At 63.1% G+C, this 112,350-nt stretch carries 112 protein-coding genes (1 of these 112 running past the window's edge); 59 read left to right on the top strand and 53 right to left on the bottom strand.

Translation table 11 applies throughout. The annotated features are described in order from the left end of the window. The first annotated feature begins 12 nt into the window (after positions 1-12). From AC5RU3_RS10785 to AC5RU3_RS10745, 9 genes are all read left to right on the top strand, one after another. On the top strand, positions 13-702 hold the full coding sequence (locus AC5RU3_RS10785; RefSeq protein WP_309123820.1) for a cupin domain-containing protein: 690 nt from the start codon (positions 13-15) through the stop codon (positions 700-702). A 166-nt stretch (positions 703-868) separates the two neighbouring features. Then, the gene (locus AC5RU3_RS10780) at positions 869-1,786 is read left to right on the top strand and encodes a DMT family transporter (RefSeq protein ID WP_493965505.1); all 918 of its coding nucleotides are present in this window, start codon (positions 869-871) and stop codon (positions 1,784-1,786) included. A gap of 61 nt (positions 1,787-1,847) precedes the next feature. Then, on the top strand, positions 1,848-2,261 hold the full coding sequence (locus tag AC5RU3_RS10775; protein WP_493965504.1) for a YkvA family protein: 414 nt from the start codon (positions 1,848-1,850) through the stop codon (positions 2,259-2,261). A 213-nt stretch (positions 2,262-2,474) separates the two neighbouring features. Further along, on the top strand, positions 2,475-3,974 hold the full coding sequence (locus AC5RU3_RS10770; RefSeq protein ID WP_493965503.1) for an SDR family NAD(P)-dependent oxidoreductase: 1,500 nt from the start codon (positions 2,475-2,477) through the stop codon (positions 3,972-3,974). Positions 3,975-4,018: 44 nt separating this feature from the next. Then, positions 4,019-5,521, top strand: a complete 1,503-nt coding sequence (locus tag AC5RU3_RS10765; RefSeq protein WP_493965502.1) for a class I SAM-dependent methyltransferase — start codon at positions 4,019-4,021, stop codon at positions 5,519-5,521. Continuing rightward, positions 5,518-5,730, top strand: a complete 213-nt coding sequence (locus AC5RU3_RS10760; protein WP_309070236.1) for a DUF6752 domain-containing protein — start codon at positions 5,518-5,520, stop codon at positions 5,728-5,730. The genes AC5RU3_RS10765 and AC5RU3_RS10760 overlap by 4 nt, the downstream gene beginning before the upstream one ends. Further along, positions 5,711-7,048 (top strand): family 1 glycosylhydrolase, encoded by a 1,338-nt coding sequence (locus AC5RU3_RS10755; protein ID WP_493965501.1) that lies wholly within the window; start codon positions 5,711-5,713, stop codon positions 7,046-7,048. The genes AC5RU3_RS10760 and AC5RU3_RS10755 overlap by 20 nt, the downstream gene beginning before the upstream one ends. Continuing rightward, entirely contained in the window at positions 7,038-8,174 is a 1,137-nt protein-coding gene (locus AC5RU3_RS10750) for a glycosyltransferase (protein WP_493965500.1), read from the top strand. Before AC5RU3_RS10755 ends, AC5RU3_RS10750 begins: the two co-directional genes overlap by 11 nt. Before the next feature lie 5 nt (positions 8,175-8,179). Beyond that, complete coding sequence (locus tag AC5RU3_RS10745) at positions 8,180-9,085, top strand: phosphodiesterase (RefSeq protein WP_493965499.1); 906 nt, start codon at positions 8,180-8,182, stop codon at positions 9,083-9,085. Between the two features lie 14 nt (positions 9,086-9,099). Here the strand turns inward: AC5RU3_RS10745 and AC5RU3_RS10740 are convergent, their stop codons facing one another. Next, the gene (locus AC5RU3_RS10740) at positions 9,100-9,930 is read right to left on the bottom strand and encodes a DUF1206 domain-containing protein (RefSeq protein ID WP_493965498.1); all 831 of its coding nucleotides are present in this window, start codon (positions 9,928-9,930) and stop codon (positions 9,100-9,102) included. Between the two features lie 169 nt (positions 9,931-10,099). On the opposite strand from AC5RU3_RS10740, the gene AC5RU3_RS10735 reads away from it, so the two are divergent. Continuing rightward, a complete protein-coding gene (locus AC5RU3_RS10735) occupies positions 10,100-10,852 on the top strand; it encodes a VldE C-terminal domain-containing protein (RefSeq protein WP_493965497.1) in 753 nt (250 codons plus the stop codon). Here AC5RU3_RS10735 and AC5RU3_RS10730 read toward each other — a convergent pair whose 3' ends face one another. The 3 genes from AC5RU3_RS10730 to AC5RU3_RS10720 all read right to left on the bottom strand — a co-directional run bounded on the left by AC5RU3_RS10730 (position 10,853) and on the right by AC5RU3_RS10720 (position 13,478). Continuing rightward, on the bottom strand, positions 10,853-11,497 hold the full coding sequence (locus AC5RU3_RS10730) for a dihydrofolate reductase family protein (protein WP_493965496.1): 645 nt from the start codon (positions 11,495-11,497) through the stop codon (positions 10,853-10,855). It lies immediately after the preceding gene. 74 nt (positions 11,498-11,571) lie between these two features. Continuing rightward, positions 11,572-12,651, bottom strand: a complete 1,080-nt coding sequence (locus AC5RU3_RS10725) for a PLP-dependent cysteine synthase family protein (protein WP_493965495.1) — start codon at positions 12,649-12,651, stop codon at positions 11,572-11,574. Positions 12,652-12,722: 71 nt separating this feature from the next. Next, positions 12,723-13,478 carry a MerR family transcriptional regulator gene (locus AC5RU3_RS10720; RefSeq protein WP_458115866.1) on the bottom strand — a complete coding sequence of 252 codons (756 nt, stop codon included), beginning with the start codon at positions 13,476-13,478 and terminating at the stop codon, positions 12,723-12,725. A 76-nt stretch (positions 13,479-13,554) separates the two neighbouring features. On the opposite strand from AC5RU3_RS10720, the gene AC5RU3_RS10715 reads away from it, so the two are divergent. From AC5RU3_RS10715 to AC5RU3_RS10680, 8 genes are all read left to right on the top strand, one after another. After that, positions 13,555-14,034: a nucleoside deaminase gene (locus AC5RU3_RS10715; RefSeq protein ID WP_493965494.1), complete on the top strand. Its 480-nt coding sequence runs from the start codon at positions 13,555-13,557 to the stop codon at positions 14,032-14,034. Between the two features lie 98 nt (positions 14,035-14,132). Then, positions 14,133-15,248, top strand: coding sequence for an AI-2E family transporter (locus tag AC5RU3_RS10710; protein WP_309070246.1), 1,116 nt, complete (start codon positions 14,133-14,135; stop codon positions 15,246-15,248). A 49-nt stretch (positions 15,249-15,297) separates the two neighbouring features. Beyond that, positions 15,298-16,632 (top strand): APC family permease, encoded by a 1,335-nt coding sequence (locus AC5RU3_RS10705; protein ID WP_493965493.1) that lies wholly within the window; start codon positions 15,298-15,300, stop codon positions 16,630-16,632. 14 nt (positions 16,633-16,646) lie between these two features. Further along, a complete protein-coding gene (locus tag AC5RU3_RS10700) occupies positions 16,647-17,384 on the top strand; it encodes a hypothetical protein (protein ID WP_458115869.1) in 738 nt (245 codons plus the stop codon). After that, the gene (locus tag AC5RU3_RS10695) at positions 17,381-19,012 is read left to right on the top strand and encodes a RecQ family ATP-dependent DNA helicase (protein WP_493965492.1); all 1,632 of its coding nucleotides are present in this window, start codon (positions 17,381-17,383) and stop codon (positions 19,010-19,012) included. The genes AC5RU3_RS10700 and AC5RU3_RS10695 overlap by 4 nt, the downstream gene beginning before the upstream one ends. Beyond that, a complete protein-coding gene (locus AC5RU3_RS10690) occupies positions 19,009-19,713 on the top strand; it encodes a catalase family protein (protein ID WP_493965491.1) in 705 nt (234 codons plus the stop codon). Before AC5RU3_RS10695 ends, AC5RU3_RS10690 begins: the two co-directional genes overlap by 4 nt. Before the next feature lie 3 nt (positions 19,714-19,716). Further along, positions 19,717-19,920 carry a hypothetical protein gene (locus AC5RU3_RS10685; protein WP_309070251.1) on the top strand — a complete coding sequence of 68 codons (204 nt, stop codon included), beginning with the start codon at positions 19,717-19,719 and terminating at the stop codon, positions 19,918-19,920. 73 nt (positions 19,921-19,993) lie between these two features. After that, positions 19,994-20,332, top strand: coding sequence for a DUF6504 family protein (locus AC5RU3_RS10680; RefSeq protein WP_309070252.1), 339 nt, complete (start codon positions 19,994-19,996; stop codon positions 20,330-20,332). 5 nt (positions 20,333-20,337) lie between these two features. On the opposite strand, the gene AC5RU3_RS10675 is transcribed toward AC5RU3_RS10680, so the two are convergent. Continuing rightward, complete coding sequence (locus AC5RU3_RS10675; protein ID WP_493965490.1) at positions 20,338-21,420, bottom strand: LLM class flavin-dependent oxidoreductase; 1,083 nt, start codon at positions 21,418-21,420, stop codon at positions 20,338-20,340. Continuing rightward, the gene (locus tag AC5RU3_RS10670) at positions 21,417-22,049 is read right to left on the bottom strand and encodes an isochorismatase family protein (RefSeq protein WP_309123828.1); all 633 of its coding nucleotides are present in this window, start codon (positions 22,047-22,049) and stop codon (positions 21,417-21,419) included. Before AC5RU3_RS10670 ends, AC5RU3_RS10675 begins: the two co-directional genes overlap by 4 nt. 129 nt (positions 22,050-22,178) lie before the next feature. Here AC5RU3_RS10670 and AC5RU3_RS10665 point away from each other — a divergent pair, with 129 nt between their 5' ends. Further along, positions 22,179-23,141: a GlxA family transcriptional regulator gene (locus AC5RU3_RS10665; RefSeq protein ID WP_493965489.1), complete on the top strand. Its 963-nt coding sequence runs from the start codon at positions 22,179-22,181 to the stop codon at positions 23,139-23,141. A gap of 45 nt (positions 23,142-23,186) precedes the next feature. Here AC5RU3_RS10665 and AC5RU3_RS10660 read toward each other — a convergent pair whose 3' ends face one another. Further along, positions 23,187-24,263, bottom strand: coding sequence for a winged helix DNA-binding domain-containing protein (locus tag AC5RU3_RS10660; RefSeq protein ID WP_309070256.1), 1,077 nt, complete (start codon positions 24,261-24,263; stop codon positions 23,187-23,189). 49 nt (positions 24,264-24,312) lie between these two features. On the opposite strand from AC5RU3_RS10660, the gene AC5RU3_RS10655 reads away from it, so the two are divergent. The 3 genes from AC5RU3_RS10655 to AC5RU3_RS10645 all read left to right on the top strand — a co-directional run bounded on the left by AC5RU3_RS10655 (position 24,313) and on the right by AC5RU3_RS10645 (position 26,106). Next, a complete protein-coding gene (locus tag AC5RU3_RS10655) occupies positions 24,313-24,975 on the top strand; it encodes an alpha/beta hydrolase family protein (protein ID WP_493965488.1) in 663 nt (220 codons plus the stop codon). Between the two features lie 29 nt (positions 24,976-25,004). Continuing rightward, positions 25,005-25,766, top strand: a complete 762-nt coding sequence (locus AC5RU3_RS10650; protein WP_493965487.1) for an alpha/beta hydrolase — start codon at positions 25,005-25,007, stop codon at positions 25,764-25,766. A 103-nt stretch (positions 25,767-25,869) separates the two neighbouring features. Beyond that, positions 25,870-26,106: a YegP family protein gene (locus AC5RU3_RS10645; RefSeq protein ID WP_493965486.1), complete on the top strand. Its 237-nt coding sequence runs from the start codon at positions 25,870-25,872 to the stop codon at positions 26,104-26,106. Here AC5RU3_RS10645 and AC5RU3_RS10640 read toward each other — a convergent pair. Next, positions 26,093-26,494, bottom strand: a complete 402-nt coding sequence (locus tag AC5RU3_RS10640) for an ArsR/SmtB family transcription factor (RefSeq protein ID WP_493965485.1) — start codon at positions 26,492-26,494, stop codon at positions 26,093-26,095. The genes AC5RU3_RS10645 and AC5RU3_RS10640 overlap by 14 nt on opposite strands. Before the next feature lie 190 nt (positions 26,495-26,684). Here AC5RU3_RS10640 and AC5RU3_RS10635 point away from each other — a divergent pair, with 190 nt between their 5' ends. Beyond that, positions 26,685-27,248 (top strand): dihydrofolate reductase family protein, encoded by a 564-nt coding sequence (locus AC5RU3_RS10635; protein WP_493965484.1) that lies wholly within the window; start codon positions 26,685-26,687, stop codon positions 27,246-27,248. 46 nt (positions 27,249-27,294) lie between these two features. Here AC5RU3_RS10635 and AC5RU3_RS10630 read toward each other — a convergent pair whose 3' ends face one another. Then, complete coding sequence (locus tag AC5RU3_RS10630) at positions 27,295-27,510, bottom strand: Rv3202a family protein (RefSeq protein WP_493965483.1); 216 nt, start codon at positions 27,508-27,510, stop codon at positions 27,295-27,297. Between the two features lie 54 nt (positions 27,511-27,564). Next, complete coding sequence (locus AC5RU3_RS10625; RefSeq protein ID WP_309070267.1) at positions 27,565-27,978, bottom strand: CBS domain-containing protein; 414 nt, start codon at positions 27,976-27,978, stop codon at positions 27,565-27,567. A gap of 174 nt (positions 27,979-28,152) precedes the next feature. Here AC5RU3_RS10625 and AC5RU3_RS10620 point away from each other — a divergent pair, with 174 nt between their 5' ends. Continuing rightward, entirely contained in the window at positions 28,153-28,698 is a 546-nt protein-coding gene (locus AC5RU3_RS10620) for a GNAT family N-acetyltransferase (RefSeq protein WP_493965482.1), read from the top strand. Positions 28,699-28,710: 12 nt separating this feature from the next. Here the strand turns inward: AC5RU3_RS10620 and AC5RU3_RS10615 are convergent, their stop codons facing one another. From AC5RU3_RS10615 to AC5RU3_RS10575, 9 genes are all read right to left on the bottom strand, one after another. Next, positions 28,711-29,826, bottom strand: coding sequence for a Gfo/Idh/MocA family protein (locus AC5RU3_RS10615; protein WP_493965481.1), 1,116 nt, complete (start codon positions 29,824-29,826; stop codon positions 28,711-28,713). 16 nt (positions 29,827-29,842) lie between these two features. Further along, the gene (locus AC5RU3_RS10610) at positions 29,843-30,862 is read right to left on the bottom strand and encodes a LacI family DNA-binding transcriptional regulator (protein WP_458115880.1); all 1,020 of its coding nucleotides are present in this window, start codon (positions 30,860-30,862) and stop codon (positions 29,843-29,845) included. Positions 30,863-30,913: 51 nt separating this feature from the next. Continuing rightward, on the bottom strand, positions 30,914-32,401 hold the full coding sequence (locus AC5RU3_RS10605) for a GH1 family beta-glucosidase (RefSeq protein WP_309123832.1): 1,488 nt from the start codon (positions 32,399-32,401) through the stop codon (positions 30,914-30,916). Continuing rightward, a complete protein-coding gene (locus tag AC5RU3_RS10600) occupies positions 32,401-33,303 on the bottom strand; it encodes a carbohydrate ABC transporter permease (protein WP_309072390.1) in 903 nt (300 codons plus the stop codon). Before AC5RU3_RS10600 ends, AC5RU3_RS10605 begins: the two co-directional genes overlap by 1 nt. Continuing rightward, the gene (locus tag AC5RU3_RS10595) at positions 33,300-34,430 is read right to left on the bottom strand and encodes a carbohydrate ABC transporter permease (protein WP_493965480.1); all 1,131 of its coding nucleotides are present in this window, start codon (positions 34,428-34,430) and stop codon (positions 33,300-33,302) included. The genes AC5RU3_RS10600 and AC5RU3_RS10595 overlap by 4 nt, the downstream gene beginning before the upstream one ends. 60 nt (positions 34,431-34,490) lie before the next feature. Beyond that, positions 34,491-35,786, bottom strand: a complete 1,296-nt coding sequence (locus AC5RU3_RS10590; RefSeq protein WP_309072393.1) for an ABC transporter substrate-binding protein — start codon at positions 35,784-35,786, stop codon at positions 34,491-34,493. A 287-nt stretch (positions 35,787-36,073) separates the two neighbouring features. Further along, positions 36,074-38,371, bottom strand: a complete 2,298-nt coding sequence (locus tag AC5RU3_RS10585; protein WP_493965479.1) for a beta-galactosidase — start codon at positions 38,369-38,371, stop codon at positions 36,074-36,076. Positions 38,372-38,467: 96 nt separating this feature from the next. Continuing rightward, positions 38,468-38,971, bottom strand: a complete 504-nt coding sequence (locus AC5RU3_RS10580) for a MarR family winged helix-turn-helix transcriptional regulator (protein WP_493965478.1) — start codon at positions 38,969-38,971, stop codon at positions 38,468-38,470. A 106-nt stretch (positions 38,972-39,077) separates the two neighbouring features. Further along, positions 39,078-39,251 (bottom strand): hypothetical protein, encoded by a 174-nt coding sequence (locus tag AC5RU3_RS10575; protein WP_493965477.1) that lies wholly within the window; start codon positions 39,249-39,251, stop codon positions 39,078-39,080. Positions 39,252-39,501: 250 nt separating this feature from the next. Here AC5RU3_RS10575 and AC5RU3_RS10570 point away from each other — a divergent pair, with 250 nt between their 5' ends. Then, the gene (locus AC5RU3_RS10570; protein ID WP_493965476.1) at positions 39,502-40,542 is read left to right on the top strand and encodes a zinc-dependent alcohol dehydrogenase family protein; all 1,041 of its coding nucleotides are present in this window, start codon (positions 39,502-39,504) and stop codon (positions 40,540-40,542) included. 134 nt (positions 40,543-40,676) lie between these two features. Here AC5RU3_RS10570 and AC5RU3_RS10565 read toward each other — a convergent pair whose 3' ends face one another. The 6 genes from AC5RU3_RS10565 to AC5RU3_RS10540 form a co-directional block, all read right to left on the bottom strand. Beyond that, entirely contained in the window at positions 40,677-42,281 is a 1,605-nt protein-coding gene (locus AC5RU3_RS10565; protein ID WP_493965475.1) for a sulfatase-like hydrolase/transferase, read from the bottom strand. Then, positions 42,278-43,132, bottom strand: coding sequence for an ABC transporter ATP-binding protein (locus tag AC5RU3_RS10560; RefSeq protein WP_375164435.1), 855 nt, complete (start codon positions 43,130-43,132; stop codon positions 42,278-42,280). The genes AC5RU3_RS10565 and AC5RU3_RS10560 overlap by 4 nt, the downstream gene beginning before the upstream one ends. After that, positions 43,129-43,905 (bottom strand): ABC transporter permease, encoded by a 777-nt coding sequence (locus AC5RU3_RS10555; RefSeq protein ID WP_493965474.1) that lies wholly within the window; start codon positions 43,903-43,905, stop codon positions 43,129-43,131. The genes AC5RU3_RS10560 and AC5RU3_RS10555 overlap by 4 nt, the downstream gene beginning before the upstream one ends. After that, positions 43,902-44,678, bottom strand: a complete 777-nt coding sequence (locus AC5RU3_RS10550; protein WP_309072543.1) for an ABC transporter permease — start codon at positions 44,676-44,678, stop codon at positions 43,902-43,904. The genes AC5RU3_RS10555 and AC5RU3_RS10550 overlap by 4 nt, the downstream gene beginning before the upstream one ends. 30 nt (positions 44,679-44,708) lie before the next feature. Further along, entirely contained in the window at positions 44,709-45,698 is a 990-nt protein-coding gene (locus tag AC5RU3_RS10545) for an ABC transporter substrate-binding protein (protein WP_493965473.1), read from the bottom strand. A gap of 70 nt (positions 45,699-45,768) precedes the next feature. Then, entirely contained in the window at positions 45,769-47,502 is a 1,734-nt protein-coding gene (locus tag AC5RU3_RS10540; RefSeq protein ID WP_493965472.1) for an amidohydrolase, read from the bottom strand. 171 nt (positions 47,503-47,673) lie between these two features. Here AC5RU3_RS10540 and AC5RU3_RS10535 point away from each other — a divergent pair, with 171 nt between their 5' ends. Continuing rightward, positions 47,674-48,297, top strand: a complete 624-nt coding sequence (locus tag AC5RU3_RS10535; protein WP_309072193.1) for a TetR/AcrR family transcriptional regulator — start codon at positions 47,674-47,676, stop codon at positions 48,295-48,297. Between the two features lie 28 nt (positions 48,298-48,325). Here AC5RU3_RS10535 and AC5RU3_RS10530 read toward each other — a convergent pair whose 3' ends face one another. The 3 genes from AC5RU3_RS10530 to AC5RU3_RS10520 all read right to left on the bottom strand — a co-directional run bounded on the left by AC5RU3_RS10530 (position 48,326) and on the right by AC5RU3_RS10520 (position 51,672). Beyond that, entirely contained in the window at positions 48,326-49,324 is a 999-nt protein-coding gene (locus AC5RU3_RS10530; protein ID WP_493965620.1) for a formylglycine-generating enzyme family protein, read from the bottom strand. Continuing rightward, the gene (locus AC5RU3_RS10525; protein WP_309072192.1) at positions 49,311-49,643 is read right to left on the bottom strand and encodes a hypothetical protein; all 333 of its coding nucleotides are present in this window, start codon (positions 49,641-49,643) and stop codon (positions 49,311-49,313) included. The genes AC5RU3_RS10530 and AC5RU3_RS10525 overlap by 14 nt, the downstream gene beginning before the upstream one ends. 112 nt (positions 49,644-49,755) lie before the next feature. Further along, positions 49,756-51,672, bottom strand: a complete 1,917-nt coding sequence (locus tag AC5RU3_RS10520; protein WP_493965471.1) for a primary-amine oxidase — start codon at positions 51,670-51,672, stop codon at positions 49,756-49,758. A gap of 94 nt (positions 51,673-51,766) precedes the next feature. Between AC5RU3_RS10520 and AC5RU3_RS10515 the strand changes: the two genes are divergently transcribed. Next, the gene (locus tag AC5RU3_RS10515) at positions 51,767-52,354 is read left to right on the top strand and encodes a TetR/AcrR family transcriptional regulator (protein WP_493965470.1); all 588 of its coding nucleotides are present in this window, start codon (positions 51,767-51,769) and stop codon (positions 52,352-52,354) included. A gap of 110 nt (positions 52,355-52,464) precedes the next feature. On the opposite strand, the gene AC5RU3_RS10510 is transcribed toward AC5RU3_RS10515, so the two are convergent. The 3 genes from AC5RU3_RS10510 to AC5RU3_RS10500 form a co-directional block, all read right to left on the bottom strand. Continuing rightward, complete coding sequence (locus AC5RU3_RS10510) at positions 52,465-53,928, bottom strand: APC family permease (protein ID WP_493965469.1); 1,464 nt, start codon at positions 53,926-53,928, stop codon at positions 52,465-52,467. Between the two features lie 111 nt (positions 53,929-54,039). Then, on the bottom strand, positions 54,040-54,858 hold the full coding sequence (locus AC5RU3_RS10505; protein WP_493965468.1) for an SDR family NAD(P)-dependent oxidoreductase: 819 nt from the start codon (positions 54,856-54,858) through the stop codon (positions 54,040-54,042). Further along, on the bottom strand, positions 54,855-55,505 hold the full coding sequence (locus tag AC5RU3_RS10500) for a TetR/AcrR family transcriptional regulator (protein WP_309124219.1): 651 nt from the start codon (positions 55,503-55,505) through the stop codon (positions 54,855-54,857). The genes AC5RU3_RS10505 and AC5RU3_RS10500 overlap by 4 nt, the downstream gene beginning before the upstream one ends. 80 nt (positions 55,506-55,585) lie before the next feature. Here AC5RU3_RS10500 and AC5RU3_RS10495 point away from each other — a divergent pair, with 80 nt between their 5' ends. From AC5RU3_RS10495 to AC5RU3_RS10485, 3 genes are all read left to right on the top strand, one after another. Continuing rightward, on the top strand, positions 55,586-56,629 hold the full coding sequence (locus AC5RU3_RS10495; protein WP_309072186.1) for a phosphotransferase enzyme family protein: 1,044 nt from the start codon (positions 55,586-55,588) through the stop codon (positions 56,627-56,629). Next, entirely contained in the window at positions 56,626-57,915 is a 1,290-nt protein-coding gene (locus tag AC5RU3_RS10490; RefSeq protein ID WP_309124218.1) for an aspartate aminotransferase family protein, read from the top strand. The genes AC5RU3_RS10495 and AC5RU3_RS10490 overlap by 4 nt, the downstream gene beginning before the upstream one ends. 94 nt (positions 57,916-58,009) lie before the next feature. Next, a complete protein-coding gene (locus AC5RU3_RS10485) occupies positions 58,010-58,963 on the top strand; it encodes an AraC-like ligand-binding domain-containing protein (RefSeq protein ID WP_309124217.1) in 954 nt (317 codons plus the stop codon). A gap of 57 nt (positions 58,964-59,020) precedes the next feature. Here AC5RU3_RS10485 and AC5RU3_RS10480 read toward each other — a convergent pair whose 3' ends face one another. The 4 genes from AC5RU3_RS10480 to AC5RU3_RS10465 form a co-directional block, all read right to left on the bottom strand. Further along, positions 59,021-60,067, bottom strand: coding sequence for an ABC transporter permease (locus tag AC5RU3_RS10480; RefSeq protein ID WP_493965467.1), 1,047 nt, complete (start codon positions 60,065-60,067; stop codon positions 59,021-59,023). After that, complete coding sequence (locus tag AC5RU3_RS10475; protein WP_493965466.1) at positions 60,064-61,596, bottom strand: sugar ABC transporter ATP-binding protein; 1,533 nt, start codon at positions 61,594-61,596, stop codon at positions 60,064-60,066. The genes AC5RU3_RS10480 and AC5RU3_RS10475 overlap by 4 nt, the downstream gene beginning before the upstream one ends. Positions 61,597-61,664: 68 nt before the next feature. Further along, positions 61,665-62,657 carry a sugar ABC transporter substrate-binding protein gene (locus tag AC5RU3_RS10470; protein WP_493965465.1) on the bottom strand — a complete coding sequence of 331 codons (993 nt, stop codon included), beginning with the start codon at positions 62,655-62,657 and terminating at the stop codon, positions 61,665-61,667. Positions 62,658-62,709: 52 nt separating this feature from the next. Continuing rightward, the gene (locus AC5RU3_RS10465) at positions 62,710-64,362 is read right to left on the bottom strand and encodes an amidohydrolase (protein WP_493965464.1); all 1,653 of its coding nucleotides are present in this window, start codon (positions 64,360-64,362) and stop codon (positions 62,710-62,712) included. A gap of 363 nt (positions 64,363-64,725) precedes the next feature. Here AC5RU3_RS10465 and AC5RU3_RS10460 point away from each other — a divergent pair, with 363 nt between their 5' ends. Beyond that, positions 64,726-66,135: an aldehyde dehydrogenase family protein gene (locus tag AC5RU3_RS10460; protein WP_309124212.1), complete on the top strand. Its 1,410-nt coding sequence runs from the start codon at positions 64,726-64,728 to the stop codon at positions 66,133-66,135. 103 nt (positions 66,136-66,238) lie between these two features. On the opposite strand, the gene AC5RU3_RS10455 is transcribed toward AC5RU3_RS10460, so the two are convergent. Further along, the gene (locus tag AC5RU3_RS10455; RefSeq protein ID WP_493965463.1) at positions 66,239-66,721 is read right to left on the bottom strand and encodes a DUF3237 domain-containing protein; all 483 of its coding nucleotides are present in this window, start codon (positions 66,719-66,721) and stop codon (positions 66,239-66,241) included. Beyond that, positions 66,721-68,631 carry an FAD-binding monooxygenase gene (locus tag AC5RU3_RS10450; RefSeq protein WP_493965462.1) on the bottom strand — a complete coding sequence of 637 codons (1,911 nt, stop codon included), beginning with the start codon at positions 68,629-68,631 and terminating at the stop codon, positions 66,721-66,723. The genes AC5RU3_RS10455 and AC5RU3_RS10450 overlap by 1 nt, the downstream gene beginning before the upstream one ends. Before the next feature lie 243 nt (positions 68,632-68,874). Between AC5RU3_RS10450 and AC5RU3_RS10445 the strand changes: the two genes are divergently transcribed. Genes AC5RU3_RS10445 through AC5RU3_RS10415 form a run of 7 tightly spaced genes read left to right on the top strand, consistent with a single transcriptional unit; the run spans position 68,875 to position 76,868 of the window. Further along, positions 68,875-70,374, top strand: coding sequence for a fumarylacetoacetate hydrolase family protein (locus tag AC5RU3_RS10445; protein ID WP_493965461.1), 1,500 nt, complete (start codon positions 68,875-68,877; stop codon positions 70,372-70,374). Then, positions 70,367-71,074, top strand: coding sequence for a GntR family transcriptional regulator (locus AC5RU3_RS10440; RefSeq protein ID WP_375164434.1), 708 nt, complete (start codon positions 70,367-70,369; stop codon positions 71,072-71,074). Before AC5RU3_RS10445 ends, AC5RU3_RS10440 begins: the two co-directional genes overlap by 8 nt. 24 nt (positions 71,075-71,098) lie before the next feature. Continuing rightward, positions 71,099-72,637, top strand: a complete 1,539-nt coding sequence (hpaE, locus tag AC5RU3_RS10435) for a 5-carboxymethyl-2-hydroxymuconate semialdehyde dehydrogenase (RefSeq protein WP_309072559.1) — start codon at positions 71,099-71,101, stop codon at positions 72,635-72,637. Positions 72,638-72,679: 42 nt separating this feature from the next. Then, positions 72,680-73,768, top strand: coding sequence for a 3,4-dihydroxyphenylacetate 2,3-dioxygenase (gene hpaD / locus AC5RU3_RS10430; RefSeq protein WP_309072560.1), 1,089 nt, complete (start codon positions 72,680-72,682; stop codon positions 73,766-73,768). Positions 73,769-73,770: 2 nt separating this feature from the next. Further along, positions 73,771-74,556, top strand: coding sequence for a 2-oxo-hept-4-ene-1,7-dioate hydratase (gene hpaH / locus AC5RU3_RS10425; RefSeq protein ID WP_309124273.1), 786 nt, complete (start codon positions 73,771-73,773; stop codon positions 74,554-74,556). Then, entirely contained in the window at positions 74,541-75,344 is an 804-nt protein-coding gene (locus tag AC5RU3_RS10420) for an HpcH/HpaI aldolase family protein (protein WP_309124272.1), read from the top strand. Before hpaH ends, AC5RU3_RS10420 begins: the two co-directional genes overlap by 16 nt. A gap of 18 nt (positions 75,345-75,362) precedes the next feature. Continuing rightward, positions 75,363-76,868 (top strand): NAD-dependent succinate-semialdehyde dehydrogenase, encoded by a 1,506-nt coding sequence (locus AC5RU3_RS10415; RefSeq protein WP_309124271.1) that lies wholly within the window; start codon positions 75,363-75,365, stop codon positions 76,866-76,868. An 11-nt stretch (positions 76,869-76,879) separates the two neighbouring features. Here the strand turns inward: AC5RU3_RS10415 and AC5RU3_RS10410 are convergent, their stop codons facing one another. Further along, positions 76,880-77,875 (bottom strand): acyl-CoA thioesterase, encoded by a 996-nt coding sequence (locus AC5RU3_RS10410; RefSeq protein WP_309070894.1) that lies wholly within the window; start codon positions 77,873-77,875, stop codon positions 76,880-76,882. A gap of 277 nt (positions 77,876-78,152) precedes the next feature. Between AC5RU3_RS10410 and AC5RU3_RS10405 the strand changes: the two genes are divergently transcribed. The 3 genes from AC5RU3_RS10405 to AC5RU3_RS10395 are packed head-to-tail and all read left to right on the top strand — an operon-like array spanning position 78,153 to position 81,062. Next, a complete protein-coding gene (locus AC5RU3_RS10405) occupies positions 78,153-79,253 on the top strand; it encodes a LolA family protein (RefSeq protein WP_493965460.1) in 1,101 nt (366 codons plus the stop codon). Further along, the gene (locus tag AC5RU3_RS10400; RefSeq protein ID WP_493965459.1) at positions 79,250-80,206 is read left to right on the top strand and encodes an ABC transporter ATP-binding protein; all 957 of its coding nucleotides are present in this window, start codon (positions 79,250-79,252) and stop codon (positions 80,204-80,206) included. Before AC5RU3_RS10405 ends, AC5RU3_RS10400 begins: the two co-directional genes overlap by 4 nt. Beyond that, on the top strand, positions 80,196-81,062 hold the full coding sequence (locus AC5RU3_RS10395) for an ABC transporter permease (RefSeq protein WP_309070897.1): 867 nt from the start codon (positions 80,196-80,198) through the stop codon (positions 81,060-81,062). Before AC5RU3_RS10400 ends, AC5RU3_RS10395 begins: the two co-directional genes overlap by 11 nt. Before the next feature lie 18 nt (positions 81,063-81,080). Here the strand turns inward: AC5RU3_RS10395 and AC5RU3_RS10390 are convergent, their stop codons facing one another. Then, the gene (locus AC5RU3_RS10390) at positions 81,081-82,073 is read right to left on the bottom strand and encodes an adenosine deaminase (protein ID WP_309070898.1); all 993 of its coding nucleotides are present in this window, start codon (positions 82,071-82,073) and stop codon (positions 81,081-81,083) included. A 90-nt stretch (positions 82,074-82,163) separates the two neighbouring features. Here AC5RU3_RS10390 and AC5RU3_RS10385 point away from each other — a divergent pair, with 90 nt between their 5' ends. Beyond that, positions 82,164-82,421 carry a hypothetical protein gene (locus tag AC5RU3_RS10385; protein WP_309070899.1) on the top strand — a complete coding sequence of 86 codons (258 nt, stop codon included), beginning with the start codon at positions 82,164-82,166 and terminating at the stop codon, positions 82,419-82,421. A gap of 9 nt (positions 82,422-82,430) precedes the next feature. Here AC5RU3_RS10385 and AC5RU3_RS10380 read toward each other — a convergent pair whose 3' ends face one another. Further along, on the bottom strand, positions 82,431-83,018 hold the full coding sequence (locus AC5RU3_RS10380; protein WP_493965458.1) for a pullulanase X25 domain-containing protein: 588 nt from the start codon (positions 83,016-83,018) through the stop codon (positions 82,431-82,433). Between the two features lie 354 nt (positions 83,019-83,372). Between AC5RU3_RS10380 and AC5RU3_RS10375 the strand changes: the two genes are divergently transcribed. From AC5RU3_RS10375 to AC5RU3_RS10345, 7 genes are all read left to right on the top strand, one after another. Then, the gene (locus tag AC5RU3_RS10375) at positions 83,373-83,867 is read left to right on the top strand and encodes a nucleoside deaminase (protein ID WP_309070900.1); all 495 of its coding nucleotides are present in this window, start codon (positions 83,373-83,375) and stop codon (positions 83,865-83,867) included. 9 nt (positions 83,868-83,876) lie between these two features. After that, positions 83,877-85,382 carry an NCS2 family permease gene (locus AC5RU3_RS10370; protein WP_309070901.1) on the top strand — a complete coding sequence of 502 codons (1,506 nt, stop codon included), beginning with the start codon at positions 83,877-83,879 and terminating at the stop codon, positions 85,380-85,382. A gap of 37 nt (positions 85,383-85,419) precedes the next feature. Continuing rightward, positions 85,420-85,707: a DUF1905 domain-containing protein gene (locus tag AC5RU3_RS10365; RefSeq protein ID WP_309070902.1), complete on the top strand. Its 288-nt coding sequence runs from the start codon at positions 85,420-85,422 to the stop codon at positions 85,705-85,707. Between the two features lie 134 nt (positions 85,708-85,841). Continuing rightward, the gene (locus AC5RU3_RS10360; RefSeq protein WP_309070903.1) at positions 85,842-86,312 is read left to right on the top strand and encodes an Lrp/AsnC family transcriptional regulator; all 471 of its coding nucleotides are present in this window, start codon (positions 85,842-85,844) and stop codon (positions 86,310-86,312) included. A gap of 184 nt (positions 86,313-86,496) precedes the next feature. Continuing rightward, entirely contained in the window at positions 86,497-87,693 is a 1,197-nt protein-coding gene (locus AC5RU3_RS10355; RefSeq protein WP_493965457.1) for a thiamine pyrophosphate-dependent dehydrogenase E1 component subunit alpha, read from the top strand. After that, entirely contained in the window at positions 87,690-88,796 is a 1,107-nt protein-coding gene (locus AC5RU3_RS10350) for an alpha-ketoacid dehydrogenase subunit beta (protein WP_493965456.1), read from the top strand. The genes AC5RU3_RS10355 and AC5RU3_RS10350 overlap by 4 nt, the downstream gene beginning before the upstream one ends. Before the next feature lie 2 nt (positions 88,797-88,798). After that, a complete protein-coding gene (locus AC5RU3_RS10345) occupies positions 88,799-90,217 on the top strand; it encodes a dihydrolipoamide acetyltransferase family protein (protein WP_493965455.1) in 1,419 nt (472 codons plus the stop codon). Positions 90,218-90,237: 20 nt separating this feature from the next. On the opposite strand, the gene AC5RU3_RS10340 is transcribed toward AC5RU3_RS10345, so the two are convergent. From AC5RU3_RS10340 to AC5RU3_RS10325, 4 genes are read right to left on the bottom strand one after another with little or no spacing between them, the layout of a single operon-like run. Further along, positions 90,238-90,519, bottom strand: a complete 282-nt coding sequence (locus AC5RU3_RS10340) for a hypothetical protein (RefSeq protein ID WP_493965454.1) — start codon at positions 90,517-90,519, stop codon at positions 90,238-90,240. Positions 90,520-90,548: 29 nt separating this feature from the next. Then, a complete protein-coding gene (locus tag AC5RU3_RS10335) occupies positions 90,549-90,863 on the bottom strand; it encodes a class I SAM-dependent methyltransferase (RefSeq protein WP_493965453.1) in 315 nt (104 codons plus the stop codon). Positions 90,864-90,888: 25 nt separating this feature from the next. After that, on the bottom strand, positions 90,889-91,368 hold the full coding sequence (locus tag AC5RU3_RS10330) for a mycothiol transferase (RefSeq protein ID WP_493965452.1): 480 nt from the start codon (positions 91,366-91,368) through the stop codon (positions 90,889-90,891). After that, a complete protein-coding gene (locus tag AC5RU3_RS10325) occupies positions 91,365-91,766 on the bottom strand; it encodes a VOC family protein (RefSeq protein ID WP_493965451.1) in 402 nt (133 codons plus the stop codon). The genes AC5RU3_RS10330 and AC5RU3_RS10325 overlap by 4 nt, the downstream gene beginning before the upstream one ends. 605 nt (positions 91,767-92,371) lie before the next feature. Between AC5RU3_RS10325 and AC5RU3_RS10320 the strand changes: the two genes are divergently transcribed. Further along, positions 92,372-92,653 (top strand): hypothetical protein, encoded by a 282-nt coding sequence (locus AC5RU3_RS10320; protein WP_493965450.1) that lies wholly within the window; start codon positions 92,372-92,374, stop codon positions 92,651-92,653. Between the two features lie 182 nt (positions 92,654-92,835). Here AC5RU3_RS10320 and AC5RU3_RS10315 read toward each other — a convergent pair whose 3' ends face one another. Both AC5RU3_RS10315 and AC5RU3_RS10310 read right to left on the bottom strand, forming a co-directional pair. Next, entirely contained in the window at positions 92,836-93,378 is a 543-nt protein-coding gene (locus AC5RU3_RS10315) for a hypothetical protein (protein WP_493965449.1), read from the bottom strand. A gap of 568 nt (positions 93,379-93,946) precedes the next feature. Continuing rightward, a complete protein-coding gene (locus AC5RU3_RS10310; protein WP_493965448.1) occupies positions 93,947-94,267 on the bottom strand; it encodes a hypothetical protein in 321 nt (106 codons plus the stop codon). Between the two features lie 296 nt (positions 94,268-94,563). On the opposite strand from AC5RU3_RS10310, the gene AC5RU3_RS10305 reads away from it, so the two are divergent. Together AC5RU3_RS10305 and AC5RU3_RS10300 are read left to right on the top strand one after the other, a co-directional pair. Then, positions 94,564-95,265 carry a class I SAM-dependent methyltransferase gene (locus AC5RU3_RS10305; protein WP_493965447.1) on the top strand — a complete coding sequence of 234 codons (702 nt, stop codon included), beginning with the start codon at positions 94,564-94,566 and terminating at the stop codon, positions 95,263-95,265. Positions 95,266-95,487: 222 nt separating this feature from the next. Then, a complete protein-coding gene (locus tag AC5RU3_RS10300; RefSeq protein WP_493965446.1) occupies positions 95,488-95,895 on the top strand; it encodes a PDDEXK nuclease domain-containing protein in 408 nt (135 codons plus the stop codon). A gap of 511 nt (positions 95,896-96,406) precedes the next feature. Here the strand turns inward: AC5RU3_RS10300 and AC5RU3_RS10295 are convergent. Then, the gene (locus tag AC5RU3_RS10295; RefSeq protein WP_493965445.1) at positions 96,407-96,721 is read right to left on the bottom strand and encodes a hypothetical protein; all 315 of its coding nucleotides are present in this window, start codon (positions 96,719-96,721) and stop codon (positions 96,407-96,409) included. Positions 96,722-97,748: 1,027 nt separating this feature from the next. Beyond that, positions 97,749-98,267, bottom strand: a complete 519-nt coding sequence (locus AC5RU3_RS10290; RefSeq protein ID WP_493965444.1) for a hypothetical protein — start codon at positions 98,265-98,267, stop codon at positions 97,749-97,751. A gap of 222 nt (positions 98,268-98,489) precedes the next feature. Between AC5RU3_RS10290 and AC5RU3_RS10285 the strand changes: the two genes are divergently transcribed. Continuing rightward, entirely contained in the window at positions 98,490-99,374 is an 885-nt protein-coding gene (locus AC5RU3_RS10285) for a hypothetical protein (protein WP_309072291.1), read from the top strand. A 125-nt stretch (positions 99,375-99,499) separates the two neighbouring features. Continuing rightward, a complete protein-coding gene (locus AC5RU3_RS10280) occupies positions 99,500-99,658 on the top strand; it encodes a hypothetical protein (RefSeq protein WP_309072292.1) in 159 nt (52 codons plus the stop codon). A 50-nt stretch (positions 99,659-99,708) separates the two neighbouring features. On the opposite strand, the gene AC5RU3_RS10275 is transcribed toward AC5RU3_RS10280, so the two are convergent. After that, positions 99,709-101,268, bottom strand: coding sequence for an alkaline phosphatase D family protein (locus AC5RU3_RS10275; RefSeq protein WP_309123978.1), 1,560 nt, complete (start codon positions 101,266-101,268; stop codon positions 99,709-99,711). 181 nt (positions 101,269-101,449) lie between these two features. Here AC5RU3_RS10275 and AC5RU3_RS10270 point away from each other — a divergent pair, with 181 nt between their 5' ends. After that, positions 101,450-102,682: a saccharopine dehydrogenase family protein gene (locus AC5RU3_RS10270; RefSeq protein ID WP_493965443.1), complete on the top strand. Its 1,233-nt coding sequence runs from the start codon at positions 101,450-101,452 to the stop codon at positions 102,680-102,682. A 132-nt stretch (positions 102,683-102,814) separates the two neighbouring features. Here the strand turns inward: AC5RU3_RS10270 and AC5RU3_RS10265 are convergent, their stop codons facing one another. Beyond that, positions 102,815-105,058, bottom strand: coding sequence for a rhamnogalacturonan lyase (locus tag AC5RU3_RS10265; protein ID WP_458115989.1), 2,244 nt, complete (start codon positions 105,056-105,058; stop codon positions 102,815-102,817). Positions 105,059-105,302: 244 nt separating this feature from the next. Here AC5RU3_RS10265 and AC5RU3_RS10260 point away from each other — a divergent pair, with 244 nt between their 5' ends. After that, on the top strand, positions 105,303-105,533 hold the full coding sequence (locus tag AC5RU3_RS10260) for a hypothetical protein (RefSeq protein ID WP_309072296.1): 231 nt from the start codon (positions 105,303-105,305) through the stop codon (positions 105,531-105,533). A gap of 96 nt (positions 105,534-105,629) precedes the next feature. Here the strand turns inward: AC5RU3_RS10260 and xdhC are convergent, their stop codons facing one another. Genes xdhC through AC5RU3_RS10245 form a run of 3 tightly spaced genes read right to left on the bottom strand, consistent with a single transcriptional unit; the run spans position 105,630 to position 110,330 of the window. After that, complete coding sequence (gene xdhC, locus AC5RU3_RS10255) at positions 105,630-106,436, bottom strand: xanthine dehydrogenase accessory protein XdhC (RefSeq protein ID WP_309072297.1); 807 nt, start codon at positions 106,434-106,436, stop codon at positions 105,630-105,632. Position 106,437: 1 nt separating this feature from the next. Then, entirely contained in the window at positions 106,438-108,837 is a 2,400-nt protein-coding gene (gene xdhB, locus AC5RU3_RS10250; RefSeq protein ID WP_493965442.1) for a xanthine dehydrogenase molybdopterin binding subunit, read from the bottom strand. Beyond that, a complete protein-coding gene (locus tag AC5RU3_RS10245) occupies positions 108,834-110,330 on the bottom strand; it encodes a xanthine dehydrogenase small subunit (RefSeq protein ID WP_493965619.1) in 1,497 nt (498 codons plus the stop codon). The genes xdhB and AC5RU3_RS10245 overlap by 4 nt, the downstream gene beginning before the upstream one ends. A 203-nt stretch (positions 110,331-110,533) precedes the next feature. Between AC5RU3_RS10245 and AC5RU3_RS10240 the strand changes: the two genes are divergently transcribed. The 3 genes from AC5RU3_RS10240 to AC5RU3_RS10230 all read left to right on the top strand — a co-directional run. After that, positions 110,534-111,115 carry a GNAT family N-acetyltransferase gene (locus tag AC5RU3_RS10240; RefSeq protein ID WP_493965441.1) on the top strand — a complete coding sequence of 194 codons (582 nt, stop codon included), beginning with the start codon at positions 110,534-110,536 and terminating at the stop codon, positions 111,113-111,115. Positions 111,116-111,170: 55 nt separating this feature from the next. Further along, positions 111,171-111,740 carry a DapH/DapD/GlmU-related protein gene (locus AC5RU3_RS10235; RefSeq protein WP_493965440.1) on the top strand — a complete coding sequence of 190 codons (570 nt, stop codon included), beginning with the start codon at positions 111,171-111,173 and terminating at the stop codon, positions 111,738-111,740. A 102-nt stretch (positions 111,741-111,842) separates the two neighbouring features. Beyond that, positions 111,843-112,350 carry the beginning of an alkene reductase gene (locus tag AC5RU3_RS10230; RefSeq protein ID WP_493965439.1) on the top strand. Its footprint extends 566 nt past the window's final position, so only the first 508 of its 1,074 coding nucleotides appear in the window; its start codon is at positions 111,843-111,845; its stop codon lies beyond the right edge, outside the window.

The following is a 112,350-nucleotide window of genomic DNA, read 5'->3' as shown; positions in this document are numbered from 1 at the left end:
GGCAGCGTAGGCATGAGTGATCTGCGTGTCTACGAATGGGAGACCGAAGACGGTCATCACGGCGGGACCCCGCACCTGCACACCGTGTCGAACGAGGGCTATGTGGTGGTCGGCGGCTCCGGGGAAGTACACACGCTCTCGTCGGAGGGCTACGCCCGAGATTCCCTGACAGCCGGTTCTGTGCTGTGGTTCAGTCCGGGCACCGTGCACCGGCTCATCAACACCGGCGACCTGCGCATCCTGACGGTCATGCAGAACTCGGGCCTGCCCGAGGCAGGCGATGCGGTGCTCACCTTCCCACTCGAGATCGTGCAGGATGCTGACCGCTATCGCTTGGCGGCCACCTTGCCCGAGGGGGACGAAAGCGAGCGGGCGGACGCAGCACGACGGCGGCGCGATCTCGCGATCGAAGGCTACGGTTCCCTGCTGGCTGCCCTAGAGGACGGCGACCGGGGGCCGCTCGAGGAGTTTTACGCGGCCGCCACGGCGTTGGTGCAGCCCCGTGTGGAGGAATGGGCCAGGCTCTGGTCGGACACCGTCCTCGCCGACGTTGAGACGACTCGCGCTCAACTGGCCTCCCTCGCTGAAGGCGACGCTTCGCACCTGCGGGATGCCGTCGTCGTGCGCGCCGTGCCCCGGCCGGAGCCACGGGCCTTCGGGATGTGCGGGCGGCTTCAGGTGTGGGACGCTCACAGGCCTTAACCCGCGCCCCTGACCAATGCGGCGCCGCAAGAACGCCGATAAGTGGCAGGATCGCGGGGTAGTCTCCACGTTTTTGCGCAAGCCCGGCACTTTTGCGGATCAGGTTGCTCTCGCAGCGGCGCGCTCGTACGGACCGGGCGCCCTTCCACCTCGATAAGCTCTACGGGTGACCCACCATCCGGGTGCCGGCCTCGGCGCGCTCTTCGTCCTCATCGCCGCGGTGCTGTGGGGCACCACCGGGACGGTTGCCAGCTTCGCTCCCGACGTCGGACCCCTCGCCATCGGCGCGGCCGCCATGGGGGTCGGCGGACTCCTGCAGGCAGCCCTCGCCAGCCCCGGTCTGGCTCAGGCACGTCAGGAATTACGACGGCGGTGGCTCACCATCGCCGTCGGCGGCCTCTCTGTCGCTATCTACCCTCTCGCCTTCTACAGCTCGATGCGCCTGGCCGGCGTGGCAGTCGGCACGGTCATCTCCATCGGCTCGGCACCCATCGCGTCTGCGGTCATCGAGCGGGTGATTGACGGGCACAAGCTGACGCGGCGTTGGGTGAGCGGTGCCGGCGTCGGGCTTGCGGGAGTGGTGCTCCTGACCTTCGTGGAGCCCGCGCACGCGGCTGAAGCCGGCAACGCCGCGCTCGGAGTGCTGCTTGGGTTGCTGGCAGGGGCCACCTACGCGCTGTACTCGTGGGCGGCGCACCGCACCATGCAGGGTGGCGTGCCGTCGCGGGTTGCCATGGGCACGATCTTCGGAGTGGGCGGAGTCCTTCTGATGCCGGTGCTCCTCGCCACCGGAGCACCGCTGCTTGAATCCTGGAACAACTTCGCGGTCGGTGCCTACATGGCGTTGGTCCCGATGTTCCTCGGTTATGTGTTCTTCGGGCTCGGCCTCGCCCGGGTCAGGGCGAGCACCGCGACCACTCTGTCCCTGGCGGAACCAGTGGTGGCTGCGATCCTCGCCGTCGTCATCGTGGGTGAGAGGCTGCCCGCGGCCGGATGGATCGGCGTCGCGCTTGTGATCGCGAGCCTTGCCGTGCTTACGGTGCCGGTGCGGCGCAGGATCCCCACGGCTGCCGGAGTGCCCTGACCCGTAGCGACGTCCGTTTGGTCACAGCCGCCGTGGAAATGTGGCCGCCTAGAGTGGGAGCATGTGGTGGGAACCGGTGCTCGCGATCCTGGCGGGGCTCCTCCTGCTGTACGCGGTGGCGCTCGTGTTTCTCTACCTCTACGCGCGCCGTCACCCGGAAACGGTGAGCATGCGCAGCGCGATGAGACTGCTGCCGGACCTGCTCAGGCTTTTCCGCTCACTGGTAACTACCCCCGAGGTGCCGAGGGCCGTCCGAGTGCTCATCGTAGGCTTGCTGGTGTACCTCGTCCTCCCGATCGACCTCGTTCCCGATTTCATCCCGGTCCTCGGCTACGCCGACGACGTGATTGTGGTCGCCGTCGTCCTCCGCGCGGTGATCCGGCGGACCGGCCCTGATCTGGTGGCCAGCCTCTGGAAGGGCGGCGACGACGGCCTCCGGATTGTCCTCCGCCTCGCCGGAGTGCCCAGGGCCTGACTGCGTAAACGACGTAACTTTCCGGCAGATTCAGTGGTTTACGCTCCTTTATCCCCCTGGACCTGAGCAAGTTCTCTGGAGTTCAGGGACCAGCGAAATGGCATGCACCGGCCCCGCATTCCGCTAGTTCGCAATGAATTCGACGCCAATCCCGGGTGAACTCAACCCCAACGGGTAGTGAACACGTCGTGGTGCAACATCATGGTCGTCAGTATGCTTACTAAACTGCTGCTCGACCGGGAACAGGGTGGGACCATGGTGGATAGAAATGAAGCGCTCGGCGGGAACATGCACGCCCGGACGTCGGCTCGCTCCAGAACTGTCGGAGTGATTCTTGCCGGTGGAATCGGAACCCGGATGGGCCTTGATATTCCAAAGCAACTGGTGCCCATCGCGGGGAAAACGAGTCTCGAGCACACCACAGAGATTTTCCAGAACTGCGGGCTCATCGACGAAGTCCTGGTGATGATGGACCCGCACTGGATCGACCGGGCGCGAGAGTTACTGCCGACGGCGCACTACTCCAAAATTACGGCAATCCTCGCCGGCGGCCGGGACCGAAATGAAACATCGTTCCTTGCCTTACAGGAGATCGCCGATCCCCACGCGAAGGTGATCTTCCACGACGCCGTCCGCCCCCTTCTCGACGCCGGAATCATCACGTCCTGCGTCGACGCTTTGGAAACCTATTCCGCCGTGGACACCGCCATTCCCTCTGCCGACACCATTATCGAGGTGGACGAGCACGACTTGATCCGGGCCGTACCCCCTCGCGCATCGCTCAGGCGTGGCCAGACACCGCAGGCTTTCCGATGGGAGGTGCTGATGCGGGCCTACTCACTGGCCCGGCAGGATCCGGATTTCGCCGCAACGGATGACTGCAGCGTGGTCCTCAAGTACCAGCCGGAGGTGCCGATCTTCGTTGTCCCCGGACATGAAGCGAACATCAAGCTCACCCATCCCATCGACATCCACCTTGCCGACAAGCTGTTTCAGCTCAAGCACCAGCACCCCGGGGCGATCCCACTACCCACGTCAACGCTTCGGGGCGCGTCCGTCGTGGTGCTCGGAGGAAGCTCGGGCATCGGTGCTGAGCTTGCCCGGCAGCTGAAGGAGGCGGGGGCCGACGTCGTGTGCCACAGCCGGACCGGCAGCGGAACCTTCGTGGAAGACCGGGCGTCCGTCCGGAGCGCACTCGCTTCCGCAGCGACGAGCTTCGGGAAGATAGATCACATCGTGCTCACCGCCGGCGTCCTGACCGTGGGTGAACTGGTCACCCTGACAGACGAGCAGCTGCAGCATGATGTCGGAGTCAACCTGATGGCGGCGTTCGTTGTGGCGCAGGAGGCACACTCCTACCTCCGGGAGTCGCAGGGCTCGCTCCTGCTCTTCTCCTCCAGCTCCTACACCCGTGGCCGCGCCAAGTACACCGTCTACTCCGCTACCAAGGCTGCACTGGTAAACCTCACCCAGGCATTGGCTGATGAATGGAGTGGCGATCACATCCGCGTCAACTGCATCAGTCCCAGCCGCACGGCCACACCGATGCGGGAGAAGGCTTTCGGGATGGAGGACCAGAACACGCTGGTGCAGGCGGCCACCGTCGCTTCCTCAAGTCTTCAGGTGCTGGCTTCCGACTCCACCGGCCAGATCTTCGATGTCCGCCTACCGCAGACAGACCCCCTGCTCACGGAATTGGAATCGGTCCTTTGAACGGGTCCTTGACGGCGGACACGCTGCGGCTGACCGTCTCTAAGGTGACCGTCCCTGCCGGCGAACCCCTTTCCCTCCTGCTGGGTGGCCGGCGAATCTGGACCTTCAAGGCGCCGAGCGAAGCTGCGGCGGCACCCAGCTGGTCTGTGGAGTGGCCACCTGCACTGGCTGAACGGCTGGCGGGACGCGCAGCCCTCGCCGTCGAGCGAAATGGTATTCGAGTGGTGGAAGAGCAGCTCGTCTCATTTGACGGCACAACCGACGAACTGCACCTGACAGAACCAGGCACGGGCTTCCCCCAGGTGGTCAACAAGTGGGGGCGCGTTGCCCGCTCCTTCGAAGGAAGGGATGCTGCCTTGGTCGAGGAGGTCCTCGACGAGGTCGAGCACCTGATCAGCGTCCTCCGCCGCGAACTGGGGATCGACCTCTTCGTCACCGGCGGCACCTTGCTGGGACCTGTCCGCAACGGCAGAATCATGGCAAACGACGACGACGCCGACCTCGCCTACCTGAGCACGCACGGCAATCCGTCCGACGTTGCCCTGGAAAGCTTCACGATAGAACGAACACTGCTAACCCACGGGTATGAAGTGGTGCGCCATTCGAGCGGACACCTCCAGTTGATGTTTCCGGGCGGAAGCATCACTGACCGCTTCTACATCGACATTTTCAGTTACTTCGTGTGTTCCGGATGGTTCTACGGCACCTTCCACGCACGGGAGCGTGCCGAGCGCGTAACCATTCTCCCCCTGGAGCCGCTTCCGGTTAACGGGCGCCTGCTCCCCGGTCCAGCGGAGCCCGGACAACTCCTCGAAGCAATCTATGGGCCCACCTGGGAGACGCCTGATCCGACCTTCACCTTCGTCACCCCGCCTCCTGCGTTCCGCCGGTTCTACTGGTGGCTGAACCACTTCGATGTCGACCGGGAGAATTGGGAGGATCGCCACAGGGTGGACATCGCCGCGGGCCCAGCCGACACCGAGTCAGACGTTGCCCGGAAGGCTCTCCAGGTTTTCGGGGAGGGCTCCACCGTCCTGGAACTCGGGTGCGGATTAGGCGCTGATGCTCGCTTCCTTACAGCCTCTGGGTTCGGAGTTCTGGCAATTGATTACAGCCGCCCAGCCATCCAGTACGCGCGGGCTCAACAAGACCCGGCTACAGGGTCCTCTCACTTCGAAACGGTCAACCTGAACTCAGCTCGCTCCGCCCTCCACGTGCGGAAGCTGTGCACTGCATTCACGAACCCGGTCCATGTCTACGGGAATCACATTTTCGACGCGCTGAGTCCGCTCGGCTGGGACACCACCCTGATGTTGGTCAAACATCTCCTCAACAACAGCGGCAGCCGCGCACTGTTCGAAATCAGGACCGGCAGCACCGGCGAACCAGTCCGGTGGAGCGGCTGCCAGCCTGTCGACTGGGATCGCTTCCAGGAGCAGCTCCATCGTTACGAGCTGAGCATCGAGGACGAGGAAGAAGCTGCACAGAACGAGGCAGATGCAGGCTCGACACACAGACGCGTCGTCGTACGGAAGGAGAACAGGTGAAGAGGATCCGGGTAGGAAAGCGGACATCGCACCGTGACGTCATGGACCAGCTGGCGGACCTCCAGCTGGAAGTGCAGGCGCTGAAAGCTGAAGTAGCACGCCTCGACGCCGACCTCGACGAGTCACGCAGGCTGAACCTGCGCGCAGCCGAACTGCTCGACGTCGTCTATCAGGAGTTGGGAGACCGCCATGACCGGGCCACGTTATAACCGACCCATCGAAGTGATCGGCGGGTTCGAAAGCACGTTCCTGCCGGCTCATGACCGGGACATCTTCGAAACCACCCAACATGACCTCCGGTGGCGGGAGGACCTGCGGTTACTGAGCAACTCCGGCATTGTGCGGTTGCGATACCCGGTCAGGTGGCATCGCGTCGAGGAGACCGAGGGCAGCTATGACTGGTCGACGACCGATGAGGTTCTCGGCTTCCTGCGGGACGAGGGCTTCCGCCCCATCGTTGACCTCGTCCATCACACGAGCTACCCCCGCTGGCTTTCCGACGGGTTCGCCGATGCACGGTTCGGCGACGCCTACCTTCGCTACGCGGAGGCTTTTGCTCGACGCTACCCGTGGATCGAGGAATACACCCTCTTCAATGAACCCTTCTCCACCCTGTTCCTCAGCGGCCACGAGGCTATTTGGCCTCCGTATCACTCCGGCCTGCAGGGCTTCGTCGATCTGATCGTGAACGTGCTGCCCGCGGTAGCCGAGGCCAGCCGCCTTTACCGCACGCTGCTGCCTCACGCTCGCCACGTTTGGGTAGACACCTGCGAGTTCCACACGGGGTCGGACGCAGCGGGCCAGTCCTACGCTGACATGGCGAACGAGCGCCGCTTCCTGGTGCTCGATGCCTTCCTCGGCAGAGACTACGACGACGGCGGCCAGCTCGCACGCGATCTTGAGCCGGTGGGCGGCGAGCGCCTGAAAGGCCTGGTCCCCGGCTTCGTGGATGTCCTCGGGTTGGACTACTACGCTCACTGCCAGTGGAACTTCTCCATAGCGGGAGGATCAACCCCCACGCCGACGCCTCTTCCCCTGGCGGATCAGATCGCTCAGTACTGGGAACGCTACGGGCTTCCCTGCATGATCACCGAGACGAACGTCCGAGGCCATACCTCTGACCGCGCGACCTGGTTCAAGTACGTCCTTGAACAGTGCGAGATCGCGCAGGAACGGGGGGTTCCCCTTGAAGGCCTGTGTTGGTTCCCCGTCATCGACTCCACCGACTGGGATTCCCTGCTGTTCCGCTGTGACGGCCATATTGACCCCGTGGGGGTCTACTGGCTGGACGAGAACCTCGAGCGGCGGAGCTCCGTCATGGCCACCTCGTACGCGCTGGCCGCCGGCGGTGCACGAGCGCTTGATCTTCCCGCCTACCGGTTCCAGCAACCCGTGGATGCCTGGCTCAAGGGCTATCTTCCGCAGATGTCGCACTGGAATTGGCAGGAGCCACCCTCTACCGATATTGGATCCAGCCTCCCCCGAACAACCACACGTATGGAATTGAGGATCGTCGATGCAAAGTGAACTCATTGTCCTGTCACACCTCCGCTGGGATTGGGTCTGGCAGCGGCCGCAGCAACTCGTGTCGAGGCTCGGCAAAGCGCCGGCGCGCAAGACCTGGTTCGTGGAGGAGCCGCTCACTCCTGCGGGTGGGACCACCGAGAATCGGCTCAACAGCAACGAGGTCGACGGTCTCACACGCGTCTGGCTCGAGATCCCCGAGCAGGGCAGGCACGTCGGCTTCTTCGATGAAGTGATGCCCGACTACGTGGAACAACTTCCGAAGCTGATCGGCGAGCCCGAGGGTGAGCGGGTCGTCTGGATCTATACGCCGCTTGCACTCGAGGCCGCCCTCGCTCTCAAACCCACCACTTTGGTGTACGACATCATGGATGACCTTGCGGCCTTCAAGGATGCCGCTCCTGAGCTCCTGGTGCGCCAGCGGCAGGCCCTGAGGAAAGCCGACGTCGTTTTCGCTGGAGGGAGATCGCTCCACCGGTCCGTCGTCAAACAGGGCAGAGAGGACGCACATCTCGTGCCAAGCGGGGTAGCTGCGGAGCACTACGCCGCGGCCGGCCGCGCGGCCGGCACGGACCGCGGTACACGAACTGCCGGGTACGTCGGAGTCCTCGACGAACGACTTGATCTCGCCCTGGTGGCAGAGCTCGCCGAACGGCTTCCGGACTGGGAGATCCGTATGATCGGTCCCATTTGCAAGATCGACGCCGCGGATCTCCCGCAAGCGCCGAACATCAGCTATCTGGGTCAGCAGGCCTACGAGGATCTTCCCCGCCTGATGGCTGACCTGGATGTGGCGCTGATGCCATTTGCCTTGAACGAATCGACCAGATCGATCAGCCCGACGAAGACGCTTGAGTACCTCGCGGCCGGTCTTCCGGTTGTATCAACCCGGGTACCCGACGTAGTGGCCGATTTCGAGGGCGTGGTGGAGCTCAGGAATGATGCGCGTGGTTTTGCGGCGGCCTGTGTCGACCTTCAGGGACAGGCCGGCAGGAAGGCACGGGCTACCGAGTTGAAGCGGCTTATGAAGCACCACCACTGGGACCGTATTGCGGGGCTCATGGAGAAACTGGTGTTCACGGCTGCGAACGCCAATTCAGAAGCCGATGCCGCCGAGGCGACTGCTTAGCTGCCATGGCTGCCGGCAACAGAGCAGCGGATATTTATCTCTCCTCCGAGTACCCGCCGCCCGGACACCTGCTCCTTCACCTCAGCGACACCCACATCCTGGGCAGGGGCGAGCCACTGTACGGAGCCGTGGACAGCGAGGCCCGGCTCCGGCAATTGCTTGGGAGCATCCGGGCTTCGCATCTCCGGCCGGACGCCCTCATCGTCACGGGGGACCTGGCCGACAGGGGTGAGCCGGCGGCGTACCGGAAGCTGCGCAGCGTCGTCGAACCGGTGGCCCGAGAGACCGGCGCACAGCTCATCTGGCTGATGGGCAATCATGATCGCCGTGAAAATCTCCGCGCCTGTCTTCTGGGGGAAGCACCTGCGGCCGCCCCGTTGTACCGGAGCTACCTGCTGGGTGGACTGCGGATCATCACCCTGGACACCTCGGTGCCCGGGTACCACTATGGGTCGCTCGATTCCGAACAACTCGCTTGGCTAGCGGCAGAACTGGCGACACCCGCACCGGAGGGCACCATTCTTGCGATGCATCATCCTCCCATCCCGATGATCCAGAACCTTGCGGTGCTGACGGAGCTGCGGAACCAGGACCGTTTGCGCCGGGTCATTGAAGGGTCGGACGTACGGCTCATCCTTGCCGGACACCTTCATGTCTCGACCTCGTCGATGTTCGCCGGCATCCCGGTCTCCGTGGCGTCGGCGACCTGCTACACCCAGGATCTGCACGTGCCCGACGGCGGCGCCCGCGGGTGGGATGGCGGCCAGGGCCACAACCTCGTGCATGTCTACCCCGGGACCATCGTCAATTCGGTTGCGCCCCTAGGATCTTTCAGCACGGTTGGAACACACCTGTCAGCGGAAGAAGTCGAAGAGCGGGTTCGCGGCGCCGGAGTTCCCAGCGGAAACTAGCAGTAGCGCCCCCGTCACATCCGCCCGAACTTCGAGCGCACCAGCGCGAAAGCACCGTAACAAATCAGGCCGACGGCGATCGAGATGAGCAGCGGCATGCCGAACGGGTGATCAGTCAACGCCTTCAGGCTGCCGTCCAGCCCGGTGGACCGTTCCGGATCATGGGTGACCACCGCGGCCACGAACAAAACTCCCACGAGGATGAGAGCGAGGCCCTTTGCAACGTGGCCGATCACGCCGAGTATCTCGACGAGAGCACCCCGCCGCGTGTCCTCGAAGTGACGGAGCTCAGGCCGGAACTTGCGCAGGATCCCCTTGAAAACGAAGTACACCCCAATGCCGAACACGGTCCCGCCCACCGCGAGGATCACGAAGACCCCGAAGGGCGAACCCATCATCGCCGCAGTGAAGTCACGCGTGGATTCACTCGAGTCAGCCTTGCCGCCGAACGCGAATCTCGCGAAGGTGAAAGCCATACTGCCGTAGATGATGCTCAGCGACCCTGAGGAGATTGTCTTCGAGATCTGTTCCCCGGTCGGAAGGTGACGGGCCCGCAGGGTAGCCTCACTGAACTGCCAGACAGCCAGCCCGAAACAGCCGACGGCGCACGCCCACATGGTCCACGGGCCGAGGGTCCCCCCAGCCAGGCGTTCCAGCGCCCCCGTAGGCTCCGCCTCGCCGTTTCCCCCGAACGCGATCTGCAAAGCGATGATTCCGATGAGCACATGCACTAAAGCGAGAACAGCGAACCCGAAGCGGGCGACGACGTCGAGCGCCTTATGGTCCGACACCTCTTCCGCGACGTCCGCGGCCTCCCGTGCCCGAGAATTCTCGTCCGTTGACATCACCGCTCCTGTAGTGCCCTGAGTATTTCAGGGTACAGCGGCAGGAACTTTCTTGGTGCGAACCCTAAGTGCAGGGGTGGCACAGGCGCACCGGGGAACTCACCGCACCAGCTGTCGTTTTAACTTTTACCACTCCCCTCCGCTCTTACTGCTGGAAGCACCACTCCTGATGATCAACGACAACCTGAATGGCGGCCGACGACGCCGCGTCGGGTTGTTCCTGATGCTCCTGCTGCTTGCGGTACTCGCGTCTGCCGCAGTGCTCGTGGTGTCCGGTTTGCGCAGCGGGGGCAGCTTGTCACTGGGGCTTCCGGAATGCACCGTCCACACCGCGGAAGGGGAGGTTGGACTCGACCGTGACGAGGCCAAGCGGGCTACGACCGCCGCCGCACTCCTGGCTCGCGGGTTGGAAGCGCCGGACACCTCCGATATCGACGACGCCGTGATACAGCGGCTGGCCGACGGGCCCGCCGAAGACGCCGGACCCAGCCTGGCATGCCGCGGTTCAGCGTCCGGCGGCCTGGAGGAACAGCAGCTGGGTGCCAGCGGTCTCACACCACGCGCCGAGCAGGTGCTCGAGGCGATGACTGGGGTGTTCGGCGAACAGAGTCTCGGCGGGTACGCCCCGGGTGGCGTCAGTCAGGGGCACGGAGCGGCGTCGACGCACTATGACGGACGAGCCATCGACATCTTCTTCCGTCCCGTGTCGGAGGACAATCGGCGCGACGGCTGGATGCTGGCCCACTGGCTCGTCGCTCACGCCGAGGACCTCGACATTCAGTACGTCATCTTCGACGACCGGTTTTGGAGCGCGCACCTCTCCAGAGCGCAGTGGCACGATTACGACGCCCCTGATCCCAGCAACGAAATCCTGCGCCATCTCGATCACGTGCATGTGGACGTGCTGGGCGGAGGCGACTGACTAGCGCCGCCAGAACAGGTGATGCGTCACGCCGCTGGAGCTGGGCACGACGTCGAGGTGGAAACGGTCGAGAAGCTCCTCAGGTGATTCCCAGAGGCGCGATCCCGATTCGAGCTTCATCGGTGACACTGCGACATGCAGCGTGTCCACGAGGTCCGCATCGAGAAACTCCCGAATCGTCGTTGCTCCTCCACCCAATCGGACGTCCTTGACGTTTGCGGCCTCTTTCGCCTTCCCCAGTGCAGCGACAGGATCGACGTTGATGAAGTGGAACGTGGTGTCCGAGAGGGTGAAGGATGGCCGCTCGTAGTGGGTCATCACGAACACCGGAGTGTGGAAGGGCGGCTCGTCACCCCACCATCCCCGCCAGTCCTCGTTCTCCCAGGGGCCGCGGTGGGGACTGAACTTGTTGCGGCCCATGATTTCGGCCCCGATGTTGTTCTTGAAGTCACGCGTGAAGTAGTCGTCGAGGCCGCGCGTTCCGCCGGGGTCGGTCCGGTTCGGCCAGCTCGCCGTAGCGCCTGCCCACGCGAACATTTCTCCGGGGTCCGCGTGGCCGAACGGTCGCTCCAGGCTTTGGTTTTCGCCCGCGCCGAAGCCGTCACTGGAAACGTTGAAGTTCTGGACCCTGAGTAGCTGGCTCATCTTGGACTCCTCATTGCCTTCAGAGGCATCGCGGCTACCCAGAAACTATCGGCAACCGGCGCCATCCACAACGGTCAGTCTGAGCGCCACTCCCCCGTCTCGAAGAATCGGCGCAGCACGGCGAGCGCAGGGGCGGGGTCCAGCCCGCGCTCGGCCAACCAACCATCGTCGTTGTAGGAGCAGGCGTACCGATCGCCGGAGTCGCAGAGGAGCGACACGATGCTCCCACGCCGGCCGGCAGCCTTCAGCTGCGCAACAAGCTGCCACACTCCCCACAGGTTGGTGCCGGTGGAGGGACCGGCGGAGATTCCAGCGAATGCCAGCAGGTGGCGTGATGCGGCAACCGATGCGGCATCGGGCACCTGGATCATCGCGTCGATGACGGAGGGGACGAAGCTCGGCTCGGGCCTCGGTCGGCCGATTCCCTCGATGCGCGAGGGCTTCCCGACGGCTGCGGCCCCACCCGCCCAGGTGGGATAAAACGCCGAGTTCTCGGGATCTACGACAGCGAGCCGCGTGGGGTACCGGTTATACCGGAGGTACCTGCCGATGGTGGCACTGGTCCCACCGGTCCCTGCCCCTACCACCACCCAGTCCGGGACGGGGAACCGCTCGTGCTCCATCTGCCGGAAGATCGATTCGGCGATGTTGTTGTTGCCGCGCCAGTCCGTGGCCCGTTCGGCGTAGGTGAACTGGTCCATGTAGTGTCCGCCCGTTTCGGCGGCGATGTGCTCTGCAGCGTCGTAAACTTCCGAGGCATTCTCGACGAAGTGGCAGGTCCCGCCGTACTGCTCGATCAGGGTGATCTTCTCGGGACTTGTGGAGCGGGTCATCACTGCGATGAACGGCAGCCCCAGCAGCTGTGCAAAATAGGCCTCGGACACGGCGGTGGAACCGCTCGACGCCTCGACGATCGTGGCTCCTTCCCGGATCCAGCCGTTCACCAGCCCGAAGAGGAACAGCGAGCGCGCAAGCCGGTGCTTCAGGCTTCCGGTCCGATGGGTCGACTCGTCCTTCAGGTAGACGTCTATACCCCAGCTCTCGGGCACGGGCAGCGCCAACAGGTGCGTGTCGGCTGACCGGTTGCCTTCAGCTTCAATGCGTCGGATCGCTTCATCGGACCAGGAGCGGTCAGCCCCAGCGGAAATCGTCATACCTGAACACTATCCACGGCAGGTACGACGGCGGTGCCCGGGTGAGCACCGTCGTCGTCCGTCGGCAGCCGCTACAGCCGGTGGTCAGCGAAGACCTTCAGTGCGTCACGCACGAACTCCGCGCCCTTCCGGCCGCCGTAGTTCGCTGCGAAGCGATCGTCAGCGACGTACATGTCGCCGAGGCCCACGAAGTACTCCTTCGACGGCCGACCGTCAGACGAGGGCAGGCCCGGGACACCGGACAGCCACTCGAAGTGCCGGCGTGCCAGTTCCTGCGCAGCGTCACTGTCAGGCGCAATCCCTTGTTCCGCGGCGGCAGTCCAGTCAGCGCCGAGCTGCGCCGTACGCGCCTTGTACTGCGTGCGTTCAGCCTCGCTCATGCCTCGCCACCAGCGATCTCCGGTCGCATACGCCTCGGCGCCCCACCGTTCCTCAACTTCGTCCTTGTACCGGGTGTGGTCGAAACCGTCGAACATGTTTTCTGCCATGAGTTGTTCACCTCCTTCCAGTTGGTCGATGGTCAGTGAAACCGACGCGATCTGCCGCGCCAGCCGCTCCTGTTCCTGTCTCAGCAGCTCCAGGTGCTTCCGGAGGGCGCGAGCAGGCTCAGCTTCCCGGTTCAGCACTTTCGTGATAGCAGGTAGCCCCAACCCCAGGCCGCGCAGCAGGAGGATCCGTTGCAGACGCACCAGGGCGTCGTCGTCGTAATAGCGGTAGCCGTTGCTGCCCACCCGCGACGGGCGCAACAGCCCCAGCCGGTCATAGTGCCGCAGCGTGCGGCTCGTGGTTCCCACCAGCCTCGCTACGTCCTGTATCGAGCGGTCCATGTGCCCTCCTGCCTTGTTTGTTCACCGTATAGGTTGACGTAGCGTCAAGGTCAACAGCCAGGTGTAGGGTTCCAGCATGAGCACTGTGGAGGAGCAGTTCCTCGCCCGCGCCATAGCCCTCGCAACCCAGAATGTGTACGACGGGGGTGGCCCCTTCGGTGCCCTCATCGTCACCCCGGACGGGCGTGCTTTCGAGGGCGCCAACCGGGTGACGGCAAACAATGATCCAACCGCCCACGCCGAAGTGATGGCGATCAGGAACGCGTGTTCATCCCTCGGTACGTTCGACCTGACGGGCTGCACTCTCTACACCAGTTGCGAGCCGTGCCCTCTATGCCTGGCGGCCGCACTCTGGGCGCGCGTCGACAGCATTTCCTTCGCGGCCGATCGGCAGGATGCAGCCAAGGCAGGATTCGACGACGCCGTGTTCTACGAATTCTTCGAAGCACCCGTTGCAGAACGCTCCATGCAGGTGCGGCAAATGGAGCTTCCTGACTCAGCGAGCGCCGAACCGTTTCGCGCCTGGGCTGACCTCCCCGACCGCATCGATTACTGACGCTCGGACCAACCTGTCTCCAGCCGCCCGGAAAATACACAGTATGCTTAGCAATTAGTTTGACGGCATACAGGTTTATTCCTCGGGAAGGGCAACACATGGCAGGTTCCCACCTACACAGCACCCGCTCCAGCCCGTGGGCTGACGGCCTGGGACGCACTGGTTCCCGGGCCGCTCAGATCCTGCTGATTCTCACTCTGGCGGTGGTCGCAATCTACGGGCTGCTGCAAATCCGCCTGCTGGTGATTCCCGTCATCATCGCGCTGATTCTCGCGGCAGCCATAGGCCCGTTCGTGAATCTCCTGCGCCGCCGAGGGGTGCCCGGCGCACTCGCCACAGCCATAGCGTTCCTGGCCCTGCTGGTCGTTCTCTCAGGGATCATTACGATCATCGTGCTTTCGGTCCGCAGCCAGGCTGATGAACTGATCGCCGCCGCCACCGAAGGCCTGGATGAGCTTCAGGCCTTCCTCACGAGCGGGCCGTTCCCGATCTCCCCGGAGCAACTCGGCGAGGCACGTACCGCGATCATCGACTACGCGACGAGCGCGCAGTTCCGGTCGGGTGCGATCTCGGGTGTCTCCGTTGTGGCGGAATTCCTTACCGGTGCCACCCTGACCGCCGTGATCCTCTTCTTCTTCCTGAAAGACGGCAAGAAGATCTGGGAATTCTTCCTCCGCCCCTTCAAGGGCGAGCGCGAACAGAAACTGCGTCGTTCGGGAGCCCGTACCCTCGAGGTACTCGGTAGCTATGTCCGAGGAACAGCGATCGTCGCCCTGGTGGACACCGTTGCTATCGGCATCGCGCTGCTGATCCTCGGTGTACCTCTGGCCATTCCGCTCGCGATGATCGTCTTCATCGGTGCCTTCATCCCACTGGTGGGCGCCACCATCGCCGGCGTTCTGGCAGCGCTCGTCGCGCTGGTGGCCAACGGCCCGATTGTCGCCCTCATAGTGGTCGGCGTCGTCATCGCCGTCAACCAGTTGGAAGGTGACCTACTGCAGCCGATCGTCATGGGCAAGTCGCTGCGGCTTCATGCACTGGTGATCCTGCTGGCCCTGACCGCCGGAACCATCCTCGCCGGCATCATCGGCGCCGTCCTGTCCGTGCCGATAGCCGCCGTGACCTGGGCGGTCCTGCAGGTGTGGACGGCGGAAGACCCGAGGATGGAGCCGTTGAATCCGGACATGCCGCCGGCCGGATCAGAACCCACCTGAGCCGAGCACACTAGAAACTGCAGGATCACTACCGAGTAGGACGCACACGATGACCACCGAAACCGCCGCCCCTTCAAAGCTCCGGCAAGGAATCTCCGGCAAGCTGCTCTACCTGTTCATCCTTGGTGACGTACTCGGCGCCGGCGTCTACGCGCTGGTCGGTGTCATCGCAGCTGAGGTTGGTGGGGCCATCTGGGTGCCACTGGTTGTTGCACTGGCACTGGCGCTCCTCACCGCGGGTTCCTACGCGGAGCTCGTGACCAAATACCCGAAGGCAGGCGGTGCTGCGGTCTTCGCCCAGCGGGCATACAAGACCCCGTTCATCTCATTCCTGGTGGGGTTCTGCATGCTCGCGGCCGGGGTCACCAGTGCTGCCGGCCTGGCCCTCGCCTTCACGGGTGATTACCTCTCCGCCTTCATTGCCGTGCCGCCGGCCTGGGCCGCCGTCGTTTTCCTTGTCCTGCTGGCGTTGCTGAATGCCCGCGGCATCAAGGAGTCAGTCCGCTCCAACGTGGTGATGACTGTCATCGAGGTTTCCGGACTGGTGCTGGTCATCGTCCTAGTGGCTGTCTTCCTCGGCCAGGGCAATGGCAATCCCGAGCAAATCTCACAGTTCCCGGCCAACGCCAATCCGGCAGTTGCCGTCCTGGGAGCGTCCCTCATCGCCTACTACTCCTTCGTGGGCTTCGAAGTGTCGGCGAATGTCGCGGAGGAAGTACGCAATCCGGCCCGCGTGTACCCGAAAGCCCTGTTCGGAGCCCTCGCCACCGCAGGCGCCGTGTACCTGCTGATCGGCCTGGTATCCGCGGCCGCGCTGCCCGCCGAGGACCTCGCAGGGTCCACCGCGCCCCTCCTCGACGTTGTCAACGCCACAGGCTTCGGCATCCCGCCGTGGTTGTTCAGTTTGATCGCCCTCGTCGCTGTCGCCAACGGCGCACTGCTGACCATGATCATGGCGAGCCGGCTGACCTTCGGCATGGCCGAGGAAGGGCTCCTGCCCTCGGTACTCGGTAAGGTGCTACCCAACCGCCGCACTCCGTGGGTGGCCATCATTGCGACGACGGCGATCGCCATGGCACTGACCCTCACCGGTGACCTTGCTTCGCTGGCCGAGACAGTCGTCCTGCTCCTGCTCTTCGTGTTCATCAGCACGAACGTCGCGGTCCTAGTGCTCCGCCGGGACCGGGTGGAGCACCAGCATTTCCGCATCCCGACGGTGATCCCCTACCTGGGTGTCGCTTCCTGCCTGGTGCTCCTCACCCAGCAGTCGGCGGAGATCTGGCTGCGCGCGGCGATTCTGATCGGTGTAGGTGTTGTCCTCTACGTCATCAGCACCGTCGTCTCAAAGCGGACCAACGCCGGCCAGCAGGCTGAGACGCGGTAGCTGTGGGCCTTGCTTTGACGGGATCCCTGGTCATCGCTCTGGTGCTGGCCGGATTGCACCTGGCCGCTCCACGGATCCGCAAGCTGCCCCTCGTACCCGAGGGTGTAACTGGTTCGTTTGCGGGAGGACTCGCGGTTGCCTACGTCTTCCTACACCTGCTGCCGGAAATCGCCGAGGGCAACGAGGCGGTCGGCGACCTGCTCGAAGACACCATTGAGGTCACCCCGCTTTTCGACCTGGGGATCTTCGTCGTGGCTCTCACCGGCTTTACTGTCTTCTACGGTCTGGACCGCCTCGCGACCACCCGACGGAGACGCGGACGCCGCGATTCCGCAGGAGCCTACTGGGTTCACCTCGGTGCTTTTGCCTTCTACAACACGCTCATCACCTACACGATGGCTCTGCGCGTCGAGACTGGTTATCTGTTCGCGATCCTTTTTGCCATCGCGATGGGTCTCCACTTCGTGCTCACGGACCGCCATCTTGAGGAGCACTACCCGCACCGGTTCGCGTCGAGCGGCCGGCTCGTTCTTGCGGGCGCGCTGCTTCTTGGTTGGCTGTTGTCGGCGGTCTTTGCGCCGACAAGCACAGTGGTGGTTGCCATCCTCACAGCGTTGCTCGGCGGATCGGTACTCCTGAACGTTTTTCGGGAGGAGTTGCCGTCGAACCGCGGATCAAGCTTCCCCTGGTTCCTTGGTGGCCTCATCATCTACTCAATCCTTCTTGCTCTCATTACGGCGGTTGCAGAATGAATCCGAAACTCGATCAGACCGCGCGGGAACTCTTCGGCTGGGACTCCCTTCTTCCGGGACAACGCAAGGCACTGAACGCGGCCGACGACGGCAGGAATCTCCTCTGCGTCCTCCCCACCGGCTATGGCAAATCGGCCATCTATCAGGTGGCGGCCATGTCAGTTCCGGGAGTCGCCGTCGTCGTTTCGCCGTTGATCTCGCTGCAGCGGGACCAGGTGGAAGCCATCAACGAGGCGCTCGGCGAAGTTCGCGCGTACGTGCTGAACTCGACAGCGTCCGACGCCGAGGTCGACGAAGCATGGGCAGCCGCCGAGGACTCCGACGAAGAGCGTCGCGCCAAGTTCCTGTTCCTCGCGCCGGAGCAACTGGCACGGGAAGAGGTAAGCGAGCGGCTCAAGGCCCTGGACGTGTCATTCCTCGTCATCGACGAAGCCCACTGCGTCTCCGCCTGGGGTCACGACTTCCGGCCGGATTACCTTCAGCTGGGTTCCCTCGTGCGGCGACTCAAGCGGCCGGTTATCGCACTGACCGCAACAGCCTCACCCCCTGTTCGGCAGGAAATCCTCGAAAGGCTGAAGCTCGACGACGCACTCGTCATCGCGGAAGGTTTCGATCGACCGAACCTGCACCTCAGCGTTCACCAGCACGAGTCGGAGCGGGACAAGAAGCACGCAGTCCTTGAGCAGGTGACCTCGCGTGAAGGCCAGGGACTGCTGTACACCGCCACGCGCCGGCAGACGGACGAATACGCACAGGAGCTGAGGGATGCGGGCCTGCGTGCTGATGCGTACCACTCAGGACGGAAGAAATCTGAGCGAACGGCATTGCATGACGCATTCCACGCCGGTGAACTGGACGTCGTGGTGGCTACCACCGCGTTCGGCATGGGCATCGACAAGCCCGACGTACGGTTCGTCATCCATTCCGACATTCCAGATTCTCTCGACAGCTACTACCAGGAAGTGGGTCGGGCGGGGCGAGACGGGGATCCTGCCGACGTCGTGCTGCATTATCGCCAGGAGGATCTCGGGATCCGGCGGTTCTTCGCAGCCAAGAGCGTGCAGGAGGATGGCCTCCGCGAACTGCTCGCTGCGCTCCGGTCGGCCGATGGCTCTCTTGATGCCGCGGGCATCCGGGAAGCAACCGGACTGACTCAGCGGAAGCTGTCGGGACTGCTGAATCAACTGCTTGAGGTGGGGGCTGTCCGAGAGCGCAGCGGGAAGTATCGGGCTGCAGCAGATGACGCGGACCAGGTGATTGCCGACGTCGTCGAGCATCGCAAACGGCGGCAGGAGGTGGACCGCTCACGGGTGGAGATGGCGCGGCAGTACGCCGAGTACCGGGGGTGCCGTCGCCGGTTCCTGCTCGGCTACTTCGGCGAGGAGCGCGAAGGCCTGTGCGATGCCTGCGACAACTGCGACACCGGCCGCTCCGCCGATCACCACGAAGAGGTCGAAAACCAGCCCTTCGCGCTGCAGAGCACCGTGCGCCACGGGGAGTGGGGCGAGGGCGTGGTCATGGGCTACGAAAACGACGTCGTCACCGTACTGTTCGAGGAGCACGGCTACAAGTCATTATCCGTACCGCTCGTTGAAGAGAAGAAGCTGCTGAAAGAGGTGCACTCGTGAAAGCCCTGCCCGTGCTATCAAGGGCGGGAGGACACGGGTTAAAAGCGGTCTTCGCCGGGATGAAGGTGTTCAGGCCGCACCGGCCGATTCACTCCCACGGCGTGTTGCTCGAGGGCACCCTTACCCATTCGCGGGTCTTCAGCGGCGAGGAATGGCTGGACAATTCCGATGAGGAGCAGGTTCTTGCGCGCGTCTCCCGCTCAGTGGGACTGCCGGATGCCCTGCCCGACGTCGTCGGCCTGGCTTTGCGTATCGGTGAGGCCGATGTGTTGCTGTCCACGACCGGAGGCGGGGTGCCCGGGCGCTTCATGATCCTTCCGCGTCGCTCGGTAGTGGACGGACCGTTCACCTCACTGATGCCATTCCGCGGAAGCGGCGGGCCAGTCTTGCTGGCCGTGCGCCGGGAGGGTCCTGGCCCGGACCTCAGGACCCTTTCCGAGCTTCGCTCCTACGACGGCGAACTCCAGTGGGGCCTGCATTACAGCTGGCTGCGCGGTCCCTGGACCCGCTCCGGCACTCTACGGCTGAGGGTGTGTGACGATCAACACCGGGACCCCCGGTTCGACCCGATAGGACACCCTCCAGCAGGCCTCAGCTCCTACACATGGGCTCGAGAATTGCGGGTTCCGTCATACGCTCTCGCGCAAGAAACACAGCATGGCTACACTTCGGAGAAGAACACCGCTCAGCCCCGAAAGTGATCCATGGAAACCAACCACAAGATTTCCCCGGAAGACCCCTTCCCCGAAGACCTAACGGTCCTGGACGACGTCGAGGTGGAAGTGCTCAACAGCCGGATCCACCGGGAGCTTGAGGCCGAATACGCGGAGGGCTTCCCAGAGCCCGAAACCGAAGCACGGCTTGAGGAAGTCAACCTCGAGCTGAACCGCCGTGAGCAGGAGGGCTGAGCGGGCTCACCCGGATGACTTAATCGAAAATCTGTTCTAGTTTTAAACCCGGCACTGAAGAAGGTGAAGGGTTATGACGGCGCAGCACATCGAAGAGGTCCAGCCGGGTTCGCGGTCCCTCAATGAGGAGGCTGACGTACGTTTCACCTCCAGGGGCGCACCCCTGGCGCTTCGCTGGCGGGCGAGCATCTGGCAGGTGCTCGGGGAGCCCATGCACTGGACCAGTTCCCGGAGTTGGTGGGAACCGGGCCAGGCCGGAAAAATGGGGCAAGGCAGCGTCATGACGCTGCAGTACTGGCGCTTCCGGGCGCAGACGGGACCGGCGTCCCCCATCCTTGTTTTCGATATCTGCAGCGACCCGCGATGGGAGGGCTGGCGTCTGGTGCGCATCACGAACCTCGGTGCGGGGTGATGCGGTTACAGGCTGGTCGCCCCGGTGGTACTCATGCTGTAGTGGTCGGCCACCAGTTCCAGAGTGCGTGATTGGGCACGGCGGGAGTGCCCCTGAACGACAAGCATGATTTCGTCGACGCGAGTGTGAGCGTGGAGCTCCTCGAGGCTTTTTGCCACCTGCTCCGGTGTCCCGTGCAGCGTCTGATCGGTGTACTCATCGAGGATCGCTTGTTCCTGCGTGCTGGCGCGGAAAAGTTCGACTTCCTCAGGGGGAAGCACGGAAAAGGTCTTGCGCTGGAACATCCTGAGCATCGCCATGGCCAACGTCGCAGATTGGCGGCGCGCCTCGACTGGGTCTTCGTCAGCAATCACTCCGACGCTGACCAAGCTATAGGGTTCAGCGAGGCACCTCGACGGGCGGAAGTTCTCCCGGTAGATGCGCAGGGCGTTGAGTACATCGGCGCGCCCGAATTGAAGTGCGAAGGCATAGGGTCGACCGAGTTCGGCAGCCAACCGTGCTGAATAGACTGAGGATCCAAGGAGCCAGAGGTCAGCGGTAGTCGTCTCGCCGGGGAGCCGGTTCTGCTCGGCCTGCCATGGTCCAGGCACCGCCGGAACATTCCGGTAGGGGTGGTCCTGCGGGAAGTCGTTGTTCAGAAATCCAAGGAGCTCGGCAATCTGTTCAGGGAACGCATCGTTGCCCGCGTGGTGGCGGCGCAGCGCGGCGGCTGTTCCCGCGTCCGTACCGGGCGCTCGCCCCAAGCCGAGGTCGATCCGCCCGGGTGCAAGCGCGCTCAGCATGCCAACCTGCTCTGCGATGACCAGCGGTACATGGTTGGGAAGCATGATCCCGCCCGCTCCCAGTCTTATTCGCTGCGTTTCTCCGATGAGGCGCGCCACCATGAGCTGTGGTGACGAAATGGAAGCTCCGGGCATGGCGTGGTGCTCAGACATCCAGAACCGTCGGTAACCCCGCTCGTCCGCCAGCTTCGCCAACGCAACTACATCGGCGAGTGTCTCCCCCGCGGAGTAGCCCACACCGGTGAGGGCATTGTCGAGGACGGACAGCGCGAAAGGTGCGGTGCCCGAGAAGTGTGCATGGTTCACGAAGCGCGCTCAGCCCCAGCCATGGCAGAACTACCCAGGTCGCTTCCCTGCAGCGCTTCCTGCGCGTTGACGGCACTGATCCAGGCATCGGTGGTGCCCACCTGAGCCCAGTTCGAATTCAACAGGGTGAGCAGGGTGGTGTGCACCGTCTTCGCATCGACGAAGCCGGCGTCATTGGCGAGGTTGATCGCCCCGGTGGCGTCAGAAAGCACTTCGGTGGTGAACCCAATCGCTTCAGCCTCAACGGCCGAGCCCAGGATGCAGTTATTCGTCATGTATCCGACAAGGGTGACGGTGTCGACGTCGTTCTGGCGGAGCCAGTCGGTCAGGTCGGTACCGGCGTACACAGAGCCGTACTGCTTCACGACGCTCTTCCACTCACCCGTCCGCCGGCTCTCGACTTCGGGGTGCAGTTCGAATTCAGGAGAACCGGGCGCGAAGACGGGAGCACCCTCACCGGCGGTGTGCTGAATGACCGCGATTGGCATGCCCGCCGCGGTGGCGGTGTCGATTGCCGCTGCGACTCGCGGCAGAGATTCTTCATGCGCAGGGTACTGGATCTCAAAGATGCCGCCGAAATACTGCTGCTGAACATCAACGAGGACGAGGGCACGGCGCGGAGTAGCCATAGTTCACAATCTCCCGGGTAGAGGTAACCGGCCTGATGGCCATGAATCAATCGTCCCGGCAAGCGCCGAGGGCCGACAGTGGCACAACGGCACATGTACGATGGATTTAGGCCAAGAATGGAGCCCTACATGCGTATCGCTGTTTACGCCTTCCATGGTGTGACGATGTTCCATCTCGCCGTCCCGCAGATGGTGTTCGATGAGGTCACCCGGCAGGGGCTCGCCGACTGGACCACAGTGCTTTTCTCGGATCACCCCGGCTCGGTCCGCACTGCCGAGGGTTACGAATTGGGAGGCGTGCAGGGACCCGAGGTCGCCGAGGACGCTGACGTAGTGGTGGTGCCCTCCTGGTTCGACGACGGCCGCCCGCTCAGCGGTGGTCTGCGCTCAGCGCTGCAGATCGCTCATGAGCGCAACACCGCAGTCCTCGGACTGTGCCTCGGAGCGATCGCCGTCGCCGACGCGGGCCTTCTCGCCGGACGCCGTGCCGTTACCCATTGGCAGGCATTCACGACCCTGGCTGACCGGCACCCGGATATCTCCCTCGACCAATCCGTGCTGTACATCGACCACGGCGACGTCCTCACGTCAGCGGGAACGGCATCGGGGCTCGACGCATGCCTGCATATCGTGCGGAACCGATTGGGAGCGGACGCTGCCAATCAGGTGGCGCGCAGTCTGGTCGTCGCTCCACACCGCGAGGGTGGACAGGCGCAGTACATCGAGCACCCTGTCCCGGAGCGGGCCGGTGACGATCCCATCGCACGCGTACTTGAATGGTCGCTGGCCAATCTTCGTGAACCGCTTACAGTAGAGCGCTTGGCTGACCAGGCACACATGAGCCGCCGAACCTTCGTCCGCGCGTTCCGCGCGAAGACCGGGGCAACGCCGGCAGGCTGGATTCGCAGCCATCGGCTCGATGCCGCCAGGAGACTCCTGGAGACCTCGGACTTGTCCATAGACCAGATCGCGGCCGACTGCGGCTTCGGCAATGCCGTGACCTTCCGGCAGAACTTCGGAGCGGCCTTCTCCACCACTCCTACCGAATACAGACGCCGGTTCACCACGCGTCCTGGTCCGACGACGCGTTGATAGAAGTCGGCCATGGGCTTACCGCTTTCGCACGGTGGCACCGTATCAGGAGGTGAGGAAGCGCTCGTAGGCCGCAATGGCGACGTCAAACACATGGGTGTCACTGATGTCGCTCTCCAGGAAGGGCGAGATATCAGCGGTCGAGTTGCCGGGGCTTCGACGCCACGTGCCAACAGCCTCCCCCTCCAGAACAAGGGTGGGCTTGAAGACCCCGTTCTTGGCCAGCATGACGCGCGCTGCGTATTCGCGGGGAAGCGTCAAAGCCCTGTCCTGATAACCGAGAATGTATTCGTCATAGCCAGGCAGCAGGAGCCCCCGCTGGGGGCTTGATTCCGGCACCAGTTCGGCGGCGGCCCAGTAGGTCGCGCCGTCGTAGACGTACTCCGTCAACTCGCTGCGGGCGAGCGCCAGCCCCTGCTTGGCGTCAGCGACGGTGAGCTTGGACCACCAGACGAAGTCGTGCAGCGTTGCAGGACCATGGCCTGTGAAGTAGCCGAGGACAAACCGTCGAAGCGCCTCGTCCCGATCCGGTTTCAGGCCCTCGGACGGCGCCCATTCGTCGAGGAGCACCAGGGCTTGCTGGCTTCCGGCGGGAGGTCCCCAACAGACGACCTGGGTATGCGCGAGGTACCAAATGATGTGATATCCGCGTTGACCGGCCGGGGAGATACCGGCCCGGTCCAGGGTTTCAAGGAACTCATCGCGCGGAAGTTCGAGGCCCCCTGCGAGCGCCTCACGCGCTACGTCTCCGGCGCCCTCAAGGGTCCGCTGGTCCAACTCCAGCTCACCCAGGCGCCTCGTCGCCGACCTCAGCATCCGCTCACCGGTCAGGCTCAACATCCAGCGAAGGTCGGCTGGACGCACGAAGTGCAGGGTTCCTCGGATCGGATAAGAACGCACTACCTCGGCGCTGTCAAGAACGGCAAGGATGTCCTCCCGACTGGATCCGGGCACGCGCAAACCGACTGCCCACAGCGCCTGCCCGAACTCCTGTGCCTGCACAGCGAGCAGTCTGCTGACCACATCCACAGCGCCCGGTGCGGAACCGTCGTCGTTTGTGGCGGAAAAGTGACTGGCCAGCCGGAGCTGCACCAGGTGGTCCCGGGTTATCGGCGCTGCCATGGCTCAAGTATGCGTCGAACAGAAGCCGAACCTACGGCATGATGGGCAGATGGCTTCCTCAGAGCGCTTCACGCTACAGGTTGACGGCGCTGATTTCACCTGCGCGTACTTCCGGCCGGACGGGGCCACCGCGACCGTCGCGATCGCACACGGGGCCGGCGCCGGCATGGATCACCCCTTCCTGATCGGCTTCAGTGATGCCCTGAACGCTGCGGGACTGGCCACGATGCGCTTCAACTTCCCCTACATGGATCAGGGCAGGCGGTTCCCGGACCGGCCTCCGAAAGCGATCGCCGCCTGGCGCGAAGTGATGGCCAGCGCCGCAGAGCGCTCCGACGGCGAACCGGTGTGGGCCTGCGGGAAGTCCTTCGGCGGGCGCATGGCATCCATGGCCGTGTCCGAGGGTATGGAGGCAGCAGGCCTCGCGTTCCTCGGATATCCCCTTCACCCGCCGGGGAAACCGGAGAAAATTCGCGATGAGCATCTGTACAGCGTCGGAGCTCCCATGTTGTTCCTTCAGGGCAGCAATGACTCCTTCGCCCGGAAGGACCTTTTGGACGCCGTGATCTCGAAACTCGAGGGAAGGGCAACCCTGCAATCAGTGCCCGACGCCGACCACTCCTTTGCAGTCAAAGGCACCAGGCGGAGCCCTCAGGAGATCGGCGCGTCACTCGCGCCGGCACTGGTGTCGTTCATCGCGCGTAATGCCTGACCGTCAGCTTGAATGGGTACGGTGAAACTATGCCAATTTCAGTCCCTTCGAACCTGACGTTCATTCCCGCCCGAGACGGCGAGGACACTCCCCGACCGGCCATCCTTGTTCTGCCGGGCGGCGGATACGGGCAAACCTCAGCCCACGAAGGAGAACCCGTCGCTGAATGGCTCGCCGGCCTTGGCGTGCACGCTTTCGTGCTCCGGTACCGGGTTGCACCTCATCAGCACCCGGCACCGTTGTCCGACGCGAAGGAGGCGATGCTGTGGATCCGCGGCGGGGAGCACGGGATAGCCGTCGACGCTGACCGTGTCGGAGTCCTGGGGTTCTCTGCAGGTGGGCATCTCGCGGCAACCCTCTCTACAGACACCCCATGCGGGGATCCACATCTGGACGTCACCGGAGCAATTCCTGACCTTTCGGTCCTCTGCTACCCGGTGGTGTCGTTCATCGATGCAGTCCATCAGGGAAGCATCGACAATCTGCTGGGCGGGTCGCCGTCGTCGGACCTCCTCCAACGAATGTCGGCGGAACTGAACGTCACCAGCACAACGCCGCCGGCATTTCTCTGGCACACCGCCGACGACGAGCCCGTTCCCGTGGAGAACACCTTCGCCTATGCCCGCGCGCTCGTGCGGAACAATGTGCCGGTGGAGGTGCATGTCTTCCCGCACGGGGCCCATGGGCTCGGCCTGGGAGAGGGCGAAGCCGGCCCGGATGAGTGGACCGCCTTGTGCGGCAAGTGGTTGAACCGGCACGGCTGGGCTCACCCAGGGCTCCCCATTTCCTAGGTTTTCCTTGTAAAGCGCGTCACACGCCTTCCCTTCGTTCCGGTTTGATGAAAACATAAAGTCCTCAGGCGCAACGTGGCGCCGGCACCTCGGGGGAGGAAATTTGGCAGGGAACTTTGAAATCTTCAGGGACGATGACGCGCTATACCGCTTTCGACTCATCGACGAGGATGGGTGCGTGCTGGTAACGTCCTCGGGCTACGACCGGAAGCGGGAGGCTGTGACGGCCATCACCGCGGTACGCGAGAATGCTGCGATGGGGCACATCCGCGATCATTCGGAGCCCGCTACCCGACGGCCGCTCGTGCGCCATGTGAAGCGCCGCGCTACTGCCTCGTAATCGTTGACGGCTTGGGAGTATCGACCGCAGGCTCCTGGGGGGCAGTCCATTCGCTGGCGAGCAACTGCTGCTGGGTCGACTCCAGAACCTCTCCCAGCAGCATCTTCGCAGTGGCGAGAAGTTCGGCGACCCTTGGGTAGGCGAGACTGTAGAACACCTGGCTGCCACGGCGCTCCGACACAACGAGGTGATGTGTTTTCAAGACGGAAAGGTGCTGTGAAAGACGCGAGGCCTCAACGTTCATATCCAGGATGAGGTCAGTCACCGATACGTCGGGTGCAGCCGAAAGAATCTCGAGAACGCGCACGCGCACCGGATGCGCCATACCTTTGAACAGGTTGGCTTTCACTTCATACAGCGGTCTGTGCGCTCCCGGAAAAGTTTCCAAGGATCAGAGTCCTTCGCGTGCAAGGAACCGGCTGGACAGATGTCGAGAACAATCCCTACGAAGCCCGTCGGCGGTTGCCGGGGCGTTTGAGCACTTCATCATATCGTCAACAGTTACCCGCCGGTAGGTTCGCACGCTTTATTTCTGCCGAGCCTTTCCTTTCGCCCGCGGGTGGTGTCGAATATCCCGTATGGCACGGCTAATCTACTCCATGATCGGTTCCCTCGACGGTTACGTCGCGGACAGTTCCGGCAACTTCGACTGGGCCGAGCCTGACGAAGAGGTCCTGGAATACCTGAACGAGCAGGAACGATCGGTCGGCACCTACCTCTACGGGCGGCGAATCTACGAGTTGATGACGGTGTGGGAATCTGATCCTGGGGCCGTGGCCGACACGCCGCAGTCCGTCGAATTCGCGAACATCTGGCAGGCTGCGGACAAGATTGTCTACTCCACCAGCCTCGAGTCAGCTTCGACGTCCAGGACCCGGATTGAACGGACGTTCGATCCCGCCGCAGTGGAGGACCTGAAACAATCCTCCTCGTCCGACATCGGTATTGCCGGACCGACGCTCGCCGCGTCTGCCTTCCGTGCGGGCCTCGTTGACGAGTTCTATCTGCTGTTGAATCCCGTGATCATCGGCGGAGGGCTCAGCATCTTTCCGCCGGACCTCACCCTGGAGCTCCGGCTGAAGTCCAGCCGCCGCTTTGGGAACGGCACAGTAGCACTGCAGTACGACGTCGGCCGCAGGTGATCCTGCGTCCGCCCGCCCAGGGCGGGCGGACGGAAGAATGGGACTCTCAGGCGGGCTCTTCGTCAATCGGTCCGCGCGGGTAATCGTCGTCGCCCGTCACTGAACGAGCCTGTTCAACGACGTCGGCTTCGTTTGCCTCCCGGGGCGTTGTTCCCAGAAGTCCGTCGCCGTCATCGTCGGGTGTTTCGTCAGTGACCTCCTGCTGCTGTTCAAGCCGGTCGGCGTCATTGGCGGTGAATATGTCCTTGGCATCGGTGGGCATTGCACATCCTCCTCGACCCTCAGGTGCTCCTCCACTTCCCCCTGGAGGAATGGTTCAGTAGGAGATCAACTCGACGAGTTCACCTACCCGGTCCTCGGGGTAGTTCCGGGCAATATCGGCCTGGCTCAGCATGCCGACGAGGTCGTGTCCGTCGATCACGGGTAGCCGTCGGACCTGGTGGTCGGCCATGGTCTTGATGGCTTCCTCGATGCTGTCATCCGCACCGATCGTCACGGGCTTTCCCTCGGCGAGCTCGCCGGCTTTGACCTCGCGCGGGTCGGACCCGCCGGCAAGGCACTTGACCACGATGTCCCGGTCCGTAAGGACACCCTTGAGCCGGTTGTCCTCCCCACAGATGGGCAGTGACCCGACATCCAGGTCTTTCATCTTCCGGGCCGCTTCTTCCAGGGTTTCGTTCTCGCCGATGCACTCTGCACCACCGGTCATGATGTCGCGTGCGGTTGTCATCATCAGTCCCTTCTCCTGCGTAATGGTTTGTGGACAGCACAGGTCCGGCAAGATGAGTGGGACCTGTGCCTACGATCATAAGCAAGCTTGCTATCGTTGTGAAGAGGTGCCGGCCGGGCCGCCCCACTCGCTGGGATCGGGCTCCAGAATCACCGATGTGAGGAGTGCTTGATCGTGCAGAACACCGAGGACGCAGTCCTCCGACGATGGACCGTCGACGATGCCGAGTCCCTTCGCCGCGCCGAAGCTGCAAGCGACGATCTCCGCATTCAACTGGGACAACGGAACCTCTCAAACCTCGAAGTGTGCCGGCAACACATCGAGAACCAGCTCGGAGTGGAGAGCGCATCCGCTCGCCATTTCGCCGTCGCCGTAGGGGGTGCTGCGGTGGGCGACATTGGAATCACCTCGATGGAGTTCGAGCACGGGACCGCCTGGGTTTCCTATTGGCTGAGCGCCGAGTTCCGCGGCCGCGGCCTCATTACCCGGGGCCTCGCCGCCGCATCGGAATGGGCATTTTCAGAGGGCCTGTTCCGGTTGGAACTGGGCCACCGCGTCAACAATCCCGCGTCCTGCAGAGTTGCAGCACGGGCCGGGTTTCGGGCTGAAGGCATCGAGCGGGCCAAACTCCGCTACGGCGTCGAGCGCTATGACGTCGAAACGCACGCCAGGCTCGCTACGGATCCGCGCCCGGAAGGGATCATCCCGCTGCCCTGCTGAACAGAGCGCGCGTTACCTCGTTGGTGCCAACCCCACAGATCGCCGTCCCGTTGAGATAAGCGGTTGGTCATTGGGGTACTGGATGCCCACCTGGGTCCGGACAGAATCGAGCAGGTCCATGGTGGAAATCGAGTCCGCCCACGGCATGGTGGGACTCTCAACCATTCCCTCCTGAATGCATCGTGTAACCTCACGAAGCTGGTACACGTAATTGCTTCCGATCTGAGCGAAGGCTTCGACCCGTGAAACGCCGTCGTTCGTTGTAATGGTGAGCTCGGACGGGTTGCACTGAGGCGTCGAGGCGGTCAGCCATCCCGCGTTTCCGCTTACTGTCGCGGTTCCGGGACAGGACGCGACAATCGAGGTGATCAGCTGCGCGGTCGCACCGGTTTCATAGGAAAGCGTCAGTGCATTTCCCTTGTCCACGCCGTCGTCTGTGAGAGTCGCCTGGGCCAGCACCTCGGCGGGGAAACCCAGGGCGCCGAAAGCCCAGGTGAGAGGATAGACCGCCAGGTCCAGCAGGGCTCCCCCGCCCGCGGACGGATCCCAGAGACGGGACCGGCGGTCATAGGCGGCAACGAAACCCAAGTCCGCCTGAACCCACTGAATCTCTCCGAGTTCCCCCGAGGCAATGATGTCCCACGCCCGGTTGATGCTCGGGAGAAATCGCGTCCAAACTGCTTCCATCAGGAAGACGCCGTTGGTGCGGGCAACCTCTGCCAGTACGCGGGCCTCTGCAGCGTTCAAAGTCAACGGCTTCTCGCACAAAACGTGCTTGCCGGCAGTCAGCGCCGCTTCTGCCACCTCCCGGTGCTGGGCATGAGGGGCCGCGATGTAAACGACGTCGACGTCCGGGTCGGCGAACAGCCGCTCGTACCCGGTGAGACCTTGGGCGTCATGGTAGCTGGACTCGAAGCCGAAATCGTTCGCGAATCCCGCTGCGTTGGCTTCGCTGCGCGAACTCACTGATTGCAACACGGAATCCTCAAGCAGTGCGAGGTCGGCTGTGACGCGGCGGGCTATCTGACCCGGAGCAACGACGCCCCAGCGGAGCCTGTCCCCGGTAGCAGCCAGGGGGTTGACGCCGGGTTCGGCGCACGGCGGAACGGGCAACAGATGTTGGCGCATAGTCTTCCTTCAGAACTCAGGCGGAACCGCGGACCACCAGGGAGGTGGGCAGCAGGGTTGCTCGCTCGGCCGGACCGCCCTCGATCAACGAGAGAAGGTTCTCAGCCATTCGGTGTCCCATCTCAACGATGGGGTGGTGAATAGTAGTCAGTGCAGGGGTCAGGGATGTAGCGAACGAGTCGTCATCAAAGCCGACAACCGCTATATCCGCCGGGATGCTGATGTTACGTTCAGCCAGCACTGCGTAGGCGCCCGCAGCCATCTGGTCGTTGGCAGCGAAAAGCCCGTCGATTTTTTGGCCGCGGTCAAGCAGCCTGCGCATTGCCTCCTGCCCGGAAGCCTCCGTGAAATCTCCGACCTCAACGAGTGAGGTGTCGAGCCGGGCGGAGCGCAGCGCCGCTTCCCAGCCCCGCAACCGGTCGATGCCCGCATACATGTCCTGTGGTCCGGTGATTGTCGCGATGGACGTTCGGCCCGCATCGATGAGATGTTGTGCGGCGCGGGATGCCGCAGCGAAGTTGTCGACCTCAACGAAGTAGCTCTCGCGTTCGGCCTTGAAGGGGCGTCCGGCGAAGACCACTGGGAGGGATTCGCTGATTCTGGTCCAGGAGTGATCCCCACTGTGGTGCGAGACCACCAGCGCACCGTCAACGTTCCCTCCCAGCAGGTAGCTTCTGGTCTTTTCAGGACGAGCTTCAGACGAAACGATCATTGTGAGCGTGTACTTGGTCTCCACCAACGTCTGTGCGATGCCTTCGACGATGGTGGCGAAAAACGGATCGGCGAATACCTTCGACGTCGACTCGGGAACAACTACGGCAACTGAATTGGTGCGCCTGCTCGCGAGAGACCGCGCAGCACGGTTGGGAATGTAGTTGAGGGTGGAAATCGCGTTCTGCACGGATTTCACGATGTCCGGGTCCACGTTCGGTGCATCGTTGACGACCCTGGACACAGTCGACCGCGAGACGCCGGCCAGCGCTGCAACCATCTCAAGCGTTGGCACTGGCCGGGTACGGCTTGCGTCTGTCTTCACAATTTCTCTCCGTGCGTGGTGCTGAAACTTATCGGTCCACTCTAGGTCGGCTCAGGTCCCGGACGCCGCCAGGACCTGTCCTTTCAGTGGTTTCACCTCCTCGTTCGCCCTCGCAGTGTCGATCAGCTTCCGGTAAGCATGGCCGCTGTCTTTAATTGTCCGCTCGAAGGAGTTGTAGTCCACTCGCACGATCCCGAACCGTTTGCCGTAGCCCCAGGACCACTCGAAGTTATCGAGCAGGGACCACACGAAATATCCGCGCACGTCCGCTCCGGCGTCGATGGCTTCGCCAACGGCGGCGACGTGATCGAGGACAAAGCTGGTGCGCTCGGCGTCGTGCACATCACCGTCAGCACTGACGACGTCGTCGTAAGCTGCACCGTTCTCCGTGACGTACAGCGGCGGCAGGGTGGGGTACTCCTCCCCCAGACGGACCAGCAGCTTCCGCAGACCGTCCGGATTCACCTCCCAGTTCATGGCTGTGCGCGGCAGTCCGCGGGTGGGGAACGCGATATCCTCCGATCCGATCCAGCACGACGACGTCTGGCGGGAAGCTCCACCCGAGTGGCCGTCCCCACCTTCGTGATCCGGGTGACCGCTGATCAGATCGTCGTGATAGTGGTTGACTCCGAGGAAATCAAGGGGCGTTCCGATGATCTCGAGGTCACCGAACTGGATGACCTCCTGGATGCCGAACTGGTCGAGGTCCGTGAGCGTGTCTTGCGGGTAAGCGCCGCGCAGGATGGGGTCCAGGAAGATGCGGTTCTGGAGTGAGTCGAATCTGCGGGCCGCATCCAGGTCCACCGGATCTGCGGGATCGCGGGGGATCGAGTTGCTGAGGTTCAGCGTGATGCCCAGGTGCTGTGCCCCGCGCGAGCGGAGTGCGTTGACCGCCAACCCGTGTGCAAGATGCTGATGGTGGATTGCGGCGACTGCAGCGCGGGGCTCCTGCCTGCCCGGGGCATGAACGCCGGCAGCATAACCGAGCAAGGAGGAGCAGAACGGTTCGTTGAACGTGGTCCAGTGCTGCACGCGGTCACCTAGCGCCGAGTAGACGTCGTTGGCATAGTCCACGAACCGGTAGGCGGTGTCCCGGTTGGCCCATCCACCCTTTTCCTCCAGCGCCTGCGGCAGGTCCCAGTGGTACAGGGTCAGCCAGGGGAGTATCCCTGCTTCGAGGAGTTCATCCACCAGCCGGGAGTAGAAGTCGAGTCCTTCGGCGTTCGGTCCACGGTCACCCGGACGTACCCGTGCCCAGCTCGTGGAGAAGCGGTAGGAGCCAAGGCCCAGTTCCTTCATGATCCGGACGTCTTCCGGCATGCGGTCATAGTGCTGAACCGCATGCTTGAGGGTGTCACCGTTGGCGATGGCCCCGGGTACGCGCGCAAAGGCGTCCCAGATGCTGTCCTCCTTGCCGCCCTCGTGGCTGGCTCCTTCGACCTGCGCGGCCGCCGTGGCTGAACCCCAGAGGAATCCTTTCGGCCACGTCCTTGTCAGGTTCCCCGCCGATGTTTCATGGTGTGTTTCGTCAAGCGGCATTAGCCCTTCACTGCTCCTTGCATAATTCCTGAGATGAGTTGTTTTCCGGCGAGCACAAACAGCACCAGCAGGGGGAGCGTTGCCATAACGGCTCCCGCGAGGACTACCGAATAGTCCACGTACCTGCCTGCTTGGAGCTGGCTGAGCGCGGTCTGGAGTGTTGGGTTGCCGGCGTCGAGCACCAGCAGTGGCCAGAGGAAGTCGGTCCACGCTGTCATGAAGGTGAACAAGCCCAGAATCGCCATTGCCGGCCGCGCGGCGGGAACCGCCACATGCCAGAAGGTGGAAATCATGGACGCGCCGTCCATGCGGGCCGATTCGATGAGTTCGTCCGGGATGACATCCACAAGGTACTGGCGCATGAAGAACACGCCGAACGCGGTGACGAGGGTCGGGATCACGACGGCGCCGATCTCACCCGTCCAGCCGAGGGTACGCATCATCATGAACAACGGAATGATGCCCAGCTGTGTGGGGATCGCCATGGTGGCGATTACCGCGACCATCAGGCCGTCCCGTCCCCTGAAGCGAAGCTTCGCGAAGGCGTAGCCTGCCAGTGTTGAGAAGACCACGACCGAGACCGTGATGATGCCGGAAATCAGGACGCTGTTCCCGAGTGCCAGCCAGAAAGGGATGGTGTCGAAGACTTCGCCGACGTTGGTCCAGAAGTTCCCTCCGGGAAAGAGCGGCGGCCAGGTCTGCCCCAGCGCTTCGTTGGAACGGCTGCCGATGATGACGGACCACCAGAGCGGATAGGCGGAGGCGAGGAAGAAGGCAAACAACAATCCATAGGTCAGAAAACCTGGACGGTGTCCATTGCCGAACAACTTCCTCCGAAGAACCGGCGGGCGCGCGCTCCGGTCGCCGGCGGCGGTCCGTGCTCTGTTGTCGATGGCCGTCATTGCCCTCTCCTCGTGGTCGGGTTTCCTGCGGTATCCGTCTGCCGGTCGGATGGTTCCTGCTCCCTCGAAGGGGCGGGCGGCTGGGACCCGATCGCGGGGAGTACGACGGCGGGAGCCGCAGAGCTTTTCCCACGCCAGCCCCCCGGCCGGTGACGGCGCGAACGTCCGTCACCGGTGGTCGCGATGCGCCGCGAGATCAGCCAGTTCACCAAGCCGAAGAGGACAATGATGAGAAACAGGAGCCACGCTATGGTTGCGGCCTTTCCGAAGTTCTGACGTTGGAACGCCATCTCCCACAGGTAGAGCACGGTGGTCTGGAACTGTCGTGCGGTTCCACCCGCTGTCCTGGGGTCGTAGAGCTTCGGTTCGGTGAAGATCTGGAGGCCACCGATGGTGGCGGTGATCACCACGAAAATCATGGTGGGCCGGATGCTCGGAAGTGTGATGTTGAAGAAGCGGCGGAACGGCCCGGCGCCGTCGATCGCGGCGGATTCATAGATGTCCCGCGGCACGGCCTGCATTGCCGCCAGCAGGATCAGGGCGTTGTACCCGGTCCACCGCCAGTTCACCATGGTGGCAATCGCGATGTGACTGGGCAGGGTTTCGTTCAACCACATGATCCGGTCGACGCCGAAGCTTGCGAGGATGTTGTTGATGAGGCCGTACTGTTCGCCGAACATGTTCGTGAAGATCAGCGCCACGGCGACAGGGGTGACGATGTACGGGAGCAGAATGCTCATGCGCCAGAAGGTCTTGGCACGCAGGTTCTGATCCAGAACCGCAGCAATGGCGGTTGCGACGACCAGCTGCGGAATGGTGGAGAGCAGGAAGATGCTCACGGTATTGAAGAGGGAATTCCAGAAGAACCTGTCCTGGAGTACCTCGCCGAAGTTTCGCAGGCCCACGAACTCGCCCTGCCCCTTCAACAGGTGCCAGTCGAAAAGAGAAACGACGAACGTGTAGCCAAGGGGGAAGAGCCCCACGAGGCCGAACAGGACGAAGAACGGGGCTATGTAGAGATAGGGTGACGCTTTCACGTCGAGGATGTTCAGTCGCTGACGGAAGGTCGGTGCAGTTTTTCTGGCAGCTGGGTTGCCCGCTGCGGGGCGATTCAGTGTCGTGGTCATGGCGATTCCAGATCCATCAGGGGGCCTCCGGTTGTGCCGGAGGCCCCACAGCCGATGCTGCTAGTTGTTGACCACGAGGTCGTTGAGGAGCTTGACCGCTTCATCCCAGGCTTCATCGGCGGTTCCTGTGCCGGTGTCGAGCATGTTCAGCGCCGGCGCGAAAACGCTCTCCTGGATCACGGAATCGTGCGGGCCCTTGAACTGGGCGACGACGCCTTCGGCACGCGAGGCGAAGATTGCACCGTACGGAGCGTCGTTGAAGAGCTCGTTCGGCACCGCATCCTCAACGATTTTCTGCTGGGCTTCGAGGGTGCTCGGGAAGTTATTCGCGGCAGCAGACTGCTTGACCTGCTGCTCAGGGGCCGTCAGCCAAGCGGCGAGCTTGGCTGCTTCAGCAGGGTGCTCGGAGCTTTCGGGAACGGAAAGGAACGCTCCGCCCCAATTCGAGGCACCGCCCGGGAAGACATCGGCTACGTCCCAGCCACTCTCGGGTCCACCGCCAGCGGATTCAAGTTGTTCCTTGATGGTGCCGAGCATCCACGCGGGGCAGACATGAACCGCGAACGAGCCATCGACGAAGGCCTTGCCCTTCCCCCAGTCGAACTGCTTCTGGTTGGCCGACAGGCCATCCGCCGTACCGGCAGCGAGGAGATCGAACTTGGCGCGCATCGCCTCGTTGCCTTCGACGTTCAGCTCGCCATCGGTGGTGTAGTAGCCCTCTTCCATCTGGTTCACCATGGAGTTCCAGACGAACGACGACTGGTCGTACCAGGCTTTGCCTGTCGCCTCGTGATACTGGCGGCCCAGGTCGAAGTAGGTCTCCCAGGTGGCGTCGTCGCCGCCGAAGAGTTCGGCGACTTCCTCGCGGTCAGTAGGGAAGCCTGCTTCCTCGAAGAGGTCCTGGTTGAAGCACAGTGCCTGCGGCCCGATGTCGGTGCCGTAGCCGATCACGCGGCCATCGGGGTCGGTGCCCTGCTCGAATTTCCAGTCAACCCAGTTGGCTTTGATGTCCTGTGCACCGTGCTCGTTGAGGTCTACGAACTGGTCCGACACCTCCATGATGGAGCCGAGCCAGCCCTCTTCAACTGCCACGACGTCACTGAGACCGGATCCGGCCGCGAGTTTGGTGAACGCGTCTGTGCGGGCATTGGCACTGCCGTCGATGTTCGTCGCCTCAATGGTCACGCCAGGGTTTGCTTCTTCGTACTCGGCGTACAGATCGTCGTAGCCGAAGTTGCCGAAGGTGGTAACGGTGAGCTCGACGGGGTTCTCGGCGCTGGCCGGTTCGTCGCTGTTGCTGCCGCAGCCGGTGGCTACGAGTGCCAGGGTTACGGTGCCGGTGAGGGCGGTGATCATTCTGGTGCGTCGTGAAAGAATCACGGTCACTCCTTTGTGTGCGTGCTTGAGCGGAAGGGGACATGGGAGTTCGCACCGACTGACCTTCGCTCGGGGCGTTGTCAGACCAACGGGGGACGGCTTGGTGCGGGAGTTGATAGAGCGCTCCATCAGCAGTTCGATCAATCTACAGATGATCTGCGTCACATGTCAATAGAGCGCTCCATCATATTTCCAGGGCGCGGTTCGATAGTGCCGGACTCGCTGCATCTCAGGCGGCAGAGGCAGTAGCGCGGCTGTCTACAGGGTCAGAATCGTTCGGCGAGCTGGACGGTCCCGACGGTGACAACAGCGGCACGGGTGATGTCCGCCGTCGGCCGTACCAGTGAGGATTTTATGCGGGCAGCGGCCTCGGGAAGCCAAATGGGTGTGTCGGCGCTCAGCGGGTGGATCTGAACCTCCACCTCGCGGTGGTTGGCGGCCTCGCCCGGGGTGATGTCAATGTCCCAGGCTGATCCGTTCCAGAAAACGTCCTCTTTCCGGCCCTCAAAGAACGACGACGCCACGTCGCCGACGATCTCCAGCCTCAGCAACGAGCGGACACCCGCCGCCGCTTCCCCCTTGACCGTGATCCGGAACCGCGCGGCGTGGCGACTGAACTGCTCGGGACTCGGCGCCGAAGCGCGGCCCGGTACGCCGATGGTTGCAGGCGGCGGCGGAGAGACGGGAGCAATTTCCTCAACCACGACCTGGAACTTCTGCTCCGGCAGGCGAACTGAGTGACGGGAGAAAAACTCGCTGTCGTTGGGGCCGCCCAACGGAGGGAAGACAGACACCTCAGCTGGCTCCGGTGCAATCACGGCCAGACTGCCGTCCTGCTCAACGATGCCGCTGCGGGAGAGCACCAGCCTTCGGGCACCCCCGATAACGGGCGTCCACGCTTCCAACGCCTGTGCAGCCGAAAGAATCAACAGGCGCAGCCTGGCGCCGGAGGTGCTGGTGAGGAGAATGAGGCCCGGCTGAAGGTCCTCAAGCACCAGTTCTCCGTCCCTCTCCACGCCGGGATGACCGTCGACCCGGTAACCGGCCGGTACGGCGAGGTGTGCATCGACACCCTCATGGGTCGCGAATACCAGGACGGGAGGCTCATCGTCCTGTTCTAGAACAGTCAGGACGCTCAGCGTCGCCCAACGTACGACGACGCCGCCCACCTCCAGTTGGATCAGCCAGGACATGAACTCCCCCGGCGGAATCGTGACGGGGCGATGTGGGAAGCTGACTTGTCCGTCAGCGAGGGTGATCTCGAACTGGGTGCCTGCGTGGGCAGGCAACGGTTCGAAGGGCCGATGGTTGTTGATGAAGACGAACCCGCTTCTGCCGTCGCTGCGCAGAGCCCAGCGCAGGCCGCCGTCGTCGTCGTTGTCTGGAATGGTGGCGTTCATCGCCGCGAGGCGGGATCCGAAAGCGTCCAGGAACGAGTGCTGATTCCGCAGCCGGTGGAAGCTTTCACGGGTTTGGAGGTGCGCCCCGATGGGAGCCGCGAAGTCGTAGTTGAACTCAGGGAGATCGTTCGGGTAGCCGGTAGCGTGCGACTCCTGTAGCGCGTTCCGAGGGTTCGTGCCGCCGACATACATGTAGTAGCCCTGCCAGGTTGACCCGCTTCCCAGCTTGCACAGCGCCACTGCGGCGATATCGCGGGCGGTTGGTGCAGGACGGCGGTGGTAGGCGGTGGCCATACCTCCACCGAGTTCACAGGTGGCAGCAGGGAAATCGGGGTGCTTGGCGCCGACAACACCGGTCCAGTTCTTGCCTGCGAGGTCCTTGCCGATGCCGGGATCGTCCCACTGGTGGGAGAAGGTGAAGTGGGCCTGAAAGCTTTCGTCCCAGCCCTGGTCGGAGTCCACCCAGAAGCCGTCCGAGTATCCACCGTAGAGCGGGAAGACCTCACCGATCGAAATATCGGCACTCCCCCAGGCGGTCGCCGTCCATAGCGGCGCGTGCAGCCCCGCCTCACGCGCGATGTCCTTCAGGGCGAGGATGTGATCCGGCTGGTCGTACAGTTCGTTCTCGAGCTGGATGCCGATCACCGGTCCGTGGCTCCCGCACAGCTCTGCGACCTCCCTGCCGATGAAGCCGAACCAGGTCCGGACGGCCTCCAAATAAGCGGGATCATTCGTGCGCTCGGCATAGTCGGCGTCGACCACCCAGTCGGGATGACCACCGTTGCGGACCTCACCATGACACCAGGGTCCCAGCCGAAGGATGACCTCCAGCCCTGTCTCCGCGCAGAGTGCCACGAAAGCTGCCAGGTCCAGGTTCCCCTCAAAGCTCGGTTCATCCTCGCCTGGCTGGTGATGAATCCAGAAGATGTAGGTCGCTACAACAGTTACGCCTCCGGCCTTCATGAGCTGCAATGCCTCTGCCCACCGCTCCCGGGGCTGGCGGCTGTAGTGCATTTCGCCGGTGACCGGTATCCATGGCTGCCCGTTTCGGAGGATGCTCCGGCTGGTGAGTCCGAGTCCCGGCCGGTGATCAACGTCGTTGGCCATCCGTGGGCGGGTTTCGGGAGCATCCCAGGCGCGGTGGGTGATCTTCAAAGGGGGCATGACCCGACGGTAAGCGTTTTCCGAGCATGCGGCAAGGGTCCCCAGATGAGAGCTCTGGTCATATCCGGCCAGAGCTCTATCCCAAGATATTCGCCGTCAGACGGCTGCGGAGCGCGACCCGCCGTCGTCACCCTCGTGGGGGCTTATCTTTGGTACCAGCTTCAGGGTTGGACGTTTCTGGTCCGCACCGGCATCGAGGCCGAGCGCCCTGATGCGGTTGATGAGTTCGGTTCGCAGTTGTTCGTCGGAACCCAGTGTGCGCTCCTGCTCCTCTTCAAGCGCGTCCGCACGGGCTATCAGCTTCCGCCCTTCTTGAGTGATACGCAGCTGAACGTCATGCTTGTCGCTCGATCTCGCGCTTTGCGCGATCAGCTCACTCAACACGAGCCGATCAATCACCTTGGCCAGGGTCTCAGGCCGCACACGAAGCCGCTCAGCCAACTCGGACTGACCCATGGCGGGCCCCTGGGAGAGGACACGAAGGGCGGCGAAACCGGCCGGAGTGATCCCCAGACCCCGGAAGAGATCGGTCGAGGTGTTTTCGGTCAATCGGGCGGCGGTGTTGAGAAGCCGGCTAGTAGGCCAATTGGCAAAATCCATCATCATCCCCACTGCCGCATATGAGCGGCATCAGTAACACTCCCCGGTGGCTCAGGACCTCAGCCAGGAGTAGGAGCTTGAGTAAATGGCTGCACTGCCGGGGCGGTCAGCTTGCGACGAGCCGGCCTGCTCGGGACTCGGGAACTACTGCGGCAGATTCTCCACTTTCCCGGCGATCCAGCTCTGCCCGGACCTCGTCCAGGCGCACTTCGGTCTCATAAGAGAACCAGCCGTTGGAGTATTCTGCGTCCATCTGACGCCGCAGCCTGCTATGCAGCACATGCACAGCTTGATCTTCCAAGAGCTCCAGATTTTCTGGCATCGGGGTGCTCGGGGTCAATCTGAATTTGCTATTCATTACAACTCCTCCACAGACACGAACCACCATCAGGGAATTTGTAGCTTACCGAAAATCAGTAGCGATGCAATCTGCATCACTACAATCACGTTTCAATCACGAGGGGTTACAGGATGCTGCCGGAAGGGCCGGTGACGCGCATCGAAGGTATTCGGCAGCTTAGACTCCAGCAATGCGCGCAGTAGTTGTTGATGAGGTTCAAGGGGTGCCGGAGGTACGCGAGGTGCCTGCGCCTTCCGTGCAGCCCGACGGCGTCGTCGTCGAAGTCAGGGCGACCGGTCTGTGCCGCAGTGACTGGCACGCCTGGGCCGGGCACGACGACATCGCGTACCCCCACGTACCGGGCCACGAACTGGCCGGTGTCATCATCGAGGTCGGAACCGGCGTCGTTCGCTGGAAGGTGGGCGACCGCATCACGGTTCCCTTCGTATGTGGCTGTGGCCGTTGTGAATGGTGCCTCGCCGGTGACGCCCAAATCTGCCCTCACCAGCAACAGCCCGGGTTCACCCACTGGGGATCGTTCGCCGAGTACGTCGCTTTGCACGCTGCCGACATGAATCTGGTGGCCATTCCCGAGGCGGTGGGTTTCTCCACAGCTGCCAGTCTGGGTTGCAGATTTGCGACGGCATATCGCGCGTTGGTCGGGCGGGCACGAATCCAGCCGGGTGAGTGGGTCACGGTAATCGGAGCCGGCGGGGTCGGACTGAGTGCGGTGATGATTGCCCAGGCGATCGGTGCCAGGGTGATTGCTGTTGACCGGAACTCCGAGGCGCTGTCGGTAGCTTCCCGGCTAGGCGCAGAACACACGCTAATTGCCTACGGCGGGACCGACCTTCCTGCTGTGGTCAGCGACATCACGGGCGGCGGGAGCCATGTCGCCGTCGATGCCGTCGGCAGCGAGCAGACCTCCGCCGACGCCATTTTGAGCCTCCGGCGTCGCGGCAGGCACGTGCAGATTGGACTGATCCCTCCGATCGGCGGGCATCCCCGGGTGCCCATGGCCCGGGTGATCGCATGGGAGCTCGATGTGCTGGGCAGCCATGGCATGGCGGCCGTCGACTATCCGGCAATGCTGGCCCTCATTGAGCAGGGTTCGCTGCGCCCCGATCTGTTGATCGAACGAACCGTGGGTCTCGCGGAGGCGGCTGTGCTGTTGCCCGGGTTCGACCGGGCAAAGCCTGCCGGGATGACGATCATCGACCCGGCGCGCTGAAGGGTCCATTCGCCAGGGCCATACCTGACCCCCGTCAGGGGAGAGCTCATGAGGGAAGTCGATCAGTCAATACTGACAGACAACAGGAAAGGGCGGCACCGACCGGTGCCGCCCTTCGCTGTTCCATGAGCACGTCAGGCAGCCGCCGTTGGAGCAACACCAAACTCCGCCAGGGCAGCCATCTCCTCGAGCATTGACGTCGTAAGCTCAGCCAACAAGCCCCCCGCCTGTGGGTCGTCGGCGAGGTTGTTCAGCTCGTCGGGATCCGCTAGATGGTCATACAGCTCGGTGATTCCTGTTCCGAAGTAGCGCGTCAGTCGTCCCTTTGGCGTGATCACCGAGCGCGTCCACACAGGAGCGGGCAGGCCCGAAAGCCCGAACGGCTGGTCCTCCTCGATGATGAGTCCTGTCCTCACCGAATCGGTCCGCCCGTCGAGTAACGGCACCAGAGACTTGCCCTGAATACCCCGATATGGCGCGGCACCGGTCAGTTCGAGCAGCGTCGGTGCAAGGTCCGCCGTCGAAACGAGCGCATCCAGGGAGCCTGGCGCCTGCCCAGGAATTCTCATGGTCAACGGAACGTTGGTCACGGCACGGTAGTGGCTGAAATGCTTGAGCATCAGCCCGTGATCCCCGAACAGATCGCCGTGGTCACTGGTGAAAACCACGATCGTGTCCTCGGCCAAACCGTTCTCCTCCAGTGCTGAGAGCACCTCACCGATGTGCTTATCCATCAGGCTGATAAGCCCGTACTGCGCCGCCGCTGCTGCTCTGTACTGCTCCTCCGTTGCCGCCCAGGTCATGGTCGGATCGCTGTTGGGCGTCCCTCGGTGCTCAATCATCTCCCGGATGTGGGGAGGAGACTTCGAATGGTCCTGATGGAATCCAACCGGCAGATCAACCTCCTCCGGTGAGTACATGTCTGCATAACCATCCGGCGGTGAGAACGGATGGTGCGGATCGGGGAAGGAGACAAACATGAAGAACGGTTGCTCCTGCTGCGCGAACTTGTTGATGTGCTCCACGGCCTTGGTGCCCACATAGGCGCTCGGGTGCAGGTCCGGTGGTACAGAGGTCTTGTACACCTGCTCCCAGTCCGCGAGCCGGACCGCCGCATTCTCGGGACCGCCGCTCGTGTAGGGATCGACGCCGTGATCCCGCGCCCAGTGCACATAGTGGCCTCCCGGACGGTCACCATGGCCAATGACCAGGTCGACGTGCTGGTACCCGTAGTAATCCGGAGGCAATGGAATGAAGGACCTGTCGTGGGCCGCCTTATCCTCCCACTTGTCCCATCCTGGCTCCCGCCGCCGGGACCACGCGTCCAGGACCGGCGTGAGCAACAAGGGGCTGGTGTCCTCCATCTGTGCCAGCTGTTCCGGCTCGAAGTCCCAGCCCATGTTCTGGTGGTGCAGCTTGCCGACAGCCGTCGTCACGTACCCAGTGCAAGCGAGCGATCGCACCACATTGTTCGCATCCGGGTCCATGGTGATTCCGTTGCAGCGCGTCCCGTGCGCAGAGGGCCAGCGTCCGGTGACGAGGCTTGCTCGATTCGGCATACAGGTCGGGTTTGTCACCATCGCCTCGGTGAACACGACGCTCTCCCCCGCCAACCGGTCGATGTTCGGCGTCCGGACCACAGGATTGCCCGCAAACCCCAGGTGATCCGCCCGCAACTGATCCGCTATGAAGACAAGGACGTTGGGCCGTTTCCCCGTGTCTGTAGGATGCGGAATCATGCGGGCCTCTTGATAAGAGAAAGCACATCGGTGCGCTGCCGGGCGAACTCAGGCAGCGAGCGGGTGGTGATCTGATCGCGAGGAGCTGGAAGGTCAACGTCCACGATTTTGAGCACCTTCGCAGGCTTGGACCCGAGCACAACTACGCGGTCGGAGAGGTAGACCGCCTCGTCGATGTCGTGGGTGACCACGAGGATGGTCATGCCGAAGTCCTGCCGGATCTTCAGACACAGGTCCTCCAGGTCGAACCGCGTCTGCGCGTCTACGGAGGCGAAAGGCTCGTCCATGATGAGGATCTCCGGCCGGTAGGCGAGCGCGCGGGCTATTGCCACCCTTTGCTGCATTCCTCCCGACAACTGCCAGGGGTACTGGTGCTCCGCGTGACTGAGCCCCACTGCCTCCAGGGCACTGTCGCAGCGCTCCTTCGCCTCGGCCGCCGGGAGGCGCAGGTGCCGCAGCGGCAACATCAGGTTCTTGCGGACGGTGAGCCAGGGCATCAGTGACCGGTTGTAATCCTGGAAAACAAGGGCCATCTCGGGAGGCGGGCCCGAGATGGTGCGGCCATCGATGGACGCCTGTCCGCGGGTCGCGGGCTGTAGTCCTGCCAGACACTTGAGCAGCGTGGTCTTTCCGACACCGGATGGGCCAACAATGCAGACCATCTCGCCGGCGTTGACGGTGAAGGTCAGATCTTCGATGACAACCTTCGCCTTATCGCCGGTTCCGTAGGACTTCGCCAGACCATCGACACGGAGCCGCACCGTGGCGTCGGAGGAGACATTTGCTTCTGCCATGGGAGCCACCTGCCGGGTGTTCGTGTGAATGTGCGCGGGAGCGGTTCGTGTTTTCATGCCGTGCGGGCCAATCGTTTGGAGCCTACATACCAGGCCAGGACTTTGTTCTTGATGATTTCGAAGAGCAGGTTGGCCGCGAAGCCGATGATTCCGAGGAGCAGGATGCCCGCCCACATGTCGGAGATCATGAAGCTCTGCTGCGCGAGCAGCGTCATCGCCCCGATTCCCTGCGAGGAGCCGAGCATCTCCGACGCGATCATGACGATGAACGCGACCTGCAGGCTGACCTGCATACCGGAGGCGATGTGCGGCCCTGCTGCGGGCAGGTAGACCTGCACAATCTTCTCGCGGCGAGTCAGCCGATACACGGCGCTGACATCCTTCAGGCCAGAGTCGACACTGCGAATGCCGTCGACGGTGGCAATGAGGGTAGGAAAAAGCGCCGCGAGCGTGATGCTCAGAAGCCGCATCTCGACTCCGAAGCCAATCAGCGAGATGAAGATGGGGACCAGCGCCACCGGCGGTATACCGCGGAAGAAGTGGATCAGGGGGTCGAGGACCCACCGGGCTACGGGCACCAGGGCGATGATGAAACCCAGTCCGACACCAATGACGGTTGCCAGAGCGTACCCGAGGAGGAGATTCCTCAGACTGAGCAGCACGTCCGAGGTGAAGTGATCGAAGAGCCACAACGCCTGGAAGCGTTCGAGGATGATGCTCAAGGGAGGGAAAAATGTGTTGGTCGAGGTGCTGGACAGTGTCCACCACAGCGCGACCAACAGCAGGGGCGCTCCGACCCCGAGCGACCAGTTGACGGCTTTACGGTTCATGCGGGAAGCACCTCTCGGTAGGACGCGTGCCAGTGCAGTGTGCGGCGCTCAGCCAGGCGACTGACACCCTGGAAGATCAGGCCCAGCATGCCTAGGACCAGGACGTAGGCGTAAAGCGACGGGTAGTCTCCGCCGGCCTGGGCCTGGTAGATGCTTCGTCCCAGGCCTGGACCTCCGCCTAGCAGGCCGGCGACGACGGTGATCACCAACGCGGCCGGGGCTGCCACCCGCATGGCGGTGCCGATGAACGGCATCGCTGAGGGCAGGGTGACCCGTGCGAGCACCTCTGTGCGTCCCATGCCATAGCTGCGGGCCGTGTCCAGGGTGACCGGGTCGGCGTCGTGCACTCCGGCCACCGTCTGCATGATGATGGGCAGCACGCAACCGAAGAAGACCAGGAACCAGGCCATTTGTGTCGTGGGACCGTAAATCAGTACCACGAGGGGCAGAATCACGATCGGCGGGATCGGCTTGAGGAATTCCAGCACAGCGAGGGTCGCATAGCGGAATGGATCGAAACTGCCGATGAGGATCCCGAGAACGACGCCGATGACCGCTGCCGATCCCAGGCCGAGCAGCGAGATCAGGATCGTGTCTGCCAGCGAAGACCAGAACTCTCCGCTGGCAAGCAGTTGGGTGAGCTCGGTGAAGGTAGCGGAGAATGGAGGCAGTGGTCCACCGGCCATCGGAACGGTTGCGACAAACTGCCAGATCAGGATCGCGCCAACAATCCCACCGGCGCTGACGAGCAATTGCCGTAGTTGAGCGTTCATGGTGTGAACTCCTCGCAGACGGGGTAGAACCTATTCATTGACGATCAGGCTCTCGTCGATCGCTACTTCCTGTGGCAGGAAGCCCAATTCAACAAGGAGCGCGTTGACGCGCTGAAGGTCCTCGAGCCGTACCTCGGTGGGCCAGTAGACCTCGGCGCCTTCCTGCACTGTCTCCAGCGGCACGCCGGTGACTTCCGCGCCGACTTCCTCGGCTTCCTCGGGGTTGTTGTTGGCGTAGTCATTGGCCTTATTGATCGCACGGGCAAAGCCGGCCATCTCCTCCGACTTGTCCTCGACCGTCTGGGTACCGGCTACCCACAAGCCGACGGCGCCCTTCTCGAAGAATTCGATACCGGGCGAGGCCAGGCGCTGGTGGCCTTTGGTGCCGGCCTGAGCGGTGAAGGGTGAAATCAGCGCTGCGGCGTCAACGCGGTTCGAGTCCAGTGACTGCAGCGCGGAGGCCGGATCAAGCACCATCCAGTTGACCTTTTGGGGATCGCCGCCGGCGTCCGAGATGACCTTGGAGATGGTCACTTCCATCTGGGCTTTCCGTGCGGGTACGGAGACCGACTTACCTTCGAGGTCCTTCGGGTCCGTGATGGAGCTTCCCGCGGGTACGTACAATCCCGTGTCGTCCACGGTAGCCAGGTCCTCGGATTGCGCGGCGTCCTCTGCGTATCCGTCTGCCGCGGCAACGACCTTCAACGGCACATTCTGGCTCAAGGCATTGAGCAACGGGATCGACGGGGTGTAAGTCAAGTCGATCTGACCGCTCTGTGCGGCGGCAATACCGGCGGGCGGATTCGCGATGACGGTGGTCTCGACGGTGAGTCCCTCTTCTTCGAAGTAACCCTTGTCGATGGCCATCTGGATTGCCGCGTCGGATCCGATGCCGATGGTTCCCACCGTGAGGGTGGATGACTCTCCGGGGGCCGCGGCCTCATCGCCGCTGTTGCCTCCGCAGCCGGTCAGCATCAGGGCCGTTGCGGTGGCCAGTACTACTGGGATCTTGATACGCACAACTTCTCCTTGTATTTCGGGGTGGTGGTGTTGGAAGTGGGTGGTTGATTGATAGGTGTTCAGGTCGATGTCAGGGAACGCTTGTGTAGTTCACGTGGGCAGCCAGCGCTGACGGGTCGTGAACGACACGCCCTCCAGCCAGAGTCCAAAGGACGCGCCGTTCTGCGAGTTCAACGGCGCCAGCCGGCCAGGCCGCGTCAAGCACGCACAGATCGGCCACCATGCCGGGCAGTAGCCGTCCCTTGTAGTGATCCGCGTGATCCTGCCACGCGGGTAGCGACGTCATAGCAAGCAGTGCCTGCCCTGAGGTAATGCCTTCGGGGTCGTTTGGTGGGCCTTCGGAATGCACCGTGGCGCGCGTCATTGCTGCCGTCATGGTCTTACGCCAGTCGGTATCGGTGACCGGCGAATCGGAGGCGATGTTCAGGTGCACCCCTGCGCGAAAAGCCGATCCGAGTGGTTGGTGCCTGGCGAACCGCTCCTCGCCCATAATGCGCTTGACTACGTCACCGCCCGCAGCGCGGATCGAGGGGTTCGTACTGTAGCCGACCCCATGTGCTGCCAACCGGGGCAGCGACTCGTTGCTGCGGAAGGCGCCGTGGATGATGTAGTGCCGTGCGTCCCGCCCGTCTGCACGCTGTGCGGCGATGATCGCGTCGACGGCTGCCTCGCTGGCCGCATCTCCTGTGGCGTGAATACCTGCCTGGAGGCCGGCGTCGTGAATGAGCCTGACAATCTCATTCAGTTCGGCGATCCGTTCCTGGTCGTTCGCGCCAGCCACCACCATCGATCCGTGACTGCACTGTTCGCCGTAGGGCTCGCTCATCCATGCGGTTCCGCTACGGGGAGTCCCGTCAGCGAACACCTTCACGCCGGCGATGCGCAGTAGCTGGGAGTCGATGCCCCGGCCGGAATACAGATGGTGTAGGCCCGAGGCCAGGCCCTCGCCGACTGCTTGAGCGCTGATGCCGCCTGTGCCCGCAAAGAGCAGGAGCGCATTGATCCGCAATGAGAGCTCACCCGATTCGGCGAGGGAGCCGAGCAGTTCCAGTGACGGGACGGTGCAGGTGCCGTTGAGCAGGGAGGCACCTCCGGGTCCCAGGCCGGGCTCGGTCAGCGATGTGATTCCCTGCGAATGCAGCAGGGTCTGGTACTTGAGAACAGCATCACGCAGAGTCTGTGGAGGAACCTGGGGCATGGCGGTCGTGATGAATTCCATCGCGGCGTCCACGAAGAGTCCGTTGGGCAGGCCTGCGTCAGTTCGTCCGATCACGCCGCCGACGGGTACGCGCGGCTGCTCGGGAACGCCGGCCGCGTCCATGGCGGTGCGGTTGGCGAGCAACTGGTGCCCGGTCTGGTCGAAAGCAACCACGGGGGTTCCCGGCCGGAGGTGCAGCAGAGCCTGGGCTCCTCCTGGTCCGAGGACCACCTGATCCCAACCGTGTGCCCGAACCCAGCCATCTTCCGCTGGTGTCGCAAAGGTCAGCATCGCCGCCACCTCGCCCCAGTTTGCTGCAGCCTTGACGCCGATATCCAGATAACCGAAGTGGACCATTGCCGAGGCGACGAAGTGCAGGTGCGCGTCATTGATTCCAGGAAGGATCGCTCCTCCCTCCGCGTCGATGACCCTGGTCTTCGACGACACGAGTTCATTGAGCTCCGCCCCGCCTACAGCCTGGATGCGGCCGTCCCGGACGGCGACGGACGAGGCCGTACCCGAATCGACGACACCGACGCCTTCGGGCACCTGCCCATTGACGACGACGATGTCAGCAGCGGGAGAAGCATACGGGGAGCTCTTCAAGGGGGACCTCCGATGTGATCTGGATTACTCGTTTCCTCAAGTATGTCGTATGACTTGGTCACTTGACTAGAACTTTCTTGTAAAATGTATGTAACCCGCCTCAGAGCCCTCGCCTGCGGCGGTGGACGCAGGCAACTGCCTACACTGGTTCGGAAGACCGGAGGGGATGAGATGGCTCGAGTACCGACCGCTGAGCGACGGCTGCAGTTCGTCGAAGCCGCAGCGCGCGTCATTGCCAACGACGGCGTGAATGCCGCAACCACGCGCCGCATCGCGATGGAGGCGGAGGCTCCCCTCGCAGCGCTCCACTATTGCTTCAGGAATAAGGACGAGCTGCTCGAAGAGGTCTACAACTACCTCAGCCGTGACTACGCGAAGACGTTGCGGCCCGTGGAGGACCTCGATGCAGGCCTTGCCCACGTCGTCAGAGCACACGCACACCGTGTCTGGGAACGGATGCTGCGACTGCCGCACGAACAGGTCACCACTTTCGAACTCCTGTTGCGCCGGTTTCGGGTCGAGTCGGACGACGAAGCTCGCGCCCTGGCAATGAACCAATCCATGTACCACGGATGGATCGTGGCCACGCAGGAGCTGTTCGAGTCGGCAGCACGGGCGGCCGGCGAGGAGGTGCCTACGAATCTCGAACTGGTTGCCCGCCTGTTCATCTCCGGCATCGACGGAATCAGCATGCAGCACCTCGCGGATCCGAACCCGGAGCGCTCCCGAAAGCTCGTGGACATGCTGGCCGACAGCATCATCAGCGCATTGGAGTACGCTCCCGTCCACGCCTGAGCCGCGGGCTCGACGTCCCCGAGAATCCTTACCTGGCCGGGGCAACCTGGGCCGTGCGGAAACCACAGTTACTGCTGGCGGAGTCAGGCGAATTGGAGCTTCGCGCTGCAACCCGGTACCGGTTGCAATACGAGTCGTGGCACAGATAGGAGCCCCCTCGCATCACCCGCCCCTTGCCGATCGTCGGGCCCGCAGGGTCGCTGGGTGGTGAGTTGCGGTAGTACTTGGGGAGGAACCAGTCGTTGCACCACTCCCACACGTTGCCGCTCATCTCATAGAGGCCGTAACCGTTCGGCGGAAAGCTCCGGACCGGAGCGGTGCCAACAAATCCGTCATCCTGTGAGTTTCGCCTGGGGAACTCGCCCTGCCAGATGTTGCACAGGTGCTCGCCGTGCGCTCCCAATAGCTCGTTACCCCAGGGATACCGATGACCTTCCAGTCCGCCGCGGGCCGCATATTCCCACTGTGCCTCCGATGGCAGCTGCCGCCCAGCCCACCTGCAATACGCCTGGGCATCGTTCCAGGACACCTGTACCACCGGATGATCGGGAATATCCTTCCAACTGGAGTTGGGCCCATAGGGGTGAGCCCAGTCCGCTCCACGGACGTTCCTCCACCAGGGCGTTCCGGCTGCCACCCCCAGGACGTCCTCCGGATCAGCCTGGACCAGAAGGTGAAACACCGCAGAGGTGCCGTACACCTCGGATTCTGTTCGGTACCCTGTCTCCTCCACGAACCGGGCGAAGGAGGTGTTGGTCACTGCGGTGGCGTCGATGGAGAACGCTCCAAGAGTTACCTGATGGACCGGTGTCTCCCCGTCGCCATGGTTACCCTCGTCGAACGAGTCCCCCATATGAAAGGAGCCGGCCGCTAGGTGCACCTGATCGCGGATCGCCGTCGAACCAGGGGAGGAGAAAACGGCTGCGGACCGTTCGGACGCGGACGCGGGCAGGTGAGCGCGCTCAGGAGAACCACAGCAACCCACAGTGCCCTTCCCTTCCGCGTCGGGGTATCTACAGTAGTTGATCGTTCCGCACCAGGGCGGGCTTCGTCCGATGTGCGGCTCGGAGTCGCGCGACAAGCGTCGTCGCGATCAAGGCAAGCGATATCTCGAGCGCGATGATCATCAGGGTCTGCGTCGCCGAAGCTCCCCCGTGAAATGAACGGGATTCGGCACCATGCGCATGTCCTGTCGATGGTGCCGCGAGAATCAACAGCAGATGCAACCCAGCCATTCCAACTGCACATGCTGCAACGTTATGGAGCGCCTTGACCGACGAGGCCTGCCAGATATGCAGCGCGCATGGAAGACAGACCGCCACCATGGCGATCATGAAAAGACTCATCCACCACGGATGGTGCCGGCTTACCGCCCCCCACAAGTGCACGGCGCTCGACAGCAGCACAGCCCCGACGCAGACCCGGGGATGGATATAAAACCCCCGGGTCCCGCCAAGGCTAGCTGTGACAGTGGCCACCAGATGCCTGTGCGGTCGGTGGGACGTCCAATACGGGGCTCCGGTCGAAGAAACCCTCGGGGCGGAGCTTGAAGCCGACCGTGTCAACAGGCATGATCGGCCAGTCCTCCACCCGGGGGAAGTGCGTCAACCCGAAGGTGTGCCACACGACGAGGTCCTGCCCGTCGAGGTCGCGGTCCTGCGCGACGTACGCCGGCAGACCCGCGCCGCCCGCGTGCTGGTTCACGAAGTCGCCGGTCGGGTAACGCTCTTCCTCGGCGAACCGGGTCACCCACAGGTCTTTAGTGGCGAAGGCGGCACGCTTGGCGATGGAGGAATTGGGGTCCGCCAACAGTGTCGGTTGACCCTCGGAGTGCAACTTGTAGGCAACCGACTCGCCGAGGCGGTTGAGGGATTCCGGGTTGGAGATCACCCAGGTGCGGCCGCTGCGTGCATCGCCTTCCCGCACGCCCTCGGACTCTCGGGCGACCACAGTCCGCTTTCGAGAGAACGCATTACCGCGCGGATTATCCGGGCTCACTGGCTGACGGACGATGTCCTCCTCCTCAACCCTGTTGGCGAAGCCGTCGATCGCCATGTCGAGCCGGGCGCTGAAGAGATGCTGGTGGTAGGGAGCACCAAGTCCCGGTGCGATCTGGGAGATGTTGTCGGAACCCGCCTCCGGGAAGGCCGACGTGAAGACGATCCCGGTCGCCTTGGCTTCGAACTCGATGGTGCCGTCGAGGTAGAGGTACCAGTAGAAGCCGTAATCGTAGTTGCCGATGGTCGTGAAGAAGGAGATGACCAAGCGCCTGTTGCGGCGGGTGTAATTGACACCGGACCACAGGTCGCTGTGCTTGGCGAGGATCCCCCAGTCTTCCTCGTGCATGCAGATACCGTTGCGAATCTCGCGGGGGTTCCCGAACGCGTCACTGATGACAGGGCTGAGGTAGGTGATGTCGCCCAGGCAATCGCAACCCAGCTCGAGCGAATTGGCGTACTGCCCCACCAGGTACTCGCCCGTATCGAAGTAGTTCTGCCACGACCGGATCGGTGAAGGATCACCGTAGGGCACAACCATCTCAGCGATCGACGCACGGTGAATGACCGGCCGAATCCGGCCCTTGTCGTTGAAAGAGAGGTTATGCAGAACAACGCCTTCGCGAACGTCGAACCCTACGTCGAGGTTCCAGTTCTCCCACTCCACGTGGTTGCCGCCGGTGACGGAGAAGCTGGGCCCCTCCGGCTGGGTGATGCTGATTGGCTTCTGGCTCGTGCGCAACGGACCGGTCAGCTCGGGATCTGTGTAGTTTCCATGCTCCTCCGGTACGGGCATGGGCCCGAGATCCAGTATCTGCGTGACAACCTTCCCGACGACGTCGACGTAAGCCACCAGGCCATCGACGGGGTGCGCCCACGCACTGTCGGTCTCGTGTTCCTGAACGAAAGCGAGGCCGCGCAGGATTCGCTTGCCCTTCTCATCCTCGTACTCGTAGACACCGGCAGAGAGCGGCGCGACACGCACCTTTGCAACGTCCAGGTTCCGGCTGGCGAGAGCTGCAAGCCAGCGTTCGTCGGTGGACAGCAACTCCTCGACGACCTCGAACTCCTCCTCAAGAACGGGCAGTTCTCCCGTGGACCCAGTATCCAACTCGACGTGCGAGAGGACCTTGCCCGTGGTTGTGGAAACCAGGACATCATGGGGGGCCGCACCGGAGACGTCGTGAATGAAGATGCGAAATCGACGGCCTTCCTCGCCATTGCCGGCCTGACGACTGGGATCGACCAGCCCAAGGTACGCGATTCTCTTGGATGAGCCCAGAAAATCGTGGTCGCGGAGGATGCGCTGCACCTCAAGAATCTCATCGGCGCTGGCCAGCGCGTATGAATTTTCGGTGGCTATGGGTGACATGGTCATTGGATCTTCCTCGGTCCGCTGGTTTTTCTATGGTTGTAGAATAAACCGAGAGTAAGGTGGATCACAAGGGTTCCGCAAAAAAGGAGTTTGGAATTTGCCGAAGATCGTGGACCACGACCAGCGTCGGCTGGAACTGGTGGATGCAACCTGGCGGATCATCGCCCGCGACGGTATTGAAGGCGCTACCATGCGGGACATTGCACTGGAGGCAGGCTTCTCGAACGGAGCGTTGAAGCCATACTTCCCCACAAAGGATGATCTGCTCACCTTCGCGTTTCGCCACGTCTTCAACCGCACCAACGAACGGATAGCCCTCACTACCTTCAACCGCTCCGGGCTGGCTGCCATTCGTGCGTTCGGACTGGAAGTTCTGCCGGTGGATGACGAGAAAATCAGTGAAGCCCGGATCGTCATCGCATTCTGGCAGAAGGCTGTTACTGACGTAGACAAAGCGTCAATCCATCAGCAGTCGATGGAGCAGTGGCGGTTCGCGCTGCTCCGCCACCTCTCAGAGGCTCGCCAGGTTGGATCGGTGACAACAGGCGTGGAGGATTCCGTCGTGGCCGAACAACTGATGAACATGTTCCTCGGCGCCCAGGTCACCGCTGCCCTCTCGCCGGTACACGACGAACTGCCGTCGTACAGTGCACAGCTCGATGGACTTCTCGCGAACCTATCCTGAGAGTCTCCCGGCGTCGAAAAACCACGAAGAGAGTCCTTCAAGGACTTTGCAGAAGTGCCGCACGAATGCCAAGCGGCCGGCACCATGGAAAGTGCCGGCCGCTCAGTCGATTAGTGCCTCGTTGTGGAAACAGGATCGGGGTCGAACCGTTCCAGGTCACTTTCCAGTCGGCCGTAGACTTCGGGCCGATTCTTGCGCAGGTAAGCGCCGTAGACAACGCCTGCCGCGACGGCGAGCGCGAGAAGCCACGGGAGGATCGTGACGTACCACGCCTCCGACCCTGCCAGCACGGAGAAGTTCAGGACTGCCATGGTGCAGATTCCGAGGAGTCCCAGGAAACCCAGTCCGGGTGCCACGAAGGTCTTCCCCCAGCGGGCGTCGCCACGGCGTCGGAAGTACACAACGACAGCGAGCGCGGCGGCCATCTGCAGGACCAGGATGCACAGGGTGCCGAAGCCGATCATGACGGGGACGAGCGTGGTGATCGCATCGAGTCCGAACAAGGCGAAGAGACCGGCAACGACGAGGGCGAACCCCGCGTTGACCATGAGCGCGTTCTGAGGCACACCGTTCTCACGTGTGCGTGACAGGCTGGCAGGAAGCACACCCGCCCGGCCCAGCGAGAACAGGTAGCGGGATGCCACGTTGTGGAAGGCCAACTGCGCGGCGAACAGGCTGACTACGAGCAATATCAGGACCGCAATGAGCATGAACGGCCCGAGGTACTGGTCGACGAGCACGAGTACGAGGTCCCCGGTCTCCAGACTGGCGAGAGCTGTCTCCTGGGCGTTCTGCACCCCGACAGCACTGACGATCGCCCACACGGTGATGGCGTGGATGAGGCCGACGATCACAATGGCGGCGTACGTTGCGCGTGGGATGGTGCGGTGCGGGTCCTTCGCCTCTTCGCTGAACAGCGACGTCGCCTCGAAACCGAGGAATGCGGTCGCGGCAAGGAGAAGGCCGACGCCTATTGACCCGCTCAGAATGACGTCTGTGCTGAAGACCTCCAGGCTGAATCCCGTCTGGACGAGCACGGAGACGCTGAACACGAGAAGGATGAGAACTTCGAGTACAAGCGCAATTCCCAGCACGACGGCGCTGAGCTCGATGCCGCCACGCGCGAGCAGGAAGGCAATGACCATGACTACTACACCGGCGAGGTACCAGTGGATGTCGAGGCCGGTGATCTGTGCGATCACGATACTCGTGAAGAAGCCTGCCGTGCCTACGGCCCCTGCAACGAAGAAGTTGTAGCCCAGCGTTGCAATGAAGCCTGCGATGAGGCCAGCCGTCTTGCCGAGGCCTTTGACGATGAAGGCGTAGAAGCCGCTCGCATTGGCCAGCTCCCGCGACATCTGCGCATAGCCGACGGCGAATAGGAGGAGCGTGATCGCGACGAGGACGAATGCGACTACCACACCGCCCCCATTGCCGAGGGCGATCGCCAGCGCAGCGACAACAATTGCAACGGTGAGCGGTGCGACGGCCGCGAGGACCAGGAAGACCACGCCCGGAACTCCGAGTTGGTTCGGAGCGAGGTGGCCGCTGGTGTTTTGCTCTGGTGCAGTCATTTCAGAGATCTCCCAGTGGTTGAGTGTGATCTCAAGTGTGAGGAAATAGTGCCCTCAGCGGTTGACCAACAGCGAACGGTCTTGGTCCCTCAGCGCACGCCTGACCCGCCGTCACATCCCGGCGTGGGCGAACGCCGTGGTGGGAACGTCGACGCTCGTCGCACCGCCGTCCACCGGGATAACGGCTCCCGAGACGTACGAGGCGGCGGGGGACGCGAGGAAAAGGGTTACCTCCGCGACCTCCGAGGGCTCTGCCGGGCGGCCAAGCGGAACATCGGCCGTCACGGCGGTGTACGCACTCTCTCGACCGTCGAGTCCCGCCTGGGTCGCAAACTCGTCCATCTCGGAGTCCGCCATCGGTGTCCGCACCCAACCGGGACATATAGCGTTGGCCCGCACGCCGTGGACTCCGTAGTCACGAGCGATCGACCGGGTGAGGCCGATGAGCGCGTGCTTCGCTGTGGTGTACCCGATAGTGCTAGGCCCGGCCGCGAGACCGGCGAGTGAGGAGACGACGACGATTGAGCCCCGTGCCGCCTTCAGCGCCTCAATCGACGCGCGGGCGAAGACGAACGCCGAGTCAAGGTTGGAGCGCATGCTCGCCGCCCACGCTTCGTCCGTCGTCTCATCCAGGGCCGCGAAGCCGTGACCACCGGCGTTCGCGATGAATGCGTCGAGCCTGCCGAAATGTTCGAGCACGGTAGCGACGGCAGCGGCGGCGCCCCTGGAGTCCGCCGCATCCGCGACTATCGGCAGCGCTCCAGTACGGCGGGCGACATCCTCAAGAGGCCCTTGCCGTCGCCCGATCACCGCGACACGCCAGCCGGCGGCGACAAAGCGCTCGGCAATGGCTGCACCTATTCCGGTGCCACCGCCGGTTACCGCGACCACACGGTCAGTGGATTGTTCCCTGCCTGGTGCCTCAGTCATCGTTGTTCACTCTCAGTCGTCGTCGGGCTTTCAGGCGTCGTCGGAATTGCGCTCGGTCCAAGCGCCCGCAATCCCTTGAGGATTGTCCAGACCGATGTGACGAAACGCTCGCAGAGTTCCGGGTTCTGCGCCGCGGCAACTCCGGCATCGCGCAGGCTCGATACGAGCAGGGTAGCGAGGGTTTCTGGCTCGGCATCGGCTGGCAGCTCGCCCGCTGCCTGAGCTGTCGACAGCTCAGTTCGAATGTCATCGAAGTAGCTTTGCGCGCCTACTCCACGCTCGGAGCGAAAACCGAGGAGGCTGGGCCCAGAGACACTGTAGAAACTGCCCAGATTGGGTGAACTTGAGAACTCAAGCATGGTGCGAGCGTAACTGGCGATGCGGGCGTCCCATCCGACGATTTGTGTTGCCCGCTCCCGCGCCAGCTCGATCAAAGACTCCCCTGCGCGGAAGTATGCAGCTCTTAAGACACCATCGCGACCATCGGGAAAGTGGGAGTAGATGGTGGATCGGGACGTGCCGCAGGCCGCACAGATGCGTTCGATGGTTGCAGCCTCCACCCCCTCTTCACTGACGAGCTGGAGGGTGGTGGCGGCCAGTTCGGTACGCACATGATCCCGACGTCGCTCTTTCAAAGTTGTCGTCATCTTGCTCCAATCAGAATTTGATTCTGGAAAGTAGAACCAGAGTATGGGACAGTGGGGTTACTGTCCACGACGGGAGAATCATGCATATCAAAGACGCACATGACATCGCACGGGCTGCGCTCGCCCCCTTCGGGCTGGACCCGGACTCCCGCGTCGAATTCATCAAGTATCGGGAGAATCACGTCTTCCGTGCCATCGATTCCACCGGCAGTTCGACCGCGATCCGACTTCATCGGCCGGGCTACCGTGACGAAGAAGAACTACGTTCCGAGTTCGAATTCCTCCGTGCGCTGCGCGACGCGGGAGTCGAGGTCCCGGAGGTTATCCCCACTCTCGACGGCGACCTGTTCACTCTGGTGCAGGTCGGGGAACACAGCCGACAGGTCTCTGCACAGCGCTGGGTCGAGGACGCTTCCCCCTTCGGAGATATCGAGTCCGTACTTGCAGGACGACACAATCCCGAACCCGCCGCCTTCGCGCAGATCGGCGCGCTGCTGGGCCGCCTCCATGCCGCAGCAGTCAGGATGGGCATCCCCGCCGGCTTCCGCCGTTCGGCCTGGGACGCAGCCGGCTTGGCTGGACCATCACCGCTCTGGGGAGACCCGCGCCTCCTTACTTCCCTGACGACCGAGGAGCGGGATGCGGTGGACAGGGCACTTCCTGCGCTCCATGAACAGCTTTCCGCACTGCCGACGGACAGTTCGGTGTTCGGCATCATCCACGCCGACGCAAGCCCCGAGAACCTCCTCGAAACTGCGCACGGCGTTGTGCTCATAGACTTCGACGACTTTGGCACCGGCTGGTTTGTTTTCGACCTTGTGACCGCGATCTTCCACCACGCACTACATCCCCGCTACCTCGATTATGAGCAGGCCCTCATTGCCGGCTACACGCAGGAACGTCCCCTCAGCAAGGATGAGATCGCGGTTTGGGACGCCTTCATGCTTGCCCGAGGGCTCACCTACCTCGCATGGGCAGCAGAACGACCGGGAGATCCCGCGTCTGACTTCGTGGCAGCCAATGTCGCACCGTGGGTCGCCCAACTCGCCGACACCTATGACCGCGGACAGGCCTCGCCATGGCGCCGACCCGCAATTGCGTCCCCAGGAAAGGACTCACAGTGAGCAACTCAGCACTTCTGGCCCGCCGCTTCGCGACGATCGGGCGTCACTCGCCCCTCTTCTACGAGGAACCAATCCACCTCGTTCAGGGATCCGGCGTGTGGCTCACCGACGTCACGGGCCGCCGCTACCTTGATGCCTACAACAACGTTCCGCACGTCGGGCACGCCCACCCCCGCGTCGTTGAAGCACTTCGAGCTCAAGCCTCGACCCTGAACATCCACACGCGCTACCTCAACGAGCGCGTCGTGGAATACGCGGAGGAACTCCTGGCCCGATTCGAGCCCGAGCTCGACCGCGTGCTCTTTGCCAACAGCGGTTCGGAGGCCAATGAGCTGGCCTTCCGCATCGCTCGGCAGCATACGCAGGCAACCGGAATCCTGGTCACAGACTTCAGCTACCACGGCAACACCACGCTGCTGGCCGGCATCACAACGGGCCTGAAGACGCGTGAGGGGCTTGCCCCGAACGTACGCTCCTTCCCCGTCCCTGATCTTGACGCCGCAGCTAACGCGGGTCGCACGCCGGAGGAGGTGCGGGAGGAGGCGCTCATCCATGTAGACCGCGCCATTGCCGAACTCATCAGGGAAGGACACGGTGTCTGTGCCGTCATCCTCGAGTCGATCTTCTCAACTGAGGGCCTGCCGACCGTGCCGGAGGGTTATGTTGAGGGAATCGCCGCGCGGGTACGCGCTGCGGGAGGCCTCGTCATCGGAGACGAAGTGCAGGCAGGGTTGGGCCGCATCGGCAGCCATTTCTGGGGATACCAGCGCTACGACCTTGTTCCCGACTTCGTCACCCTCGGCAAACCGCTCGGGAACGGGCACCCGCTTGCTGCCGTCGTGACGAGGGAAGCCCTGCTCGAGGAGTTCGGAACATACAACGAGTTCTTCAACACCTTCGCCGGGAACCCTGTCTCGTCGGCCGTCGGGCTCGAGGTGCTGTCCATCATCGATGACGAACAGCTCGTGTCACGGTCAAAACGTCTGGGATCGACGATCCGTGCGGAGCTGACAACCCTGACGGATAGCCACGACCTGCTCGGCCCCGTCAAGGGAGACGGCCTGTTTTTCGGGTTCTCCGTGTTCCAAGATCCCGAGCACCAGGTACCCGACCCTGTGGCGACGAAACAGCTCGTTGAAGCAATCAAGACGCGGGACGTCCTGCTCAGCAAGATCGGGCCAACCGGTTCGGTCCTCAAGATCAGGCCCCCGCTCGCGATCGAGGATAGCCACCTCCCGTTGCTCCTGGGTGCTATCCGTGACGCGGTTGCGAACACGATGAGATGAATTATTGGCCGGCTCGACACAGTGCTATAACGCAGTTCCTGTGGTAGATTAGAGGATCGTATACGATTCTCGTTTCACGATGGAGTGAGATCTTATGACACACACCCGTTCCGTATTACTCCCCAACGAGCGCACTGAGCTGCTTCCGCTGGCCGGGTTCCGCAGCGCCGTCGCGGAGGCCGTCGTCGCTCTCGATGTCAGGACTGAACAACCTGATGACTTCCATGGCGCGCTCAGTGGTCGCGCGAGTGGCGACGTCCAACTGCTTGCAATTGCGGGAGACGCCCATTCGGTGCACCGCACGCCGTCTCTCATTTCCAAGAACCCGCAGCACTACTTCAAGTTCACTGTGCTCGAGCAGGGTAGCGGCATGATCATCCAGGACGGGCGGGAAAGCCGTCTGGCAGCGGGGGACATGGCTGTCTACGACACCGATCGCCCCTACTCGCTTATCTGCGGCGACAATACGCGCGTCTCGGTCGTGATGTTCCCCAAGGAGATGTTGGCTCTACCAAGCCATGTCGTTGCCAGGGCCGCTGCCACACGCCTGGACGGTGTTTCAGGTATCGGTGCGATGGTGCGGCCGTACATCTCGTCCCTCGCGCAGCAAGCGTGCGACCTTGAATCCCATACGCTGCACCGCCTGTCGCGGAATGCCCTCGACCTCGTATCCACCCTCCTTGAGTCGCACTGCGGGCCCGAAGTTCCCGTCACCGCTCACGAGACCCTTCTGCAACGCGTCCTGGATTACGTTGACGAGCATCTCTCCGAGCCCGAGCTGAACCCTCGCATGATCGCGGCCGCCCACTTTGTCTCTGTGCGGTACCTGCATCTACTGTTCAGCGACCAAGGCACAACCATCTCGACTGTCATCCGCAACCGTCGTCTCGAGCGTTGCTACGACGAGCTAATCAACCCACTCCGTACGGAGAGGTCCGTGACGTCGATCGCGCTCGACAACGGCTTCGTCGATCCTGCCCACTTCAGCCGATCGTTCCGCACACACTTTGGGGTCTCCCCCAGTTCGCTCCGCCCGAAGCGTCCGTGAAGCAGGGTGGGCTCCCGACTCGTCGATACGAGTGCGGAAACCCACCTGCGACACAGGTCAACTGACCTTCGTCGGTTCGCCCCGGTCCGAGCTCGCTTGTCCCGGCGTCATGGCCGCCAGTCGTCGCGCCTTGGCTGCAGCGAGACGATCCCTGAGCACGTGGGTAACGAGGCTTAGCCCGATCGCTGCGATCAGCGCGAGCCCGCTGGCCACGGACTGCCAGAACGTTGTGACTCCCAGCAGCACGAGTGAGTTATTGAGTGCGCCGTAGAAGAGAACCCCGACGAGCACTCCGAAAACACTTCCCTCTCCTCCCGTGAGAGCCACACCGCCGAGGAGCACAGCGGTGAGTACGACGAGCTCGAACCCCGCGCCTATCTGGCCGGCCGGTGCGCTGTTGAGTCGGGCGACCACGATGGTGCCGGCAAAACCGGCGAAAGCACCGGAGAGCACAAACAGCACGAAAGGAATCACCTTCACGTGCACGCCCGAGAGATAGGCCGCCTCGCGGTTGACCCCGAGGGCATACACGTGGCGTCCGACCGGCGTCTGCGTCAGGAACACGGCAGCAACAACGAGGAGGATTCCGGCTATCCAGACCGACAGTGGGATACCGGCGACCGTGCCCACGCCCAGGAACCCGAACTGGTCTCCGAAGTTGTTTCGCGGCGCGGGGCTGATGAGTTGGGCAATCCCTCGTACCGCCGTGAGCGTGCCGAGGGTCGTGATGAATGAGTTGAGCCCCAGCACCGTGACGGCAAGAGCATTGGCAAGCCCTACCGCAGCGCCGGCCAGCATCGCCAGGACGATGGCGACGACCGGTTCGCCTGCGCCCTTATCCATCACGACGGCCGCAACCACGCCTCCGAGGGCCAGTGATGACCCCACAGACAGGTCTATATACCCGGAGATCAGGAGCATGGCGACGGGTATCGCCACGATGGCAATGACGGCGCTGTCCTGCAGGATGCCTCGCACATTCTGCCAGGCGAAGAAGGAATCTGTCGTGAAGTGGACCGCAAGCACCATGATGATGAGCAGCACAAAAAGTGGCGTGCGTACGAGGCCCTCAATGACGGCGGGGACCATGCGATTGTTGTTCATTGCGCGAGCCCTTCGGCGGATTCGATGATTCGTGTATCGGGATGAGTGCTGTGCACGATCGCAAGGAGCTGATCGGCTGTGGTGTCGGCGACGAGGTGCTCACCGATGATTTGCCCTTGCTCGAAGATCAGACAGCGGTGCGCCAGGTCAACGACCTCTTCTGACTCGTTGGTCGCAACGAGGATGCCGACCCCCCGCTCAGCGGCGAGGCGCTTCACCGCGTCGTAGATGTCCTTGCGGGCACCGACGTCGACGCCCTGGGTTGGGTCGTCGAGCAAGAGCACCCGGGTCCGGGCAACGTCGTTCACCCAGCGTCCGAGCAGGACTTTTTGCTGGTTCCCGCCGCTGAATCTGCCTGCGGGAAGCGTCGATGACATCGGGCGCAAGGAGAGCCAGTGAGCGACACGATCAAAAACGCCGCGTTCCGATGTCTGGGACCGGAACCCGAAGCGGGCTACCTTCGGTGCAACGCCGACGACGGTGTTATCGAGTGCAGACAAGGTGCCGAATAGCCCCTCCCGCGCCCGGTCTCCCGGCACCAGGGCGATTCCTCCCCTTAGAGCGGTGAGCGGACTGTCTGCCTTCCGGGGAACTCCGTCGACGCTGACTGTGCCCCCTGTCCGACGGATTCGCCCGAAGAGCGTGTTCAGGAACCGGGTGCGCCCGGACCCTATCAGTCCATAACAGGCGACAATCTCGCCTGCGGCGACCGTAACGTCGATCGGACCGAGGCCCGGTGACATCAGGCCCCGCACAGCGAGTGCCGGGGTGCGGTCCAGCCGGGGCGGGACAGGGCGGTCATGCGCGGCGCCCTGACCATCGCTAATGGCGTCAACAAGGGCCTCTTGTGTGATGTCCTTGCCCCGCGCGCTCCAGACGGCCTTGCCATTGCGGAGCACGGTGGCCGCATCCGCCAGTTTGAGCACCTCGCCCAGGAGGTGAGTCACGTAGAGGATCGCGATGCCCCGGTTGGCGAGATCACGAACGAGGTCACCGAGGCGGTCGGATTCCTCCCGGGAGAGTGCCGCCGTCGGTTCGTCGAGAATCAGCAGCCGAGCGTCCCGTTGGAGGGCTTTGGCGATCTCGACCATTTGGCGTTGACCGATGGGAAGCGCCCGCACCTGCATATCCGGGTCGATGCCGTGAGCACCCACCCGTTCGAGGGCGGCCCGGGCCAACTCGCGCTGGCCACGTCGGTCAACGAATCCCGCCCGGGTGTGTTCCTGGCCGATGAAGAGATTTTCGGCCACCGTCAGTCCATCGATCACAGTGAGGTGCTGGTAGATGACGGCAACTCCCGCCGCGATCGATTCACGGGGGGTGAGACTGTCATAGGTGCGACCGTCGAGCTCGATCGTGCCGGCGCTCGGGTGGATGCCGCCGCCGAGGCATTTGATGACTGTGGACTTGCCTGCTCCGTTGTGCCCGAGGAGGGCATGCACTTCCCCATCGGGAATGGTGAGCGTCACGTCGTCGAGCGCCAGAGTGGCACCGTATCGCTTGGTGAGCCCGCGAACCGATGCGGCCATTGGGTCTCCTTAGATGAGGGGTGGGGGCGGACGGAGTGCCGGGCGCGCGTTACACGCCCGGCGTGTGGTCAGCCGCCCAGTTCGGCGATGTAGTCCGGGAGTTCGGGAGTGTCCTTGGTGACTACGGTCACGGGGATGTCGACGCTGGCGTCAGTCTCCCCCTCACCAAGTGCCACCGGAATGTCAATCACGTTCATGACCAGCTCACTCAGCGAGAAGTACGTGGCTGCGCGGAAGAACTTGCCCTCCTGCATCTTCTGAAGGCCGAACAGATTGGGGTCGAGACCGCCAACGTAGGTCTCCGGGTCATCCTCTGCGCGGCCGGAAGCGACGAGCGCCTGATAGGCTCCCTGCGCTGCATCACCGACTGCCGAAACCACGACGTTGACATCCGGGTGCTGCGCGAGCAGGGATGTGGTGACCGAGAGTCCGTCCTCGGGGGTCACAGCCTGCTGCTCGGCTACGATCTGCAGGTCTGGACCCGCCTCTTTGAGCCCTTCCATCAGGCCTTGAGTGCGCTCGATGCCGATCTGCCGCTCTGTCTCATTCAGAACGATCACCTTGGCGTCCGGGCCGACATTCTCGAGGGCCCACTCAGCCGCGTTCTGTCCCAGCTGATACCCGGAGTCATAGAAGCTGAACTGCAGCGTCGCGTCCTGGTTCTCCATATCACCGCCATAGGTGACCCAGTACTTGCCTTCATCCTGATACTGCTTTGCGATGCTCTCCAGGCTTGCCGGGTCAACGGGGAAGGAGACGACCGCGTCTACATCGCTTGTGAGGTAGGAGTTGAGCTGGCTGACCTGTTTCTGCAGGTCCATCTCGTCATTGGTGAAGACCACTTCGACGCCCTGCTCCGCGGCTCGTTCCTCGACGATGCCCGCGATGGCACCGTACACAGGCAGCGCCGTGAACGGGTAGTCGAACAGGATTTTGTCGACCGTGCCGCGTTCGACGGGCTCAGCCGCAGGGTCGCTTTCAGTGGTGGTGCCGCAGCCGACGAGAACGAGTGCCGTGGCACTGGTCGTCGCTACCGCCGCGAACAATCTGCTGGTACGCATGTGCTGTTCTCCTCGGTGTATCTGTGATTGGTGCAGGGACGGTGATGGGTCGTCAGTCACGGGTAAAGACCTTGCGGCCGGCAAACCACGTCTCGACTGCGTGCGTCTCGACGATGCGTTCACTCGGCACTGCGAAGGGGTCCTGGTTGAGCACCGCGAAATCCGCGGACTTGCCGACGGCGAGGGAACCGGTCACGTCATCCAATCCCATGGCTTTCGCGCCGTTGATGGTGAAGATTTCGAGAGCTTCCTCAAGCGTGACCGCTTGCTCAATCCACAGCGTGCCGGGTGCACGTCCGAGCGGGTCCGCTCGGGTCACGAGGCCCTGGATACCCTCCCACGGGTTTGGCGACACGCTGACGGGCCAGTCGGATCCGCCCGCCACCAGCACGCCCAGATCGAGAAGATCCCGGTTGGGCTGCAGCTGCCGGGCCTGCTCGGCGGGCCGGACGGTGGCGATCGCGTCGGGGATAACGCCGGGGAACCAGAGGTAAGGCGATATGTCAGCCGCCACACTGAGCGAGGCGAAACGAGGCCGGTCGTCCGGGTGCACAAACTGGCCGTGGGCGATGTGGTACTTCAGTTCGGAGTATCCGGCGGCGCGAACGGCTTCGATGGCGTCCAGTGCCACCCGCACCGATGCATCTCCAGTGCAGTGAATCTTTGCCCCGAGCCCGCGCGCCGCCGTTCGGAGCAGCCAGGACTCCAGCTCGGCGGGTTCCATCGTTGTCACTCCGCAGTGCTCGTGACCGTGCTCAGGAGTCTCCAGGTAAGGGGTGAGGAAGGCACCGGTATACGTCGGTGGCACACCGTCCAGAGCAACCTTGACGAAGTCGGGGCGGTGGTGCGCGGTCCGGAACTCTTCACCACGTGCGACGAGCTCGTCTCCAAAGGGAGTGTTGGCAAAAAGGAATCCCGAGGACAACATGCAGGAGGAAACCCACGCGTGGAGGTCTCCCGCCTCATCGAGGTCGCGCAACGCTCCCATGATTTCGACGGTTGCCGCAGCATCCTGGAAGGCAGTGATTCCGAAGGAGTGCAGGATTTCCAGGGCGCGCTGACTTGCATCGCGATACCGCTGGGGTGTGCGCTGCAGTCCGGCATCCACAGCTTCCGTGAGGGCGATCGTCGCGGATTCGAGCAGCAAACCTGTGGGCTCCCCCGTTTCCGGGTCGCGGACAATGTGGCCTTGGTCAGGATCGGGCGTGTCGGCCGTGATTCCGGCAAGCTCAAGTGCACGGGTGTTTGCGAAACGGTTGTGGTGGCTGTCATCAGTGAGGGCGACGGGGCGTCCGCCGGCCGCCTCGTCGAGGCGCTGTCGGGCGGAGACGTGGGAGAAGTTCTCGATGAGCACGCTTCCGAACGCCTCGCCGATCACCCACGCGTCGGGTTCCAGGTCGGCGGCGTACGAGCGCACCGCGTCGACGACCTCATCGAAGGTGGCAGTCGGTGAAAATGCCAACTGGTACAGATCGGCCTCTCCTGCCATCAGGTGGTGATTGTGGACGTCGACGAGACCGGGGATGACGGTCGCGCCGCCCAAATCCACGAGCTCGGTGTCAGCATCAGCAATTGCCAGTACCTCGTCATCGGATCCGACGAGCGCTATGCGACCATCAGCGACAGCGAATGCCGTGGCGGTCGGCTGCGCCGAATCCATCGTGCGGATAACAGCATTGGTGACTATGACGTCGGCTCTGCTCATGAGTCCTCCTTGATCACCCCGGGGTCCGGCCGCCCCGAGCGTTTCCATCAACTATCGGTGTGCCGGAGCGCTTCCTCTTGACCACGGGCGCACCCGCATTGACCCTCGATGCAGACTTCGCCCTTCGGACATTTCGGTGTGTCCTTTTGGAAATGAGCCCGAAATTTGGGCGCCAAAAGTTGAGGGATCGGGCTCGACATCAGGAACGGCGGGCACTGCTCTTCGGTGCTTCAACCCCGGACTTCGATTCCTTCGACACCCCCGCGATGCACCGCTGGGCAATCAGAGTGCGCGCATCGGCAATCGACGTTCGCCGTCACCGCGCAGAATTAAGAATCATCATTCGGATCGAGGAGGATCACTATGACCGCTGGAACTTCAATTCTCGAGGCCATCACTGTTTCGGAGACAGAGGGCCGGGCCATCCCCGATGCTGCGACGCGCGAGACGATCGGTTATGCCCCTGTGCACACGGCCGCCGACCTTGAGGGGATGATCACTCGGGCTCGTCAGGCGCAGCCGGCATGGAACGCCCTCGGGCACGACGAACGTTCACGGCTCCTCAACGCCATCGCCGATGACATCGAGGCAAACGCGGAGGAGTTGGCGGAACTGCTCTCCCGCGAGCAGGGGAAGCCTCTCGGCGGCCTCAACGCCCGCTTCGAGGTGGGAGCCTGCTCGGTCTGGACGCGCAGCGCGGCGAATACGCCACTGGAACCGGAGGTCGTCTTCGAAGATGGCGGTTCCCGCGCCGAGGTGCACTACGACGCACTCGGCGTTGTTGCCGCGATCGGTCCGTGGAACTGGCCCATGATGATCACCGTCTGGCAGATTGCACCATCGCTGCGCATGGGCAACACGGTTGTGGTCAAGCCCAGCGAATACACTCCCCTGTCGGTGCTCGCGCTCGTCAACATCTACAACCGCCATCTGCCGGAGGACGTACTTTCGGTCATTTCCGGGGACGGTGAGGTGGGTGCTGCGATGACGGCGCACCCGGATATCGACAAAATCATGTTCACCGGCTCCACGGAGACGGGGCGCAAGATCGTCGAGTCTTCGTCGAACAACCTCGCGCGCCTCACTCTCGAGCTCGGAGGCAACGATCCCGGCATTGTGCTTCCCGGTACCACCGTGTCGGCCATCGCCGAAAACCTCTTCTGGGGCTGCTTCATCAATACGGGCCAGACGTGTGCCTCCCTCAAGCGTCTCTACGTGCACGACTCCGTGTATGACGAGGTGGTGGAAACGCTCGCGCAACTCGCGAAGACCATGCCCATGGGCCGCGGTCTCGACGACGCGTCCGTACTTGGTCCGCTGCAGAATGAAGTGCAGTTCGACATCGTTTCGTCGCTCGTAGACGACGCCCGTGCCCGGGGCGCGCGGATCGTCGCTGGTGGCGCACCCGCCCCCGAGCTCGGGCCGCTGTTCTACCAGGCCACCATCGTTGCCGATATCGAGGACGGTGCGGAGCTGGTTGATCGGGAGCAGTTCGGCCCCGCAATCCCCGTCATCCGATACTCAGACGTCGACGACGCCGTGCGCCGAGCCAACGATTCAGACCAAGGTCTTGGCGCCTCCGTGTGGTCGGATGATGTCGACGCGGCTGTCGAGGTCGCCAAGCGCCTGCAGGCCGGCAGCGTGTGGATCAACCAGCACGGTGGGCTCAATCCAATGGTGCCCTTCGGCGGAATTAAGGCTTCAGGGTACGGTCAGGAATTTGGTGTCGCCGGCCTCAAGTCAGTGGCCGCACCCAAGGTCATCAGCCGCTGACGGCTCAGATCATGCAGATCGTCAGAAGGCCGGACCCGCAATAGCGAGTCCGGCCTTCTGACGTTTGGCGGGGTAAGCAGGAACGTGTGTCAGGACCCTGGAGTCATTCCACAAGGTAGACGTGCAGCAGTACGGTCTCGGGTGTGCGCTCCCCTGTGGCGATGAACACCCGCGAGCCCAGCCATGCCCAGCGCTCACCGCCCGCTGAGAAACGCGGCGAACTCCTGAAGTAGATGCGGGTGGGGTCAACTGTCTCGCCCCTGACTATCCGCTCGATGTCCTCGGCCGAGCCGCTGCGCACACCCAGGTTATGGACAGCGATCCGATCACCGTCGTCCGTCTCCAGCGCGTAGCGTGCCTCAAGCTGGCTCAACGTCTCGGAACGAAGCACCTGGTAGTCGGCGCCGCCTGAAATCACAATTCCCTTAAGCAGCGGGCCGTCGACATTTCCGCCAAGGATCGGCACGATACGGCGGTGCTCTCCATCAGCCACGCCAAGGTCAATCGGAGCAGCGACATTGACTTCGATGCGGGCGAAGTAGCTGAGTCCTGGGGGCGCGGGGTGAAGGACCCCAGGCTGCACCATTACTGGTAGAGCTCGGCTTTAGTCCGCGCGCTCGCCTCCATGCCCGCGAAGAAAGCGGCGAGTTCCGTGGTCGCTGTCAGCGGCAGGACATTGGCCACGTACTGGTCCGGACGGACGACGACGGCGACCCCGTCTCGGTCGAGCCCGCGCAGCTCGAAGATATCCTGGGCCGGGTCTACGCCGAACACCTTCTCCAGGTAGTTCAGCTTGAACGGCCCGACCTGAGGCTTGAAGACTTCCGGCACGGCGTTGATGTCGATGGAGTGGTGATCCTGCTGATAGACCACCTTTACATCGAACCAGGCGTCAAGATCCGCAGCCGCGGGCGTGGCCGCCAACGGCGACTCCGGTGAGTTCATCAGCCACTCGGCGAAGTTGGTGACCTTCGAGGGGTTGCCCGGCAGGGGCTCGTCCGCGAAGACGTAGATGCGCCATCGTCCGTCTGCTGTTGCGTGGTGGCCGAGGTGCATCGGATTGGTGTCGCAAACCCGCATCACGGGCGCTGACTTGAAGCGCTTACCGATCGGGAACCCGGCAGCCAGCTCCTGATGTGTCGGCTCCCCCACGATCATCGACGGCGAGTACTCCGTCATGAAGCCGGCGGGGAACTCCATGGTGCGGACGTAGAAGTTCTCCAGTTCCGTGGGGTCTTCGAACTCTTCGGGCTTCTTGGCCATGAGCGTTGACCACTGCTTGTCGAAGTCGATGAGATTCTTTGCAACCACTTGGCGTTCAGCGGAGTACGTTGACAGCAGGCTCTCCGGGCTTCGGCCTTCAAGGACATGACCCAGTTTCCAGGCGATGTTGAAACCGTCCTGCATGGAGACGTTCATCCCCTGACCGGCCTTCGCGCTGTGCGTATGGCAGGCATCGCCGGTAATGAAGACGCGCGGAGTACGCGTTCCGAGCTCCTCCGGAAGGACGTCGTCGAACCTGTCCGTCAGGCGGTGGCCCACCTCGTACACGCTGTGCCAGGCGACATTGCGGACATCGAGGGTGTACGGAGAAAGGATCGCATTAGCCTTCTCGATGATCTCATCGATGGTGGTGCTGCGGATATCGCCCTTCGTGTGGGCGTCAACTTCACCGAGATCGACGTACATCCGGAAGAGATGGCCGCCCTCACGCGGAATGAGCAGGATGCTTCCGCCCCCGCCCGACTGGATGGCGCACTTGAGCCGGATGTCGGGGAAGTCCGTTACGGCGAGGACATCCATGACGCCCCAGGCATGATTGGCTGCATCGCCGGCGAGCGTGCAGCCGATTGCCTTGCGGACTTTGCTGCGTGCCCCATCCGCCCCGATGACGTATTTCGCGCGGACGGTGCGCTCCTGGCCTTCGAGTGGACCGGCCGTGTGGAGAAGCGTCACCGTGACCGGGTACTCACCCTCATCGGCGACCTCGAGGTGCTGGAAGTCGTACCCGTAGTCCGGCTTGGTGCGGGTGGGCGCGTTCGCCGCAAACTCCGCGAAGTAATCGAGGACGCGCGCCTGATTGACGATGAGGTGCGGGAATTCGCTGATGCCGGTGGGATCATCGAGCGGCCGTGCGGTCCGGATGATGCGTGAGGGGTCCGCAGGGTCCGGCTTCCAGAACGCCATTTCCGTGATGCGATACGCCTCGGCAGTGATGCGCTCAGCGAATCCGAAAGCCTGGAAGGTCTCGACACTGCGGGCCTGGATCCCGTCGGCCTGCCCAATGGCGAGTCTTCCGGGACGGCGCTCCACGATGCGCGTAGTGATACTCGGGAACTGGGACAACTGGGCAGCGGCAAGCATTCCGGCAGGACCGCTGCCGACGATGAGGACATCGACCTCATCGGGTAACTCCTCAGGCCTGTCTATGCCGGTTCCGGCAGCTGGCTGGACCCGTGGGTCACCGGATACATAACCGTGATGGTGAAACTGCACGGGCTTTCCTCACTCACATCTTTGTGGAACTTTTTGGTTGCCCACCCGGACGGTGTTCGTTATTTGAACACAAGATTCAGATAACGAATGGCGGTGTCAAAACTGTACGACGTGCATGACGTGGAACACAACCACTCTTCGGACCGCCTGAAAGGGGGTTGACGTGGCCTCGTTGACGCGACATACTCATCGTATACGATTTCGTACATCGATTTCTACACCTGATGTTCAAGGAGAACCGGCATGACGATGGAGTCTCAAGTCCAAGCAGTGAGCGCGGATCTGCTTGCCCGCACCCGCAAGGTCATCGCCGTCCACATCAACTACCCGAGCCGCGCCGCCCAGCGGGGCCGCACGCCACAGCAGCCGTCCTACTTCCTGAAGCCGCCGTCGTCGCTGGCGTTGGGATCCACGGATGCACCGGGCACCATGGAGCGTCCGCTCGGATGTGAACTGCTGGGTTACGAAGGGGAAATCGCGCTCATCATCGGCACGCCGGCCCGTCGAGTGACACCTGACGAAGCCTGGCATCATGTTGAGTGGGTGACCGCCAGCAATGACCTCGGCGTCTACGACCTCCGTTACGCCGACAAGGGATCCAACGTCCGATCCAAGGGAGGCGACGGCTTCACACCGATCGGCCCGCAGTTGATCCCCGCCGGTCAGGTGGACCCTGAAGCACTGCGTATCCGCACCTGGCACAACGGCGAGCGTGTCCAGGACGACACCACCGAGGACCTGCTCTTCCCCTTCGCCCAACTCGTGGCCGATCTCTCTCAACTCCTCACCCTCGAGACCGGCGACGTCATCCTTACCGGCACTCCTGCCGGCGCCTCGGTTGCCCAGCCGGGCGACGTCATCGAAATCGAGGTCACGTCCGGCGGCTATACCAGCGGCATGCTCACCACGCGGGTGGTGGAAGGAACGATGCCGTTCGCCGACTTCGGTGCCAAACCCAAGCCGGATGATGCCCAGCGCGAGGAAGCATACGGATCCCGTGAGGCTGCCGGCCTGGCTCCGGCGGATCCGGCCCTTTCGCCGGAGCTGAAGAAGAAGCTCGAAGGCGTCGCCACCGCCACTATTTCTTCACAGCTGCGGAAGCGGGGGCTGGACAACGTGAGCATTGACGGCCTGCAGAGCACGCGACCCGATCGCCGCGTGGTGGGACTGGCACGTACTCTTCGTTACGTCCCGAACAGGGAAGACCTCTTCAAGACTCACGGCGGTGGCTTCAATGCCCAGAAGCGCGTCATCGATTCGGTGAATGAGGGCGAGATCATTGTCATGGAAGCTCGTGGTGAAAAAGGCACCGGGACAATCGGCGACGTACTGGCCCTGCGTGCGCAGGTTCGTGGTGCGGCCGCCATCATCACCGACGGCGGTGTCCGCGATTACTCGGCCGTTGCCGACCTCGATATCCCTACCTACTTCTCGAACCCGCATCCGGCTGTCCTTGGCCGCCGTCATGTGCCGTGGGATACAGACATCACCATCGCCTGCGGTGGAACAACTGTCCAACCGGGCGACATCATCGTGGCCGACTCCGACGGCATCCTGGTCATTCCGCCGGCCCTGGCTGAAGAGGTCGCCGAAGACTGCATCCAGCAGGAGAAGGAAGAGGTCTTCATCTTTGAGATGGTCGAGCAGGGCCACAGCGTTGACGGGCTCTTCCCGATGAATGCTGAATGGAAGGCGAAGTACCAGGAGTGGGCAACGAGCGCGGAAGGAAAATCAGGTGACTGAAACCGCCGTCGCAGGTTCCGCCGTCGTGCGGGAAGCCGGTGCCACCAAGACCGGCAGTAAGTCCGAGCAGGCCTATACCTCTATCAAAGCGCGCATCGTGGAGGGGACCTTCTCCCCCGGCTACCGCCTCGTTCTGGCAAAGATTGCCGAGGATCTCGGTTTCAGCGTGGTGCCCGTGCGGGAAGCGATCCGGCGGCTGGAAGCCGAAGGCCTCGTCAAGTTCGAACGCAACATCGGCGCCACAGTGTCAGGAATCGACCCGACCGAGTACCTCTATACGATGCAGACCCTCAGCATTGTGGAGGGTGCTGCCACCGCCCTGTCAGCGCCGCTCGTCGATTCAGCAGCGATTGCCCGGGCGCGGACCATCAACGACGAGATGCGCGAATGCCTCGACCACTTCGACCCGGTTCGTTTCACCAGCCTCAACCAGGACTTCCATAGCGTCCTCTTTGAGAACTGCCCCAATCCGCACATTCTCGACCTCGTTCACCGGGGTTGGAACCGGTTGGCTTCGCTGAGATCCTCGACCTTTCGGTTTGTTCCAGGCCGCGCACGCGAATCAGTGCGCGAACATGAAACGCTGCTCCAGCTCATTGAATCGAATGCTGACGCCGACACCATCGAGCGCGCTGCCCGGCAGCACCGCTCCGCCACCCTCGACGCTTACCTCGCGCAAGCGCCCGCCATCACCACATAAATCCCAGCAGTCAGGAAGAGAACAATGACGTCTACCGTCCCTGAAACCAGCCACTACGTGCCCCAGGACCTGCCCACCCACATTCAGCACTACATCAACGGCAAGTTCGTCGACTCCGTCGGCGGCAAGACGTTCGATGTGCTGGATCCCGTGTCCAACAAGAACTACGCGACCGCGGCAGCCGGCCAGAAGGAAGACATCGACCTCGCCGTCGCCGCTGCGCGGGAAGCCTTCGTCAACGGTCCATGGCCGAAGATGAAACCCCGCGAGCGTGCCCGCGTGCTGAACAAGATCGCCGACGCCGTCGAAGCACAGGAGTCCCGGCTCGCCGAACTGGAGACGTTCGACACCGGCCTGCCCATCACGCAGGCAAAGGGCCAGGCCCTGCGCGCGGCAGAGAATTTCCGCTTCTTCGCAGACCTCATCGTGGCCCAGTTCGACGACGCCATGAAGGTTCCCGGCTCCCAGATCAACTATGTGAACCGCAAGCCCATCGGTGTCGCCGGGCTGATCACCCCGTGGAACACGCCGTTCATGCTCGAATCCTGGAAGCTCGCCCCGGCGCTGGCGACCGGCAACACAGTCGTTCTGAAGCCTGCCGAGTTCACGCCTCTTTCCGCATCGCTTTGGGCGCAGATCTTCAAGGACGCGGGACTGCCGGACGGTGTCTTCAACCTGGTCAACGGCCTCGGCGAGGAAGCCGGTGACGCGCTGGTCAAGCACCCTGAGGTTCCGTTAATCTCCTTCACGGGCGAAACCACTACGGGACAGACGATCTTCCGCAACGCCGCAGCCAACCTCAAAGGCCTGTCGATGGAACTTGGCGGAAAGTCGCCCTGCGTCGTCTTCGCCGATGCGGACCTCGACGCCGCGATTGACTCCGCACTCTTCGGCGTCTTCTCACTGAACGGCGAACGCTGCACCGCGGGCTCCCGCATCCTCGTGGAGCGGGCAATTTACGACGAATTCTGCGAGAAGTACGCTGCCCGCGCAAAGACCATCGTCGTCGGCGATCCGCATGATCCCAAGACCCAGGTCGGCGCACTGGTCCACCCCGAGCACTACGACAAAGTGGCCTCGTACGTGGAGATCGGCAAGTCCGAGGGCCGGCTCCTCGCCGGCGGCGGCCGCCCCGAGCACCTTCCCGAAGGCAACTACATCGCCCCTACCGTTTTTGCCGACGTCGCGCCCGACGCACGGATCTTCCAGGAAGAAATCTTCGGACCGGTTGTCGCCATCACCCCGTTTGAGAACGACGACGAAGCCCTGGCTCTCGCAAACAACACCAGGTACGGGCTGGCCGCCTACATCTGGACGCAGAACCTCACCCGTGCGCACAACTTCTCGCAGAACGTGGAAGCAGGCATGGTGTGGCTGAACAGCCACAATGTGCGTGACCTCCGCACCCCGTTCGGCGGAGTGAAGGCCTCGGGCCTGGGACACGAGGGCGGCTACCGCTCCATCGACTTCTACACCGACCAGCAGGCCGTGCACATCACGCTCGGCACCGTCCACACCCCGAAGTTCGGCAGCGTAGAAGCCTCCGCCGCCAACGAGGGTTAATCCACCTTTCCTTTACCTCCTCGAAGAAGAAGAGAGAACACCATGACCGACTTTGTTCCAACCCCCACCGCTCCGGCTCCGGACATTGTGCGCTGCGCGTACATGGAGATCGTGGTCACCGACCTCGCGAAGTCACGCGAGTTCTACGTCGATGTCCTCGGCCTTCACGTCACCGAGGAAGACGAGAACAACATCTACCTGCGCTCGCTGGAGGAGTTCATCCACCACAACCTGGTGCTGCGCAAGGGGCCGGTAGCCGCCGTCGCCGCCTTCGCCTACCGCGTGAAGTCACCCGCTGAGGTGGACGCCGCCGAGGCGTACTACAAGGAGCTCGGCTGCCGGACCGAGCGCCGCACGGAAGGGTTCACCAAGGGCATCGGTGATTCCGTCCGGGTTGAGGATCCGCTCGGCTTCCCCTACGAGTTCTTCTACGACGTGGAGCACGTCGAGCGCCTCACCCAGCGCTACGACCTGTACTCCGCCGGCGAGCTTGTACGCCTGGACCACTTCAACCAGGTCACACCCGACGTGCCGCGCGGCCGCAAGTACCTAGAGGACCTCGGTTTCCGCGTCTCCGAAGACATCAAGGATTCCGACGGCGTCACCTACGCCGCGTGGATGCACCGCAAGCAGACGGTTCATGACACTGCCCTCACCGGCGGCAACGGCCCGCGGATGCACCACGTCGCGTTCGCCACCCATGAGAAGCACAACATCATCCAGATCTGCGACAAGATGGGCGCGCTGCGTATCAGCGACCGGATCGAGCGCGGGCCGGGACGCCACGGCGTCTCCAACGCCTTCTACCTTTACATCCTGGATCCGGACGGCCACCGCATCGAGATCTATACGCAGGACTACTACACCGGCGACCCGGACAACCCCACGATCACCTGGGACGTCCATGACAATCAGCGCCGTGACTGGTGGGGCAACCCGGTTGTGCCCTCCTGGTACACCGAGGCGTCCCTGGTCCTGGACCTCGACGGCAACCCGCAGCCGGTCATAGAGCGCGAGGAGAAGAGTGAGATGGCGGTCACCGTCGGCGCTGACGGCTTCTCCTACACACGCAAGCAGGACGACGACGGCGCTGCCGCCCAGCAGGGCTTCAAGCTGGGAGCGCAGCTGTAACCATGCTGGATGACGCGACGATTGAAGCCATTGCAGACGAGCTGGTGGAAGCCGGACGAACGCGTACTCCCGTTCCCCGGCTGACCGCACGCTATCCGGAGATGACCGTCGAGGACTCCTACGCCGTCCAACAGTTGTGGCGTCGTCGTAATGAGGAAGCCGGGCGCACCCTGGTGGGGCGCAAGATCGGCCTCACGTCGAAAGCAATGCAGGCGGCCACGGGGATCACGGAGCCGGACTACGGTGCCATCTTCGATGACATGGTGCTGGAAACGGGCTGCTCGGTGGAGTGGGACAAGTACACCCACCCGCGGGTAGAGGTGGAGCTCGCGTTCGTTCTGAAGGACGGGCTGAAGGGCCCCGGCTGCACAATCTTCGACGTCCTGAATGCCACCGACTACGTGGTTCCGGCTCTTGAGATCCTGGACTCCCGGATCGAAATGGAGGGCCGGACCATCGTGGACACCATCTCGGACAACGCTGCGATGGGCGCGATGGTGGTGGGCGGCCGCCCGGTGAAGCCCGACGCCGTCGACCTCCGCTGGGTCGCGGCCATTCTCTACAAGAACCAGACCGTGGAGGAGACCGGCGTGGCCGCCGGTGTGCTGGACCACCCCGCTGCCGGCGTCTACTGGCTGGCGAACAAAATAGCCCCACACGGGGATGCGCTGAAGGCCGGGGACATCATCCTCGCCGGTTCCTTCACCCGCCCCCTCTGGGTTCACAAGGGCGACACCGTGCACGCCGATTACGGACCACTCGGAGCTGTGACATGCCACTTCCACTAGAGACCACGTTCCGTGAAGCGCTTTCTGACACCGGCCGCCCGCTGGCCGGTATGTGGGTGTGCTCGGGGAGCCCGCTGATCGCCGAGCTCTGCGCGGGAGCCGGCCTGGACTGGCTCCTGGTCGACGCCGAGCACAGCCCCAACGGACTGGAATCGATCCTCGCCCAGCTCCAGGCAGTCCACGGCTACCCCGTGCACGCCATGGTCCGGCCACCCGTCAACGACACCGTGCTGATCAAGCAGTACCTGGATCTCGGTGTTCAGAACCTGCTCATCCCGATGGTGCACTCGGTGGCAGAGGCCGAGGCCGCTGTGGCCGCCACCCGGTACCCGCCGGAGGGTGTGCGCGGGGTCGGCTCGGCGCTGGCTCGTGCCGCTCGCTGGAATCGTGTGCCCGACTATCTAACCCGCGCCAGTGAGACCATCAGCGTGACAGTGCAGATCGAGTCCACAGCGGCTGTTGAAGCAGTGGAGGACATCCTCAAGGTCGACGGCGTGGACGCCATTTTCGTCGGCCCCTCCGACCTCGCTGCTTCCATGGGCGTGCTCGGCCAGCAGGAGCATCCGGAGGTGCGCGCCGCCGTCGAACGCTGCCTTGTAGCTGCGAAGGAGGCCGGCAAGCCGGCCGGTGTGAACGCCTTCAATCCCGAAACCGCGCGTCACTACCTGGACATCGGCGCCGGCTTCATCCTGGTGGGCGCCGACGTCGCACTGCTGGCCAGGGGCTCCGAAGCCCTCGCCGCCCAGTTCATACCTGCATCCGATCGCGATTCCCGCGCCAGTTACTGACCTCTCGAAGGACTTCCCTTGACAGTTACTCCAGCACTCTCCCCTGCCGTCTCGCCTGAGCGCGAAGCGCAGCTCCTCTCGACTGTGCCTACCGGTCTTCTAATCAACGGCGAATGGCGGGACGCGTCCGACGGCGGCACTTTCGGCGTGCATGATCCCGCCACCGGAAAAGTGCTCGCCACTCTTGCCTCGGCGACCAGTGACGACGCTGTCGCCGCGCTCGATGCTGCCGACGCCGTACAGGCCTCTTGGGCGCGGACCGCACCCCGCGATCGCGCCGAGATCCTGCGTCGCGCCTTCGACCTGGTGACCGAGCGTGCAGAGGACTTCGCGCTGCTGATGACCCTCGAGATGGGCAAACCGCTGGCCGAAGCGCGCGGCGAAGTAACGTACGGTGCGGAATTCCTGCGCTGGTTCTCGGAGGAAGCGGTCCGCGACCACGGCCGTTACCTCACCACCCCCGAGGGCAAGAACAAGATCCTGGTCCAGCACAAGCCGGTGGGCCCGTGCCTGCTCATCACGCCCTGGAACTTCCCGCTAGCCATGGCAACACGCAAGGTTGCTCCTGCCGTCGCTGCCGGGTGCACCATGGTGCTCAAGCCGGCAAAGCTGACTCCGCTGACAGCCCAGCTGTTCGCCCAGACAATGCTCGACGCCGGCCTCCCCGCCGGAGTACTGAATGTCGTCCCGTCGTCCAGCGCCTCCGGCATCTCCGGTCCCCTGCTTGCTGATCCCCGGCTTCGCAAAATTTCCTTCACGGGTTCCACGCCAGTAGGAAAGCGCCTGATGGCGGACGCCGCGCAGAACGTGCTGCGGACCTCCATGGAACTGGGTGGAAACGCGCCATTTATTGTGTTCGACGACGCCGACCTGGACAAGGCCGTTGAGGGAGCCATGGCCGCGAAGATGCGGAACATGGGCGAGGCTTGCACTGCCGCAAACCGGTTCCTCGTACAGGAATCAGTCGCTGCGGAATTCACCCGGAGGTTCGCCGAAGCCATGGGTGCACTCACCACCGGACGCGGCACCGAGCCGGGGACCCAGGTGGGCCCCCTGATCGACGGCGACGCGCGTGATGACGTCCATGCCTTGGTCAGTGCCGCCGTCGACGCCGGTGCTACGGCTGTGACGGGCGGTGCACCGGTGAAGGGTGCCGGCTACTTCTACCAGCCCACGGTGCTCGGCAATGTGCCCAACGGCGCCGAGATTCTGGGTCAGGAAATCTTTGGCCCTGTGGCTCCCGTAACCACGTTCGCCACCGAGGAAGATGCGATCCGGCTTGCGAATGCGAGCGAATACGGACTCGCTTCCTACGTGTACAGCAGGGACTTCAACCGCCTGTTGCGGGTGGCGGAGCAGATCGAATTCGGCATGGTCGGCTTTAATGCCGGTGTCATCTCGAACGCCGCGGCACCCTTCGGCGGAGTGAAACACTCCGGGCTGGGCCGTGAGGGCGGTTCGGAGGGAATCGCGGAGTACACCACAACCCAGTACATCGGCATCGCGGACCCCTACGCCAACTGAGCCCTGAAGGGTTAGTCGGAGAGGTGGCTCGGGAGCTTGCTTCCCGGCGCACGTCCGCGGATCTCGAGCAGTTCGCGGGCGTGCTCGGCGAGGCGCTTGTCCTCGTCCGAGCGCGGAACCCACGGCGGGACCGGCACGGCCGTGCCCGTTTCGTCCCGTGCCACCATCACGGTGAGGCAGTAAGTGGTGAGCTCCATGTCGCGGCCCGTCGGGCTGCCGGACCGGACGTGCACCGCAATGTGCATGCCCTTGTTGCCGGTGTAGACCAGCCGTGCTTCCACCTCGACGAGGTCGCCGATCAGCAGCGGGCGGTAGAAGCGGACTCCCCCGGAGAAAACCGCCACCGTTTCCTTGCCGCAGTAGCGCGTGGCGCAGATGTAGGCAGCCTCATCGATCCAGTCCATGACCGTTCCGCCGTGAACCTTGCCGCCCCAGTTCACATCAGTGGGTGCGGCAAGGAAGCGGAGGGTCACCCGCTCGGCCGTACCGGCGTCGGTGTATTCCTGGCCGCTCATGGCGGCGACGATGGCATCGCGCACTTCAATTCGGGCGACCGCGTGATCCCGCAGTTCGATCTCCTCGGGCGTCACGGGCTCGAACTGCGGCACCGGCACGGGTTTTCCGTCCGGCCCCACGGCCACGAAGATCACCAGACACTGGCTGCGCATGGTCGCCTCTCCGCCCTTGACGTCCCCCGAAGAGACAACGGTGCGGATGTGGAGGGAAGACTTTCCGGTGTAGACGAGCGTCGCTTCAACCTCGACCATGTCGCCGACGTTCACCGGGTCCGCGAAGTGGATGTTTCCTACGTACGCCGTGACGCAGTAGCTCTTGGCCCACCCGACCGCTGCAGCATACGCGGCCTTGTCAACCCACTCGAGCACCGTACCGGCATCGACCGACCCGCTATGTCCCAGGTCCGTGGGAGCCGCGAGAAACCGCAGCGTCACCGAATGCGGGTTTGGTCGGTCAGGGGTTTCCACGCGTCGTTGCGTACCGGTTTCCATGGATTTCACCGTAGCGGAAGGAGCGTTCCACTCGGAACGAAGGTCGCTGCTTCCGCGAACATGACAAAGGAGCCCCGCTCAGCAGCGAGACTCCTCCGCCCTTAAGGCCGCCACCTTACCCGGGCAGGGACTCCAGCGACCATGGGTAGGAGTGCCTATCCATGTGACCACCGGACAACGCGCCACCCCGAAACTCCGACTCAATTCTCAGGTTGCAGGTGTACCGTGACGCACAGGATCCGTTCTCAGCTACACCACCAGAACGAGGAAGTTCGTGATGACTCGTACAGGCCGAAAATCATGGCGTCAGTGGACTCCGGCAGCCGTAGCAGCCGGGGCGGTTGGTGCAGCGGCCCTCGTTGCCCCGTTCACCGCCAACGCAGCCGTTGACCTCCCCGACAAAACGGCCGCCGAAGTTCTCGCCCTGGTGCAGGAAAAGGACGTCGACGCATTTTCCGGCACGGTGGAACAGGCCTCCAACCTCGGCCTCCCCGACCTCGCGGGACTCACCGCACCCGGTGGTCCACCCGGTGGTCAAAACAACGACGACGGCGAGCCCTCACCGGAGAGCGCCGCCCTGGAACTTCTCACCGGCTCCCATACGGCCCAGGTGTTCGTCAACGCACCCGACCAGGCCCGCCTGCAGGTGCTCGACCAACTTGAGGAACGCAACGTCATCCGTAACGGTGCCGACCTCTGGTACTACAACTCGGACGAGAACGAGGCCATCCACGCCACCCTCGAGGACCGTCAAAAGCCCGACGGCGAAATGCAAGCCCCGGATGACATCGCTACCCACTTCCTCGAGAAGATCGATGCATCCACGGAAGTCACCGTCGGCTCCGACCGCATGGTCGCAGGGCGCCCGGTATATGACCTGATCCTCACGCCGCGTTCCACAGAGACACTGCTCGGGTCCGTAACCATCGCGGTCGACGGCGAAACCGGCCTCCCGCTGGGCGTCACTGTCGCGGCCGCCGGCAGCAGCGATCCCGCATTCAGCTCCGTATTCACGGAGATCAGTTACGAGGAACCGGCCGCCGACCTCTTCGCCTTCACTCCGCCGGCCGGAGCGACCGTCACCGAGATCCAACCCGGTGAGCACCAGGGCGACCACAAACGCGACCACGAGCGTGACCACGTCGATAAGAATGCGGCAGAGAAACCGACCGTGGTCGGCGAAGGCTGGGACGCCGTCGTCGTTATTCCTGCCGGCCAGCAGGAGCTGCCACCGGAACTGACGCAGCTCAGCACGCCGGTCGAGGGCGGTCAGCTCCTCTCCACGACGCTGGTGAACGTCCTGATCACCGACGACGGCCACATCCTCGCCGGCTCCGTCACGGCTGAACGCCTGCAGGCAGTAGCCGCCGGACAGTGAGCGGGGCCGGGGACCTCGTCATCGAGACAGCGGGCCTGACCAAGCGGTTGGGCGGACGAAACGTGGTCAACGGGATTGACCTCGCTGTGCCTCGCGGTTCCGTATTCGGATTTCTTGGCCCCAACGGTTCGGGGAAGACCACCACCATCCGGATCCTCCTCGGCCTGGCTTCGGCGACCTCCGGGGACGTCAAGGTTCTGGGTGAATCCATACCCCGTGCCACTCAGAACGTGCTGCCCCGGATCGGTGCGCTAGTGGAGGGCCCGGGCTTCTACCCGTTCCTCTCCGGGACCGCGAACCTGCTCCGGCTCGACGCCGCGGACCGCTACGTCTCCCCCTCCACACGGCGCCAGCGGGTTGACCGAGCACTGGAACGCGTCGGCCTCGCGCAGGCCGCGAACAAGAAGGTCGGCCGGTATTCCCTGGGCATGAAGCAGCGCCTGGGGATTGCGAACGCCCTTCTGACCCACCGCGAACTCATCGTGCTCGACGAGCCCACCAACGGCCTCGACCCCCAGGGCACGCGCGAAGTCCGTCATCTCGTCCGCTCGCTGACGGAGGAGGGCACTACGGTGTTCGTCTCCAGCCATCTGCTCACGGAGGTGGAGCAGATCTGCTCGCACGCTGCAGTGCTCAGCGCCGGTTCCCTTGTGGCGCAGGGCAGCCTCGACGAGTTACGGCGCTCCGGTGAGCCCCGCCTTCGCGTGGTCACCCCGGATGTGCCGGAGACTCACGCCGTCCTCCGCCGGTTGGGAACCACCCCCGACGACGACGGCGCCCCCTCCGGAGCACACAGCGTCACCGCGCCGCTTCCGGCAGGACTGGCTCCGGACCGGGTGGTTCGGAGCCTCGTCGAAGCGAATGTCCGGGTGAACGGCTTCACCGTGGACCAGGCCGGCCTCGAAGACCTGTTTGTTGCGCTCACCGGGGAGGGGTTCGACGTTGTCCAGTGAAGTCACCGTCACCAGGGAGACGGTTGCCCCCGTCAGGAAGTCGGCGGGGTGGCGGTTCCTCGGGTCCGAACTTTCCGTCCTCTTCCGCCGCCGGCGCACCTGGGCTTTGCTCGCCGCGCTTGCCGCCATTCCCGTGCTCATTGCCGTCGCGGTGAAGCTGTCCTCCGGTCCGCCCCGCGGGCGGGGTCCGGCGTTCCTCGACCAGGTGAGCCAGAACGGACTGTTCGTCGCCGTCGTCGCGACCATCGTCGCCATTCCGCTGTTCCTGCCGCTCACCGTCGGGGTGGTCGCCGGAGATACCGTCGCCGGGGAGGCAAGCACGGGTACGCTGCGCTATCTGCTCATGTCTCCCGTGGCACGAGGCCGGTTTCTCGTGGTGAAGTATGTGGGCGCCGTCGTCTTCTGTCTTGCAGCCACATTCACCGTCGCGGTGGTGGGCACCATCATGGGCGCGCTGCTGTTTCCTATCGGACCGGTGACCCTGTTGTCGGGAACGACCATAGACCCGCCCGAGGCGCTGCTCCGGATCGCCCTGGTATGCCTCTACGTGACGCTGTCCCTGCTGGGATTGTGCGCCGTCGGGCTCTTCATGTCGACCCTGACCGACGTTCCGGTGGGAGCCATGGCCGCAACCGTGGTGGCCTCAGTGGTCAGCCAGGTGATGGGGCAACTCCCGCAGCTGGAATGGATTCACCCCTGGCTGCTGACCCAGTACTGGCTCGGGTTCGCCGACCTGCTGCGTGATCCGATTGTGTGGGACTCCTTCGTCGCCAACGCGCTGCTGCAAGCCGGCTATATTGTGGTGTTCGGCGCCCTGGCGTACGGCCGGTTCAGCACCAAGGACGTGCTTGCCTGAGGGGTTCGGAACGGGCCGTTACCGGCCGGAGTGCCAGGCCGCTATCTCGGCAAGGAGCTCCCTGCGGCGTGCATCGGTGACGAAGGCGGACCGCACGGAATTCTCGGCGAGCTGCCTCAGCTGGTTGTCAGTAAGCCCAAAAAGGGGGCGGAGTTCGGCGAAGTTGTCATCCACATAACCGCCAAAGTACGCCGGGTCGTCGGAGTTCACCGACACATTCAGCCCACGTTCCAGCATGCGCGGCAACGGGTGGTCGGCGAGGGTGTCGACCGCCCGCAGCCGCACGTTTGAGAACGGGCAGACGGTAAGCGGTGTCTGCTCGGCAGCAAGCCGCTCCACCAACTCCTCGTCCTCCATGCAGCGAATACCGTGGTCGATCCTGGAAACCTTCAACACATCGAGCGCCTCCCAGATGTACTCCGGGGGTCCTTCTTCTCCGGCGTGGGCGATGCACTTCAGCCCGGCTTCGTGCGCTCGTTCAAAGACGCCGGTGAACTTGCTCGGCGGATGCCCCACCTCCGCCGAATCGAGCCCAATACCGATGATGGGCGCGTTCATCGCCAGCAGCTCCTCAAGGACTGCGAGCGCCTCCTCGGCGGGCTCATCACGCAGGAAGGCAGAGATCAGTTCGGTGCTGATCCCGAACTCTTCCTCGCTGTGAGCCAGGGCCGACGCAACCCCGTTCACGCAGGTGGCAAGCGATATCCCCCGGGACAGGTGCGCCTGCGGGTCCATCATGATCTCAGCGTGCCGGATGCCCGCCGCGGCGGCACGAGTCAGGTAGGCCCGAGTCATGTCGGCGAAGTCCCGCTCCGTCCGAAGTACCGCCATGTTGCTGTAGTACAGGTCCAGGAATGATTGCAGATCCGTGAACCGGTACTGCAGTCGCAACGCCTCCACGTCCGCGTAGGGCAGCTCAATGCCGTTACGGTCCGCGAGCGCGAAGATCAGTTCCGGCTCCAGCGTTCCCTCGATGTGCAGATGCAGCTCAGCCGTGGGCAATACAGACATGACAACTCTCCTCCGGATGCGGGTGAAATGCGCAGGTACGAACAACGCTACGCTGGCGCCGGTCGCAACGATGATGAAAGGATCGCATGCATGACCGACAGCACCGAGAGCACCCACACGCACGACGACGATCCCCGCGAGGCGGTCATCGAACCCACGCCAGAGGCAGGGCGCGCAGCCAACATTCGCGAAGAACAGGGAACGCACGCTGCCGGCGCCGTCCCGGCGGCCTACGTGGGAGGCGACGGTCCCGGGGACAATCCGGAAGACGCCGCCGACGACTCAGGGCACTGGGACGAACTGGGCAGAGAGAACCCGGTCAGGGAACCTCAGGGTGAGGAAAAGTAGCGTGAAGGGCTAGACCAGGGCGCCGACGAGGACCGTTGCTTCGACGTCCTTCGAGCGGTGGTCATAGCGGAAGGTGACCACACCGCCGTCGTGCTGGAGTACGTGGTTTGCGCCGTTACGCACGCCGAACGCGCCGTAGTTCTCTTCCCACGAACGGTCAATGGCGACCTTGTATTCGTAGGTGCCGGCAGGCAGCTGTGCGGTCAGTTCCCAGCGCTGTGAGACGGGGCTGTAGGCCATCTGCACCTGCTCCTCGGCGGGTGCCCAGTCCTCGGCACCCAGGCGGTGGCCGAAGTTGCCCGCCAGTGCGACGGCGTCGGGCGCGGTAGCGTAGCGCGAGCCTTCCTCGGTAATGGTCCAGCCGGTGCGGCCCTTGACGATGTATCCCTCCTTGACGAGGGATGCCGTCGCAGCCGAGAGCCGCTTCACGCCGCGGGCGACGCCGCCGCTGAGGACTTCGCTCTCCCACTCGCTGAGCGGCACGCGCGCAACAGCCGTAGCCAGCACATCTGCACCCTTTACTGCGGCTCCAGGCTGCTCGGCGAGGATCTGGACAATGGCCTTCAGGCGACCGGCGGTGTTGTCTTGGGCACTCATGTGTGTGGACCTCCAAATAGCTATGCTTCCCCCACGATTTTGACAGCGCACTCTCCCAATGCCGGGGAGCCCGGGAAGCGCCGGGCATGTCGTGTCGGATTGTGACTGGAGAAGCCTCGCGTCGAGCAAAAGTTTTCCGCTGAATGAGAAAGTTATTTCACGAAAGGTATGGTGTAAGTCACACCGCACTGCTAACGTCGGATAACGAAGCCAACGGCGGGCTCCTTCTCTTGGAGCTATCTACCAGGTGGACCTGCAAATCCCATACCGCAGCAGTCTGGTCGCATGACACCGCTCCCTTTGTTGGCGCCCGTAGACGCGAGCGATTGCTGCCCCACGTTCGGGAGTATCTCCGTGACTACCACCACCAAAGAAGAGCAGTTCCTCTCCAGAGCCATCTCTCTGGCAACAGACAACGTACACAACTCGGGCGGCCCGTTCGGTGCGCTCATCGTGACTCTGGACGGCAAGACGTTCGACGGCGTCAACAGGGTCACCGCCAACAATGACCCAACTGCGCACGCCGAGGTCATGGCCATCCGCAATGCGTGCGCATCCCTCGAAACCTTCGACCTCTCCGGCAGCACCCTCTACACGAGTTGCGAGCCGTGCCCCCTCTGCCTGTCGGCCGCCCTCTGGGCGCGCGTAGACGCCGTCGTCTTCGCTGCCGACCGGAACGACGCCGCCAAAGCGGGCTTCGATGATGCAGTCTTCTACGACTACTTCGCCACCCCTGTGGAGAACCGGTCCATGCCGGTCCGCCACTACGACCTGACGTCATCGGCCCAGGTCATCGCCACCGCACCCTTCGAAGCGTGGAGCACACTCGCCGCGCGGGTGGACTACTAGGAGCAGGCCATGGCCATCCTCATCGAACCCGGCAGCCATCCTGAGCCCTCCGGCACGCGTCCGGCGCAACCCCTACAGCCCGCACCCCTCAGCCCAGTCGACAAGTTCTTCAAGATCACCGAACGCGGTTCGACCAAGGGCCGGGAAGTCCGCGGCGGCTTCGTCACGTTCTTCACCATGGCTTACATCGTCATCCTGAATCCGTTGATCCTGGGCGGCTTCAGTCCCGACGCCGCCGCACTCGATGTCGAGGGGGGCTGGCTTCAAGCCAGCCAGGTCGCCGCCGTGACGGGGCTGACCGCGGGAGTCATGACCATCATCTTCGGGATCGTGGCCAACCTCCCATTCGGCATCGCTGCGGGCTTGGGAATCAACTCCTTCCTCGCCGTTTCCGTCGTGGGTGACGTCACCTGGGCCGAAGCGATGGGCCTCGTGGTCATCAACGGCCTGCTGATCGTGCTGCTGGCCGTGACCGGCGCGCGGACAGCGATCTTCAACGCTGTACCACGGCAGCTCAAGGCGGCGATCACCGTCGGAATCGGGCTGTTCATTGCCTTCATCGGCTTCGTGGATTCCGGTTTCGTCACCCGCACGGCCGGCGGTCCGCCGGTTCAAATGGGCGACGGCGGCTCCATCACCACCGTGCCGACGCTCGTTTTCATCATCGGCTTGGTGACCATGGGCATCCTGATCGCTCGCAAGATTCAGGGTGGACTGCTCATCGGCATTGTGGTGACCACCGTCATCGCGATCATTGTCGAGATGTCCATGCGCCTCGGCGCGGGCGGGCCCGACAATCCCACCGGCTGGCACCTCAACGCTCCGGTGATCCCCTCGAACATCGTGTCGCTGCCGGACTTCAGTCTGGTGGGAGCATTCGACCTCTTCGGGGCGTTCGACCGCATCGGCGCTCTCGCCGCCACCATGCTGGTGTTTACGCTCGTCTTCACGAATTTCTTCGACGCCATGGGCACCATGACGGGGCTCGCGAAGCAGGCAGGTCTGACCAACAAGCAGGGCAACTTCCCCCGCCTGAAATCCGCACTTGTGATTGAAGGCGTCGGCGCGGTTGCCGGCGGTGGAACATCCGCCTCGTCCAATACGGTGTTCATCGATTCAGCCGCCGGCATCGGCGAGGGTGCACGCACGGGCCTCGCATCCGTGGTGACCGGCGGGCTCTTCCTGGCGGCCATGTTTTTCACTCCGCTGACTGCGGTGGTTCCGTTGGAGGTAGCTGCGGCAGCACTCGTCGTCGTCGGCGCGATGATGGTGGCGCAGATCCGCGAGATCGACTTCCGGAACTTTTCGATCGCGCTGCCTGCATTCCTGACCATCGTGACCATGCCGTTGACCTACTCGATCGCGAACGGCATCGGAGCGGGCTTCATCAGCTGGGTCATCATCCGAGCGGCTTCGGGCAAGGCCCGCAAGATCCATCCGCTCCTGTGGGTGGTGGCCGCGGGGTTCCTTGTTTATTTCGCCCGTGGACCCATCACGCTCTGGATGGGCGGCTGACCTAACACCCGAGGGCGCACCGGAATATGCTGGCCCCGTGCAGCTGACCTTCGAGGGTGACATCTGGTATTGGCGGGGCCCGGCACCGTTCCATTTTGTAACGGTGCCGGAGGAGCAGTGCGTGGAGGTCCGGGCGGTGTCCAAGGTGGTCAGCTACGGCTGGGGAATGATCCCGGCGGCGGTAACCATCGGCGGCACCACCTGGACCACCGCCATGTTCCCGAAGAACGGCGGCTACATCGTGCCGATCAAGGACTTCGTCCGTAGGGACGAGGGAATTGACGACGGCGACAGGGTGACACTGCTGCTCTCCATAGATGCGTGAGGGTTAAGCAGAAGGTCTTCGAGCAGGCGCTTGGCGGAGACTCTTCGCCTACTTCAGAGACGTGCAGGCCACATATAGTGGGGGCTCGAGTACTGATAGTTGATATCCGGATCGCGTAGCGAAGGAGCACGGGCGTGGCCGACGAGAAGGAAACGCGAGCGCCCGTCTCCACGGAACTGGATCGCATCGATCGCGAGATCCTCGCTGAACTAACCCGGGACGGCCGCATGTCCGTCAGCCAGGTTGCTGAGAATGTCCACATCTCCCGCGCCCACGCCTACACGAGGATCAGCCGCCTCACGAATGACGGTGTGCTCAGGAAGTTCACAGCACTGGTGGACCCGATCAAGGTAGGGCGCAAGTCCTCGGCCTACGTGACGCTGAAAGTGGAACAGCGCTCTTGGCGGGAGCTCAAGGAGGCTCTGCGTGCGCTTCCCGAGGTGGAGCACATTGCGCTGGTCGGCGGGGATTTCGACGTGATCCTGCTGGTCCGCGGGACGGACAACGCCGACCTGCGCCGCATCATTTTCGACCAGCTGCAGTCGATGTCAGGTGTCCTGGACACGCAGACCTTCCTGATCTTCGAAGATTTGGATAATCGGTAGGCCTGCGCCCGCCCAGTGGTTTCCATCCGTCTACTCGCTGCTGAGTAATGCGGGTCACACTGGCAATTTGTCCACTGAACCGTTGGATGTGTAACTAAAGTTCCGCGCTTGCTCGGGAAAGCTGTCCAAGAGGTGGCCCCGAGCGGATAATTGTTGGAAATAGTGATCCAGCAAGGACGGAACAATGACGATCTCCGCTCATCCCCAAGGGGAAGCCAACGCACCCACCGCAGATCCCATCGCTGAATCAGTGCGGAAGTTCGGCATCACGGTCGAGGATTACCTCCTCCCCGCACGCCATCCGATCCAGATGGTGAGTCCTGACGGCAAACTGGTGCCCGCCGGCGATCAGGGAACCCAGCCCGGACATGAGTACCCGCTTCCGGACGATGAAGCACTGCTGGCTGCCTATGAGGAACTGGTCATCGGACGGCGGGTCAACGACCAGAACTCAGCCCTGGTTCGTCAGGGACGCATGGCTGTGTACCCGTCCAGCCACGGCCAGGAGGCCTGCCAGGTTGCGGCAGCACTGTGTCTCGCAGAGGGCGACTGGATGTTCCCGACGTACCGGGACTCCGTTGCAGTCATGACCCGCGGGGTTGATCCCGTGAAGGTCATGACCATCTTCCGCGGTGACTGGCACGGAGGGTATGACCCCTATGAGCGCAACGTCGGAATCCAGTCGACGCCGCTGACAACACAGCTTCTGCACGCTGTGGGTGTAGCCCACGCGGCCAAGCTGCGCGGCGAGGAAACGGTCGTCCTGGCCATGTGCGGCGACGGAGCCACCAGCGAGGGCGATTTTCATGAAGCCCTGAACTTCGCGGCTGTCTTCAGGCTCCCCGTCATCTTCTTCGTACAGAACAACAAGTACGCCATCTCCGTCCCCCTCGCGCATCAGTCCGTTGCTCCATCGCTGGCACACAAGGCAGTGGGCTACGGGATGGCAGGTGAACGCGTCGACGGCAACGACCTCGTCGCTCTGCTCGCCGTATTGGGCCGTGCGGTGAAACTCGCCCGCGAAGGGTCGGGGCCGCTTCTCGTTGAGGCGCACACCTACCGCATGCAGGCCCATACCAATGCCGACGACGCCACCCGCTACCGCCAGGACAGTGAAGTCGCCGAATGGCAGGCCAAGGATCCCTTGACACGGATGAAGACCTATCTCACCGAAAAAGGTGTGCTGACTGAGCAAGTGGAAGCTCGGATAACAGATAGGGCTGAAGGAGTTGCTGGCCAGCTCCGTGAAGGACTCGGCAAAGACGTCCCGGTGGACCCCCAGAACCTCTTCAAGTACGTGTTTTCCACCCCCACCCCGCAGCTCAAGGAACAGTCAGCCTTGCTCGCCGATGAGCTCTCCAGGGAAGAGGCCGCAGAATGAGCCCCACGATCACCACTTCCTCCGAGGCAAACGGCAACGTCAGTGCCGCAACCGCCACGGCTGCCGCCAAAGCCGCCGAATCCAGTAAAGGGCCTGAGTCCGTCACCCTCGCCAAGGCGCTCAATACGGCCATGTCCGACGCCATGCAGGAGAACGACGCCGTCATTGTGTTCGGCGAGGATGTCGGGCTGCTGGGCGGCGTCTTCCGCATCACCGATGGTCTAACCAAGACTTTCGGGGAACAGAGGTGTTTCGACACGCCGCTGGCGGAGTCCGGCATCGTCGGCATGGCAGTGGGCATGGCCATGAACGGCATGCGGCCGGTCATTGAAATGCAGTTCGACGCCTTCGCGTACCCTGCATTCGAGCAGATCGCCAGCCACGTCGCCAAGATGCATAACCGCACCCGGGGAGCGGTCAAACTGCCCATCGTGATCCGCATCCCCTACGCCGGAGGCATCGGCGGCGTCGAGCACCACTGTGACTCCTCCGAGGCCTACTATGCGCATACGGCCGGACTGAAGGTGTATGCGCCGGCCACTGCCGCTGACGGCTACCGGATGCTCCGCGAGGCGATCGATTCCGATGACCCCGTGGTCTTCATGGAACCCAAGAAACTGTACTGGTCCAAGGACCTGGTGGACCTGGAAGCATTGCGCGAACAACATGTTGCCAATCGGGCAGCCGGCGTCGCCAGCGAGGGACGGGCTGCCGTTGCCCGAACCGGCACCGACGCCACCCTCATCGCCTACGGGCCGTCCGTACCGACGGCGTTAGCCGCAGCTGCCGCGGCCGCGGAGGAAGGCCGCTCCCTGGAGGTCATCGACGTCCGCTCCATCGTTCCCTTCGATGACACGACGGTGAACGAGTCCGTCCGGAAGACGGGACGCGCCGTCGTCATCGCCGAAGCCCATGGCTTCGCGTCCGTAGCCTCGGAAATCGTGGCCCGGGTTCAGGAGAACTGTTTCCACCATCTGGCGGCTCCGATCCGGCGGGTGACGGGCTTCGATATCCCCTACCCCGCGCCAAAACTTGAGCACTACTACCTGCCCAGCGTGGATCGTATCCTCGACGCCGTCGACGACCTTCAGTGGGACGACTAATCATGAACGAAACGAACGTATTCCTCCTCCCCGACCTCGGCGAAGGTCTGACCGAAGCCGAACTGGTCACGTGGCTCGTCTCCGTTGGTGATGAAATCAGAGTCGATCAGCCGATCGCCGAGGTGGAAACGGCCAAGTCCATGGTCGAGGTGCCGTCGCCCTATGCGGGCACAGTGGCAGTTCTCCACGGAGAGCCCGGGCAGACTCTCGACGTCGGCAAGCCGCTCATTTCCGTGACAGCTCCCGGTGCCGCAGCCAGCAAGCCGCTCGCCGATGAGAGCGCCACACCGGCAGCCGATGCTGCAGCAACGGCCTACCGGGAAGAGGAGAAGGCCGGTTCCGGCAACGTCCTGATCGGATACGGCACCCCCGGCGGCCACAGCCAGGCACGCCGGAGCCGGGCGCGCAGGGCCGGGTCCGGCGCACCCGCCAGCGCCGGTGCCAACGCCAGCACGACGACGACGGTCTCGCCTGGCGAAGGGAAGCGCATGGCTGTCAGCTCCCCACTTGTTCGGCGGATCGCGAAGGACAACGGCGTCGACCTTGGTTCCCTCCACGGAACCGGGCCCGCCGGCCTCATCACCCGCCGTGACGTCGAATCAGCCCTCTCCACGCCGCACGCGCCCGTCGTGCGAAGCTCGCAGGACCAGCCCGCCTCGGAGAGCACCACGCCCGCGTCGGCTGGCGGCTCAGCGGATCTGGACTCAAGGACCGGTCTTGACGTGTCTTCACGGACTCCGGTCAAGGGTGTGCGCAAGGCAGTGGCTGCAAATATGACCAGAAGCCGCCGGGACATTCCGGAAGCCACGGTCTGGGTGGATGTGGATGCCACCGCATTGGTGGAACTCCGCGCCGATCTGAAGAAGCGGGACCCGGAGAACACGCCGGGGCTGCTCGCTTTCATCGCCCGCTTCGTTCTCTCGGGTCTGAAGAAGTATCCGGAGCTGAACACCCGTTACTCGGCGGAGAACGAGGAGGCGGAGATCATCGGCTTCGACGGGGTCAATCTCGGTTTCGCCGCCCAGACAGAGCGTGGTCTTGTGGTTCCGTCCATCCGTAACGCCGATCGTCTCAGCGCCCGCCAGCTCGATGCCGAGATCCGTCGCCTCAGCAGCGTCGCCCGGCAAGGGAAGGCCACTCCCGCTGAGCTGGGCAGCGGCACTTTCACGCTGAACAACTACGGAGTATTCGGCGTGGACGGATCAGCGGCCATCATCAACTACCCCGAGGTCGCTATCCTCGGTGTCGGCCGCATCATCGACCGACCCTGGGTGGTCGACGGCGAACTCGCAATCCGCAAAATGGTTGAGCTTACGCTCGTCTTCGACCACCGCGTGTGCGACGGCGGAACTGCGGGCGGTTTCCTCCGGCACGTCGCGGACGCCATCGAGAGCCCCGCCTCAGCACTGGCGGATCTCTGACGTCCGACAGCCTCGTCCGTCTACACGCCCTTACAATCGGTCTTGAGGACGAAGAAGATGAAGGACAAGAAGGCTGTCTTCTCGCCGGTGAGGATGCGCGGTGGCAGGAGTTCATGGGGAGTGCCTGGGGATGGCGGTGGTTCGCTCACGGTGACTATGCGGTATCCCGCCGATGTGAAGGCATTAATCATCGCGTGCAGTGGCCGGTGCCAGAAGGTCAGGACCGCGGGCTGGCCATTGAATTCGTAGTCCTCCGAATACTGCCGGATGGCGAAGTAGTCTTCGTCGGGTTGGGTGATCACGCTGACCGTGGGGTGGTTGACCGACAGGATCAAACGGCCCCCGGCTTCAGCACACGCCTTAGCTCAGCTAGTGGTGTTGACCAGTCCTCCAAATAGTGCAGGACCAAGGATGAGACAACATCGTCGAAGGAATCATCAGCGAAAGGAAGCGGCTTGCTGAGATCGGCCAGGCGCAGGTCCGCCGTCGGGCCCAAACGCTGTCGTGCCAGATCCAGCATGGCGGAACTGGAGTCGAAGCCGGTCACGGTAGCGCCTTTCGCGGCCAGCGCCGCGGACAGGGGTCCGGAGCCGCACCCCGCGTCAAGGATCCGGCGGCCCTCGACGTCGCCGGCGAGGGCGATCATCGCCGGCCGCTCGTAACTATCTGTGTCATTCCACGACGAGGTTCTGATGCCCGTCGCTTAGCTCACGCACGATATCGAGGTGACCGGCATGGGTGGATGTCTCGATGAGTACGCGGAACAGAACCTCTCGGCCGGTGGACATGGGCGGTGCGCTGAATTCGCTGGCCGGAGGCCACCAGCGCGGAGGCTCGTTCAGGTCTGTCCGAGCGAGGACCTCGTCGCTGGCCGCAATTTCATGCTGGTACATCTTGATGGCTTCTGCACCTGTCATGGGCTCGGACGCCCAGCCATTGTGAAGAGCGGCGATCGCCCTCGTTTTACCGCCGAGAACGGCGGAGATCCAAAACAGCTCGTCGTCGAACGCGAGGTGGTTCAACATCCGTGTCATCGTCCAGCCAGACGGGACCAGAGACCGACCCATCGCGGTTTCTGATATGCCGGTGACGGCTCTTAGTACGTGGGTTCGTTCCTTCACCAGCTGAGTCAGTAGTAAGTCATCATTCACGCTTTTGACTCGTATCCGATGAGCCAGCGGAGGCCATATCGGTCCGTGACCTGCCCGTCTGAGCCATCCCAGGGCCGTTGCACCAAGGGGTCGACAGCTGTTCCACCGACACACAACTTGTCGAACCATTGATGCAGAACTGCCGGTTCAGCTGTACCCAGCAGCGAAAGGGTGAGGCCTTCCACCCGTACCGGCTGCTCTCCGGTAGCAGCGTCTGAGCCAGCCAGGGCGACCACGCCGTCGAGGACGCCGTGCGCCACAGCGCTCGGTGGGCCATCGGTCCTGCCGAAGTCCTCATAGGAGTGCAGTGACAAGTCGCCCCCGAAAACGTCCCTGTAGAAACTCAGAGCTTCCTCGGCGGTTCCGGGAAAGTTGATGTAGATGAGAGGTGCAGCCATGGTGAGCGCTCCTGACGCTTGTACGTGTTTCGACCGATTAGTCGTTCAATACTTGATAGACGGATCGACTTCACGAAAGTCATCGCTGCGCCTGAAATTGGCGGAAGAATTCCTCACCGTGCCCCATAGGGCGCTACGCGTGGTCGCGGTCATCTTGTCTCGACGTTCAGCCTGCACGTGCGGCGCGTCATGCCCTTCGGGTTGACATAACGATTCTATCGGCAGCGGCGATGCGCTGGTCGAGCTCGAGTGCGACCGGCTAAATGAGCGCTTTCCGTCTTGCCTGCACTTAGTTCCGGGGGAGTGGGTTCGCTCCAGTCGGACAGGACGATGATGCGCTGGCCGGATCGTTTTCGAGCGGTCCTTCGATCTGCCAGACCTGTGAGCACCGAATGCGCGATTCGGCAGGATGACCGGAAGCAGTGCACCTCAGTCGATTGCGCACCAGATAGTGGAGGTCCCGTTTATCACAGGCATAACGCTTCCCCGCCAATGAAGCGAGGAGGTGCTGGAGTGCCGGCTTTCTCCGGCTGGACCGGATGCCAGCAGCCGGTCTCAGAACAGTGCTCGCCCGCGGTGGCCGTTAGAGATTTCGACTGGGCCTAATGAAGGGTATTGAAATTTCGTTGGTGATAGCCAAACGCTTCGCCCACCTCCTGAGCACCATAAAAACGATCGTCGACGAACTCAGGCAGCAGGTGACAGATCGACTCCTTGCGTGGGCACAAACTCACTCCGCGGAAGCAGTCCGCAGCTGGGAAGGCCCGGAGATCGGCGCACCATTCGACACTGACTTCACCGCTGCCCGAGAAAGAGAGCGCCGCGCTCACTTCACCGCCTACTGGCACGTCAGCCCGGATGATGACGCACCATCATCTGATCCCTGATCCTGATCTATAGACGTCTGCACACATCTGCCGCAAAGAAACGGGAACGGACCCTAAAGCGACGCTGATTAGACGGCTCTGCAACGATGCGCATGGGTGTACCGCAGTGCAACATCTGGCTGTCTCATACCGGCTAGTGGGAGCTTCAGTTCGCGCCGCTGCGCTGGCGGAAGCGCGTCGCTTCAGAGCCGGGGCTTTGGCGCCAAGTGCTCCGCTATCTTCTCGGCACGCTTTTTCCGGTTCGGCTTTGACCAGTCGTACAGCCCGAACTCAAGTTTCGTGTAGAGCGCAGTAGCGCCAAGGCTGTCCGGGGCGAAATGGACAACTCCTCCTTCCTTTCGTGGCGGCGACCCGATCGTAGCCTCTTTATCTATCAGGTAAACCTCTTGGAAACGCTTCTCCACGTACTCACCTACCGCAGCGTCCACGTCCTCGGCCTTAACCGTCAACGCAGTGATGTAGGCGCCAAGAGCCGCTGTGAGAGTCTGAGCGATACCCTTGAAAGCCTCTTTCGTCTGCTTCACTTGGCCGGTATCGCTCTCACCTGCTCCTTCAACGGCAAGCTCGATTCCCAAAATGAAAACGATGGCAGCGGCGCCGGCAGTGACCGCGCCGATCAGTACTGGCCTTGCTTCGAATAGACGGACCGCTTGAACCGGGTCATTCGGTAATTTTTTGTTGCCTGCGAATTGCACAACCCAACCCGTCAGGGCAACAAGAACCACGATGGCGAGTGCCCAATGGCCCAGACCGCGGAACCACAATGAGGCAAGCAGCGCTCCGAAGGCTGCATAGATCAGGCCCGTCAGTGGCTTGAGAAGTAAAGACGTCATCAGCGAAGTGGCGCGTTCCGTGGGTGCCCGGGGTCGTGAGCACAGGTTTCTAAGCGGTCCCCCGCTGCTGTGATCACGATGAAGACTGGCGCGAAGGGAGTCGCGCGTCGACATTCGCCTCCAGCGTGGTCTGGACCATACTTCTTCATCCACTCCAGTTTCTCCCTATTGCTCCGAATAGGTGGGCCACCGCCAGGCTGCGGTGACGGTAGAAAACCAGAGTTGTGGCTTCGCTCGAAAGCGGCACGCTGCTCCCGTATGAGTTGCCACTGGGGATCTTGGAGTAGGGGCATATCAGCATCTGGCACCGGAGTGCCATCGAACACTCTGTCTGCCCGCCCCTCACCGATGCTATTCGGGCCTGTCCGGCCCTTGTGCTTCTTCGTCACCGCGCCCTCCGGTTTGCAGAGTGTTGAGGTCGTACCTTGAAGAATCAATGTGGCACTGCCAGCTGCGCATTTCAACAGATGATGAGATCTAGCGGCGGGTTCTCGGTTGTACCGAAGCCCGAGGAGTTGTCATGGTCCACGACCATGGAACCCGAGAAGATGTCCTTAACCGCCATCCCATCGGCGTTGAAAGTCTGGGGGATCGCAAGCGGCTGCTCCTCCCAGGTGAGCAGTACGGTGAACACCTGTCTCCTGGTCGCAAGTTCACCGCTGCTGCGAAGTCCCTCCGGCTGGGGCGCGATATGGCGAAGCGCAGGAAGCAAAGGCTGGCTGGCGAATGTGGTTCCGGCCTGCGCCTCATGCAACGCGAGCAAGCGAAATGGCGAGGTCACAGCGTGGCTTCGTCGAAAGAAGCTGGACGAGTGACCTTCCTAGTCCGCCACGCAACGATCCTGAATGAACTCCTGTCTGCAGAGAACTAATACGGCGCTGCAGACAAGCACAACGACGCATGATCACGTGAGCCGGAAGTCCTCGCCTGGAAAGACGGGAAACCGGCCCTAACGCATCGTGAAACTTGCTGGTACTGCGTGGTGCGTATGGGTGCACTCAAGCGCAACACATTCAGCGGTCGATGGCCGGATGCAAACTGGTGCGGCTGACGAGTACCCGTGAGATGCTGACACTCATGTCGTCTCCCAGTTGGTACCCGAACGAAGTGCCTCTTGCCGGTCGTGAAAACCTGGACCTAGAGCATGTCGCCCGATACGACGGAAAGATGGACTCGGACGCTGCAGCTGAAGTCGTCTTGTTGAAGACCTGGGGTCTAACGGAACGTTCGACGCTCATTGAGTTCGGAGCCGGCACAGGGCAATTCACCGTTGAGGCTGCACGGAACTGCTCCCAGGTGACCGCGGTGGACGTCTCACCCCCAATGCTTGAGTACCTCCAGAAGAAACTGAGGAATCACGGCCTGACGAACGTGAACCTGGTCAACGCAGGATTTCTGAGCTACACCCACCCTGTCGGCGCGTTGGATTTCGTCTACTCGCGCTACGCGCTGCACCACCTTCCGGATTTCTGGAAAGCTATCGCACTGCAACGGATGCGGACAGTGATGCTCTCCGGTGGAATCTGCCGCTTATGGGATGTCGTCTACGACTTCGAACCGTCGGAGGCCACCGAGCGCATTGAGGCGTGGTGCTCTCAAGGAGGAGACAACGTGGACGGAGAATGGAGCCGGGATGAGTTCGAAGAACACATCCGCGACGAACACTCCACTTTCCGATGGCTCCTCGAACCCATGATCCATCGTGCTGGTTTCGACATCGTCGAAGCCCAATACGTGTCAGAGACCTTCGACGCAAAGTACATCCTGCGCGCGATCTGAGACTCGTTGCAGAGTGGCATTACCCGCCCCGGCTGCCCTCAGAGCCGTTCCAATTTCGTACTTAGATTGTGACTAGCGCGCCCCTGCTTATCACGGGCCCTCCTATGAAGGTGCCAGAAACGGTCGTTTTTGCCTATGCCGAAGCGCGAGGCTCCATGGTCAAGCCCCGAGGCTTCACCCTTGAGTGGCATGATCAAATTCGTTTCCACTTAGACTCAGTCGGTGAACGGGGAAGTTCCAGCCCGAATACGCGGGAAACTGAACTTCTACGTTGCCCTGGTCGATGATCAGCTCAAACGACCCGCACATAACGACACGGTGGGGATCCTGATCTGCGGCAGCAAAAATGAACACACCGTTCGGTACGCACTCGGCCGTTCGGACTCCCCCAAGGCTGTCTCCACCTACACCTATGAATCCCTACCGCGCCGGCGGAACAAAACGCCCTGCCCGGCGCCGAGGAACTCTCGGCAGCCTTCGACCAGATCGACCCACCAGCCGATAAGGGCAAGTGACGTTCGCTCACATAACTCACCGGTATCCGCCGTCGCAATAAGGGCCGCTCACCGTACCGATCAATACCACCATCGGGCGGGTCAATCGCTCGCTGCAGTGCGAGCACCGGTGTAGGGCTTCACTGACTAAGCAGACGTTGCGGTGGAGCGTTCGGCTTCCGCAGCTCTAAACAACCCCTTCTCGCCGGTGGTCTGGCAGTGACGTCCCACCAACACCTACGAAGAAAGAGAGGTGTGTGGCATGATCCTGAGCATGAGTGACAGCGCACCGAAACTACACGCCGTTGATGACCCTTTGAGGGTTCCATTCTGGATCGTGCTTTCAGGTGTTGGTGTGGGCGCAGCGTGGGCCCTGATCGGGGTACTTGTTGGGGTGCGGGTGGCGCGACGGCGATCATGCCGTTGACGGCGCTCTGAGGAGGTGCCCAACCTCAATTGCTGGGGAGACGCCTCACGAGACCATCGCATCGCACGCGGGTGATTGGTATCAGAACGGCATCTGGCAGCCTCGTCGTTCCACCAACCCATAGTGATTTTCCTTTTCCTTGGGCCAGTCGGTCGTCAGCCATATCTAAGAACCCCTCGGGGGGTGAACGATATGCCGGGCGATGGATGCCGGGATCGCGCTATGAAGCATCACGCGCATCGTTCAGCATCACCAGAAGCGCAGGAAGTCCCAATAACAGGGCGGGAATGAGGAGAAGCAATCCGTACACGTTCAACAGCAGCAGCGAACTTACTACTGCTACGGCCAGAACGCAGGCGACCGTCAAGGTCAGTCGCAGGCCTCCCCTTGGGAGGGACAGGCAGGTGATGCCCATAATCAAGGTCGCCAGGGCGATGAGGAGGACGACGGCGGCAACGATGCGGGTGTCCGTGAAAGATTCAAAGGCGTCCGCGAATACTAAGCCCGAGCAGAAGAGCATCCAGACACCCAGCACGATAGAGAGGATACCGGCGGTGATTCGTCCTCCCGAGGCTAGCGGTAGCGGTCTGGGCGGTGCTGCCTTGTCATATCGCATGCCTGGCGCAGGCTGTTGTGCAGTCAGTCCGTCAGCTGGGTACTGCGGTTGTGGTTCAGACATTGGCGGATCAGTGTTCTCGCCCAGTTTGTCCCCCAATTTTGTAGTATTCCAATCGCGGCCATCTTAACCCGGCATTCTCCGCCCGGTCAGGGTTCGGCTTACGCAGCAGGGAACAACCGGCTTACGGGCGGTGCTAAGTGGATTAGTAGGACCGCAGAAGCTCGCCCAGAACTAGCCGAGACCGATCGCGCCTGGATGACCGCATCGAAGGCAACGGACTTCGAGCGAAGTGTGCAACTCCAATTAGACGAATATTGTGGGGTTATACGCTTGTGCAGGTGGCGCCGCCGGATTTGCCGGACCTACTTTTCGGAACCGCCCTGGTTGCTGACGAAGCAAATTTTGGAAGTTGGCAATTCATGAGAAGCGGTCCTCGGCGTCCTTGGAAGGGCGCGTTGATCTTCAGCTGGCTGGTGTTGTTGGCGTCAATTTCAGTGATGGTGTTTGTGCCGAGGGAGCAGGTACCGCTAGAGGTTGCAGTCCTGATTGCCGGATTGCTGGCAGGGGCCGTGTTGGTGCGTTTTGGTGTGTCCCGGCGGTGGATGAGTTCTGTCGTGCTCGTGTCGTTCATCGCGGTGTGGTTTGCATTGGATACAGCCGGATACGCCTGGTTCGGAGGTTTTCTTGCAGGAGCATCCGCGGGGGTCGCATGGGGGAGGATAGTTCGGAACCGAACAGTAAAAGCCGCGGCATCGTAGAAGGAAAGGTGGCAACAACAATCCACCGGGCCACGCAGCATGCCCCCCGGCCCCAAGGAAGTTTCAGTGTTCAAGATTGACCTGACTGCGAGGGCGACAAGCGGATTCACGACGCCGAGTCCCATACCTCTTCGCGTCCGTAGAGCGATCCATTCGCAGGTACTTGCCGGTGTGAGGTGGAGAGCCTACGAAGCTTGTTGCGTCACTGCGAAAACGTACTCAACGTTGCCGGTCGAGGCGGGATTCCCACTGAGTGTCACGAAGTAGCCAAGCTCTGGGACCGAGATGTCGAAAGACTGCGGCGCGCCACAAGGTAAGTGCGACATTCCCTCCTGGCGGGCTTCCGACGAGTAGGAGAAGGTCAATGCTACGGTTCCACGGCATTGAACATGAACGGTGTAGTCACCGGGTTGTAGGTCGTTGCCTGGCCAGCCGATCGTGTTCAAGGTACTGAAATCGCCGTCGCCTGCCTGAATTATGCTTGCTGAGTCCAACTGCAGGTCAAAGGGCTGCGCCGTAGGCTCGGCCGAATCAACAGCAACTTCCGATCCAGCTGTCGCTGCTTCCGTGGCTCCCGGTGTGCGGCTCGCAGCCTTCTGAGTTTGTTCGCCTACGCCGCAGCCAGTGACCGTTATCAGCGAGAATGCGCATAGCGCCGCGATGGTGGTTACTCGATCGGATGTCACTACCTCATATGTCCCCATCGGATGATCGTAACTGCTACTACCTTCTTACTTTGCGCACCGAACATCGTCCGCTTGAGCCGGTACCCCGAAGGGTGCGGTGAGGGATGTAAGGCCGGCGGACGCTGCTTGTTACCGAATCTATATCGGCGTTACTGAATCGGTACTGCGGTGACGGCTGGCAGATCACACTGGTCCCGAATAATGGACGCTATCCACTTCACGATTCCGGGGGAATTCTCTATGAAATTGCTGTCCAAAATTCAGGCTGGATTGTTGACCGCCCTGACCCTTTCCATCTCTTTGACCGCTCTCCCGGCCCACGCTGAACCGACGCCCCATACAATCACCCCGTCCGTTACTTCCCCGAGCCTCGTGGCATTCGATTCCAGCGGACGGCTGTGGAACTACGACCTCATCGGGGACCGCCGACAGATCGGTACCGGTTGGAATTCCATGCGGGATCTCAAGACCGCAGATTGGAACCAGGACCGCATTCAGGACATCGTCGCGGTCGGCCACAACGGGCACCTTTACCTTTACCTCGGGATACCCACCGGCGGCTTCACCCGCTCGATCATCGGAACCGGCTGGGGTTCATATGACATCGAGGTGGGCCAGTGGAAGCAGACGGATCAGTATCCGTCTATTGTTGCCGTGAATTTGGAGACCGGCCTCCTGTACAACTACCCGAATCTGTCCGGGGCGGGGCTGGCAGCCCGGGTGGTCGAGGGCCGCGGATGGGGGGGATCGCTGGCGCATCACCTGGCTGATTTCGAAACTGATGGCCGAGCCGACATCATCGCCCAGGACTCGATAACGGGAAAGCTGTACCTCTACAAGACGGACGGCAGCGGAAATTTCACCCACGGGCCGATGACGGTCGGTACGGGCTGGAGCGCTATGAATGCAGTCGTGGCGATTTCGGGATATGGAGGGGATCATATGATCTGCAATTGCCCCACCGAATCTGCCCAAACAGGCCTTCTGGCCCGGACCAGCGATGGAATTCTTCACCATTACGGAATGCTCTACGGTAGCTGGCAGACGCGCGATCAGGTCGGTCCGGGCTGGAATGGATACACTATCGCGGGATCCGAAAGTCCCCGACGAATCAGTTTCGAGTGACCGCAACGTCAGCTGATCAACGCCTGGGTCGATTCCACTTTCAGCATCGCGTTCGCCCAGCACAGCTGCCGCAGCGTTCCGGGTGGCACTGCTTGGTGACATAGGACATCACGGTATAGACGGTAATGAATACGGCAGCGATGGCCTTTGGCCACGCAGGCTCCACCAGCTTCTGGAATGCTGTCATCACCCCGGTCGTGGCGATGCCTGCTGCGGCACCACGCACGAGGGATCCGGGCATCGAGGGCACCCCAATCTCCACGATCGAGAAGATGCCCGCTTGAGCCGCTACTTGGTGAGGCCGCCCGTCACCGGTCCGGCAGCATGATTTTGGTTAGAGGGATGGTTCGGCTCCGGGTTTGCCTTCCTCGATGACGAAGCTAGCCCGGGTGCGGACTGGAGCTCCCGGGCGGGTCACATAGTCGACGACGCGGAAGTCCGCGGTCCACTCGGACGGCGTAATGGTATTCCTTACGTACCCGCGTTCGCGGTTGATGAAGCGAATGTGCGGGTTCTCCTCAAGCTGACGGGCATCGCCGGCCGGATTCCCAGTGTCGTCCCCGCCAGAAGTGATGGAGGTTCCGACAAGTTCCGTTCCCACTACTGGGGCTGCCGGGTTGTTGAAATCCGTTCTGATGTCGCATACGTAGTTCATGTGCACATCTCCGGTGACGATGACCGGATTCTTACCGGCTCCCAGTTCGGCGAAGTACGCACTCATTCGATCCCGGGCGACAGGGTAGTTGTCCCAGGAGTCCTCATTGAGGCCCTGCTCGGGGCCGACCTGGAAGTCACGCTGTGAGAAGACAACCTGCTGCGCCAGCGTGTTCCAGCGTGCAGTCGGGCCGGCTAGCGATTTCCGCAGCCAATCTTCCTGCTCATTGCCGAGAATGGTGCGGGCGGGATCGAGCCGCCCGGACTCGGAGCCGGTCTGATCATCACGGTATTGACGGGTGTCGAGCATGTAGAAGTCAACCAGGTCACCGAAGGTACGACGGCGATGCAGGCTAAGCTTCGAGCCTTCCGGGCGCTGGGCCAGCCGAAGCGGCATATTTTCGTAGTACGCCTGAAACGCTTCGGCACGACGGACCAGGAACTGATCGACTGGAGTGTTCGGGTCAGAGTCCTCCCCCGCCCAGTTGTTATCCACCTCGTGATCATCGAAAGTGACCAACCAAGGGAAAGCACCATGTGATGCCTGCAGGTCGGCGTCCGTCTTAACCTGGGCATGCCGGACGCGGTAGTCAGCCAGAGTGGTTGCTTCCTTCGCCGGTGCCCAGCCTCGACCGATCGTGCCCTGACCGCCACCTTCGTAGATGTAGTCCCCGAGGAAAACGACCAGGTCGAGATCCTCCTGCGACATGTGCTTATGAGCTGTGTAAAAGCCCGCGGGATAGTTTTGGCAGCTCGCGAAGGCGAACGAGAACGAGTTCAGCGCAGCACCAGGTGCCGCTGCGGTACGTGTCCGGCCAATCGGACTGAGCGTTTCGCCAGCACGAAAACGGTAGTAGTACTGCCGGTCCGGTCTCAGTCCGCCAACCTCAACGTGGACGGAGTGCCCAAGCTGGGGTTGCGCGTGAGCAGCACCTGCGCGTACCACCTTCCGCATGGAGGGGTCTTCGGAGACTTGCCATGACACCGGAACCTGCATCTCAGGCATCCCGCCGGTGCCGTCTAACCGAAGCGGATCCGGCGCCAATCTCGTCCACAAGACAACACCGTCAGGCAGAGGTTCTCCGGACGCCACTCCCAACGTGAAGGGATTGGCCGAAAATCGCGGTGCCGCCCACACCGGGCTGGGATTAGCGACCGCGGAACCGAAAGCGGCTGCCAGGGCGCTAAACCCAGAGAGCTGTAGGAACTGGCGGCGGGAAGCGGGCGAGCGAACGGGCATCAGGAAGTCTCCTCGACAGAATGGGTATCCGCACAAGGGTCCGAGGCTAAGACGACACTCCGATTAAGTGTGTCTCTCGATCAGGTGAACAAAACCGAAGTATGCGAAAGAACACCACGCCCATAGGAGAGTTACGCACTTCTCCGCCTCGGTCTAGCCGCTGCCGTGGAAGACTGCTGGCATGGAAGCCCCAACGCGCGACCACGACCTCGTCCTCTTCGGTGCGACCGGCTTCGTCGGTGAACTGATCGCCGGATATCTTGCGGGCCACGCTCCGCCGGACCTGCGCATGGGGCTCGCCGGAAGATCGAGAGTGAAGCTCGAGGCCGTACGGTCGAGGCTGCCCGTCGCCGCACACGACTGGGCCCTCATCGAGGCCGACTCGGATCACCCTGACTCGCTCGCTGCGTTGGCCGCAGGTACCAGGGTTCTGTTCACCACGGTGGGTCCCTACGCGAAGTACGGGTTGCCCGTCGTCGAGGCGTGTGCCAGCGCTGGGACGCACTACGGGGACCTGACGGGCGAGGTGTCCTTCGTCCGTGAGGCAATTGACCGTTGCGACACCCTGGCAAGGACTACCGGTGCACGAATCGTCCATGCGTGCGGCTACGACTCCGTCCCGTCGGACCTCGCGGTGCTCCTCCTACACCGCGCCGTGGAGGCCGACGGCGCGGGTGGACTGACCGAGGTGCAGCTCGTCGCCAGGGCGAAGGGTGGCTTCAGCGGCGGCACTATCGAGTCGATGCGTGGGCAACTCGACGGCATGCGGTCGGACCCTGTGCTGCGATCGCTCGCGGGCGATCCCTACTCCCTCAGTCCAGACAGGACGGCGGAGCCCGCGACCTGGCAGCCGGCGGACCTGGCGTGGGTCGGCCGTGCGGAGGACGGCGTGTGGACCGCGCCCTTCGTCATGGCGTCAGTGAACACGCGGATGGTGCGCCGCAGCAATGCCCTGCAAGGTTGGGCCTATGGCCGCTCTCTGCGGTACGGCGAGGTGATGGGTATTGGGCGGGGGTTCGCCGGCGCCGTCACCGCCGGAGCGACGGCACTCGGACTACGGGTGTTCGGAGCCATGCTGGCCCTACCTCTCACGAGGAAGCTACTGGGCCGCTTCCTTCCGTCGCCCGGTGCAGGTCCGAGCGAGGCCGCACGGCGCTCAGGCTGGTTCCGGTCCCAGGTGACTGCTTCCACAGAGAGCGGCCGGCGATACCGGGCCGTCGTAGCCGGGCCCGGCGACCCGGGATATGCCGCCACCGCCGTCATGGCCGGCGAGACAGCGCTCTCGCTTGCCCTCGACGGCGACCGCCTGCCGTCAGCTGCCGGATCCCTAACCCCGGCCACCGCCCTCGGCGACATCCTGATTGAGAGGCTGCGCGCGGCAGGCCATACCTACGAGGTCAGGGCCCTCATCTGACGGACGCCGAATCGGACCACACTCCGCCCCTGGTGGGGCTCAAAAACTAAGCTAGTTGAGACGCGATACGGGAGGTGGAGCGTTAGCCCCACCTCCCGTATCTGCGGTTACCTGACTACTTCTCTTGTCGTGCTACTCGGGCTTGCCGTTGCCTGGTCGCACGGTGATTTCGGCAGTAGCGGTTGTTTCGAGACCGGCGTGGTTGACCGCGGCGACGCTGAGCTCGAAGCTGCCTTTGAGGCCTTCGACGGGGAGCTCGTAGCGGCCGTCCACTCCGGTGACCTCTTGTCCGTTGAAGGTGACGGTGAGTGAGCGGACACCCGACTCAACGTCTTCTGCTCGAACGTCGACGACGAGCCCGCGCTTGGCACCTACTTTGGTGTCCTTGATCTCGGTCACGACTGGTGCTGTCTCGTCGGGTGCCGGGGCGTTCACGTAGGCGATGCTCGGAGCGGGAGGCGTCGTCATTCCCTCACCGAGGAAGAAGCTCGTGTGAGGGGGCTGGTTGTAGGAGGTGTTCTGCCACGCTACGCCCAGCCGATACACCGGATCATGCATCAGGGTGCGGATGCGGTGCTCAGTGACATCGGTGGTGGTGAAGATCTTCAGCGACGAGTGGTCGGCGCTGCGGTAGACGAGTTCCTCGCGCCAGTCGCCGAACAAGTCGGCCTGGAGTGCCGGGTTGCCCTTGGTGCCGTTACCGGTGAGGGTGCCGTCCAGCGTGAGCAGCCGTTCTTCTGTCTTGGTGTCCCAGTTCCACTTCGATATGGTCGGCGTCGCACCGGTGGCAAGTTCGGCCGGGTCGGTGTAGTCGTGATCGGTGATCTCACGCAGCAGGTCCCCGTCCCACCAGGTGAGGAAGTTCGCCGCGGGGATGCTCGTACCGAGGTCCGTGCCATCTGCTGCGCGGAGCGATCCGACCTTCGAGTAGAACTTGTACGTGCCTCCGATTGCCCACGCCTCATTGCCCGCGTGCGTCGGGTCGATGTCGCCTGCCGCGCCGCGGCCGGTGTCACGGGTACCGGGTATCGACCAGAGGATCTCACCCGTAGCCGCGTCGCGCATCGTCGCTGCACGCTGACCGCTGCTGGGCATACTCTCATGCACCGCGAACACTTCGAGTCCGTCACGCGAGGGGATGTGGTCGGTGAGGTGCATCGCGTCACCGTGGCCGAGACGGGTGTTGTAAAGCGGCGTACCGTCATGATCGATGGTCATCGACCCGAAGACGATCTCATCAGCGCCGTCCGCGTCTACATCCGCGATCGAGAGGTTGTGATTGCCCTGTCCTGCGAACTGGTTGCCGGCCTTGGTCGAGTCGAACAACCAGCGCTCTTCGATCTTGCCGTCAACGAGGTCGAACGCGGCGATGTAGGTCTTTGAGTAGTACCCTCGACTGAAGATCATGCTGGGGTTTTCGCCGTCGAGGTAAGCGGTGCCGGCGAGGAAGCGGTCCATCCGGTTGCCGTAGGTGTCACCCCACGATGACAGCGTTCCACGCGCCGGTACGTAGTCGACACTGTCGAGCGCCGCACCGGTCGCGCCCTCGAAGACGGTCAGGTACTCGGGCCCGGTCAGAATGTAGCCGCTTGTGTTGCGATGATCCGCTGCCGCGTCACCGATGACCGTGCCGGCGCCGTCGACCGTGGCGTCTGCGGTCTTCATTGCAACCTCAGCTCGACCGTCACCGTCGTAGTCGAACACCTGGAACTGGGTGTAGTGCGCTCCCGCACGAATGTTGCGGCCGAGGTCAATCTGCCACAGCCGGGTGCCGTCAAGCTTGTAGGCGTCGAGGTACACGTTTCCCGTATAGCCGGAACGCGAGTTGTCTTTCGCGTTCGTCGGATTCCACTTGAGCACGATCTCGTACTCTCCGTCACCGTCAAGATCGCCGACCGACGCATCGTTGGCCTCGTACTCGTAGGCCTCGCCCGTTGGAGTGGTGCCGCCTGCCGGTCGCTGAAGCGGGATGTCGAGGGACTGTTCCCCCCACGGCGTGAACTCGTCCGTGACCGTCACTTCGCGTTGGTCGATCAACGCGGTCACGCGGTAGACCGAGGCTCCGGTTCCCTCCGCATCGAGCAGGTTGGTACTGCCGGTGATCGGAGTTTCAGTGATGCGAACACCGTCGCGGTAGACGTGGAAGCCGATCGAATCGGCGTCGAGGCCGAGCATGCGCCAGCCAACGTAGACTCCGCCCTCGGTTGTCACAGCGACCGGGGCTCGGTCGAGGTATTCCACCTGCCGGATCGGCGTACTCTCGGGCGCCGCAACTGCCGGCATACTTACAAGCGTTGCAGCAGCGACAGCTGCTGCTGCTGCCGCCCCTAATGCTCGTCGTGACCTTCGTGGATGGACGAACGAAACCATAACCATCTCCCTTGATGTCCTGGTGCAGAAGCAAGCCAGTAGCCTTCCGCAACGGGAAAACGTTTTCTTGAACCGTTTCATTTTGCTTCCAGTCCCAATCGGTTGTCAAGAGCAACGGACAAATATGAAGGCCTTCGCTTCAACGCTTCGGCCCCCATTGGCGCCCGGCTCATGCGGACTTTGCAGCACCCCTTCGCGATCTGGAATCGGCTACTCTAGCCGCACCTACTGTTTGTGCTGAGGAGAAATCATGAAGGATTTCGTCGGGCTGGCCGCAAAACTGACTCCGGAGGAAAGGGAGGAAATTCGGTCCGCATCTCCCAACGCTGTTCTGTCCGAGGCAGCTTTGAGGGCTCTGGACCGAGTGGCTGGAGGGGATGCGATGGGGCATGGCTACTACGTGTCTTCGGGAACCGCTGATGCGAACGGAAGCCCCGAATTCGTGCTGCACCCTGAGGCGGCGCGGGAAATCTTCCGCTAACCGCCGAACCTGCCAGTACCACGCACTGAGGAATACGTGGGCGCCTTCTGATGGAACACCCCTGCCGCGGCTGGTCAGCCATTTCTCCTTGAGTACCTACCGACTGGATCCCGAAGAGAGCCGCCGCAACAGGTCCGCCGCCGCACTCACCGCGATGACCGCCGGCGCCTTCCCGCCAACGTCCGGCAACCCGATCGGGCACTGAATGCGCGCAATCTCCGCCTCGGCGTACCCCTCTGCGGCAAGCTTCCCCCGAAACCGCGACCACTTCGCCTTCGACCCAATCAATCCAACACTCCCCAGATCGCTGCGGCGCAGCGCAGCATCACACAACAGGAAATCCTCGGAGTGATCGTGGCTCATGATGAACACATGAGCGCCGGCGGGTAACTCGCCCAAAAACGAGTCCGGCACCGGGGTGTGCACCGCGCGCACCAAAGCAACGCCGGAAGTCACATCCGCCAGCCGCTCGGGCAACAACTGCTCGGCGCGGCTGTCCACCAGGTACAGATTCATCGGCAGCCGCGAGAGTACTCTGCCGAGTTCGTACCCGACATGCCCGACGCCGAACACCGCCACCGTGGGCAGGGACAAGAAGGGCTCAAGCAACACCCGCACTTTCCCTCCACAGCATTGCCGGCCGTGCTGGGTCACTGCGTGCTCGTTCAAGGAGAATTCAACGTTCTCGGCGGCCCCAACCCCACCGGCGATCATCTCCCGCGCCCGGTCGATGACTGTCGCCTCGAGGTTCCCGCCCCCTACAGTTCCCCAGGTGGCGGACGCTCCGACAAGCATCTTCGCCCCAGCTTCCCGCGGCGAATGTCCACGCACCTCCGACACAGTCGCCAGCACACCCGGGAGACCCGAAGACCTCAGGTGCTGCAGCGCCTCCAGCCAGTCCATGTCACTGCGCCGAGCTCGTAGCGGACGTCAGGACGCCCGCGTCGGAGGACGAGGAAGAGGACAAGGACGACGACGGCGCCGACACCCGCTCGATCGCCCAGAACACTGCTTCCGGAGTGGCCGGGCTCGCGAGCTCGACAGCGATATCCCCCGGGCCGAAGGCGGCAACCGCCTCGCGCAGGGCCTCGCGGACGCTGAACGCCAGCATCAACGGCGGCTCACCGACCGCCTTGGAACCGTAAACCACACCACTCTCAGTCGCCCGTTCGAACAGGTGCACGTTGAACTCCTCCGGCATTTCGGAGAAGCTCGGCAGCTTGTACGTGCTGGCGGACTGCGTAGTGATCCGGCCACGGTTCGCGCCGTCGGATGCATCCCAGCGCAGGTCCTCCAGGGTCAGCCACCCGGCTCCCTGGACGAACCCTCCCTCGATCTGCCCGACGTCGATCATCGGCGAGAGGCTGTCGCCGACGTCGTGCACGATGTCCGTACGCAGCTGCCGGTACGCACCGGTGAAGCGGTCCACTTCAACTTCGGTGACCGCGGCGCCGTAGCTGAAGTACTTGAACGGTTCGCCCTGCATCCGAGAGCTATCCCAGTGCAGGCCTTCCGTCCGGTAGTACCCCGCTGCCCAGAGCGAGACCCGCTGGAAGTACGCGTCGCGGGCCAACTCGGCGAAGGTGAGCGTGGAATCGTGGAAGCCGATGCCGGTGACCTTACCGTCATCGAACCGGACGTCGTCGGGGTGGATATTCAGCTTGCGGGCGGCCACTTCGGCCAGTCGTGAGCTGATCTGCTCGCAGGCGTTCTTGATCGCGCCGCCATTGAGGTCCGCACCGGAGCTCGCCGCGGTGGCCGAGGTGTTGGGAACCTTGTCCGTCCGCGTCGGCGCCAGCCGCACGGAGGACAGCGGGATACCAAGAGCCGTGGCCGCGACCTGCCGCATCTTGGTGTGCAGTCCCTGGCCCATCTCGGTGCCGCCGTGGTTGATGAGCACCGAGCCGTCCTTGTAGACGTGCACGAGCGCACCGGCCTGGTTGAACGCGGTCAGGTTAAAGGAGATGCCGAACTTGACCGGCGTCATGCCGATCGCCCGCTTGGTGTTCGGGTGCGAGGCGTTGAACTCCGCGACCTCCTGCCGGCGCCGGGCGATGTCGGATCGGTCCTCCAGCGACTGCCAGACTGCCTGGAGCCGCTCGGCGTGGCGCACCGGCTGCCCGTACGGTGTGCTCTGCCCGGGCTCGTAGAAATTACGACGGCGGAGCTCGCTTGGATCGAGCCCCAACAGCGGTGCGCACCGGCCCATCAGGTCCTCGATGATGAGCATGCCCTGTGGCCCGCCGAAGCCGCGGAATGCCGTCTGCGACGTCTTGTTGGTCTTGGCGATCCGACCGTGCACCTCAATGTTCGGGATGAAGTACGCATTGTCGATGTGGCACAGTGCCCGGGCGAGGACCGGCTCCGAGAGGTCCAGGCTCCAGCCGCCGTCGCTCGTGAGGGTGGCCTTCAGAGCGAGGAGGCGGCCGTCGTCGTCGAACCCTACGTCCCAGCGCGCGTGGAACGGGTGCCGCTTACCGGACATCGTGATGTCCTGGGTGCGGTTGAGGCGCAACCGGACCGGGCGCCCGGTGAGCGTGGCACCGAGGGCGGCGATGGCCGCGAAGCCGTGCGGCTGCATCTCCTTACCGCCGAACCCGCCGCCCATCCGCAGGCACTGCACCGTGACGTCGTGGTTGGACAGGTTCAGGACGTGCGCCACGATCTCCTGCGTCTCCGACGGATGCTGCGTGCTGCACTGGACGAACACCTGCCCGGTTTCGTCGATGTACGCGAAGGAGGCGTGCGTCTCGAGGTAGAAGTGCTCCTGGCCGCTGAACTCGAATTCGCCGGTGAAGCGATGGGCCGCGTTTTCGAGCGCCTTATCCGGCTCACCGCGTGCAACGGTCGGCCGATTCCCCTGGAAGCTCTCGGCTTCGATGGCTTCCTCAAGAGTGATCAGGGACGGCAGCGGCTCGTAGTCGACCTCGACTGCTTCCGCGCCGAGGCGGGCGGCTTCCAGCGACTCCCCCAACACCCAGCACACAGCATGCCCGTAGAACATGACCTCATTCGGGAAGAGGGGTTCGTCGTGCTTGATGCCGGCGTCGTTGATGCCCGGAACGTCCGACGCCGTCAGCACCCTCACCACACCAGGCACCGCAAGTGCCGGTTCGGTGCGCATGCCGGTGATCCGGGCGTGCGCATGGGGCGCCTGGACCGGCCAGGCATGCAGGGCGTTGGAGCTGCGGACCACGAGGTCGTCGGTGTAGAGCGCTGTTCCGGTCACATGCGCTGCGGCGCTTTCGTGGGATACGGGAACACCGACCACTGGGTTTACGGGACGATCTGCCAGGGACTTCACTGGGCCACCTCCACAGCTGGTGCGTTTTCGGCGTGGAACTTCAGCAGTGCCTGTCTCAGCATCGCCGAACGGTAGAGCGAACTGGCCCGCATGTCATCGATCGGGGTTCCCTCCCCCGCCATCACGACGGCGGCCGCCGCCACTGAGTCGGACGTCCAGGGCTGCCCCACCAGTGCCTCTTCCGTGGCCAGCGCGCGAATAGGCGTGGCCGCCACGCCGCCGAGTCCAATGCGGATGGAGCTTACGACGCCGCCGCTGAGCTGGAGCGCGATGGCCACGGACACGCTGGAGATGTCGTCAAACCGCCGTTTGGCGATCTTGTAGAACGCGGTGCTCTCGGCGAGCGGGAGCGGGATCCGGATGGCGCGGAGCATCTCGTGGGGCTTGCGGACGCTCTGACGGTAGCCGGTGTAGTACTCGGCCAGAGGGACTTCGCGGTCGCCGTCAGTGGAGGAGAGGACAACCCTCGCATCGAGCGCCAGGAAGACCGGCGCGGAATCACCGATGGGTGATCCGGTCGAGAGGTTTCCACCGAATGTTGCGGCATTGCGGATCAGGCGCGAGGCGAACTGCGGGAAGAGATGACCCAGCAGCGGAACCCTTCCATCGAGGGCCCGCTCCACCTCGGACAGTGTCAGGGCGGCACCGATTTCGATGGAGTCGGCGCTAAACGTGAGCGCACGGAGCTCCTCGAGACGGTCGATTGCCAGCACCAGCGGCGGACGTGAGTGGCGGAGATTAACTTCAACACCGAGGTCCGTGGCACCGGCAACCAGCTTCACATCCGAGCCATCCCGGAGTGTCTGCAGTACCTCGTCGAGCGACTGCGGCCGGATGAACTCCGCATCTCCGCTCACGCGGGTATGCCGGGCGGCGGGCGCGGGGCGGTTCTGCCGTTCAAGGAGCGGATCTGCGTCCGAAGGAATGTCGAGCGCGTAGGCCGCGTCGCGGATCGGCCGGTAGCCGGTGCAGCGGCACAGGTTGCCACTGAGTGCGTGCAAGTCGAATCCGTTGGGACCGCACTCGTGATCGGTTGCGTGTTCCTCACCGACGACGGCGGTGCCCGTCTCCTTGTCTTCCTGCGCTGGCGAGCGCTCGGGCCGGTAGTACTCGGCCGCCATCGAGCAGATGAATCCTGGCGTGCAATAGCCACACTGTGAACCGCCGCGGTCCGCCATCTCGCGCTGAACCGGGTGGAGATCCTCGGGAGTGCAGGCGTCAGAGACGTTACCGAGGCCCTCGGCGGTGATGATCTCCTGCCCGTCGAAGGCGAGAGCCGGTGGAAGGCACGCGTTGACCGAGGTCCAGCGGCTGCGGTCTGCTCCATCGGGGCGGGCGACGAGGACCGCGCAGGCGCCGCACTCGCCCTCCGCGCAACCCTCCTTGGAGCCGGTAAGCCCCTCATCCCGCAACCAGTCGAGTAATCGAGTGTGGGGATTTGTTCCGTTACAGTCCCGGACTTTGCCGTTGACGGTTACCTTGATTCCGTCCATCATTCACGCTCCCGTACGAACCGGACCGACGCGCCAACCGAACTTCTGGACATCCCGGGCCGCGTGGAAGGCCTGTGCCAGAGTGTTCGTTACGTAGTTTCGGTGTGATCTAGCGTACACCCATTGCACGGAAATTTGTTTCCACGATGCGGATTCTTATATTTGCCACCCGCGCCGTCCACCGCCGGGAGTAGCGTAATCACGTGAGCATCCAGGTGCTTCCCGCTTCAGCAGCCCGTTTCGACGACGTCGCGACGATGCTGGGGCCCAAAAACCCGTCGTCCTCCGTGTGCTGGTGTCTCAGCCATCGCCTCGACTCGAAGACCAACCGCGCCCTGGTGGGGCCTGCACGAGGCGAGTACGTGCGAGCACTGTGCGATCGGGAGGTCGCGCCCGGTGTGCTCGCCTACGACGACGGCGGCGACGTCGTCGGATGGGCAGCTGCGGCGCCGCGGTCGGAACTGCCGTTCGCACGATCCACGAAGATTCCGCATGTCGACGACCTGCCGGTCTGGTCGGTCTGGTGCATCCGGGTCCGCCCAGGTCATCGAGGGAGGGGGATCGCCCACGCCCTGCTGCATGGCGCCGTGGAGTACGTTCGATCGAATGGAGCACCTGCAGTAGAGGGCTACCCTGTAGACAACAATGGCGAAAAAGTAGACCTCACGATGGCCTACGTGGGTACCCGCTCACTGTTCGAGAAGGCAGGCTTCACCCTCGCCGCTCAGACGCAGGCCGTCTCAGGCGGGTTTCCTCGAGTGGTGATGCGCCTGGACCTTCGATGACACTTGGTACAACGCCTTGCCGCAACCCCCAGAACTACCTCCAAAGGCAATAACTATGGAACTGCATGACCTTCTCAACGCGCTGAACCGCGGCGAAACCATCACCGGAAACTCACCGTTCCATGAGGTCATGCACCGGACCAGTCAGGACGCATTGCGCATCACCGCAGAACTCAACGGGAGCTATCACGAACCGGCGCGCGTACGCGAATTGTTGTCTCAACTGACCGGCAGGCCCATTGCCGATTCGACGACGGTCTTCCCGCCCTTCTATTCCGATTTCGGCAAGAACACCACGCTCGGCGAGCGAGTCTTCATCAACTCGGGGTGCAAATTCCAGGACCAGGGAGGGGTAGTCATCGGCGATGACTGCCTCATCGGACACAACACGGTAATCGCAACCCTGAACCATGACCTCGCGCCCAGCCGGCGGGCGGACATGCACCCGGCTCCCGTCGTCATTGGCCGGAACGTCTGGATCGGATCCAACGCCACCATCCTGCCGGGAGTAACGATCGGTGACAACGCCGTGGTGGCAGCGGCGTCGGTGGTCACCAAAGACGTCCCAGCCGATTCCATCGTCGTGGGTTCGCCCGCTCGAGTGGTGCGCTCGGTTCCGGAGTGAAGCACTCACATCGGGCTGAAGCTGTGATTCCCGTCCCACGCGGAATAGTTGCTCGAGCAACAACGCTGTACGCAGGGAAGCCTCCGCGAAAGGACCTCCCTCATGCTCTTCTCCCCGATCACCCTTGGTGAGCTGAAACTGCCGAACCGCCTCGTAATGGCGCCGCTGACCCGCTGCCGTTCCGGTGAAGACGGCGTTCCCGGCCCCATCGTCGTCGAGCATTACCGCCAGCGCGCCTCGCTTGGCCTGATCGTCAGTGAGGGCACGTACCCAAGCCACGCAGGCCAGGGCTTCCCCGGCCAGCCCGGCCTCGTGACCGACGAGCAAATCAACGGTTGGTCCAAGGTCACCGACGCGGTCCACGCCGAAGGTGGGCGGATCTTTGCCCAGGTGATGCACGCCGGTCGCGTCACCCACGAGGACACCAACGGCGGCCGCACCGTCGTCGGCCCCAGCGCCATCGCGATCGAGGGCATGACCCGCACCTACAAGGGAAAGCAGCCCTACCCCGTCCCCCACGCTCTCACCGAAGACGAGCTCCCGGGCGTCATCGAGGAGTTCGTCCAGGGATCGCTGAATGCGATCAAGGCCGGGTTCGACGGCGTTGAGC

The sequence above is a fragment of the Arthrobacter sp. MDB1-55 genome, from assembly GCF_059092925.1.
The sequence above is the reverse complement of the archived record's forward strand: the minus strand, read 5'-3'. Positions and strand labels throughout refer to the sequence as shown.

Bases quoted from the DNA above. Each gene is read 5' to 3' on its own strand.
- AC5RU3_RS10580 (WP_493965478.1), bottom strand. From the start codon at position 38,971: ATGGATTTTGCCAATTGGCCTACTAGCCGGCTTCTCAACACCGCCGCC.
- AC5RU3_RS10650 (WP_493965487.1), top strand. From the start codon at position 25,005: ATGCCAATTTCAGTCCCTTCGAACCTGACGTTCATTCCCGCCCGAGAC.
- AC5RU3_RS10695 (WP_493965492.1), top strand. From the start codon at position 17,381: ATGAATCCGAAACTCGATCAGACCGCGCGGGAACTCTTCGGCTGGGAC.
- AC5RU3_RS10350 (WP_493965456.1), top strand. From the start codon at position 87,690: ATGAGCCCCACGATCACCACTTCCTCCGAGGCAAACGGCAACGTCAGT.
- AC5RU3_RS10370 (WP_309070901.1), top strand. From the start codon at position 83,877: ATGGCCATCCTCATCGAACCCGGCAGCCATCCTGAGCCCTCCGGCACG.
- AC5RU3_RS10410 (WP_309070894.1), bottom strand. From the start codon at position 77,875: ATGGAAACCGGTACGCAACGACGCGTGGAAACCCCTGACCGACCAAAC.
- AC5RU3_RS10595 (WP_493965480.1), bottom strand. From the start codon at position 34,430: ATGACCACGACACTGAATCGCCCCGCAGCGGGCAACCCAGCTGCCAGA.
- AC5RU3_RS10725 (WP_493965495.1), bottom strand. From the start codon at position 12,651: ATGACGATTTCCGCTGGGGCTGACCGCTCCTGGTCCGATGAAGCGATC.
- AC5RU3_RS10405 (WP_493965460.1), top strand. From the start codon at position 78,153: ATGACTCGTACAGGCCGAAAATCATGGCGTCAGTGGACTCCGGCAGCC.
- AC5RU3_RS10740 (WP_493965498.1), bottom strand. From the start codon at position 9,930: ATGTCAACGGACGAGAATTCTCGGGCACGGGAGGCCGCGGACGTCGCG.
- AC5RU3_RS10485 (WP_309124217.1), top strand. From the start codon at position 58,010: ATGACACACACCCGTTCCGTATTACTCCCCAACGAGCGCACTGAGCTG.
- AC5RU3_RS10745 (WP_493965499.1), top strand. From the start codon at position 8,180: ATGGCTGCCGGCAACAGAGCAGCGGATATTTATCTCTCCTCCGAGTAC.
- AC5RU3_RS10355 (WP_493965457.1), top strand. From the start codon at position 86,497: ATGACGATCTCCGCTCATCCCCAAGGGGAAGCCAACGCACCCACCGCA.
- AC5RU3_RS10275 (WP_309123978.1), bottom strand. From the start codon at position 101,268: ATGCCCGTTCGCTCGCCCGCTTCCCGCCGCCAGTTCCTACAGCTCTCT.
- hpaD (WP_309072560.1), top strand. From the start codon at position 72,680: ATGACCGACTTTGTTCCAACCCCCACCGCTCCGGCTCCGGACATTGTG.
- AC5RU3_RS10600 (WP_309072390.1), bottom strand. From the start codon at position 33,303: ATGACGGCCATCGACAACAGAGCACGGACCGCCGCCGGCGACCGGAGC.
- hpaE (WP_309072559.1), top strand. From the start codon at position 71,099: ATGACGTCTACCGTCCCTGAAACCAGCCACTACGTGCCCCAGGACCTG.
- AC5RU3_RS10500 (WP_309124219.1), bottom strand. From the start codon at position 55,505: ATGACGACAACTTTGAAAGAGCGACGTCGGGATCATGTGCGTACCGAA.
- AC5RU3_RS10785 (WP_309123820.1), top strand. From the start codon at position 13: ATGAGTGATCTGCGTGTCTACGAATGGGAGACCGAAGACGGTCATCAC.
- AC5RU3_RS10590 (WP_309072393.1), bottom strand. From the start codon at position 35,786: ATGATCACCGCCCTCACCGGCACCGTAACCCTGGCACTCGTAGCCACC.
- AC5RU3_RS10625 (WP_309070267.1), bottom strand. From the start codon at position 27,978: ATGACAACCGCACGCGACATCATGACCGGTGGTGCAGAGTGCATCGGC.
- AC5RU3_RS10685 (WP_309070251.1), top strand. From the start codon at position 19,717: ATGGAAACCAACCACAAGATTTCCCCGGAAGACCCCTTCCCCGAAGAC.
- AC5RU3_RS10235 (WP_493965440.1), top strand. From the start codon at position 111,171: ATGGAACTGCATGACCTTCTCAACGCGCTGAACCGCGGCGAAACCATC.
- AC5RU3_RS10385 (WP_309070899.1), top strand. From the start codon at position 82,164: ATGACCGACAGCACCGAGAGCACCCACACGCACGACGACGATCCCCGC.
- AC5RU3_RS10285 (WP_309072291.1), top strand. From the start codon at position 98,490: ATGAAATTGCTGTCCAAAATTCAGGCTGGATTGTTGACCGCCCTGACC.
- AC5RU3_RS10510 (WP_493965469.1), bottom strand. From the start codon at position 53,928: ATGACTGCACCAGAGCAAAACACCAGCGGCCACCTCGCTCCGAACCAA.
- AC5RU3_RS10495 (WP_309072186.1), top strand. From the start codon at position 55,586: ATGCATATCAAAGACGCACATGACATCGCACGGGCTGCGCTCGCCCCC.
- AC5RU3_RS10420 (WP_309124272.1), top strand. From the start codon at position 74,541: ATGCCACTTCCACTAGAGACCACGTTCCGTGAAGCGCTTTCTGACACC.
- AC5RU3_RS10345 (WP_493965455.1), top strand. From the start codon at position 88,799: ATGAACGAAACGAACGTATTCCTCCTCCCCGACCTCGGCGAAGGTCTG.
- AC5RU3_RS10655 (WP_493965488.1), top strand. From the start codon at position 24,313: ATGGCTTCCTCAGAGCGCTTCACGCTACAGGTTGACGGCGCTGATTTC.
- AC5RU3_RS10290 (WP_493965444.1), bottom strand. From the start codon at position 98,267: ATGGGGACATATGAGGTAGTGACATCCGATCGAGTAACCACCATCGCG.
- AC5RU3_RS10335 (WP_493965453.1), bottom strand. From the start codon at position 90,863: ATGATCGCCCTCGCCGGCGACGTCGAGGGCCGCCGGATCCTTGACGCG.
- AC5RU3_RS10615 (WP_493965481.1), bottom strand. From the start codon at position 29,826: ATGCGCCAACATCTGTTGCCCGTTCCGCCGTGCGCCGAACCCGGCGTC.
- AC5RU3_RS10455 (WP_493965463.1), bottom strand. From the start codon at position 66,721: ATGGTGCAGCCTGGGGTCCTTCACCCCGCGCCCCCAGGACTCAGCTAC.
- AC5RU3_RS10665 (WP_493965489.1), top strand. From the start codon at position 22,179: ATGCGTATCGCTGTTTACGCCTTCCATGGTGTGACGATGTTCCATCTC.
- AC5RU3_RS10270 (WP_493965443.1), top strand. From the start codon at position 101,450: ATGGAAGCCCCAACGCGCGACCACGACCTCGTCCTCTTCGGTGCGACC.
- AC5RU3_RS10635 (WP_493965484.1), top strand. From the start codon at position 26,685: ATGGCACGGCTAATCTACTCCATGATCGGTTCCCTCGACGGTTACGTC.
- AC5RU3_RS10715 (WP_493965494.1), top strand. From the start codon at position 13,555: ATGAGCACTGTGGAGGAGCAGTTCCTCGCCCGCGCCATAGCCCTCGCA.
- AC5RU3_RS10605 (WP_309123832.1), bottom strand. From the start codon at position 32,401: ATGCCGCTTGACGAAACACACCATGAAACATCGGCGGGGAACCTGACA.
- AC5RU3_RS10705 (WP_493965493.1), top strand. From the start codon at position 15,298: ATGACCACCGAAACCGCCGCCCCTTCAAAGCTCCGGCAAGGAATCTCC.
- AC5RU3_RS10535 (WP_309072193.1), top strand. From the start codon at position 47,674: ATGGCTCGAGTACCGACCGCTGAGCGACGGCTGCAGTTCGTCGAAGCC.
- AC5RU3_RS10770 (WP_493965503.1), top strand. From the start codon at position 2,475: ATGCTTACTAAACTGCTGCTCGACCGGGAACAGGGTGGGACCATGGTG.
- AC5RU3_RS10525 (WP_309072192.1), bottom strand. From the start codon at position 49,643: ATGAGTCTTTTCATGATCGCCATGGTGGCGGTCTGTCTTCCATGCGCG.
- AC5RU3_RS10565 (WP_493965475.1), bottom strand. From the start codon at position 42,281: ATGATTCCGCATCCTACAGACACGGGGAAACGGCCCAACGTCCTTGTC.
- AC5RU3_RS10305 (WP_493965447.1), top strand. From the start codon at position 94,564: ATGTCGTCTCCCAGTTGGTACCCGAACGAAGTGCCTCTTGCCGGTCGT.
- AC5RU3_RS10260 (WP_309072296.1), top strand. From the start codon at position 105,303: ATGAAGGATTTCGTCGGGCTGGCCGCAAAACTGACTCCGGAGGAAAGG.
- AC5RU3_RS10265 (WP_458115989.1), bottom strand. From the start codon at position 105,058: ATGGTTATGGTTTCGTTCGTCCATCCACGAAGGTCACGACGAGCATTA.
- hpaH (WP_309124273.1), top strand. From the start codon at position 73,771: ATGCTGGATGACGCGACGATTGAAGCCATTGCAGACGAGCTGGTGGAA.
- AC5RU3_RS10710 (WP_309070246.1), top strand. From the start codon at position 14,133: ATGGCAGGTTCCCACCTACACAGCACCCGCTCCAGCCCGTGGGCTGAC.
- AC5RU3_RS10245 (WP_493965619.1), bottom strand. From the start codon at position 110,330: ATGGACGGAATCAAGGTAACCGTCAACGGCAAAGTCCGGGACTGTAAC.
- AC5RU3_RS10660 (WP_309070256.1), bottom strand. From the start codon at position 24,263: ATGGCAGCGCCGATAACCCGGGACCACCTGGTGCAGCTCCGGCTGGCC.
- AC5RU3_RS10735 (WP_493965497.1), top strand. From the start codon at position 10,100: ATGATCAACGACAACCTGAATGGCGGCCGACGACGCCGCGTCGGGTTG.
- AC5RU3_RS10280 (WP_309072292.1), top strand. From the start codon at position 99,500: ATGAATACGGCAGCGATGGCCTTTGGCCACGCAGGCTCCACCAGCTTC.
- AC5RU3_RS10465 (WP_493965464.1), bottom strand. From the start codon at position 64,362: ATGAGCAGAGCCGACGTCATAGTCACCAATGCTGTTATCCGCACGATG.
- AC5RU3_RS10380 (WP_493965458.1), bottom strand. From the start codon at position 83,018: ATGAGTGCCCAAGACAACACCGCCGGTCGCCTGAAGGCCATTGTCCAG.
- AC5RU3_RS10560 (WP_375164435.1), bottom strand. From the start codon at position 43,132: ATGAAAACACGAACCGCTCCCGCGCACATTCACACGAACACCCGGCAG.
- AC5RU3_RS10470 (WP_493965465.1), bottom strand. From the start codon at position 62,657: ATGCGTACCAGCAGATTGTTCGCGGCGGTAGCGACGACCAGTGCCACG.
- xdhC (WP_309072297.1), bottom strand. From the start codon at position 106,436: ATGGACTGGCTGGAGGCGCTGCAGCACCTGAGGTCTTCGGGTCTCCCG.
- AC5RU3_RS10505 (WP_493965468.1), bottom strand. From the start codon at position 54,858: ATGACTGAGGCACCAGGCAGGGAACAATCCACTGACCGTGTGGTCGCG.
- AC5RU3_RS10460 (WP_309124212.1), top strand. From the start codon at position 64,726: ATGACCGCTGGAACTTCAATTCTCGAGGCCATCACTGTTTCGGAGACA.
- AC5RU3_RS10670 (WP_309123828.1), bottom strand. From the start codon at position 22,049: ATGGCTACTCCGCGCCGTGCCCTCGTCCTCGTTGATGTTCAGCAGCAG.
- AC5RU3_RS10320 (WP_493965450.1), top strand. From the start codon at position 92,372: ATGAAGGGTATTGAAATTTCGTTGGTGATAGCCAAACGCTTCGCCCAC.
- AC5RU3_RS10445 (WP_493965461.1), top strand. From the start codon at position 68,875: ATGACGATGGAGTCTCAAGTCCAAGCAGTGAGCGCGGATCTGCTTGCC.
- AC5RU3_RS10325 (WP_493965451.1), bottom strand. From the start codon at position 91,766: ATGGCTGCACCTCTCATCTACATCAACTTTCCCGGAACCGCCGAGGAA.
- AC5RU3_RS10730 (WP_493965496.1), bottom strand. From the start codon at position 11,497: ATGAGCCAGCTACTCAGGGTCCAGAACTTCAACGTTTCCAGTGACGGC.
- AC5RU3_RS10775 (WP_493965504.1), top strand. From the start codon at position 1,848: ATGTGGTGGGAACCGGTGCTCGCGATCCTGGCGGGGCTCCTCCTGCTG.
- AC5RU3_RS10475 (WP_493965466.1), bottom strand. From the start codon at position 61,596: ATGGCCGCATCGGTTCGCGGGCTCACCAAGCGATACGGTGCCACTCTG.
- AC5RU3_RS10630 (WP_493965483.1), bottom strand. From the start codon at position 27,510: ATGCCCACCGATGCCAAGGACATATTCACCGCCAATGACGCCGACCGG.
- AC5RU3_RS10555 (WP_493965474.1), bottom strand. From the start codon at position 43,905: ATGAACCGTAAAGCCGTCAACTGGTCGCTCGGGGTCGGAGCGCCCCTG.
- AC5RU3_RS10680 (WP_309070252.1), top strand. From the start codon at position 19,994: ATGACGGCGCAGCACATCGAAGAGGTCCAGCCGGGTTCGCGGTCCCTC.
- AC5RU3_RS10720 (WP_458115866.1), bottom strand. From the start codon at position 13,478: ATGGACCGCTCGATACAGGACGTAGCGAGGCTGGTGGGAACCACGAGC.
- AC5RU3_RS10750 (WP_493965500.1), top strand. From the start codon at position 7,038: ATGCAAAGTGAACTCATTGTCCTGTCACACCTCCGCTGGGATTGGGTC.
- AC5RU3_RS10585 (WP_493965479.1), bottom strand. From the start codon at position 38,371: ATGCCCCCTTTGAAGATCACCCACCGCGCCTGGGATGCTCCCGAAACC.
- AC5RU3_RS10390 (WP_309070898.1), bottom strand. From the start codon at position 82,073: ATGTCTGTATTGCCCACGGCTGAGCTGCATCTGCACATCGAGGGAACG.
- AC5RU3_RS10570 (WP_493965476.1), top strand. From the start codon at position 39,502: ATGCGCGCAGTAGTTGTTGATGAGGTTCAAGGGGTGCCGGAGGTACGC.
- AC5RU3_RS10480 (WP_493965467.1), bottom strand. From the start codon at position 60,067: ATGAACAACAATCGCATGGTCCCCGCCGTCATTGAGGGCCTCGTACGC.
- AC5RU3_RS10755 (WP_493965501.1), top strand. From the start codon at position 5,711: ATGACCGGGCCACGTTATAACCGACCCATCGAAGTGATCGGCGGGTTC.
- AC5RU3_RS10520 (WP_493965471.1), bottom strand. From the start codon at position 51,672: ATGACCATGTCACCCATAGCCACCGAAAATTCATACGCGCTGGCCAGC.
- AC5RU3_RS10550 (WP_309072543.1), bottom strand. From the start codon at position 44,678: ATGAACGCTCAACTACGGCAATTGCTCGTCAGCGCCGGTGGGATTGTT.